Annotated in this window: 125 protein-coding genes, 1 pseudogene and 1 riboswitch (2 of these 127 cut by a window edge); of the genes and pseudogenes, 92 read left to right on the top strand and 34 right to left on the bottom strand. The window is 45.7% G+C overall.

All coding sequences use genetic code 11. The features are described from left to right. The 11 genes from ACFVP7_RS18265 to liaR all read left to right on the top strand — a co-directional run. On the top strand, positions 1–817 hold the 3' portion of the coding sequence (locus ACFVP7_RS18265; protein WP_041850549.1) for an ABC transporter substrate-binding protein. The gene continues 128 nt to the left of window position 1, outside the view; only the last 817 of its 945 coding nucleotides appear in the window; the start codon falls outside the window, past its left edge; its stop codon occupies positions 815–817. Next, positions 780–1841, top strand: a complete 1062-nt coding sequence (locus ACFVP7_RS18260; protein ID WP_019712959.1) for an iron ABC transporter permease — start codon at positions 780–782, stop codon at positions 1839–1841. Before ACFVP7_RS18265 ends, ACFVP7_RS18260 begins: the two co-directional genes overlap by 38 nt. After that, positions 1841–3169: an ATP-binding cassette domain-containing protein gene (locus tag ACFVP7_RS18255; RefSeq protein WP_396583271.1), complete on the top strand. Its 1329-nt coding sequence runs from the start codon at positions 1841–1843 to the stop codon at positions 3167–3169. Before ACFVP7_RS18260 ends, ACFVP7_RS18255 begins: the two co-directional genes overlap by 1 nt. A 22-nt stretch (positions 3170–3191) precedes the next feature. After that, positions 3192–3773: a cob(I)yrinic acid a,c-diamide adenosyltransferase gene (locus tag ACFVP7_RS18250; RefSeq protein WP_396582661.1), complete on the top strand. Its 582-nt coding sequence runs from the start codon at positions 3192–3194 to the stop codon at positions 3771–3773. 175 nt (positions 3774–3948) lie between these two features. Further along, complete coding sequence (locus ACFVP7_RS18245) at positions 3949–5217, top strand: MFS transporter (RefSeq protein WP_038427906.1); 1269 nt, start codon at positions 3949–3951, stop codon at positions 5215–5217. A 161-nt stretch (positions 5218–5378) separates the two neighbouring features. Further along, on the top strand, positions 5379–5759 hold the full coding sequence (gene liaI, locus ACFVP7_RS18240) for a cell envelope stress-induced membrane anchor protein LiaI (protein ID WP_003228504.1): 381 nt from the start codon (positions 5379–5381) through the stop codon (positions 5757–5759). Between the two features lie 26 nt (positions 5760–5785). Next, positions 5786–6463, top strand: coding sequence for a stress responsive protein LiaH (liaH, locus tag ACFVP7_RS18235; RefSeq protein ID WP_015714684.1), 678 nt, complete (start codon positions 5786–5788; stop codon positions 6461–6463). A 100-nt stretch (positions 6464–6563) separates the two neighbouring features. Continuing rightward, complete coding sequence (locus ACFVP7_RS18230; RefSeq protein ID WP_396582658.1) at positions 6564–7436, top strand: DUF4097 domain-containing protein; 873 nt, start codon at positions 6564–6566, stop codon at positions 7434–7436. Positions 7437–7469: 33 nt separating this feature from the next. Beyond that, positions 7470–8195, top strand: coding sequence for a LiaRS two-component regulatory system accessory protein LiaF (liaF, locus tag ACFVP7_RS18225; RefSeq protein ID WP_003228510.1), 726 nt, complete (start codon positions 7470–7472; stop codon positions 8193–8195). Then, positions 8192–9274 carry a two-component system sensor histidine kinase LiaS gene (gene liaS, locus ACFVP7_RS18220; RefSeq protein ID WP_003244464.1) on the top strand — a complete coding sequence of 361 codons (1083 nt, stop codon included), beginning with the start codon at positions 8192–8194 and terminating at the stop codon, positions 9272–9274. Before liaF ends, liaS begins: the two co-directional genes overlap by 4 nt. Next, entirely contained in the window at positions 9252–9887 is a 636-nt protein-coding gene (gene liaR, locus ACFVP7_RS18215; RefSeq protein ID WP_396582655.1) for a two-component system response regulator LiaR, read from the top strand. The genes liaS and liaR overlap by 23 nt, the downstream gene beginning before the upstream one ends. Before the next feature lie 7 nt (positions 9888–9894). On the opposite strand, the gene gerAC is transcribed toward liaR, so the two are convergent. The 3 genes from gerAC to gerAA are packed head-to-tail and all read right to left on the bottom strand — an operon-like array spanning position 9895 to position 13527. Next, on the bottom strand, positions 9895–11016 hold the full coding sequence (gene gerAC / locus ACFVP7_RS18210) for a spore germination receptor protein GerAC (protein WP_342412310.1): 1122 nt from the start codon (positions 11014–11016) through the stop codon (positions 9895–9897). Further along, a complete protein-coding gene (gerAB, locus tag ACFVP7_RS18205) occupies positions 11013–12110 on the bottom strand; it encodes a spore germination receptor protein GerAB (protein WP_021480573.1) in 1098 nt (365 codons plus the stop codon). The genes gerAC and gerAB overlap by 4 nt, the downstream gene beginning before the upstream one ends. Continuing rightward, positions 12079–13527, bottom strand: a complete 1449-nt coding sequence (gene gerAA / locus ACFVP7_RS18200) for a spore germination receptor protein GerAA (protein ID WP_021480572.1) — start codon at positions 13525–13527, stop codon at positions 12079–12081. The genes gerAB and gerAA overlap by 32 nt, the downstream gene beginning before the upstream one ends. A 117-nt stretch (positions 13528–13644) precedes the next feature. Here gerAA and ACFVP7_RS18195 point away from each other — a divergent pair, with 117 nt between their 5' ends. Together ACFVP7_RS18195 and fumC are read left to right on the top strand one after the other, a co-directional pair. After that, positions 13645–13830, top strand: coding sequence for a YvzF family protein (locus tag ACFVP7_RS18195; protein ID WP_003221676.1), 186 nt, complete (start codon positions 13645–13647; stop codon positions 13828–13830). A 66-nt stretch (positions 13831–13896) separates the two neighbouring features. Next, positions 13897–15285 carry a class II fumarate hydratase gene (fumC, locus tag ACFVP7_RS18190; RefSeq protein ID WP_003228523.1) on the top strand — a complete coding sequence of 463 codons (1389 nt, stop codon included), beginning with the start codon at positions 13897–13899 and terminating at the stop codon, positions 15283–15285. Between the two features lie 39 nt (positions 15286–15324). Here the strand turns inward: fumC and ACFVP7_RS18185 are convergent, their stop codons facing one another. Beyond that, positions 15325–16200 (bottom strand): TetR/AcrR family transcriptional regulator, encoded by an 876-nt coding sequence (locus ACFVP7_RS18185; protein WP_003243192.1) that lies wholly within the window; start codon positions 16198–16200, stop codon positions 15325–15327. Between the two features lie 167 nt (positions 16201–16367). Here ACFVP7_RS18185 and spxO point away from each other — a divergent pair, with 167 nt between their 5' ends. After that, complete coding sequence (spxO, locus tag ACFVP7_RS18180; RefSeq protein WP_003221681.1) at positions 16368–16532, top strand: anti-adapter protein SpxO; 165 nt, start codon at positions 16368–16370, stop codon at positions 16530–16532. A gap of 27 nt (positions 16533–16559) precedes the next feature. Here spxO and cssS read toward each other — a convergent pair whose 3' ends face one another. Together cssS and cssR are read right to left on the bottom strand one after the other, a co-directional pair. Further along, complete coding sequence (cssS, locus tag ACFVP7_RS18175; protein WP_003228527.1) at positions 16560–17915, bottom strand: secretion stress-responsive two-component system sensor histidine kinase CssS; 1356 nt, start codon at positions 17913–17915, stop codon at positions 16560–16562. Then, complete coding sequence (gene cssR / locus ACFVP7_RS18170; protein ID WP_003228529.1) at positions 17912–18589, bottom strand: secretion stress-responsive two-component system response regulator CssR; 678 nt, start codon at positions 18587–18589, stop codon at positions 17912–17914. The genes cssS and cssR overlap by 4 nt, the downstream gene beginning before the upstream one ends. Positions 18590–18866: 277 nt before the next feature. On the opposite strand from cssR, the gene htrB reads away from it, so the two are divergent. Next, a complete protein-coding gene (gene htrB / locus ACFVP7_RS18165) occupies positions 18867–20243 on the top strand; it encodes a serine protease Do-like protein HtrB (protein ID WP_396582650.1) in 1377 nt (458 codons plus the stop codon). 41 nt (positions 20244–20284) lie between these two features. On the opposite strand, the gene mrgA is transcribed toward htrB, so the two are convergent. Beyond that, the gene (gene mrgA / locus ACFVP7_RS18160) at positions 20285–20746 is read right to left on the bottom strand and encodes a metalloregulation DNA-binding stress protein MgrA (protein ID WP_003228537.1); all 462 of its coding nucleotides are present in this window, start codon (positions 20744–20746) and stop codon (positions 20285–20287) included. Positions 20747–20835: 89 nt separating this feature from the next. Further along, positions 20836–21678: an oxidoreductase gene (locus ACFVP7_RS18155; protein ID WP_029725911.1), complete on the bottom strand. Its 843-nt coding sequence runs from the start codon at positions 21676–21678 to the stop codon at positions 20836–20838. A gap of 134 nt (positions 21679–21812) precedes the next feature. Here ACFVP7_RS18155 and ACFVP7_RS18150 point away from each other — a divergent pair, with 134 nt between their 5' ends. From ACFVP7_RS18150 to ACFVP7_RS18135, 4 genes are all read left to right on the top strand, one after another. Next, complete coding sequence (locus ACFVP7_RS18150; RefSeq protein ID WP_338730834.1) at positions 21813–23609, top strand: M3 family oligoendopeptidase; 1797 nt, start codon at positions 21813–21815, stop codon at positions 23607–23609. A gap of 109 nt (positions 23610–23718) precedes the next feature. Beyond that, a complete protein-coding gene (locus tag ACFVP7_RS18145) occupies positions 23719–24156 on the top strand; it encodes a YusW family protein (protein ID WP_014665325.1) in 438 nt (145 codons plus the stop codon). Positions 24157–24373: 217 nt separating this feature from the next. Beyond that, positions 24374–25201 (top strand): ABC transporter ATP-binding protein, encoded by an 828-nt coding sequence (locus tag ACFVP7_RS18140; RefSeq protein ID WP_010886609.1) that lies wholly within the window; start codon positions 24374–24376, stop codon positions 25199–25201. A 24-nt stretch (positions 25202–25225) separates the two neighbouring features. After that, positions 25226–25513, top strand: coding sequence for a YusU family protein (locus ACFVP7_RS18135; RefSeq protein WP_072557259.1), 288 nt, complete (start codon positions 25226–25228; stop codon positions 25511–25513). A gap of 19 nt (positions 25514–25532) precedes the next feature. Here the strand turns inward: ACFVP7_RS18135 and ACFVP7_RS18130 are convergent, their stop codons facing one another. Then, entirely contained in the window at positions 25533–26420 is an 888-nt protein-coding gene (locus ACFVP7_RS18130) for a LysR family transcriptional regulator (protein ID WP_015714676.1), read from the bottom strand. Positions 26421–26554: 134 nt separating this feature from the next. Here ACFVP7_RS18130 and ACFVP7_RS18125 point away from each other — a divergent pair, with 134 nt between their 5' ends. Then, a complete protein-coding gene (locus ACFVP7_RS18125; protein ID WP_396582646.1) occupies positions 26555–27295 on the top strand; it encodes an SDR family NAD(P)-dependent oxidoreductase in 741 nt (246 codons plus the stop codon). An 18-nt stretch (positions 27296–27313) separates the two neighbouring features. Next, complete coding sequence (locus tag ACFVP7_RS18120; protein WP_015251261.1) at positions 27314–27697, top strand: tautomerase family protein; 384 nt, start codon at positions 27314–27316, stop codon at positions 27695–27697. Between the two features lie 35 nt (positions 27698–27732). Here the strand turns inward: ACFVP7_RS18120 and mdtP are convergent, their stop codons facing one another. The 4 genes from mdtP to ACFVP7_RS18100 all read right to left on the bottom strand — a co-directional run bounded on the left by mdtP (position 27733) and on the right by ACFVP7_RS18100 (position 30571). Then, positions 27733–29358 (bottom strand): multidrug efflux MFS transporter MdtP, encoded by a 1626-nt coding sequence (gene mdtP / locus ACFVP7_RS18115; RefSeq protein WP_014480801.1) that lies wholly within the window; start codon positions 29356–29358, stop codon positions 27733–27735. Then, complete coding sequence (mdtR, locus tag ACFVP7_RS18110; RefSeq protein ID WP_014480800.1) at positions 29355–29822, bottom strand: MarR family transcriptional regulator MdtR; 468 nt, start codon at positions 29820–29822, stop codon at positions 29355–29357. The genes mdtP and mdtR overlap by 4 nt, the downstream gene beginning before the upstream one ends. 158 nt (positions 29823–29980) lie before the next feature. After that, positions 29981–30313 carry a spore coat protein gene (locus tag ACFVP7_RS18105; RefSeq protein WP_003222766.1) on the bottom strand — a complete coding sequence of 111 codons (333 nt, stop codon included), beginning with the start codon at positions 30311–30313 and terminating at the stop codon, positions 29981–29983. A 12-nt stretch (positions 30314–30325) separates the two neighbouring features. Further along, a complete protein-coding gene (locus ACFVP7_RS18100) occupies positions 30326–30571 on the bottom strand; it encodes a hypothetical protein (RefSeq protein ID WP_396582644.1) in 246 nt (81 codons plus the stop codon). 93 nt (positions 30572–30664) lie between these two features. Between ACFVP7_RS18100 and ACFVP7_RS18095 the strand changes: the two genes are divergently transcribed. Continuing rightward, positions 30665–31573, top strand: a complete 909-nt coding sequence (locus ACFVP7_RS18095; protein ID WP_046381311.1) for a proline dehydrogenase family protein — start codon at positions 30665–30667, stop codon at positions 31571–31573. Positions 31574–31597: 24 nt separating this feature from the next. Here ACFVP7_RS18095 and ACFVP7_RS18090 read toward each other — a convergent pair whose 3' ends face one another. Next, positions 31598–31744: a YuzL family protein gene (locus ACFVP7_RS18090; RefSeq protein ID WP_396582642.1), complete on the bottom strand. Its 147-nt coding sequence runs from the start codon at positions 31742–31744 to the stop codon at positions 31598–31600. 174 nt (positions 31745–31918) lie between these two features. Between ACFVP7_RS18090 and ACFVP7_RS18085 the strand changes: the two genes are divergently transcribed. The 21 genes from ACFVP7_RS18085 (at position 31919) to glxB (ending at position 49732) form a co-directional block, all read left to right on the top strand. Next, positions 31919–34288, top strand: a complete 2370-nt coding sequence (locus ACFVP7_RS18085) for a 3-hydroxyacyl-CoA dehydrogenase NAD-binding domain-containing protein (protein ID WP_396582640.1) — start codon at positions 31919–31921, stop codon at positions 34286–34288. A 10-nt stretch (positions 34289–34298) separates the two neighbouring features. Continuing rightward, the gene (locus ACFVP7_RS18080; RefSeq protein WP_396582638.1) at positions 34299–35474 is read left to right on the top strand and encodes an acetyl-CoA C-acetyltransferase; all 1176 of its coding nucleotides are present in this window, start codon (positions 34299–34301) and stop codon (positions 35472–35474) included. A gap of 14 nt (positions 35475–35488) precedes the next feature. Further along, positions 35489–37273: an acyl-CoA dehydrogenase FadE gene (gene fadE / locus ACFVP7_RS18075; RefSeq protein ID WP_021480562.1), complete on the top strand. Its 1785-nt coding sequence runs from the start codon at positions 35489–35491 to the stop codon at positions 37271–37273. 110 nt (positions 37274–37383) lie between these two features. After that, complete coding sequence (locus ACFVP7_RS18070) at positions 37384–37740, top strand: arsenate reductase family protein (RefSeq protein ID WP_003222779.1); 357 nt, start codon at positions 37384–37386, stop codon at positions 37738–37740. 66 nt (positions 37741–37806) lie between these two features. Then, positions 37807–38190 carry a glycine cleavage system protein GcvH gene (gene gcvH / locus ACFVP7_RS18065; RefSeq protein WP_003222781.1) on the top strand — a complete coding sequence of 128 codons (384 nt, stop codon included), beginning with the start codon at positions 37807–37809 and terminating at the stop codon, positions 38188–38190. Positions 38191–38245: 55 nt separating this feature from the next. Continuing rightward, a complete protein-coding gene (locus ACFVP7_RS18060; RefSeq protein WP_396582636.1) occupies positions 38246–38482 on the top strand; it encodes a YusG family protein in 237 nt (78 codons plus the stop codon). A 77-nt stretch (positions 38483–38559) separates the two neighbouring features. Next, positions 38560–38922, top strand: a complete 363-nt coding sequence (locus ACFVP7_RS18055; protein ID WP_396583270.1) for a toprim domain-containing protein — start codon at positions 38560–38562, stop codon at positions 38920–38922. Position 38923: 1 nt separating this feature from the next. Then, a complete protein-coding gene (locus ACFVP7_RS18050) occupies positions 38924–39244 on the top strand; it encodes a thioredoxin family protein (RefSeq protein WP_003228585.1) in 321 nt (106 codons plus the stop codon). 106 nt (positions 39245–39350) lie between these two features. After that, positions 39351–39695, top strand: a complete 345-nt coding sequence (locus tag ACFVP7_RS18045) for an SCP2 sterol-binding domain-containing protein (protein ID WP_003228587.1) — start codon at positions 39351–39353, stop codon at positions 39693–39695. A gap of 114 nt (positions 39696–39809) precedes the next feature. Then, positions 39810–39916, top strand: a riboswitch (SAM riboswitch). A gap of 105 nt (positions 39917–40021) precedes the next feature. Beyond that, positions 40022–41047, top strand: coding sequence for a methionine ABC transporter ATP-binding protein MetN (gene metN / locus ACFVP7_RS18040; RefSeq protein WP_003242531.1), 1026 nt, complete (start codon positions 40022–40024; stop codon positions 41045–41047). Beyond that, positions 41040–41708 carry a methionine ABC transporter permease MetP gene (gene metP / locus ACFVP7_RS18035; protein ID WP_003228593.1) on the top strand — a complete coding sequence of 223 codons (669 nt, stop codon included), beginning with the start codon at positions 41040–41042 and terminating at the stop codon, positions 41706–41708. The genes metN and metP overlap by 8 nt, the downstream gene beginning before the upstream one ends. Before the next feature lie 13 nt (positions 41709–41721). After that, complete coding sequence (metQ, locus tag ACFVP7_RS18030; protein ID WP_032722486.1) at positions 41722–42546, top strand: methionine ABC transporter substrate-binding lipoprotein MetQ; 825 nt, start codon at positions 41722–41724, stop codon at positions 42544–42546. An 84-nt stretch (positions 42547–42630) separates the two neighbouring features. Continuing rightward, positions 42631–43008: a carboxymuconolactone decarboxylase family protein gene (locus ACFVP7_RS18025; protein WP_014477920.1), complete on the top strand. Its 378-nt coding sequence runs from the start codon at positions 42631–42633 to the stop codon at positions 43006–43008. Between the two features lie 193 nt (positions 43009–43201). Next, positions 43202–43339, top strand: a complete 138-nt coding sequence (locus tag ACFVP7_RS18020) for a hypothetical protein (RefSeq protein WP_003228600.1) — start codon at positions 43202–43204, stop codon at positions 43337–43339. A gap of 193 nt (positions 43340–43532) precedes the next feature. Next, complete coding sequence (gene sufC / locus ACFVP7_RS18015) at positions 43533–44318, top strand: Fe-S cluster assembly ATPase SufC (protein ID WP_014477918.1); 786 nt, start codon at positions 43533–43535, stop codon at positions 44316–44318. Between the two features lie 17 nt (positions 44319–44335). Continuing rightward, positions 44336–45649: a Fe-S cluster assembly protein SufD gene (gene sufD / locus ACFVP7_RS18010; RefSeq protein ID WP_396582631.1), complete on the top strand. Its 1314-nt coding sequence runs from the start codon at positions 44336–44338 to the stop codon at positions 45647–45649. Next, complete coding sequence (sufS, locus tag ACFVP7_RS18005; protein ID WP_396582629.1) at positions 45649–46869, top strand: cysteine desulfurase SufS; 1221 nt, start codon at positions 45649–45651, stop codon at positions 46867–46869. The genes sufD and sufS overlap by 1 nt, the downstream gene beginning before the upstream one ends. Beyond that, entirely contained in the window at positions 46859–47302 is a 444-nt protein-coding gene (gene sufU, locus ACFVP7_RS18000) for a Fe-S cluster assembly sulfur transfer protein SufU (RefSeq protein WP_003222809.1), read from the top strand. The genes sufS and sufU overlap by 11 nt, the downstream gene beginning before the upstream one ends. Positions 47303–47322: 20 nt before the next feature. After that, positions 47323–48720 (top strand): Fe-S cluster assembly protein SufB, encoded by a 1398-nt coding sequence (gene sufB / locus ACFVP7_RS17995; protein ID WP_003228608.1) that lies wholly within the window; start codon positions 47323–47325, stop codon positions 48718–48720. A 240-nt stretch (positions 48721–48960) separates the two neighbouring features. Next, on the top strand, positions 48961–49239 hold the full coding sequence (locus tag ACFVP7_RS17990; RefSeq protein ID WP_015251274.1) for a helix-turn-helix transcriptional regulator: 279 nt from the start codon (positions 48961–48963) through the stop codon (positions 49237–49239). A 109-nt stretch (positions 49240–49348) separates the two neighbouring features. Then, entirely contained in the window at positions 49349–49732 is a 384-nt protein-coding gene (gene glxB, locus ACFVP7_RS17985) for a methylglyoxalase (protein ID WP_003240869.1), read from the top strand. A 63-nt stretch (positions 49733–49795) separates the two neighbouring features. Here the strand turns inward: glxB and ACFVP7_RS17980 are convergent, their stop codons facing one another. Beyond that, on the bottom strand, positions 49796–50071 hold the full coding sequence (locus tag ACFVP7_RS17980) for a hypothetical protein (protein ID WP_003243521.1): 276 nt from the start codon (positions 50069–50071) through the stop codon (positions 49796–49798). Continuing rightward, entirely contained in the window at positions 50071–50217 is a 147-nt protein-coding gene (gene sspG / locus ACFVP7_RS17975; protein ID WP_015384584.1) for an acid-soluble spore protein SspG, read from the bottom strand. The genes ACFVP7_RS17980 and sspG overlap by 1 nt, the downstream gene beginning before the upstream one ends. A 158-nt stretch (positions 50218–50375) precedes the next feature. On the opposite strand from sspG, the gene ACFVP7_RS17970 reads away from it, so the two are divergent. The 7 genes from ACFVP7_RS17970 to frlD all read left to right on the top strand — a co-directional run bounded on the left by ACFVP7_RS17970 (position 50376) and on the right by frlD (position 57231). Then, positions 50376–51494, top strand: a complete 1119-nt coding sequence (locus ACFVP7_RS17970; RefSeq protein ID WP_283933752.1) for an FAD-binding oxidoreductase — start codon at positions 50376–50378, stop codon at positions 51492–51494. 102 nt (positions 51495–51596) lie between these two features. Then, positions 51597–51971: a nucleotide excision repair endonuclease gene (locus ACFVP7_RS17965; RefSeq protein WP_003228617.1), complete on the top strand. Its 375-nt coding sequence runs from the start codon at positions 51597–51599 to the stop codon at positions 51969–51971. A 214-nt stretch (positions 51972–52185) separates the two neighbouring features. After that, complete coding sequence (gene frlB, locus ACFVP7_RS17960; protein WP_015251278.1) at positions 52186–53172, top strand: fructosamine deglycase FrlB; 987 nt, start codon at positions 52186–52188, stop codon at positions 53170–53172. 80 nt (positions 53173–53252) lie between these two features. Beyond that, on the top strand, positions 53253–54521 hold the full coding sequence (locus ACFVP7_RS17955; protein WP_396582625.1) for an ABC transporter substrate-binding protein: 1269 nt from the start codon (positions 53253–53255) through the stop codon (positions 54519–54521). A gap of 57 nt (positions 54522–54578) precedes the next feature. Further along, the gene (locus ACFVP7_RS17950; protein ID WP_014477910.1) at positions 54579–55457 is read left to right on the top strand and encodes a carbohydrate ABC transporter permease; all 879 of its coding nucleotides are present in this window, start codon (positions 54579–54581) and stop codon (positions 55455–55457) included. Positions 55458–55460: 3 nt separating this feature from the next. Next, a complete protein-coding gene (locus ACFVP7_RS17945; protein ID WP_003228625.1) occupies positions 55461–56363 on the top strand; it encodes a carbohydrate ABC transporter permease in 903 nt (300 codons plus the stop codon). Positions 56364–56376: 13 nt separating this feature from the next. Continuing rightward, positions 56377–57231, top strand: a complete 855-nt coding sequence (gene frlD / locus ACFVP7_RS17940) for a fructosamine kinase FrlD (protein WP_071577500.1) — start codon at positions 56377–56379, stop codon at positions 57229–57231. 24 nt (positions 57232–57255) lie between these two features. On the opposite strand, the gene frlR is transcribed toward frlD, so the two are convergent. Next, the gene (frlR, locus tag ACFVP7_RS17935; RefSeq protein ID WP_014480777.1) at positions 57256–57984 is read right to left on the bottom strand and encodes a transcriptional regulator FrlR; all 729 of its coding nucleotides are present in this window, start codon (positions 57982–57984) and stop codon (positions 57256–57258) included. A gap of 181 nt (positions 57985–58165) precedes the next feature. Here frlR and ACFVP7_RS17930 point away from each other — a divergent pair, with 181 nt between their 5' ends. Beyond that, positions 58166–59269 (top strand): ABC transporter ATP-binding protein, encoded by a 1104-nt coding sequence (locus ACFVP7_RS17930; RefSeq protein ID WP_024572486.1) that lies wholly within the window; start codon positions 58166–58168, stop codon positions 59267–59269. Positions 59270–59302: 33 nt separating this feature from the next. On the opposite strand, the gene ACFVP7_RS17925 is transcribed toward ACFVP7_RS17930, so the two are convergent. Next, complete coding sequence (locus ACFVP7_RS17925; RefSeq protein WP_014480775.1) at positions 59303–60169, bottom strand: endonuclease I family protein; 867 nt, start codon at positions 60167–60169, stop codon at positions 59303–59305. Between the two features lie 132 nt (positions 60170–60301). Next, positions 60302–60371 (bottom strand): annotated as a pseudogene (locus tag ACFVP7_RS17920) (hypothetical protein); the annotation flags it as partial. A gap of 224 nt (positions 60372–60595) precedes the next feature. On the opposite strand from ACFVP7_RS17920, the gene allC reads away from it, so the two are divergent. From allC to pucE, 7 genes are all read left to right on the top strand, one after another. Further along, the gene (gene allC, locus ACFVP7_RS17915; RefSeq protein ID WP_396582622.1) at positions 60596–61834 is read left to right on the top strand and encodes an allantoate deiminase; all 1239 of its coding nucleotides are present in this window, start codon (positions 60596–60598) and stop codon (positions 61832–61834) included. A gap of 16 nt (positions 61835–61850) precedes the next feature. Then, positions 61851–63101, top strand: a complete 1251-nt coding sequence (gene pucG, locus ACFVP7_RS17910; protein ID WP_396582620.1) for a (S)-ureidoglycine--glyoxylate transaminase — start codon at positions 61851–61853, stop codon at positions 63099–63101. A gap of 226 nt (positions 63102–63327) precedes the next feature. Beyond that, positions 63328–64320 carry an XdhC family protein gene (locus ACFVP7_RS17905; RefSeq protein WP_396582618.1) on the top strand — a complete coding sequence of 331 codons (993 nt, stop codon included), beginning with the start codon at positions 63328–63330 and terminating at the stop codon, positions 64318–64320. Beyond that, a complete protein-coding gene (gene pucB, locus ACFVP7_RS17900; RefSeq protein ID WP_396582616.1) occupies positions 64317–64934 on the top strand; it encodes a xanthine dehydrogenase accessory protein PucB in 618 nt (205 codons plus the stop codon). Before ACFVP7_RS17905 ends, pucB begins: the two co-directional genes overlap by 4 nt. Continuing rightward, a complete protein-coding gene (gene pucC / locus ACFVP7_RS17895) occupies positions 64931–65764 on the top strand; it encodes a xanthine dehydrogenase subunit C (protein ID WP_268548009.1) in 834 nt (277 codons plus the stop codon). The genes pucB and pucC overlap by 4 nt, the downstream gene beginning before the upstream one ends. After that, positions 65765–68008, top strand: a complete 2244-nt coding sequence (gene pucD / locus ACFVP7_RS17890) for a xanthine dehydrogenase subunit D (protein WP_396582614.1) — start codon at positions 65765–65767, stop codon at positions 68006–68008. After that, positions 67999–68520, top strand: coding sequence for a xanthine dehydrogenase subunit E (gene pucE, locus ACFVP7_RS17885; RefSeq protein WP_396582612.1), 522 nt, complete (start codon positions 67999–68001; stop codon positions 68518–68520). Before pucD ends, pucE begins: the two co-directional genes overlap by 10 nt. Before the next feature lie 205 nt (positions 68521–68725). Here the strand turns inward: pucE and yuzJ are convergent, their stop codons facing one another. The 6 genes from yuzJ to pucR form a co-directional block, all read right to left on the bottom strand. After that, positions 68726–68857 (bottom strand): YhzE/YjcZ family sporulation protein YuzJ, encoded by a 132-nt coding sequence (gene yuzJ, locus ACFVP7_RS17880; RefSeq protein WP_396582610.1) that lies wholly within the window; start codon positions 68855–68857, stop codon positions 68726–68728. 423 nt (positions 68858–69280) lie between these two features. Next, positions 69281–69625 carry a hydroxyisourate hydrolase gene (gene uraH / locus ACFVP7_RS17875; protein ID WP_396582608.1) on the bottom strand — a complete coding sequence of 115 codons (345 nt, stop codon included), beginning with the start codon at positions 69623–69625 and terminating at the stop codon, positions 69281–69283. Next, positions 69625–71109 (bottom strand): factor-independent urate hydroxylase, encoded by a 1485-nt coding sequence (gene pucL / locus ACFVP7_RS17870; RefSeq protein ID WP_396582606.1) that lies wholly within the window; start codon positions 71107–71109, stop codon positions 69625–69627. Before pucL ends, uraH begins: the two co-directional genes overlap by 1 nt. A 12-nt stretch (positions 71110–71121) precedes the next feature. After that, complete coding sequence (gene pucK / locus ACFVP7_RS17865) at positions 71122–72414, bottom strand: uric acid permease PucK (protein ID WP_273796468.1); 1293 nt, start codon at positions 72412–72414, stop codon at positions 71122–71124. A 5-nt stretch (positions 72415–72419) separates the two neighbouring features. Continuing rightward, positions 72420–73769, bottom strand: coding sequence for a uric acid permease PucJ (gene pucJ, locus ACFVP7_RS17860; protein ID WP_396582604.1), 1350 nt, complete (start codon positions 73767–73769; stop codon positions 72420–72422). Between the two features lie 144 nt (positions 73770–73913). Continuing rightward, a complete protein-coding gene (pucR, locus tag ACFVP7_RS17855) occupies positions 73914–75509 on the bottom strand; it encodes a purine catabolism transcriptional regulator PucR (RefSeq protein ID WP_396582602.1) in 1596 nt (531 codons plus the stop codon). Between the two features lie 174 nt (positions 75510–75683). Here pucR and ACFVP7_RS17850 point away from each other — a divergent pair, with 174 nt between their 5' ends. The 7 genes from ACFVP7_RS17850 (at position 75684) to yunB (ending at position 81808) form a co-directional block, all read left to right on the top strand. Beyond that, entirely contained in the window at positions 75684–77024 is a 1341-nt protein-coding gene (locus ACFVP7_RS17850; protein ID WP_396582600.1) for an allantoinase, read from the top strand. A gap of 96 nt (positions 77025–77120) precedes the next feature. Next, positions 77121–77468 carry a hypothetical protein gene (locus tag ACFVP7_RS17845; RefSeq protein WP_014480757.1) on the top strand — a complete coding sequence of 116 codons (348 nt, stop codon included), beginning with the start codon at positions 77121–77123 and terminating at the stop codon, positions 77466–77468. A gap of 37 nt (positions 77469–77505) precedes the next feature. After that, positions 77506–78354, top strand: a complete 849-nt coding sequence (locus ACFVP7_RS17840; protein WP_212129364.1) for a DUF72 domain-containing protein — start codon at positions 77506–77508, stop codon at positions 78352–78354. 17 nt (positions 78355–78371) lie between these two features. Continuing rightward, entirely contained in the window at positions 78372–79193 is an 822-nt protein-coding gene (locus ACFVP7_RS17835; RefSeq protein WP_024572475.1) for a sulfite exporter TauE/SafE family protein, read from the top strand. Positions 79194–79212: 19 nt separating this feature from the next. After that, positions 79213–80601 carry a bifunctional UDP-sugar hydrolase/5'-nucleotidase gene (locus ACFVP7_RS17830; protein WP_137200994.1) on the top strand — a complete coding sequence of 463 codons (1389 nt, stop codon included), beginning with the start codon at positions 79213–79215 and terminating at the stop codon, positions 80599–80601. Between the two features lie 64 nt (positions 80602–80665). Next, complete coding sequence (locus ACFVP7_RS17825; protein ID WP_014665249.1) at positions 80666–80971, top strand: YunC family protein; 306 nt, start codon at positions 80666–80668, stop codon at positions 80969–80971. Positions 80972–81043: 72 nt separating this feature from the next. Further along, complete coding sequence (gene yunB, locus ACFVP7_RS17820) at positions 81044–81808, top strand: sporulation protein YunB (RefSeq protein WP_024573524.1); 765 nt, start codon at positions 81044–81046, stop codon at positions 81806–81808. A gap of 27 nt (positions 81809–81835) precedes the next feature. Here the strand turns inward: yunB and lytH are convergent, their stop codons facing one another. After that, a complete protein-coding gene (lytH, locus tag ACFVP7_RS17815) occupies positions 81836–82816 on the bottom strand; it encodes an L-Ala--D-Glu endopeptidase (protein ID WP_015714649.1) in 981 nt (326 codons plus the stop codon). A gap of 234 nt (positions 82817–83050) precedes the next feature. Between lytH and lipA the strand changes: the two genes are divergently transcribed. Then, a complete protein-coding gene (gene lipA, locus ACFVP7_RS17810; RefSeq protein ID WP_003222888.1) occupies positions 83051–83947 on the top strand; it encodes a lipoyl synthase in 897 nt (298 codons plus the stop codon). Positions 83948–83962: 15 nt separating this feature from the next. On the opposite strand, the gene ACFVP7_RS17805 is transcribed toward lipA, so the two are convergent. Further along, complete coding sequence (locus ACFVP7_RS17805) at positions 83963–84595, bottom strand: YhcN/YlaJ family sporulation lipoprotein (RefSeq protein WP_213383508.1); 633 nt, start codon at positions 84593–84595, stop codon at positions 83963–83965. Between the two features lie 113 nt (positions 84596–84708). Between ACFVP7_RS17805 and ACFVP7_RS17800 the strand changes: the two genes are divergently transcribed. From ACFVP7_RS17800 to nucF, 3 genes are read left to right on the top strand one after another with little or no spacing between them, the layout of a single operon-like run. Beyond that, on the top strand, positions 84709–84984 hold the full coding sequence (locus ACFVP7_RS17800; RefSeq protein ID WP_003228682.1) for a YutD family protein: 276 nt from the start codon (positions 84709–84711) through the stop codon (positions 84982–84984). Positions 84985–85007: 23 nt separating this feature from the next. Further along, positions 85008–85442, top strand: a complete 435-nt coding sequence (locus ACFVP7_RS17795) for a DUF86 domain-containing protein (RefSeq protein WP_015251303.1) — start codon at positions 85008–85010, stop codon at positions 85440–85442. A gap of 28 nt (positions 85443–85470) precedes the next feature. Then, entirely contained in the window at positions 85471–86241 is a 771-nt protein-coding gene (nucF, locus tag ACFVP7_RS17790) for a 5' nucleotidase NucF (protein WP_024573449.1), read from the top strand. A 26-nt stretch (positions 86242–86267) separates the two neighbouring features. On the opposite strand, the gene ACFVP7_RS17785 is transcribed toward nucF, so the two are convergent. Next, positions 86268–86768, bottom strand: a complete 501-nt coding sequence (locus tag ACFVP7_RS17785) for a phosphatidylglycerophosphatase A (RefSeq protein ID WP_003243814.1) — start codon at positions 86766–86768, stop codon at positions 86268–86270. Between the two features lie 152 nt (positions 86769–86920). Between ACFVP7_RS17785 and cotNH the strand changes: the two genes are divergently transcribed. The 5 genes from cotNH to ACFVP7_RS17760 all read left to right on the top strand — a co-directional run bounded on the left by cotNH (position 86921) and on the right by ACFVP7_RS17760 (position 93506). Next, positions 86921–87940 carry a spore coat-associated protein CotNH gene (gene cotNH / locus ACFVP7_RS17780; RefSeq protein WP_396582595.1) on the top strand — a complete coding sequence of 340 codons (1020 nt, stop codon included), beginning with the start codon at positions 86921–86923 and terminating at the stop codon, positions 87938–87940. A 200-nt stretch (positions 87941–88140) separates the two neighbouring features. Next, on the top strand, positions 88141–89442 hold the full coding sequence (locus ACFVP7_RS17775; protein WP_003228694.1) for a homoserine dehydrogenase: 1302 nt from the start codon (positions 88141–88143) through the stop codon (positions 89440–89442). Then, positions 89442–90500 (top strand): threonine synthase, encoded by a 1059-nt coding sequence (thrC, locus tag ACFVP7_RS17770; RefSeq protein ID WP_396583269.1) that lies wholly within the window; start codon positions 89442–89444, stop codon positions 90498–90500. The genes ACFVP7_RS17775 and thrC overlap by 1 nt, the downstream gene beginning before the upstream one ends. Beyond that, the gene (gene thrB / locus ACFVP7_RS17765) at positions 90497–91426 is read left to right on the top strand and encodes a homoserine kinase (protein WP_024573352.1); all 930 of its coding nucleotides are present in this window, start codon (positions 90497–90499) and stop codon (positions 91424–91426) included. The genes thrC and thrB overlap by 4 nt, the downstream gene beginning before the upstream one ends. A gap of 106 nt (positions 91427–91532) precedes the next feature. Continuing rightward, a complete protein-coding gene (locus ACFVP7_RS17760) occupies positions 91533–93506 on the top strand; it encodes a S9 family peptidase (protein ID WP_396582593.1) in 1974 nt (657 codons plus the stop codon). 42 nt (positions 93507–93548) lie between these two features. Here ACFVP7_RS17760 and ACFVP7_RS17755 read toward each other — a convergent pair whose 3' ends face one another. Next, positions 93549–93884, bottom strand: a complete 336-nt coding sequence (locus tag ACFVP7_RS17755) for a NifU family protein (RefSeq protein WP_010886606.1) — start codon at positions 93882–93884, stop codon at positions 93549–93551. A 98-nt stretch (positions 93885–93982) separates the two neighbouring features. Between ACFVP7_RS17755 and ACFVP7_RS17750 the strand changes: the two genes are divergently transcribed. Continuing rightward, the gene (locus tag ACFVP7_RS17750; protein WP_014477874.1) at positions 93983–94309 is read left to right on the top strand and encodes a YuzD family protein; all 327 of its coding nucleotides are present in this window, start codon (positions 93983–93985) and stop codon (positions 94307–94309) included. A 25-nt stretch (positions 94310–94334) separates the two neighbouring features. On the opposite strand, the gene ACFVP7_RS17745 is transcribed toward ACFVP7_RS17750, so the two are convergent. Further along, a complete protein-coding gene (locus tag ACFVP7_RS17745; RefSeq protein ID WP_024571863.1) occupies positions 94335–95402 on the bottom strand; it encodes an NAD(P)/FAD-dependent oxidoreductase in 1068 nt (355 codons plus the stop codon). A gap of 262 nt (positions 95403–95664) precedes the next feature. On the opposite strand from ACFVP7_RS17745, the gene ACFVP7_RS17740 reads away from it, so the two are divergent. The 6 genes from ACFVP7_RS17740 to paiB all read left to right on the top strand — a co-directional run bounded on the left by ACFVP7_RS17740 (position 95665) and on the right by paiB (position 100177). Further along, positions 95665–95901 carry a YuzB family protein gene (locus tag ACFVP7_RS17740; RefSeq protein ID WP_003222913.1) on the top strand — a complete coding sequence of 79 codons (237 nt, stop codon included), beginning with the start codon at positions 95665–95667 and terminating at the stop codon, positions 95899–95901. A gap of 136 nt (positions 95902–96037) precedes the next feature. Next, complete coding sequence (locus ACFVP7_RS17735; protein ID WP_086344274.1) at positions 96038–97252, top strand: NupC/NupG family nucleoside CNT transporter; 1215 nt, start codon at positions 96038–96040, stop codon at positions 97250–97252. Between the two features lie 122 nt (positions 97253–97374). After that, positions 97375–98229: a diaminopimelate epimerase gene (dapF, locus tag ACFVP7_RS17730; protein WP_069322869.1), complete on the top strand. Its 855-nt coding sequence runs from the start codon at positions 97375–97377 to the stop codon at positions 98227–98229. Positions 98230–98307: 78 nt separating this feature from the next. Further along, positions 98308–98670: an iron-sulfur cluster assembly accessory protein gene (locus ACFVP7_RS17725; RefSeq protein ID WP_003244166.1), complete on the top strand. Its 363-nt coding sequence runs from the start codon at positions 98308–98310 to the stop codon at positions 98668–98670. Between the two features lie 341 nt (positions 98671–99011). Further along, a complete protein-coding gene (paiA, locus tag ACFVP7_RS17720) occupies positions 99012–99530 on the top strand; it encodes a spermidine/spermine N(1)-acetyltransferase (RefSeq protein ID WP_038427892.1) in 519 nt (172 codons plus the stop codon). Positions 99531–99553: 23 nt separating this feature from the next. Then, complete coding sequence (paiB, locus tag ACFVP7_RS17715) at positions 99554–100177, top strand: protease synthase/sporulation negative transcriptional regulator PaiB (protein WP_032726806.1); 624 nt, start codon at positions 99554–99556, stop codon at positions 100175–100177. Between the two features lie 73 nt (positions 100178–100250). Here paiB and guaC read toward each other — a convergent pair whose 3' ends face one another. Beyond that, a complete protein-coding gene (guaC, locus tag ACFVP7_RS17710; RefSeq protein ID WP_029725886.1) occupies positions 100251–101231 on the bottom strand; it encodes a GMP reductase in 981 nt (326 codons plus the stop codon). Positions 101232–101509: 278 nt separating this feature from the next. On the opposite strand from guaC, the gene ACFVP7_RS17705 reads away from it, so the two are divergent. After that, entirely contained in the window at positions 101510–101650 is a 141-nt protein-coding gene (locus ACFVP7_RS17705) for a hypothetical protein (RefSeq protein WP_003228723.1), read from the top strand. A gap of 38 nt (positions 101651–101688) precedes the next feature. Here the strand turns inward: ACFVP7_RS17705 and yumC are convergent, their stop codons facing one another. Next, positions 101689–102687, bottom strand: coding sequence for a ferredoxin--NADP reductase 2 (gene yumC / locus ACFVP7_RS17700; RefSeq protein WP_003228725.1), 999 nt, complete (start codon positions 102685–102687; stop codon positions 101689–101691). A gap of 331 nt (positions 102688–103018) precedes the next feature. Here yumC and ACFVP7_RS17695 point away from each other — a divergent pair, with 331 nt between their 5' ends. From ACFVP7_RS17695 to spsC, 4 genes are all read left to right on the top strand, one after another. Further along, positions 103019–104239 carry an NAD(P)/FAD-dependent oxidoreductase gene (locus tag ACFVP7_RS17695; protein WP_010886605.1) on the top strand — a complete coding sequence of 407 codons (1221 nt, stop codon included), beginning with the start codon at positions 103019–103021 and terminating at the stop codon, positions 104237–104239. A gap of 172 nt (positions 104240–104411) precedes the next feature. Continuing rightward, positions 104412–104555, top strand: a complete 144-nt coding sequence (locus ACFVP7_RS17690) for a YuiA family protein (RefSeq protein ID WP_003243733.1) — start codon at positions 104412–104414, stop codon at positions 104553–104555. A 53-nt stretch (positions 104556–104608) separates the two neighbouring features. Further along, the gene (locus tag ACFVP7_RS17685) at positions 104609–104929 is read left to right on the top strand and encodes a YuiB family protein (protein WP_003243877.1); all 321 of its coding nucleotides are present in this window, start codon (positions 104609–104611) and stop codon (positions 104927–104929) included. A gap of 103 nt (positions 104930–105032) precedes the next feature. Continuing rightward, positions 105033–105689, top strand: a complete 657-nt coding sequence (spsC, locus tag ACFVP7_RS17680; protein WP_080262567.1) for a stationary phase survival protein SpsC — start codon at positions 105033–105035, stop codon at positions 105687–105689. A gap of 29 nt (positions 105690–105718) precedes the next feature. Here spsC and ACFVP7_RS17675 read toward each other — a convergent pair whose 3' ends face one another. Further along, positions 105719–106195 (bottom strand): divergent PAP2 family protein, encoded by a 477-nt coding sequence (locus ACFVP7_RS17675; RefSeq protein ID WP_326208213.1) that lies wholly within the window; start codon positions 106193–106195, stop codon positions 105719–105721. Between the two features lie 157 nt (positions 106196–106352). On the opposite strand from ACFVP7_RS17675, the gene ACFVP7_RS17670 reads away from it, so the two are divergent. Continuing rightward, entirely contained in the window at positions 106353–107855 is a 1503-nt protein-coding gene (locus tag ACFVP7_RS17670; protein WP_396582588.1) for a leucyl aminopeptidase, read from the top strand. A 146-nt stretch (positions 107856–108001) separates the two neighbouring features. Further along, positions 108002–109330 carry a Na+/H+ antiporter family protein gene (locus ACFVP7_RS17665; RefSeq protein WP_003228736.1) on the top strand — a complete coding sequence of 443 codons (1329 nt, stop codon included), beginning with the start codon at positions 108002–108004 and terminating at the stop codon, positions 109328–109330. A gap of 68 nt (positions 109331–109398) precedes the next feature. Here ACFVP7_RS17665 and ACFVP7_RS17660 read toward each other — a convergent pair whose 3' ends face one another. After that, a complete protein-coding gene (locus ACFVP7_RS17660) occupies positions 109399–110001 on the bottom strand; it encodes a biotin transporter BioY (protein ID WP_029318475.1) in 603 nt (200 codons plus the stop codon). A 101-nt stretch (positions 110002–110102) separates the two neighbouring features. On the opposite strand from ACFVP7_RS17660, the gene ACFVP7_RS17655 reads away from it, so the two are divergent. The 4 genes from ACFVP7_RS17655 to dhbC all read left to right on the top strand — a co-directional run. Beyond that, a complete protein-coding gene (locus ACFVP7_RS17655; protein ID WP_338730765.1) occupies positions 110103–110699 on the top strand; it encodes a sulfite oxidase-like oxidoreductase in 597 nt (198 codons plus the stop codon). Between the two features lie 213 nt (positions 110700–110912). After that, positions 110913–111782 carry a ferri-bacillibactin esterase BesA gene (besA, locus tag ACFVP7_RS17650; RefSeq protein ID WP_015714637.1) on the top strand — a complete coding sequence of 290 codons (870 nt, stop codon included), beginning with the start codon at positions 110913–110915 and terminating at the stop codon, positions 111780–111782. A gap of 193 nt (positions 111783–111975) precedes the next feature. Beyond that, positions 111976–112761, top strand: a complete 786-nt coding sequence (locus ACFVP7_RS17645; RefSeq protein WP_003244476.1) for a 2,3-dihydro-2,3-dihydroxybenzoate dehydrogenase — start codon at positions 111976–111978, stop codon at positions 112759–112761. Positions 112762–112786: 25 nt separating this feature from the next. Then, positions 112787–112822, top strand: partial view of an isochorismate synthase DhbC gene (gene dhbC / locus ACFVP7_RS17640; protein ID WP_396582585.1) — the start only. Its footprint extends 1161 nt past the window's final position; the window shows 36 of its 1197 coding nt (coding positions 1–36); its start codon is at positions 112787–112789; its stop codon lies off the right edge, out of view.

The raw sequence follows: 112822 nt of genomic DNA, 5'->3' as shown, positions 1-112822 counted from the left end.
TGATGATGCGTCAAATCAAGATGTAACCATCAAAAAAGAGCCAAAAAAGATTGTTTCATTAATGCCGAGCAACACAGAAATTACATACGCACTCGGCCTTGGTGACAAAGTGGTCGGTGTCACCACAAACGATACCTATCCAAAGGAAGTCAAAAAGGTTGAGAAAGTCGGAGATATGAATGTAAACGTTGAAAAAGTCATTTCTCTAAAACCAGATCTCGTTCTGGCCCATGAGTCTTCCATGTCAGCATCAGCGGATGCCATCAAACAGCTGAAGGACGCGGGCATTACAGTGCTGACTGTCAATGATGCACAATCATTCTCCGAGGTGTACAAATCAATCGAAATGATCGGAGAAGCTGCCGGGGCGGAGAAAAAAGCTGATCAGCTCGTGAAAAGCATGAAATCAGATCTAAAGGATATTCAAGAAAAAGCGAAAACCATTTCAAAAGACGAGGAGAAAAGCGTATTTATCGAGGTTTCTCCTGATCCTGACATTTATACAACCGGAAAAGATACGTTTATGAATGAAATGCTGAATGTCATCCATGCTAAAAACGCAGCTGCGGATCAGACAGGATGGGTGCAAATGACAGATGAGGCGATCGTAAAACTCAATCCTGATGCAATTGTTACAACGGACGGTGTGAAAGCGAAAGCTGTGGAAAAACGCGATGGCTGGAGCGAAATCAATGCTGTGAAACATCATCGTGTATATGATGTGGACCCTGATCTTGTGACACGTTCCGGTCCCCGTCTGATCGAAGGGGTCGAAGAACTTGCGGAAAGCATTTACCCGGATACGTTTAAGGAATAATCGTTATGCCGCATATATCATTGGTTTCTCATTTTTAGCCGTGAGCATCATCTTAGGAATTTCTTGCGGCAGCCTGCATATTCCTATTCCCGCTGTTTTTCGTGTCTTTTGGCATCAAGGCTTCGGCGGCTCTATTGGTTCTGATGATCCGATGTACACTAATATTATGATGAATATCAGACTGCCGAGAGTTGTGCTGGCCGCCCTTGTGGGGGCGGCTCTTTCTATTGCAGGGGCCGCTTTTCAAGGATTGTTGAAAAATCCACTTGCTGATCCCTATACGCTAGGTGTGTCATCCGGTGCTTCAGTCGGAGCTGTTGTGACTCTGTTCTTAGGTCTGCACCTTCCTGTCATCGGAGGGTTTACACTCCCGGTTGTGAGTGTAGCCGCGGCACTTGCCACGATGGCGGCGGTCCTTTTTTTCAGCCGCCTCGTTCATGCTTCGATGTCTGTTTCCACCCTCATTTTGACCGGTGTCATCACCAACTCTTTTTTGGGCGCATTTATTTCTCTTATCATCGCCTTGACAGGAGACAACCTGCTTCCGATTGTGCATTGGCTGCTTGGCAGCGTCTCAATGAGGGGCTGGAGCTATGTTATTTTGTTTCTCCCGTTTTTTCTTTTGGGAACCATTTTATTGATTATAAACGGAAGGGAACTGAACGTGATGACATATGGAGAAGATAAAGCAAAGCTTCTTGGAGTCAGCGTTCAGCAGAGGAAGATGATGATTCTAATAGCCGGATCTCTTTTGACGGGAAGCGCTGTGGCAGTATCGGGCACGATTGGCTTTGTCGGCCTTGTGATTCCGCATATCACAAGGCTTTTGTGGGGAACGGACCATCGGCATTTACTGCCGCTGTCCGCCTTGCTCGGGGCAGGATTTCTCGTTTTAGCCGACCTGCTTTCCAGAACGATCATTGAGCCGATTGAACTGCCGATCGGGATCATTACGTCCTTGGCGGGAGCGCCTGTGTTCGCTCTTATTTTAATTCGGCAGCACCGCGGGAGGAGAAGCTTATGATGAAGGCAGAAGGGCTGTCGGGAGGATACGGCGACAGCCGCCTAATCAACAATGTCAGCTTAACAGTGGAGAAGGGAGAATTTCTCGGAATTCTTGGCCCTAATGGAAGCGGAAAAACCACGCTTTTGCACTTGTTGACAGGTACGCTGCCGGCCAAGGAAGGTAGCGTTTATCTGGCCGGAAAACTGCTGGCGGACTATAAACCGAAGGAACTGGCGCAAATCATGGCCGTCCTGCCGCAAAAAACGAATCAAGCCTTCACCTTTACCGTCGAAGAAACTGTAGCCTTTGGCAGATATCCATTCCAAACGGGGCTGTTCAGACAGCAGACTGAAAAGGATGAAGCCATTGTACAGGAAGCAATGGAGCAAACAGGAGTGGCCGATTTTGCGCAAAAGCCGATTCGTGAACTAAGCGGAGGGGAACAGCAGCGGGTGTATTTGGCACAAGCTTTGGCGCAGCAGCCGCGTATTTTATTTTTGGACGAGCCGACTAATTTTCTCGATCTGGCTTATCAAAAAGACCTGCTTGATCTGATCAAACGCCTGACGAGAGAAAGCGGATTGGCAGCTGTCAGCGTTTTTCATGATCTGAACACCGCAAGCCTGTACTGTGATGAGCTCATGTTTATGAAAAACGGTGCCGCTGGTCCTAAGCAAAAACCGGAATATGCTGTCACAGAACAAAGCATAAAGGCGGTGTACGATACAGATGTCACCGCCTTGGTACATCAAAGCTCACCTAAACCGATGATTGTGATTCAGCCTGAAAAAGATAGCGCGAAGCGGCAGTCTATCCCATTTGAAGCATTGCTCCAAGCGGGGCGTGATAACATTCTTCTGCAAACGGAAATCCCGCTTCGAACATTGTCCTCGACGCCTATCGGCGCAGGGTTTTCGTGGAGCAGGACGCTGATCCATAAACGGCTGCCAGATCAGCCAGATCCGATAGAAGGACTTACGGCCTGTCTTTCAGAAAGCGGTTTTCAACTGCAGGAGACGTGTGCGATGGCTTCTTCAGAAAGACTTGACCGTTTCGTGTATCGAACGTATGAAGACAGAGAGTTATCCGTTTTCATATGCGTTCAGACCGGCTTTTCGATTTGGATTTTGATAAACGGCTATGCGGCAGATCAATTCTTCATCAAAGCTCTTATGGCTGCCGAAGCAGAACGGACGAAAGTGCTGGGAGACGGAGGAGGCACAGGTGATATTCTCATCGCCGCGACTCAAACTCAGCAATCCGAAAACATAGAACATCGGCTGAACCAATTGATAAAGAAAGGGACAGCTGAATGTGTAAAAGAGGCTGCTGAGTTGTTTGAATAAGTCTGTAAAGGAGATTCAGGGTATGAAACTATACACAAAAACAGGCGATAAGGGACAAACGGGCTTAGTCGGGGGCAGAACGGACAAGGACAGCCTACGCGTCGAAAGCTACGGCACGATTGACGAGCTTAACAGCTTTATCGGGCTTACTTTGGCAGAGCTTTCCGGGCAGCCCGGCTTTGAAGATCTGACAGCCGAGCTGCTGACCATCCAGCATGAGCTGTTTGACTGCGGAGGCGATCTGGCAATCGTCACAGAAAGAAAAGACTACAAACTAACGGAAGAATCTGTTTCCTTTTTAGAAACGCGCATTGATGCCTATACAGCAGAAGCGCCGGAACTGAAGAAATTTATTCTTCCAGGCGGATCAAAGTGTGCTTCGCTTCTCCATATCGCCCGCACCATTACAAGGAGGGCAGAACGAAGAGTGGTGGCGCTGATGAAATCGGAGGAGATTCATGAAACAGTGCTGCGTTATCTCAATCGTCTGTCCGATTATTTCTTTGCCGCCGCACGGGTTGTGAATGCAAGAAGCGGTATTGGCGATGTAGAATATGAAAGAAGTGCCATTGTGTTTCGGGACCGAGACAGCAGTGAATCATAAAAAGTGAAAACGAAAGCCGGCGTGTTCAAATACATGCTGGCTTTTTTGTTTTTCACTCTGTCAATTTCCCATTTTACGACAAAAAATGAACCTTATGAATTATTGACTGAAAAATGGAAAAATGAGATATTGTAATAAATAGATGTAAAAAATAGGCAGTGGGGGGCTCTGATGGATGGTGAAATTGATTGAAAGTGATAGCATCTGGAAGAGAAATTTCAATTATCTGTTTTTCTCAAGAATAGTCAAGATATCCGGCGATATGTTCGCATTTAATTCAATATTATGGTTTTTAATTTATGACGGCAAAGGTGCGATCGGCACTGCTTTATTGATTGCTGTCACGTTTTTGCCGGAAGCCGTTCTGGCGCCTGTGACGGGGCCTTTTATGAAACAGACCACGCTGAAATTTTGGATGTACTTTTCAGATCTGACAAGGGCGGCGATTGTTTTGATTATCCCTCTATGTCATTTTGCGGGCTTCTCTCCGCTGTGGTTTGTCATGACGCTTATGATTGTGCATTCAGCTACTGGAGCTGCCTACAATCCCGCCTCTATCGCTTTGATTCCTCAAATCGTCAATGAACAGGGCATTCAAAAAGCAAACGCTGTGCTGCAATCCTCCGCTCAAATTGTCCGGCTTGGGGCTGTCACATTATGCGGCGCTTTTCTTACATTTATCAGTCCTTCTTATACCATGCTTATCGCACTCGTGCTCTATTTGGTGTCAGGTTTTCTCGTTCTTTTTATTAAGTACACTGCGGTTGAATCTCAATCAGAGTCTGCGGTTGTTACACAGAGAGGCACATATATCGGAAGACTGAAACGCGGCTTTAGGCTCGTCAGAAAACACCAGATTTTATATCCGCTCGCCATTTACTGTATCTTTATGAATTTCGCGGCTGCCCCATGGGAAGCGCTCTCTGCCGTATACGTAGCGGAAGATTTAAACGGCCAGCCGATCGTATACTCGCTTTTAAAGGCCACCACCGCCGCGGGCGCGTTTTTATTAGGGTTTGTGCTGGCGAAAGTCAAGGTAAACAGGTACGGCTTGTTATTCGTCACTGCCGGCATTATTGAAGGATTTGCTTTCTTTATTACCGGGATGAATACCTTTTTGCCGCTCGTCTTTTTCGCTGCTTTTACCTTTGGCGCCGCAGTCAGTGCTGTTAATGTTCCTGAGTACACAATTATCCAGACGTCTGTGGACAGTGAGGATCAGCCGCAGGTTTACGCCGTTATACATATGATCTCAAATATTTCGATCCCTGCCGGAGCTGTCATTTGCGGGTATGCCGCTAATGCTTTCGGCTCAGGAACAGTGATTGCTGCCGGCGGGATTGTCGAAATTATTGCGGGTATCGGAATCTTGCTGTTTACAAAACTGGCCAAAGCAGAAAGGTCCGACCTGATTAAAGAAAGGGAAGCAAGTGTTCATCTGTAAAGGGTTTTAAAACGCCATGCCTCGTGCATGGCGTTTTTTTGTGCCAATGGGTCCGGTGCGAGATACGACTCCGGTCTTATATAAAAATCAATCTCTGATTCGTTTTGCATATCTTCCAACTTGTATAAGATGAAGACAAGGAAAACGAAAGGAGGATCTGCATGAAGATCAACAAGAAAACAATAGGCGGATTCTTATTAATTGTATTTGGGATCTCTGTCTTTTTTGGAGGAGGAAGCTTCGGCTTTATCATCCCGCTCGCCATCGGGAGCTTGATGACATACGCAGGAATCAAAAGGTTTGCCGCGGGAAAAACCATTACGGGAATCATCGTGGGCGGTATCGGGGCCATTATGCTCATCTGCTCACTTCCGTTTGTCGTCGGAATCGCATTGGCGGCCGCTATGGTTTATTACGGCTGGAAGCTGATGAAAAACGGATCAGCTGATAGCGGTGTATCATCTTTTGATCCTGAACCGGCTTCTGCTGCCTACCAATCTCACTTTGATGACGAATGGGAAGAATTTTTGAAGAAAAAATAATATCAATATATTAGGAGGAATTAGGTATGGTATTAAAAAGAATCAGAGACATGTTTGTTGCGTCAGTTCATGAAGGACTTGATAAAATGGAGAATCCAAAAGTGATGCTGAATCAATATGTACGCGATATGGAAAGCGACATCGCAAAAGCAAAGCAAACAATTGTGAAACAGCACACGATTGCCTATCAATTTAAGAAAAAATATGAAGAAGCCGCTGAAGTGGCTGGCAAACGGAAAAATCAGGCACAGCTCGCATTTGACGCAGGTGAAGAAGAACTGGCGAAAAAGGCGCTGACTGAAATGAAGTATTTAGAAGGGAAGGCGGCTGAGCATAAAGCTTCCTATGAACAGGCAAACAGTCAGCTGGCTGATCTGAAAGAGCAGCTGGCTGCACTTGAAACAAAGCTTCAGGACGTAAAGGATAAAAAACAGGCGCTGATTGCGCGGGCAAATGCGGCGAAAGCTAAAGAGCATATGAATACGACATTTGACAAAATTGACAGTGAAAGCGCGTATCGTGAATTTTTGCGTATTGAAAATCGTATTGAAGAAATGGAAATCCGCGCGAATTATTCAAAGTCAGCGGAAGCCGGCGCAGAACTTACACGTAAAGAATTCGCAGACGATGTGGAAGCGGAGATTGAAAAAATGCGGACACTTTCACTGCAAAAATCAGACCAGACACAAGCGGCAAATGAATAAGCGGAACGGGGAAGGATTTGCGGTCAAGTCCTTCCCTTCCGCACGTATCAATTCGCAAGCTTTTCCTTTATAATAGAATGAATGAGAAGGATGAAACCGAATGAAAAAAATGCTTGGCAAACTGTTGATCACTGCCGGTATTCTGGTTTTTTTCGCCGTCGTCGTAAAAGATGTGTTTGCTGCAGGCCTGAGTTTCATAAATGGCACAGAAGCCGATTCAGCCAGCGCATCGCCGCGGGACATTGACAGCATGGTCATTGAGTCGGATAGCAAGGATGTCCGGATTATAGCGGAAGAACGAAGTGACATATCGGCAGGCATTTCAGGAGACTCAGGAAAGTTATTTGTTACTGAAAACAAAAGAAAACTGGAGCTGACCGTAAAGGAAAAAGAATTTCAATTTTTGAATGGGTTTAACCGTTCAACTCTTATCGTCAGGCTTCCGTATGATTATAAAGGTGATCTGGCAGTACGAACCTCAAGCGGTGACGTGTCTGTGGCCGGGAATGACCATCTTGCGCTTTCCGGGCTGAACGCAGTATCTGCGAGCGGAAATACGAGCGTGACGGACGTCCGCATTCAAGACCTGAAAGTGAAGGCATCATCGGGGGATGTTTCCATTTCAAATACCGTCTCCAAAACAGCCGGCATTGATTTAGCTTCAGGGGACGCAAATCTGGTTCATGTATCAGGCTCTCTTGATGTGAAAATGACTTCAGGAGATTTTAATGCTGTATTGACAAAGATAACCGGCCCCGTATCTGTCACGCTGACAAGCGGTGATGCCAATCTAAGCCTTCCCAAAAACGGCAGCTTTACAGTCAAAGCGAAATCAGCGAGCGGTGACGTCAGTTCGCCGTATTCATTTGCTGACAAAGCACATAAAGAACAGCATCACATCACAGGCACGCAAGGAAGCGGCCGGCATCCAATCGACATCAAAACGGACAGCGGGGATCTAGCGATACGGTAGCACCAGGCAGAAGAAAGGAGGCGGACACCAGGAATGACAAAAAAACAGCTTCTCGGATTGATCATTGCTTTATTCGGCATCAGTATGTTTTTGCAAATTATCGGAATAGGCGATCTGCTGTTTTGGCCGCTCTTTTTTCTGATTGCCGGCTATTTCCTTAAAAAATATTCCCGTGATTGGCTTGGCTCCGTCATGTATATCTTTGCCGCGTTTCTATTTTTGAAAAACCTCTTCAGCATCACCTTTAATTTATTCGGCTATGCGTTTGCCGCATTTCTGATTTACGCCGGCTACAGGCTTGTCAAAGGGAAGCCGATATTCGAACCGAATGAGAAACAGGTCAACCTCAATAAAAAAGAACATCATGATCCGCCAAAAGATGTAAAACATCCCGACATGCGCAGCTTTTTTATCGGTGAGCTGCAAATGATGAAGCAGCCGTTTGACCTGAATGATTTAAATGTCTCTGGTTTTATCGGTGATATCAAAATCGATTTATCTAAAGCGATGATTCCTGAGGGAGAAAGTACAATCGTCATTAGCGGAGTCATTGGAAACGTTGATATTTATGTACCATCGGACCTTGAAGTGGCTGTCAGCTCAGCTGTTTTTATAGGTGACATCAATCTGATCGGCTCGAAGAAAAGCGGATTAAGCACGAAGGTATATGCCGCGTCAACCGATTTCAGCGAGTCAAAGCGCCGTGTCAAAGTGTCCGTTTCCTTATTTATCGGTGATGTGGATGTGAAGTACGTATGAGAAAAAAAATGCTTGCCAGCCTCCAATGGCGCGCCATCCGCATGACAACGGGAATCAGCCTGCTCCTTTTTGTTTGCCTGATTTCCTTTATGATGTTTTACTATCGGCTCGATCCGCTTGTTTTGCTGTCATCAAGCTGGTTCGGAATTCCGTTTATCCTGATTTTGCTTCTGATCAGCGTGACCGTCGGTTTCGCCTCAGGGTATATGTACGGCAACCGGTTGAAGACAAGGATTGATACATTAATTGAATCCATTTTAACCTTTGAAAACGGCAATTTCGCTTATCGGATACCGCCGCTCGGTGATGATGAAATCGGCCTGGCCGCCGATCAGCTGAACGAAATGGCGAAGCGCGTGGAGCTTCAAGTCGCATCCCTGCAGAAACTTTCCAATGAACGTGCGGAATGGCAGGCGCAAATGAAGAAGTCGGTTATCTCAGAAGAACGCCAGCGATTGGCTAGAGATCTTCATGATGCGGTCAGCCAGCAGCTCTTTGCCATATCGATGATGACATCAGCCGTGCTGGAACATGTCAAGGATGCTGATGATAAAACAGTCAAGCGGATCAGGATGGTCGAGCATATGGCAGGCGAAGCCCAAAATGAGATGAGGGCGCTGCTGCTCCATTTACGGCCTGTTACCCTTGAAGGAAAAGGGCTGAAGGAGGGCCTTACGGAGCTTTTGGACGAGTTCCGAAAAAAGCAGCCGATTGATATTGAGTGGGATATACAGGACACAGCGATATCCAAGGGTGTTGAAGACCATTTGTTCAGAATCGTGCAGGAGGCCCTTTCAAACGTATTTAGACATTCAAAAGCGTCAAAAGTAACCGTGATTCTGGGCATAAAGAACAGCCAGCTCCGTCTGAAGGTGATTGATAATGGAAAAGGCTTTAAAATGGACCAGGTGAAAGCCTCCTCATACGGCTTGAATTCTATGAAAGAACGTGCAAGTGAAATCGGCGGGGTCGCCGAAGTGATTTCAGTAGAAGGAAAAGGCACCCAAATCGAAGTGAAGGTCCCGATTTTTCCGGAAGAAAAAGGAGAGAACGAACGTGATTCGAGTATTATTGATTGATGATCATGAAATGGTCAGAATGGGGCTCGCGGCTTTTTTGGAGGCGCAGCCCGATATTGAAGTCATCGGCGAAGCATCGGACGGCAGCGAAGGTGTTCGGCTTGCTGCGGAACTATTTCCTGATGTCATTTTAATGGATCTGGTCATGGAGGGTATGGATGGCATCGAAGCTACAAAGCAAATTTGCCGGGAGCTTTCCGACCCGAAAATTATTGTGCTCACTAGCTTCATTGATGATGACAAAGTGTACCCGGTTATTGAAGCTGGCGCGCTCAGCTATCTGTTGAAAACCTCAAAAGCGGCAGAAATCGCCGATGCCATCCGCGCCGCAAGCAAGGGAGAGCCGAAGCTGGAGTCAAAAGTGGCGGGAAAAGTATTATCCAGGCTGCGCCACTCAGGTGAAAACGCGCTCCCGCATGAATCGCTAACGAAACGGGAGCTCGAAATACTCTGCCTAATCGCAGAAGGAAAAACAAACAAAGAAATAGGCGAGGAACTGTTTATTACAATTAAAACAGTCAAAACGCATATTACGAATATTTTATCAAAGCTGGATGTCAGTGACCGGACGCAGGCGGCGGTGTATGCGCATCGAAATCATCTCGTCAAATAGGCGGCTCCTATTTGTTTGCGCCTTTCGTTCCGAAGTCTCTGACAATCACATTGACCCGGTAGTCTATTTCCGCATTGCTGAAATAATCATCATCCCATTTTCTTGCGATCTTTTTCCACTTTTGAGGATAATGAATTCTGACTTGGTTTCCCAATCCAGTCACATCCGCTTTGATCTCTTTCTGCAGCTTCTCTGTAATAAATGTCGTTACTGTTTTGTGTACTTGTTTTTCGACTGTCTTTTCAATGCTTTTAATATATGAATCCTTAAACGAATCTTCACTTGGATTCCAGTCCTCAGATAGACGACCTTCAATAGTGCGGGTGACGGTGAATTTGAACTTTCCGTCCTTATAGGCCGTCTTGATCTTCCGATTGCTCGAATATACTTCATAAGAAAAGAGATGGCCATCGTGCTTCATCTCAATGACGCCTCCCTCGACAGTGCCAGAAAATAAGTTAATATTTTGAACCTCAATCGGGGTGAGATTCCGGTGCCATAATTTATTTTTGATGATAGAGGCTCCGTTTATCGCGAGCTTGCCGTTTTCCTTACCGACATGAGGGATGAGGAATGAATCGTCAGAGGTTAAGTGTTCTGAGATCTCCCCCAGTGTAACTGGCTCCATCATTCTGATCGTCACTTTATTATTCTCTGTCAGATCATATATCACGTTGGATGCGGGCTCGTCTTCATCATTCATTTTAAATATATCCTTAGTTCGGCCGTTGGTGATAAAGACGTAGGAACTCCTCCTTGTTCCGTTGTCTCTGACAAACTGGTTAATGATCGCGTCCATTCCAATTTGATCCGCAATCACGCTTTTGGAAAGCAGAATGAGACGCAAATGCTGTGAAAACGTAGGATTATGCTTTAATGCAGAGGTTCTCATCATTTGATGGACAGTTTCACCCTTTGTGATAGAAAGCTGTGTCGGATCAGATGAAGAGCCCTCCTTGGCGCTGATTTTTTTCGGCACGAGAATTTGCTGTGTCAGCTCTAAATTTTCATCGTCAGGCTTGTCTAGCCCTACTCCGATCACTAAGCTTAATTCCTCGATATTCTCACTGTCCCAGCATCCGGACAGCAATAGGGTGCATATAAACATACATAAAATCCGGATTTTCATTTTGCTGTAATCCTCCTCTTGAGAGCTACAATGAAAAAGAGAATGAAGGGAAGCAGAAACAGGGAGACAAAAATATAGCCAAGATAATCGCTATACACCATGACTTGATTGGCGTCATCCGGCCAGAGAGAAAAATAAAAGACCGTTATGCCGATAATCACCATGCTTGTTTTAGTCGATAATCCGAATGTCTTCTTTAGCCCGTTAGCGGCAAAGTATCCGTAAATGACAAATGTGGTGAAAAACTGGATGATCCAGACCACCAGTAAAAACGATTCAAACCGTTCAATAAATATGCCTTTAAGCTCAAAGGACTGAAAGAGAGAAATAGTCGGCCAAATCAGCGTTTTTACCTCGGGAGCGGTCAAAGCTCCGACAACGATAATATACGTAAGGATATATAAGATAATCGGAATCAGAAATCCTAGAGACGCATATCTAAACGTGTATTTCTTTTTCTTCATATGTTCAGGAAGAAACAGCATCACTTCCATTCCTAAAAAAGAGATGGAAACGACGGTAAGGGAGTTTGCAATGGGTCCAAGGCCTTCGCCTAAAACAGGACGCAAATTATTAATATCAAAAATTTTAAAACTGATCCCAAACACAACCAGCAAAATAATAATGGTTACCGTTAAATAAAAGGGAAACAGCCGCGACACATCACTTAAACCCCCGACGATTAAATAAATACCGCAGCAAATAAACGTTAAAATGATGACTTGAATTGGGGTTCTCTCCAGCAGGAAAAACTTCACCATTTCAGCCATTGCCCGTGTCTCGAAGCTGGCTACGCCGAGGAAATAGCCGCAGATCAAAAGGCCGATGATGCTGCCGATCCATTTCCCAAGCCCTTCCTTCAAATATTCAAAGAGTGAAGGGTATTGATGTTTTTTCTGAATGAGCGTGTTTAAATAAATGAAGAAAATAAAAATGAAACCTTCTAATATCAGCGTGATCCAGCCGTCAGGCGTATTAGCCTTAGTGGTCAGCGCTCGCGGCAATGTTAAAAGTCCGGCCCCAAGCATTGTATTTGCAACAATAGAAATACCTTGAAAGGTATTAAGTTTCAGTGGAGTCTGTTTTTGGCTCATTTGGATTATTCGCCTCTTTTGGTTTGTTTTTAATTGGGAGACGGATAATGGAGTCATCCGTATTTTTCAGGCTAAAGAATCCGTTTGGCGAAAAATACGGAGACCCAAAGCTCGTTTGTCTCGTTAAGTGCGTATAAACGACAAGCATAAATAAAATAATGCCGTACAGCCCTAAAATAGCGGCGGAAAACATCGAAATAAAACGCAGCACCCGGAAAGACAGACCCATTCCGTATTGAGGAACGGTAAAGGATGCCAGGGCAATGACACTGACAACAATGACCATAATCGAACTGACGAGATTCGCTTCTACAGCAGCCTGTCCGATTACTACGCCCCCAACGAGGCCGATCGTCTGTCCGAGCGGATTGGGGAGTCGCAGTCCGGCTTCCCTTAGCAGCTCGATGGTGACTTCCATCAGCAGGGCTTCAAATATCGGAGGGAACGGCACGTTTTCCCTGTTCGCCGAAATCGTGACGGCGAGTGCGGTCGGCAGCAGCCCCTGATGGAAGGAAACGAGTGCAATATAAATCGATGACAAAAACAATGTGATGAAGATAGAAGCAAAGCGCAGCGACCGGATAAGAGATGCTGAAATCCAGCGTTCATAGTAGTCATCCGGGGATTGCATCAGGATGCCGAGAGAAACCGGCACCAGCAGCACAAATGGTGAACTGTCGACCAAAATTGCCACACGGCCGTTAAACAGGGCTGAAGATACTTTGTCAGGTCTTTCCGTATTTTGAATCTGCGGAAATGGTGAATATTTATTATCTTCAATGAGTTCCTCGAGCGTTCCGCTGTCCTGGATATCTTCCAGCTGGATATTTTTAAGCCGCGCCTTCACTTCTTTTATGACGGACTTTTTTGCTTTACCTTCAATGTACATAATGGCTGCAGGCTTCAGCTTGTTTTCGCCGATCATGATTTTTTTAGTGATCAATTTCGGATGAGAGGTTCTTTGTCTAATCAGAGCGAGATTTGTATCGAGATCCTCTACAAACGCTACTTTTGGGCCGCGAACCACTTTTTCAGTTGTCGGCTCTGTCAGGCTTCTTGTTTTTTTCTTTCCTGTGGTCAGAATATAGGCTTTATCCAATCCGTTGATAAACACAGCACAATTGCCGTTGAGAATCGATTCAATCGTTTTTTTTGCGGTTTCAACAGGTCTTGCGTCAAGCTGGTCAAGGCGTTTTTTGACCTGGTCAAGCGTTAAGGTCTCCTCATCTTTAATCAAAGTTTTAATGGCTTCTGACACCTTATTCTCATCAGTCATTTCACTGAAATAGAGATAGTAAAAAACCAGTCCGTTCGCAAGCATTTTTTTGTTTTTCACCAGATCATCGTTTTCTTTTAATTTTGGCAGCACCAATGCTAAATTATCGTGTATATATTCCTTAAACTCTGTTTGTTCCAATGAGGTCACCTCTTATCCAAAACCTTAGTAGAGGTTATCTTTTCCTGTTAAAAAAATGATATACTGTGTTAGAGTATTTCATGGAATAAGTTTTTTTATGAAAGCGGAGGATACGAAGTGGCACAGGTAAGGCTAGCTGGAAAACAAGAAGAAATTGAACAGCTCATTAGATCATTTGAAAAGCATTATGATGTCTCTTATACATCAAAGGAGTACGGAAGGACGAATCCAAAATACAAATATTCAAAGGATTCCCGCGTATATCTTGAATTAAAATTAAAATCTGCCAAGATCGAAAAATAAAAAGGATTTTTTGTGTCATTGGCGAATTATGATCTATTGAAGCAACCGTTATGGAGGGATACATAAATGGAATACAGAATTGAACGAGACACCATGGGAGAAGTAAAAGTTCCTGCTGATAAATTTTGGGGCGCCCAAACACAGCGAAGCAAGGAGAACTTTAAGATCGGTTCTGAAAAAATGCCGATGCGTGTTGTGAAGGCGTTTGCAATATTAAAACGAAGCACAGCTCTAGCTAATAAACGCCTCGGCAATCTGGATGCTGAAAAAGCAGAAGCGATTGCAGCGGTTTGTGATGATGTGCTCAAAGGCAAGTACGATGACAACTTCCCGCTTGTCGTATGGCAGACCGGAAGCGGCACACAAAGCAATATGAACATGAACGAAGTGGTAGCCAACCGTGCGACTGCTTTATTAAAAGAGAAGAACTCTGATCAAACGATTCATCCAAATGATGACGTGAACCGAAGCCAAAGCTCAAACGACACATTCCCGACTGCGATGCATGTTGCCGCTGTTTTGGCTGTTTACGAGCAGCTTGTGCCAGCGCTTGATCAGCTTCGCAATACACTGGATGAAAAAGCAAAAGCATACAATGATATTGTCAAAATCGGACGCACACATCTTCAGGATGCTACGCCACTGACCCTCGGACAGGAAATCAGCGGATGGGTTCACATGCTGGACCGTTCGAAGGAAATGATTTTGGAAGCGACAGATAAAATGCGTGCGCTTGCAATTGGTGGAACGGCTGTCGGAACGGGTATCAACGCCCACCCAGAGTTTGGAGAGCTTGTCTCAGAAGAGATCACTAAGCTGACCGGCCAAACGTTCAGCAGTTCACCGAATAAATTCCACGCGCTGACAAGCCATGACGAAATCACTTATGCGCATGGCGCATTAAAAGCGCTTGCGGCTGACTTAATGAAAATCGCGAACGATGTCAGATGGCTCGCAAGCGGACCTCGCTGCGGCATCGGGGAGATCGTCATTCCTGAAAATGAGCCGGGAAGCTCCATTATGCCTGGTAAAGTCAACCCGACACAAAGCGAAGCGTTAACAATGATCGCAGCGCAAATCATGGGGAACGATGCGACAATCGGCTTTGCGGCGAGTCAGGGGAACTTTGAACTGAACGTGTTTAAGCCTGTTATTATTTACAACTTCCTGCAATCTGTGCAGCTGCTCAGTGACGGCATGAATTCATTCCATGATAAATGTGCTGTCGGTATTGAGCCTAATAAAGAAACCATTCAGGAAAACCTGTCAAATTCATTAATGCTTGTTACGGCGCTGAACCCGCATATCGGTTATGAAAACGCGGCGAAAATCGCCAAGCTTGCCCATAAAGAGGGATTGACACTCAAAGAAGCAGCTTTGAAGCTTGAATTGCTGACAGAGGAGCAATTTAATGAAATGGTTAAGCCGGAAGACATGGTAAAACCAAAGGCGTAATAGAAAGAAAGAACGGCTGCTTTTTAAGCAGCCGTTCTTCTAAATATGTTGCTGTTTTAATAAATATTTAAGCTGCTCCGCATCTTTGGCGAGAGCTTCAGACTCCGTCAGATTATGAATCATTCCTTTTATGATCGCCAGCTTCGGTGTTTTTTTCTTCATTTCTGCTTCAAGTATGTCCAAGCTCTCCGATAATTCAAGAGAGGAGTTTGTGTTTAAGCTGTTAATTTTGTCACGTAGGCTTTTCACAATCGATTCAGTCAGCGGGTCAGGCCGTCCGTGCGTAAGAGGCCCGAATAAAGAGCTCGCCTCTTCCAATGTGATGAAAGGCTTATCGTTTCGTTCAGACATGCCTTTTACCATATCATCAATTCGATTCATAATGATATCAGCTAATTGAGACGGCTTCACAGTGTACCCGAGCAAAATCATGCATTCCAGGTAAATCTGGCTGATGCCCTCTATTAAAAAACAAAGCTCAGCAGTGTACGGTTCCGCTTTTTTTCCATAGATGTTCAGCAGGCTGTCGATATGAAATTGAAGTGAGGACTGGCGGATTTTTTTTGCGCATTGCTCCACTTCTTCTGTGTAAGGCAGAGAACCCTCCTTCAACTGCATGCTGATAAAATCTTTGTGTTCAAGAATGTTTTCATAGAGGACGGTCAGCTGTTTACGGTAAGCCGTTCTGGGGCTGTCGCCCTTCGTTTTAATATTTAAAATTCGGGTAAACGTTTTATCATAATAGTAGTTCAGCATAGAGAGAAGAAGCGCTTCTTTCGAAGGAAAATAAATATAAAAAGCGCCTTTAGATATTTTGCATTCTTTTGCGATTTCCTGAACTGATGTTGAGTTGTATCCTTTTTGGGCAAATAGTTTTAAGGCTGTTTCAATAATCAGTTTTTCTTTTTCCTTCAATGGTTCCACCCTTTCGGAGCCCGGAGGCCTGCTAGGATATGACCATATAGTCACACCGTCTGTTATAAAATTAACCTTATTGTAACTTGTTTTTTTATCATGTATTATTTATATTATAAATTGAGATGACCGAATGGTCAAAGCTCAAGCGAAAGGGTGAATCTAGAATGAGAGAATTGGACGAAATGATCAGCCGCTTGCGAAACAGAGGAATCAAAGTGGAGAAAGTCAAATATCCGAAGCAGACCTTGTCAGAGAAAAAATGGGTTCATCAATGCAAACAGCCGCTCAAAACAAATTACAGAGATTTTAACGGCTATTCTTTCACATAAAAAAATAGACTGCAAAACATCTACAGTCTATTTTGGCACTGCTATGCGGTATGTTACACCCGTTTTGTCATTTTCAATTGAGATAGATGCCTTATGAAGAGTTAAAATTCGTTTTACGATGCTTAGACCAATGCCAAATTCGCCTTTCTTCCCTTTATTAAAAGGCTCATAGAGGCTGGAGAGCATCTCATCTTCAATATGCGGACCGTCATTTTTAATGGTGATCACGATATTTCGATCATCTTGTTTCATGCTGATTTCTATTTTTGTCTCAGCATAGCGGATTTGATTTTCCAGAATGTTTTCGAGGAGTTTGTTCCATTGCTCCGGATCGCCCGGCATCAAAATATCCTCTTCTACATCAATTTCCCACGATAGTTCTTTCCGCGCCCACTTCAATCGTTCGATGACTTCTTCTGTCACTTCCACAATACTGAACATGTCGTGCTGCACTTTTTGCTTCGCTAAATAATCCAGCTTCGTTAAATATAATAAATCCTTTATTTTTTTCTCCAGCTTAAGGGCTTCGCATTCAATAACATCTACAGTGTTTTCAAGGTCTCCTTTAGGAAAAATCCCGTCTTTAATTGATTGTGTATAGCCTCTGATGACCATGACCGGCGTTTTTAAATCATGAGAGATATTTTGCAATAGAGTTCTTTCTGTTTCATCCTTTTGCACAAGCTTTTGGCGCATCTCTTCGATGGTATGGCCCAATTTGCCGATTTCATCTTTCCGATCCACTTTTACTGGGTCATCCCAATCCTGTTCAGAAATCCGTTTGACGTGTTTTTCAAATGATACAAGAGGCCTTGATAAATACTTTGCAAGCCAAATAGCCGGAATCCAGCTTAATAAAATGACGACAGCTATAATAAACAGAAGCTGTTTGAATAAGGTATAGGCCAAATCGTCCCGATAAGAATCAAGCGCGTAAGAGAGCATCATCGCTGATTGTCCATTGACGGAAAGTCCCTTTTTAATGACAAAAAACACTTTCTCTCCATTGACGTCGGCGCTGTAACGTTTCTTTTTAGCTTCCTGCTTATCAGCCAGCTTGTACACCTTGTGGATAAATGAAGATGACAGAATGCTTAAATCCTTGTCTGAAGAAGCCTCTTCATTTTCAGGAAGGAGCACGTGCTGTACGGAGCGGACAGTTGTCGGCGCCGTCGCTTCCTCGCTGTAATAGCGCCTTTCAATCGAACCTGGCAGGCGGTACTCTGTCAGAACATGCTGCTCATTTTCAATCGTCGTATACGTTTCATTAGTGAAAAAATCTCGCAGCGTGTTTGAAAATAACACAAGCAGTAAAATCGATATCGCTAACAGGATGCCGGATATGACAACCCATATCTGAAACGCGAGCGGCTTGTTTTTCATGATGACATCATCCTGTAGCCGAAACCGTAAATCGTCTCCACCTTCAATTCAGGCATCTTTCTGCGCAGTCTCCGGACGAGATCATCAACGACCCGGTCTGTTCCGAAGTAGTCATGTCCCCACACTTTTAGGAGGATATCCTCACGAGAGTATGGATGCCCTTTATGATGGATAAATAATAGCAGCAGATCAAATTCCTTTGACGTCAAATTGATGATATTCCCGTTTTCGTCATAGACCTCGCGGGCGTCTTCAGCGACCCGATACGAGGAGACGGCAATTTCATTTTTTTGTACAGGAGGAGCTTCCTTATATACGAGCTGCAGCAGCTTTTGCACACGGATAATCAGCTCCCGCGGCAGAAACGGCTTTGAAATGTAGTCATTGCTGCCAAGCTCTAAGCCAAGCACTCTGTCAATATCCGCATCTCGGGCGGAAATAAAAATGACCGGCACGTCAGGATCTTTCGCCTTGATTTCTTTTATTAATGTATAGCCGTCGGTATCCGGCAGCATGATATCGAGAATCCATAGGTGGGGAGACGGTGTCATTTTCTTTCTGGCGTCTTCACCTTTCGTAAAAGATGTAATGTTCCAGCCCTCATTCTCTAAATACTTCGTAAGCAGTTCATTCAGGTTATCCTCATCTTCAACTAGATAAATGGTGTATGACAAGGCACTTCACATCCTTTCAACGTCATTATAAACTAGTTTTAACATACGGCAGGCAATTTTCATAATTTCACATATTCTTTTCATTTTTATCCCACAATGTTTGTTTATGATATGTATAAGGGAAGAAAGGAAGAGAAAAAGAGCGAGGAAGATGTAGGATGATCAAACATATTCTATTTTGGTGCTTTGCTTTTCTCCTCATTATTGGGACAATTGAACTTGTACATGCGATGAATATGTAACGATAAATGAATAACCGTTAAAGGAGTGTAAGAACATGGATTATCGACGTGATGGCCAAAACGATCAACATCAAACTGAACCTTCACATACAGAACAGCAGAATAAAGAAAACCAGAAGCTGATTGGACATTCTGAACAAGAATTGCTTGACGCGCCTGTATCGTATGAAGCGGGACGGCAGGAAATGGCTTCTGCTTTAGAAATGGAAAAGCAAGAAACGGCTGTGAAAAAAGAAAAGAAACGGAGAGCCGCATGGCTGAGCCCGATTTTAGGCGGTATTATCGGCGGGGGCCTCATGCTTGGCATCGCGCCTTATCTGCCGTCAGACCAAAATCAGGCGACCGAGACCGCTTCCGCAAATAAACAGGTGCAGTCTGATAATTTTACAACGGCGCCGATAACGAACGCATCAAACATCGCTGATATGGTAGAGGATTTAGAGCCTACGATTGTCGGAATCTCAAATATCCAAACCTCTCAAAATAACACATTCGGCACGGGAGGAGGCTCCAGCTCAGAAAGTGAAAGCGGAACCGGGTCAGGTGTTATTTTCAAAAAAGACAGTGATAAAGCGTATATCATTACAAACAACCATGTCGTTGAAGGCGCGAACAAGCTGACTGTTACGCTATACAACGGAGAAACGGAAACTGCCAAGCTTGTCGGCAGCGATACCATTACTGATTTGGCAGTTTTGGAAATCAGCAGCAAGAACGTCAAAAAAGTGGCGAGCTTTGGTGATTCTTCACAGCTGCGCACTGGCGAAAATGTAATCGCTATCGGTAACCCGCTCGGACAGCAGTTTTCCGGTACGGTGACACAAGGCATCATTAGCGGACTGAACCGGACAATTGATGTGGATACAACACAAGGGACGGTGGAAATGAACGTGCTGCAAACCGATGCAGCGATCAATCCGGGGAACAGCGGAGGCCCATTAATCAATGCAAGCGGCCAGGTCATCGGCATCAACAGCTTGAAGGTGAGTGAAAGCGGCGTGGAATCACTTGGATTTGCGATCCCAAGCAATGATGTCGAGCCGATTGTTGACCAGCTGCTGCAAAACGGGAAGGTGGACCGTCCGTTCTTAGGCGTGCAGATGATTGACATGTCACAAGTTCCTGAAACCTATCAGGAAAATACGCTCGGCCTGTTTGGAGATCAATTGGGCAAAGGTGTTTATGTAAAAGAAGTTCAAGCAAATTCGCCGGCAGAAAAAGCAGGTATTAAATCTGAGGATGTCATTGTCAAACTAAACGGTAAAAACGTGGAAAGCAGTGCGGATATCCGTCAAATCCTTTACAAAGACTTAAAAGTCGGAGATAAAACAACAATCCAAGTGCTGCGAAAGGGAAAAACTAAAACGTTGAACGCGACACTGACCAAGCAGACAGAAAGCAGTTCAAGCTAAGAAAAAACAAAAAGCTGAACCCAAATAGGGTTCAGCTTTTTTTATCCTAAGTAAGAGGAAAGCATCCACACTTGTTTTTCAACTTCTTCAATTAATCCGACAAACAAGTCCGCTGTCGCATTGTCTTGATTTTCTTCAGCCAGGCCGATCACGAATTTAGATTCGCTGCTGATTTGTTTGTAGTCGTTTACCAATGCTTGTACCATTTCTGAAGCTGATGTTTCGTTTCCGCCGTCTGTGATAGATGCATGCTCAGTGTATTCTTTCACTGTGGCAACAGGCTGTCCACCAATCGCCAGCAGGCGCTCAGCGATGGTATCCACTGTTTCAGCCGCATGGTCATAAAGTTCTTCAAATTTCTCGTGCAATGTAAAGAAATGAGGCCCTTTCACATACCAATGGAAACGGTGGAGCTTAGAGTATAAAAGAAACCAGTTTGATAATTGTGTGTTCAGTGAATTCTCAACTAATGTTTGATTTGTTTTTGCGTTTTCAGTTTTCATAAGATAACGTCCTCCTTGTGATCTGTTGTTTTAATTATATCATATACTAAATAAAAATCAATACTAAATTATAATAATTATAATTTAGGTTATTTGAATAGCTTTTTCTTCAGGATAGACTCCCACGCAGACCAAGGAAAAAGCGATCGGAATAGCAGGGTGAGCTTGATGCCCTTTCCGATCGGGTATCGCAATTTCTTTATGTGCTGTTTTGTTGCCAATTGATAAATGAGGTCGGCAACCTCTTGGGGATCTCCGCTTTCTTCTCCGTTTTTTTGAACATAGGAAAGGATCTTTTTATAGTATTGATGATAGGCTGAATCGTCAGCAGGCACCGACATAAAATTTGATAATGACGTTGACCAGATCGATGTCTTGTATGAGCCAGGCTCGATCAAAGCGGTTTCGATACCGAACGGAAGCAGCTCGATACGCAGGCTTTCAGAAAAACCTTCCAATGCATGCTTGGAAGAAACATATGGCGACAGCGCTGGGAATCCGGTCAGTCCGCTGATGCTGCTCACGTTTATAATCTTTGCGCCGCCATGCTTTCTTATGTAAGGCAGAACGGTTTTTGTCACATGGATCACACCGAAGACATTCGTTTCAAATTGTTGTCTGAAATGTTCCATCGGCACATCTTCGATAAATCCTCCATAAGCCGTTCCGGCGTTGTTAACGAGTAAATCGATCGGGGCGTAAGCACTAACGGCTTTTCCGAATGAGACTATAGATTGTTCATCGGTGACATCGAGAGCTGTAATGTGAATAGAATCAGACACATTGTGTGCTGCAGCCAATTCCCGAAGCTGTTCGGCTTTTTCAGGCTGTCTTGATGTGGCTATCACGAAAAATGATCGGGCAAGCTTTACAGCTGCCAGCAGACCGAAGCCGCTGGACGCTCCTGTTACGATGGCTATTTTTTTATTCATCCTATACCTCCTATTAAACTGCTACAGCTATTGTACTATCCTGAACAGGAGATGACGCCTGTAAAAAGAAATTTTTATACAACAATTCAGAATTGTTCTATAATAGAACGAAAGAAGGAAAGGGGTTTTGTGATATGGCGCTGCAAGGGGTAGGCCAAAGATGGGATCTTGATTCATTTTTTAAGGGCGGGAGCCAATCAGAAGAATTCAAAGGATATATTGAGAAGCTGTCACAAAGTCTGCGTGCATTTCAAGACAGGACTGATGCGTTTCAGGTGCCTGAATCGCCTGAAGAGGCTGAAGGGCTGACCGCGTTGCTTGATTTATTCGAACAGACATCCGTCAAGCTTCAGCAGGCCGGCGCTTTTGTTGCTTGCCTCCAGGCCCAGAATATCAATGATCAAAAGGCTATAGAGCATCAGGCGCTCATGAATCGGCTTTCTGCAGATTTTCAATCGTCGCTCGTTACATTAGATCATAAACTTGTGGACATTAATCAAGACGTGTGGAATGAATTGTTAACAAAACCGGGATTGCGTGATGTTTCTTACATATTAAATGAAAGAAGACAGAGGGTTGCCGAAAAGCTTAGCCCCGGTAAAGAAAAACTGATCGGAAACCTTGCGGTGGACGGATATCACGCTTGGAGTGACTTATACAATATGGTTGTCGGGAAAATGACGATCCCGTATGGGGAAAACGGTGAAAACAAGCAATTGTCTGTCGGTCAGGCGGAGAATATGATGGACCATCAAGACCGTACTGTCAGAAAAACAGTATATGAACGTTTCCGCCAAGCTTGGGAGAGCAAGCAAGATATTTTCAGCAGCACGCTGAATCATTTGGCGGGATTCCGGCTCGAAACCTATAAAGCGCGCGGCTGGGAGAATGTCCTGAAGGAACCGCTGCAAATTAACAGGATGAAAAAAGAAACACTTGATACGATGTGGCAGGTCATCACTGAAAACAAGAAGCCGTTCGTTCAGTTTTTGAACCGGAAAGCATCCATGCTCGGCCTTGAAAAACTCAGCTGGTACGATGTTGAGGCACCGATCGGTTCTGACGGAAAGGTCTATTCGTATGATGAAGCCGCAAATATCATTACCAGCCAGTTTTCAACGTTTGGCAAAAAGCTGTCCTCATTCACTGAAAAAGCGTTTCGGGACGCCTGGATTGAGGCGGAAGACAGGAGTGGAAAAAGAGTCGGCGGCTTTTGCACGAGCTTTCCAGACAGCGGGGAATCCCGGATTTTCATGACATTTTCGGGCAGCGCCTCAAATGTCTCTACCCTTGCGCATGAACTCGGGCACGCGTTCCATCAGGAAGCAATGCTCAACGTCAGGCCGTTAAACCGTTCCTACGCCATGAACGTTGCAGAAACAGCTTCAACGTTTGCAGAGATGATAGTGGCGGACGCGACTGTCCAGCAGGCCGAGACGAGGGAAGAAAAGCTTGTTCTTCTGGAGGATAAAGTGCAAAGAAGCGTTGCGTTCTTCATGAACATTCACGCAAGATTTCTATTTGAAACGAGATTCTACGAGGAACGAAAGCGGGGAGTGGTACCGGCCAGCCGCTTGAATGAGCTGATGGAAGAGGCGCAAAGAGAGGCATACTGCAATGCGTTAGAAGAATATCATCCGCTTTTTTGGGCATCAAAGCTTCATTTTCACATCACGAGGGTGCCGTTTTACAATTTCCCTTATACATTCGGCTACCTGTTTTCTCTTGGCATTTACGCGCTGGCGCTTGAAGAAAAAAATGCATTCGAAGAGAAGTATATGGCGCTATTGCGCGATACGGCTTCTATGACAGTGGAGGATTTGGCGATGAAGCATTTGGGCGCTGACATCACAAAGCGCGATTTCTGGGAGAATGCCATCAAGCTGGCTGTGCGTGACGCCGAAACCTTTTTACAAATGACCGAATCTTAAAGAAAAAGCCGTGGCGTTAAATGCCCCGGCTTTTTCAATTCTTCTCTGAATGAGGATTTCATTCTCTGGATATACCTAAAATAAATGGAATCCTACAGGGGGGAAACATATGCATTTGATCAGAGCAGCCGGGGCTGTATGTCTCGCAGTGGTTCTGATTGCGGGCTGCCGTCTCAATGAAGACCAGCAGCAGGCAGAAGGAGAAAATACAGCCGTTACCCAGCTGAAGTCCGTTCCTTACAGCAATTTTTCGCTTCGTGTGAGCTACGGGGATGGTGAGCATAACCGTTATGAAGGAATCTATACAAAGAACGGGACTCAGGAAAAAGCGGAAATACAGGATAAGCTCTCCGGTGTCAATCAGGAGGGAGAAGAAGCATTGGATGAGATGAAAATGATTTTGAGCGAGCTTTCCGTGACAGACCAAATGGCTGAAACAGAAGTGATACACAGTGTGCTGGCAGCATTTAATCTGGACAGTCATTATGATCATATCGATTTAAAATTGAAGCTGAAGGACGGCTCCATCAGAGAAATCAAGAAGTAATCTTGTGATAAAAAACCCATAAACGTCAATTATGTCCATAAAACTAATTGAAAATGATTTTCAAAGTCAGTGTTTTCTGCTACAATGAGGGATATATGACCATATCAAATGGCTGAATATCAGAATCACTTGCATTGATGACAATTGACTTAAAAGCATGTATATAGAAAACGTGCAATACATAGTGCTGCTAAAAAGCCAGCAAAAAGGAGCGGTTATGGGTATGAGTGCAATTTCTACAGAAACGCTGAGCTTAGGATACGGGGATGCCGTTATTATTGATGAGTTGAATTTAACAATTCCCAAAGGTGAAATTACCGTATTTATTGGCAGCAATGGCTGCGGAAAATCGACACTTTTACGTTCATTAGCGCGCCTGATGAAGCCGAGAGGCGGTTCAGTGCTGCTGGAAGGAAGAGCGATTGCCAAGCTTCCGACGAAGGAAGTCGCAAAAGAGCTCGCAATCCTGCCCCAAGGTCCTTCGGCTCCAGAGGGGCTGACGGTGCATCAGCTGGTGAAGCAAGGAAGATATCCTTACCAAAACTGGCTGAAGCAGTGGTCAAAAGAGGATGAGGAAGCAGTTGAAAGAGCGCTTAAAGCAACAAAGCTTGAGGACATGGCCGACCGCGCCGTTGATTCTTTGTCAGGCGGACAGCGCCAGCGGGCTTGGATCGCGATGACGCTTGCCCAGGAAACGGATATCATCCTTCTTGACGAGCCGACGACGTATTTAGACATGACGCATCAAATTGAAATTCTTGATTTGCTGTTTGAGCTGAATGAAAAGGAAGACCGGACGATTGTTATGGTTCTCCATGACTTAAACTTGGCGTGCCGCTATGCACATCATCTCGTGGCCATAAAAGACAAACGGATTTATGCAGAAGGCCGTCCGGAAGAGGTCATCACTTGTGATCTTGTGCAAAATGTGTTTTCTATGAACTGTCAGGTTACACAGGACCCGCTCTTCGGAACGCCTCTTTGCATTCCTCATGGCAGGGGCAGATGCATTGTCCAGGAAGCGGCTTTCACATCACATGGATAAATAACGCAGCGAAGGAGCTTTCAATTGAGAAAGCTCCTTGCTGTTTTTTCGAAAGGAAGATGGAAAATGGAACAAAAACTTCAGGAGCAGCTGGATGGATTGCTGGAGAAGTATACTGAGCTTCTGCTTGGTGAAACAAACGATGAGCTAAAAGAAGAAGTGAGGCAATGGATTTTGTACACCCATATAGCCAAAAGCATGCCTCCGCTCGCTAAGCATTGGAATGCGACATACCCCGACGCAAAGCAGGGCATTAAAGAGATCATTCAGCATATTAAGGAATTAAATGAAGCGCATCGAAACAAACAATAGCCAAAAAGCAGTCTGTTCATTATAGCAGACTGCTTTTTTGTGATTCAGCCGTTTTATCTGGCGTAAAGGAATCCATAAAGGTTCTCAGCGCGCTGCTGATAAATGAATCTTTTCGAACAATAAACTCTGTTTTCATCTGGCTGAGAGCTTCAGGCAGCGGGTACAATCGAATTGATCCTTCTGCTTCATGTTTCTGCACAACCGTTCTTGGCAGCAGCGAGATGCCAAGACCTGCTGTAACCCCGCCGATAATTGCTTCAAGCGTCCCAAATTCCATAATGACCGGCTGTGTGACACCGACGGAACGCAGCCATTTTTCAAGTGTTTCTCGATACGAACAGCCTGTGCTGTAAACGAGAATCGGCTTTGTGATAGCTTCCTCAACATCGGGCACGGAGGCAGCCGAAACAACTACTGGTTCTTCCTCAAACGCAGGATAGGATTCGAGCTCAGGATGATGGCATTCGCATCCGATAAACGCGCCATCCAATTCATAACGAAGAACTTTATCAAGGAGAAATTGCGTATGTCCTGTTGTTAAAGACAGCTGGACGTTTGGATGTTCTTCATAATAAGATGCCAGAAGCTTTGGTAGCCTTACCGCGGCTGTTGTCTGAGTGGAGCCGATCATAAGCGGCCCGCTTGGTTCTGCGGAGGATGAGAGTGCTTTAGACGCTTCATCAAGCAGGCCGATAATTTTATTTGCGTAGTCCAGCAGCAATTTTCCGCTTGCAGAAAGTGTCATGCCCCGATTATGGCGCAAAAACAGAGTGGTACCCAGCTCAGCTTCCAATTGCTGAATTCTGGCCGTGACATTCGATTGCACATAGCCAAGCTGCAGGGCTGCTTTCGTAATGGTCCCTTCACGGGCTACCATTTGGAATACACGTAAATCTCCGCTTTCCATTTTTGAATTCCTCCGTTCGTTTGCTATCAATATGAGTGATATCTAGTATCTTTAACAATCATTATACGTAACATCAAAGCTGGATTACAATGGAATCAGAAATATACTTTAGTCAACAGCAAGGAGTGGCGGCAATGAATGTCTTGAACAAAATAGCTCTCGTAACGGGGGGCGGCACAGGAATCGGAAAAGCAGCCAGTATGGAATTGGCAAAGCGCGGGGCGATTGTGGCGGTGAATTATTCACGCTCGCAATCAGAAGCGGAGGAAACAGTGGAAAAGATTCGAAAAGCTGGCGGGCAAGCCTTCGCCATCCAAGCAGATGTATCCAAAAACAGCGACGTGCAGGATATGATTCAAGCAATCGTGAACACACACGGAACGGTTGATATTTTAGTCAACAATGCCAGCATTACACGGCATATTCCAATGGATGATCTTGAGGCTGCGACAGAAGACATATGGGATGAGCTGTATGCCGTCAATGTGAAAGGGATGTTTTTCTGTGCGCGGGCAGTGGTTCCGTTCATGAAGAAAAGCAAGGCCGGGGCGATCGTAAACGTCGGCAGCATCGCAGGGGTAACTGGTGCCGGCTCATCTATGCCTTATGCAGTATCAAAATCGGCGGTGCACGGTTTAACGAAATCATTGGCCCACGCCTTAGCGCCTGAAATCAGAGTGAGCGGTGTAGCACCAGGAGCTGTGGCAACGAGATGGTGGGCCGGCCGGGAAGAAAAAATGAAAAGCATGATCGGCTCTTTGCCGCTGCAGTGTATTGCTGAACCAGATGATGTTGCCAAATTGATTTGTTCACTAATTGAACAGGAATCACTCACAGGCCAAATTATCACAATTGACAGCGGACAGACGCTGTAAAGAAAGGGATGCAGGGAGATGCCATTTGTACAGATTCATTTACGGTCGGGAAGAAGCGAAGCGTGGCTTCAAAAACTGAGCAGGACTGTCCACCAATCGATGATTGAAGAAATCAATGTGCCGGAAGATGACTATTTCCAAGTCATCAGACAATATGAAAAAAGCGAATTTTTTTATGATCCATTTTATCTCCAAGTCGAGCGAACTGATGAACTGATATACATTCATTTTACACTGAAACAGTCAAGAACAACTGAACAGAAAAAAGCACTTTACCGCTCAATCGCGAGCCGGATTCATTCCGAGCTTGGTGTCAGAAAAGAAGATGTGTTTATCATGCTGGCCGGAAATCAGGCTGAGGATTGGTCTTTCGGAAATGGAAGAGCCCAGATGATTGAATAAAAAACCCCGCGGATTGATACCCGCGGGGTGCTCTATTAATGGGAAGGTGATTCAACGGCTTTTGCCGCTTTCTCTTTTTCTTGTTGGTCTTCCGTTTTCTTATTTGATAGCTTGATAGGTTTTAAGAACAAGGTGAATACGGCTCCGACTGCGATAAAGATCAGGCCCGTATAAAACACGCTGTGGAGCGAATCCATCAACGATGTTTTTAAAATCGGCACAATATGGGATGAGAAAGCCGCAGGGATTTGTTTGACTGCGTCCGGACTGAACAGTGATTGCAGCAGCCCTTGCGGATTTGTATCAATCATACCCTTTAGCTGGGCGGCAAACGAGCTTGCCTGTGCCGGAAGAGAGTCTAAATATGGAACCAATTTATCTGTTAATAGATTTCCAGATCTCGCATTCATTACGGCTCCCAGCATGGTAATGCCGAAGGTTCCGCCGATAGAACGGAAGAATTGGCTGGATGAAGTGACAACTCCAAGCTCCTCCTTCGAAAAGCTTTCCTGTAAAGCCAATGTCAGAATCGGCATAACAAGACCCATTCCCAGACCAATAATCGCCATAAAAGATGTAGCGACAAGCTTGCTCGTGTCGAGATCCAATGTCGTTAACAGCAGGAATCCGCCGGCCATAACCAGCATGCCTGCAATGATTTGCGGTTTAATCCCGATTTTATAAACAAGCTGTCCGCCGATGATACTTGTAATAATCATAGAAATCATCATCGGTGTCATAATTGTACCCGATTCAGACGCACTTACACCGACAATTCCCTGCATAAAGAAAGGAACAAACGTAATGGCGCCAAACATACCGATACTCATAAAGAAGCCGATCAAGTTTAGAAATGTAAATGTTCTGTTTTTAAATAAATACATTGGCAGGATTGGCTCTTTTGCTTTTGATTCTACGATGATAAAGCTGACAATGCCGATCAGTGCGAGAGCGAACAACCCAAGAATCTGCCATGAATCCCATGCATAATCTTTTCCGCCAAAGCTTAAGGCGAGCAGGAGGCTGACCACACCGACAATCATTGTGAAAATACCAGCGATGTCGAAGTTGATCGGACCAGTCTGCTGGCGTCCCTGTAATCCTCTGGCAATAAAAATAACCGCAATAATTCCGACTGGCAGGTTAATATAGAAAACCCATTTCCAGTTTAACGAGTCTACAATCCAGCCGCCGATTTGCGGCCCAATCACTGAAGCAAGCCCGTAAATTGCGCCAAAGACACCTTGGAATTTAGCACGCTGTTTTCCTGTGAACAAGTCACCGATGACAATCATCGCCATCGGCATCATGATGCCTCCGCCGATGCCCTGCAGTCCACGGAAGATAATCAATTCCGTCATGTTGTTGGCCATTCCGCACAAAGCAGAAGCGGCCATAAAAATAATCAAACCTGATACATAGACAATGCGGCGTCCCAATAAATCAGCCAGTTTACCGGCAATTGGAACAATGGTTGTTGATGTTAACAAATATGCAGTTGTCAGCCAGGTCATCATGCTCAAACCGCCCAGATCACCGACAATTTTCGGCATGGCTGTTCCGACAATGGTACCGTCAAGGGCTGAAAAAAACATGGCAATAATTAAGCCTGTTATTAATAACGTTCGTTTTGATTGTTTGCCTTCTTTACTCATTTTCATCCGTTTCCTCTTTTCATGTTTTGCTTTTCATCCGTTTCTGCTGCTTGTGCGAGCTTTGCTGTAATATGCGCCGCCTGCAGCATCTCCTCCTCCGTTAAAAAGGAAAGATAGCGCGCCATAATAGCTTTTCTGCCCGCCAAAACCTCCTCGAACTTTCTGTCTCCTTCGTCAGTAAGACTGAGATCAATCACTCGCCTGTCTTTTGTGTTGTGTGTTCTGGCGATAAGATTTTTTTGTTCAAGGCGATCTGCCATCAGCGTCACCGCGCTTGGCTTTACCTCCATACGCTCGGCAATTTCAGAAATTTTGAGGCTGCCGTGTTTCTTTAGGCTGGCCAGCACAAACAGCTGCGCTGGGGTGACACCTTGTTTCTCCATGCTTTCCAGCATTTCAGGCTGTATCTTTTGAAAGAGCGCCTGAAGCGATAATTGAATATCGGACATTAACTGATCCGCACTCTTCATATTCATTTCCCCTCTGTTACATACACTGTATATATATTTTAATGACAAAATAGTTAATGCTTATTAAATATAAATAAGCGTAAATGAAAAGTCAACTGATTTTACACAAAAAAAGGATAGATGCCCGAAAGAACATCGTATCCTTTTTACTAATGTTGTTATTGCTGATAAGGAGACTGCTGCTGAATGGTCTGCTGGAATTTTTGATAGGACTGCTGCAGCTTTTGTGCATCCTCCGCTTCAACAGAATACCATCCATATTGGAACATGAGATCATATAGTTTTCTTTGCGCTTTTTGTGACTCATCAAAAATGGATTGAATATCCTGATAAAGAGACTCGTGGCTGAATTCGTGCAAGGCAGTGCAATAAGCTGTTGTCATGTATTTTTCGGTTGTCAGCAATTCGTTGACGAAATCTCTGTCATTCATTTCCGATGTTGTCGGTACAGGTGTCTGCGGGTTGCTGATTTTTTGATTTTGCTGATTCATTCTGGCGCCTCCTTATTGGATGTAGCCGGACTGTTGCTGGCCTGGCTGCAGGTGCTTTAATATTCTTTGATAGTGATCATGATGCATGTGTCCGATGCCGTCGAGTTCTTGCTTTAACGTTTGATCCTGGCACTGCTGCGCCATGAAATGCGCTTTTTTCATCGCGAGCAAATTCCAGTTCAGCATGTCATTGAGATACAAATGATCCTTTGTCGAAATAACGGAAGGCGGCATTTGAGATTGCTGCTGATTATCCATTGTGATCCTCCTTTGGTTTCTGTTCATTTTATAGTTTCCTTCAGACTGGGAGTTATATACAGGGTTTTGAAGATGACGGCGGGAGGGAGTCGGATGTTGAGACATGTGTTTTTATTCTTATCTCAAAATAAAACACTTACCAAGTTCGCAAAAGCATACGGAACGCGGCTTGGAGCACGAAGGTTTGTCGCAGGGGATACGATTGAATCGGCGGTTAAGACCGTCAAAAGGCTAAACAGATCAGGTTTGTGTGCAACAATTGATTATTTAGGCGAGTATGCAGCTTCGGAAAAAGAAGCAAACCAAGTCGCAGAGGAATGCAAGAAAGCCATTCAAGCCATTGCCGAACATCAATTGGATTCAGAGCTTTCACTTAAGCTGACCTCAATCGGGCTCGATCTTTCAGAAGAACTTGCTCTTACTCATTTGCGCGCCATTCTTTCCGTTGCGAAGCAATATGATGTTGCTGTGACCATTGATATGGAAGACTATTCCCATTATGAACAGACACTTTCTATTTACAGGCAATGCAAACAGGAATTTGAGAAGCTTGGCACGGTCATTCAGGCGTATCTGTACCGAGCGGCAGAAGATATCAGAAAGATGCGGGACTTAAAGCCGAATCTCAGACTTGTAAAAGGCGCTTATAAAGAATCTGCGGCTGTAGCGTTTCCCGACAAAAGAGGAACGGACCTTCATTTTCAGAGCTTAATAAAGCTGCAGTTGTTAAGCGGGAACTACACGGCTGTCGCCACACATGACGATGACATCATTGCATTTACGAAACAGCTCGTCACCGAACATCAAATCCCCGCGTCGCAATTTGAGTTTCAAATGCTATACGGCATCAGGCCGGAGCGTCAGAAGGAACTCGCCAAGGAAGGCTACAGAATGCGTGTGTATGTCCCATATGGAACGGACTGGTTCAGCTACTTTATGAGAAGAATTGCCGAGCGGCCTGCCAATGCAGCGTTTGTGTTAAAAGGAATTTTGAAAAAGTGAAAGCAGCCGCGGGAAGCAGCTGCATTATGATTGTTCCATGTTATGTTTTTTATACTGCTGATTTTGACTTGTCCGTTTTCCGCCGCCGTAATGCTGAGTCGGACCGGCATCTCCCTTTACGCTCGCCGCGCTGACTGCCGCTGAAGACGGATTTTTTTTCTCTTGTACCATTCCCTTCACCTCCGGGCTTAAGTTGCCCGACTTTTATAGGCTTCATACAAAAAAATAACAAATTAGCTATTGAAGTCGAACCGGAAATCTTTTAAGATGAAAGAAGAAACGGGTTTCATTTTTTTTGGTCAAAAAATGAATGACTATTCATTCAATGTTCAAGGGGGATATCTCATGCACAAACACATTCGGAAGGCAGCCGTTTTAGGATCGGGGGTAATGGGTTCCGGGATTGCGGCGCATTTGGCTAACATCGGAATTCCTGTCCTGCTGCTAGATATTGTGCCGAACGATTTGACAAAGGAAGAGGAAAAAAGGGGGCTGACGAAGGACAGTCCGGAGGTGCGCAGCAGGCTGAGCCGGCAGGCGATGAAAAAACTGCTGAAACAAAAGCCCGCTCCCCTCACATCAGCGAAAAATACCTCCTATATTACACCTGGCAATCTGGAGGATGATGCAGAAAAACTGAAAGAAGCAGATTGGATTATTGAGGTCGTTGTCGAAAACCTTGAAGTCAAAAAGAAAATTTTCGCTCTTGTGGATGAACATCGAAAGACTGGAAGCATTGTCTCAAGCAACACATCCGGTATATCAGTGCAGGAAATGGCTGAAGGCCGGTCGGATGATTTTAAAGCCCATTTTCTCGGAACGCATTTTTTTAATCCCGCACGCTATTTAAAGCTGCTGGAGATCATCCCGATTAAGGAAACGGATCCTGATATTTTAAAATTTATGACAGCTTTCGGAGAAAATGTCCTCGGGAAAGGCGTTGTTACAGCAAAGGACACACCGAACTTTATTGCAAACCGAATCGGGACTTACGGGCTTCTCGTGACAGTCCAAGAAATGCTGAAAGGCGGCTATCAGGTCGGGGAGGTTGATTCGATCACAGGACCGCTGATCGGCAGGCCGAAAAGCGCCACCTTTAGAACGCTTGATGTGGTCGGTCTCGATACATTCGCCCACGTTGCCCGAAATGTGTATGACAAAGCTGATGGCGATGAAAAAGAAGTGTTTCGCCTTCCAAGCTTCATGAACGATATGCTGGAAAAAGGGTGGATCGGAAGTAAGGCCGGCCAAGGCTTTTATAAAAAAGAAGGAAAAACGATTTATGAGCTTGACCCAGTGACGCTTACTTACGGCGAGCGGACAAAAATGAAAACACCTGCACTTGAAGCGGCAAAACAGGCAAAAGGGACAAAATCCAAAATGAAAGCGCTTATTTATTCGGATGACAGGGCCGGCCGATTGCTGTGGAATATCACTTCTCAAACCCTGCTTTACTCAGCCGAGCTGCTTGGCGAGATTGCCGATGATATTCATGCGATTGACCAAGCCATGAAGTGGGGATTCGGCTGGGAACTGGGACCTTTTGAAATGTGGGACGCCATCGGCCTCAAGCAGTCAGCGGAAAAGCTTGAGCAGCTTGGAGCAGATATGCCTGGCTGGATAAAAGAGATGCTGGATAAAGGAAATGAAACCTTCTACATCAAAGAGAACGGAACGGTATTTTATTATGACCGCGGCGAATACAGAGCCGTGAAAGAAAACAAAAAACGAATTCATTTACAAGCACTTAAAGAAACAAAAGGCGTGATTGCGAAAAACAGCGGAGCAAGCTTAATTGACCTTGGAGATGATGTGGCCCTTCTTGAATTTCATTCGAAAAGCAATGCGATCGGCCTCGATATCATTCAAATGATCCACAAAGGATTAGAGGAAACAGAACGGAATTACAAGGGGCTTGTCATCGGCAATCAAGGGAAAAATTTCTGCGTCGGCGCGAATCTCGCCATGATCTTAATGGAAGTCCAAGATGACAACTTTTTGGAAGTTGATTTTGTGATCCGCCGTTTTCAGGAGACGATGATGAAGATCAAATACAGTGCGAAACCGGTCGTCGCCGCGCCATTTGGCATGACGCTCGGCGGAGGAACGGAAGTATGCCTGCCTGCGGCGCGCACTCAAGCGGCAAGCGAAGCCTATATGGGACTTGTGGAATCAGGTGTCGGCCTCATCCCTGGCGGAGGGGGAAACAAAGAGCTGTACATCAATCATCTTCGCTGCGGCCTTGATCCGATGAATGCGGCAATGAAAACATTTGAAACGATTGCGATGGCGAAAGTGTCCGCTTCCGCTCAAGAGGCTCGTGAGATGAACATCTTAAAAGAAACGGATCAGATCAGCGTGAATCAAGACCACCTGTTATACGATGCGAAGCAGTTGGCCGCATCTTTATACGATACCGGCTGGCGGCCGCCTGTAAAAGAAAAGGTCAAGGTGCCGGGAGAAACCGGTTATGCGGCACTCTTGCTTGGCGCTGAGCAGATGAAGCTGTCCGGCTATATATCTGAGCATGATTTCAAGATCGCGAAAAAACTCGCTTATGTCATTGCGGGCGGAAAAGTGCCGTTTGGTACAGAGGTTGATGAAGAGTATTTATTGGAGATCGAAAGAGAAGCGTTTTTGAGTTTGGCAGGAGAAGCAAAATCTCAAGCGAGAATGCAGCATATGCTTGTGAAAGGTAAACCTTTACGGAATTAGGAGGGAGCTTATGAAAGAGGCAGTCATTGTGTCAGGTGCAAGAACACCGGTTGGAAAAGCAAAAAAAGGATCGTTGGCCACCGTTCGCCCGGATGATTTGGGAGCGATTTGTGTAAAAGAGACACTGAAACGGGCAGGCGGTTACGAAGGCAATATTGACGATTTGATTATTGGCTGTGCAACGCCTGAAGCGGAGCAGGGGCTTAATATGGCGAGAAATATCGGTGCGCTCGCGGGCCTGCCGTACACGGTTCCGGCGATTACAGTTAACCGTTATTGCTCTTCAGGCCTTCAGTCTATTGCATATGCAGCAGAAAAAATTATGCTGGGCGCCTACGATACAGCGATCGCCGGCGGAGCGGAATCCATGTCGCAAGTTCCGATGATGGGGCATGTTACCCGTCCGAACCTTGCTTTGGCAGAAAAGGCGCCGGAATATTATATGAGCATGGGACACACAGCCGAGCAAGTCGCGAAAAAATACGGCGTCTCCCGTGAGGATCAAGACGCGTTTGCCGTTCGCAGCCACCAAAACGCCGCTAAAGCCCTTGCAGAAGGAAAATTTAAAGATGAAATTGTACCCGTAGAAGTGACGGTGACAAAAATTGGAGAAAACCATAAGCCTCAGGAAAAACAATTTGTATTTTCTCAGGATGAAGGTGTTCGCCCGCAAACGACTGCAGACATCTTATCGACATTGCGCCCGGCCTTTTCCGTTGACGGGACGGTGACTGCGGGCAATTCCTCGCAGACGAGTGACGGAGCGGCGGCTGTCATGCTGATGGACCGGGAAAAAGCCGATGCTCTTGGCCTGGCGCCGCTTGTGAAATTCCGCTCCTTTGCGGTAGGCGGCGTGCCGCCGGAAGTGATGGGAATCGGACCGGTGGAAGCGATTCCGCGCGCTTTGAAGCTTGCCGGACTTCAGCTGCAGGACATCGGCTTGTTTGAACTGAATGAAGCTTTTGCCTCACAGGCCATTCAAGTAATCAGGGAATTGGGAATTGATGAAGAAAAAGTGAATGTCAACGGGGGCGCAATCGCGCTTGGACACCCGCTTGGCTGTACAGGCACAAAGCTTACACTCTCACTCATCCATGAAATGAAACGGAGAAACGAGCAATTTGGAGTCGTGACCATGTGTATCGGCGGCGGGATGGGAGCGGCCGGTGTATTTGAATTATGCTAAAGGGGGAAAAACAAATGGCAAAAAAAGCGGCTGAAGTACAAAAAGGCGGCGGATTTTTAATCGAGGATGTCACATACGATCAAATGTATACACCGGAGGATTTCACTGACGAGCATAAAATGATTGCGAAAACAACAGAGGATTACATCGAGCAAGATGTTCTCCCTCATATAGATGATATCGAAAACCACCAATTCGAGCATTCTGTCAGACTGTTGAAGAAAGCGGGCGAACTAGGACTGCTTGGCGCCGATGTGCCGGAAGAATACGGAGGGCTCGGCCTAGATAAAATCAGCTCGGCACTCATCACTGAGAAATTTTCGCGTGCGGGAAGCTTTTCTCTTTCTTATGGCGCGCATGTCGGTATCGGTTCCTTGCCGATCGTCTTTTTCGGGTCAGAAGAACAAAAGAAAAAATATTTGCCTGGACTCGCTTCAGGCGAAAAGATCGCCGCTTATGCTCTGACTGAGCCTGGCTCTGGGTCTGATGCACTTGGAGCAAAAACAACAGCTGTGCTGAATGAAGCAGGAACCCATTATGTATTAACAGGGGAAAAACAGTGGATTACCAACTCTGCTTTTGCCGATGTATTTGTGGTTTACGCTAAGGTAGACGGCGACAAGTTTTCAGCCTTTATTGTAGAAAAAGAGTTCCCGGGTGTCTCCACGGGACCGGAAGAAAAGAAAATGGGAATCAAGGGATCATCGACAAGAACCCTCATTCTGGATCAAGCTGAAGTGCCAAAGGAAAACCTGCTCGGAGAAATCGGCAAAGGGCATGTCATCGCCTTTAATATTTTAAACATCGGCCGTTACAAACTGGCGGTTGGCACAATCGGCGCATCTAAACGCGTCATCGAGCTGTCTGCGGCATACGCAAATCAGCGCCGCCAATTTAAAACGCCGATTGCTGGTTTTTCATTGACACAGGAAAAAATCGGGACAATGGCCTCAAGGCTGTATGCGATGGAAAGCTCTGTATACAGAACCGTCGGGCTGTTTGAAGACAATATGAGCCAGTTCACGGCCGAAGATCTCAAGGACGGCCGGCAAATCGCCAAATCGATTGCGGAATACGCCATCGAATGCTCTCTGAATAAGGTATTCGGCTCTGAAACGCTTGATTATATCGTTGATGAAGGCGTGCAGATTCATGGAGGCTACGGCTTTATGCAGGAGTACGAAGTAGAAAGGGCCTATAGGGATTCAAGGATCAATCGGATTTTTGAAGGCACAAACGAAATCAACAGGTTAATCGTGCCAAGCACCTTCCTGAAAAAAGCGCTTAAAGGCGAGCTGCCTTTATTCGAAAAAGCGCAGTCGCTGCAGGAAGAACTCATGATGCTTATGCCTGAAGAGCCTGGAAGCGGCGTCTTAGAGCAGGAGAAATATATCGTCAAGCAAGCCAAAAAAATTGCGTTGTTTGCTGCCGGCCTAGCCGCGCAAAAATACGGAAAAGCGATCGATCGTGAGCAAGAAATTCTCGTGAACGTAGCGGATATCGTCAGCAATGTATACGCAATGGAATCAGCCGTGCTCAGAACGGAAAAGGCCATTGCCGCACAAGGCGCTGAAAAAGCAGCGCAAAAGGTGCTGTACACAGAAATTTTCGTTCAAGAGGCCTTTAACGAAATTGAAGCGCATGCGAAGGAATCCCTTATCGCAATGGAAGAAGGAGATTCACTCCGCATGATGCTTTCCGCTCTGCGCAAGCTGACACGCGTAACGCCTAAAAACGTGATTCAGAAAAAACGCGAGGCGGCGGCAGGCATTTTTGAGGCTGAGAAATATACTGTCTGATTGGCCAAGAGCTCCGAATGCGCGGAGCTCTTTTTTAAGAAGCACTGTTTTAGGTTTTTAAAACAAACTGTGTTAAAATAACCTCGATTATTTTATTGAGGGGGAAGAAGATGTCGTTAACTTTTTACTGGTACCCTAAATGCGGAACGTGCCGCAAAGCAAAGAAGTGGCTTGAAGAGCATGGAAAAGAAATAAACGAAATACATATTGCTGAGCAGCCGCCAAGCAAAGAAGAATTAAAAGCGCTTTATGAAAAAAGCGGGCTGGATCTCAAGAAATTTTTCAACACGAGCGGCATGAAATACCGCGAACTCAATCTCAAGGAAAAGCTGTATCACATGTCAGAGGACGAACAGCTCGAGCTGCTGGCTTCAGATGGTATGCTGATCAAACGCCCGCTTACAACAGACGGTGAAAAAGTGACTGTCGGATTTAAAGAAGACCAATTTGAAGAAAACTGGGCTTAATGTAAATTTTTTTTGAAAAGTGTGGTATCTTCTTATTGTAGTGCTGTAAAAAATGGAGGGATTCAATTGAGCATACCAAAAGATTTGCGTTACTCAGGAGAACACGAGTGGGTAAAAGTTGAAGGAGAAAAAGCCAGAATCGGAATTACGCATTTTGCCCAGTCCGAACTAGGCGACATCGTGTTTGTCGAACTTCCTGAAGTGGGCGCTGAAATCAAAGCGGACGAGCCATTCGGCAGTGTTGAATCCGTTAAAACGGTATCTGAGCTTTATGCACCGATTAACGGAACGGTTGTGGAAGTAAACGAAGATCTTGATGACAGTCCGGAATTCGTCAACGAATCTCCGTACGAAAAAGCATGGATGATCGTCGTTGAGCCATCTGACGCTTCTGAAATTGAAAAACTGATGACAGCAGAGCAATACGAAGAGATGACACAAGAAGACTAAAACAGGATAGCCGTAAAAGCAATTGGACACGCTAACGTTATGGGAGGTGTCCAATATGGCTTTCGACAAACAAAAGCTCGATGTCACCAATGACGTGACAGGCCGCTTTCAAAATGGCCGGCTCTCGTTATATCATGATAATGAGATGATCGGCCAAATGACAAGCATGAATGAATATGAGCTTAAGTCCGGTTATTCCTTTGAAAATGAGAAATTTTATAAGACAGTCGATGTGGTCTCTGGAGACGACGCAAAATATGTAGATTGTGACTACGAAAACGGCTGGTGTTAATGTTGGCGGTGAATTTCACTGCCTTCTTTTACAATCTGAACGTTTCAAATTTGACGCGGCAGGTGAACAAGATGAAGATGGATGAGCTGGAAAAGGTTATGATTGTCGAGGGGAAATCAGATAAAGAGAAAATCGAAAGCGTCCTGAATGAACCGGTGCGCATTATCTGCACAAACGGAACAATCAGCCAGCTGAGGCTCGAGGGATTGGCTGACGAGCTTTATGATAAAGACGTCTATATATTAGTTGATGCTGATGAATCAGGTGAGAAATTGAGAAAACAGCTGAAGCGTGAATTTAATGAAGCCTGCCATCTCCATGTCGACAGAGCCTATAAGGAAGTAGCGGCTGCGCCCAGGCACCATATCGCTTCTGTATTGCTGCGTGCGAATCTGAATGTCCATACTATTTTTCTTGAAAGAAAGTCCCGAGGTGTATAGCATGAAAGAACTCCAAGAACACGAACTTGATCACATTGAAGATGATGTGTACCTTCTATATTTATATACTCCGTTTTGCGGCACCTGCCAGCTTGCAAGCAAAATGCTGACAGTGGTGAAAGAAATGCTGCCGGATGTCGCCTTCTATCAAAACAATGTCAATTACTCTCCGACATTCGCAAAAGCGTATCAAATTGAAAGCGTCCCTTGTTTTCTGCTGTTTAAAGGCGGAAAGATGGTCGAAAGAGGATATGCATTTCATTCCGTTTCTTATTTATATGAGCTGATCAAACAAAAATCATCTTCCGCATCCCATTTATGACATATTTCTCAGCATATCCAATGAAATTGTCGTTCGTTTTATAAAGGGGTTCTTGCGACAAAGAGAGAAATGTGTATGTATGACCAACAAATAGGAGGTTGTACATATGGAGAAAGCGGAAGTTTTAGAAGATGAGTATCAGCATCTGTTTTTAAAACCCCTTTTGAATGCCTCAACATTGCTCATTACCTTCCAAGGAGAAGCAGAAGCCTTAACCGTCTCAATAAACGAACAGGGAGAAATGAAAAAAGTTTCTCCGCCCCAAACGTCCAACCTGACCTTTTACGGAAACCAAACGGAAATTATTGATTTATTGCACGGAGACATTTCCCTTCAGCACCTGATTCAGAGCGGAAGCCTCAAAGTAAAGGGGTCATTCAGGGCCCTGTTAAAGCTGGAAGCCATTCTCTGGCTGACAAATGGATTTTTTCAGAGGATTTTAAAAAATTAAAAAATAATAAATTATTATAATAGTAAAAGTTGACATCATTTATTTTATTGACATTTAATCATTCGCCGTGCTATTCTACATTAAGAATTTCCGGACGAAAAAGACTATATATTTCTCTTATCAAGAGAGGTGGAGGGAAGTGCCCTATGAAGCCCGGCAACCATCAACACTGTTGAAATGGTGCCAATTCACACGAAGCGTTCAGCTTTGAAAGATGAGAGAAAGGCATTTTATATAAGCCTTTCTGCTCAAGTGTGCAGAAAGGCTTTTCTTTTGCAGAAAAAACCGGAAGATTTCTTAGAATAGTGTTAAGGCAGGTGATTGCTTTGATCAATCTTCAGGATGTTTCAAAAGTTTACAAGTCGAAACATGGAGATGTCAATGCTGTCCAAAACGTCTCGCTTTCCATTAAAAAAGGTGAGATTTTTGGAATTATAGGATATAGCGGAGCTGGTAAGAGTTCCTTAATCCGTCTGCTGAACGGCCTTGAGAAACCAACCTCAGGAACCGTGGAAGTGGCGGGAACCAAGATTAATGAAGTAAATGGACGCGGTTTAAGAAAAGCACGCCATGAGATCAGTATGATTTTCCAGCATTTCAATTTGCTTTGGTCGCGGACCGTCAGAGATAATATCATGTTTCCTTTAGAAATTGCCGGGGTGAAAAAGAGCGAGCGGATCAAGCGCGCCAATGAACTGATTAAACTGGTAGGTTTAGAAGGAAAAGAAAAATCATATCCGTCCCAGCTGAGCGGCGGGCAGAAGCAGCGTGTCGGAATTGCCAGAGCGCTTGCAAACAATCCGAAGGTTCTCCTTTGTGACGAAGCGACATCAGCATTAGATCCGCAAACGACAGATTCAATTCTGGATCTATTGTCCGATATTAATGAAAGACTCGGTTTGACGATTGTGCTGATTACGCACGAAATGCATGTCATCCGCAAAATCTGCAACAGAGTCGCCGTCATGGAAAACGGCAAGGTGGTCGAAGAAGGCGAGGTTCTCGATGTCTTTAAAAATCCAAAGGAACAAATGACAAAACGATTTGTTCAACAGGTGACAGAGCCGGAAGAAACGAAAGAGACGCTTCAGCACCTTCTTGATGATACAGCATCAGGAAAAATGGTTCAGCTCACATTTGTCGGTGAGTCAGCTGAACAGCCTCTGATTACAGAGATGATCAGAAACTTCAATGTCAGCGTCAATATTCTGCAAGGGAAAATTTCGCAGACGAAGGATGGGGCTTACGGTTCACTGTTCATCCACATTGACGGAGACGAGGAAGAAGTGCAAAACGTGATCCGATTCATTAATGACAAACAGGTGAAAGCAGAGGTGATCACGAATGTTTGAAAAATACTTCCCGAACGTTGATTTAACTGAATTATGGAACGCGACATATGAAACACTTTATATGACGCTGATTTCTTTACTGTTTGCTTTTGTCATCGGGGTCATCCTCGGCTTGCTGCTCTTTCTGACGAGCAAAGGAAGCCTCTGGCAGAATAAAGCGGTCAACTCAGTGATTGCGGCCGTTGTTAACATATTCAGATCGATTCCGTTCCTTATTTTAATTATTTTACTATTAGGTTTTACGAAATTTTTAGTCGGCACGATCTTAGGGCCAAACGCCGCATTGCCGGCGCTGGTAATCGGCTCGGCACCATTTTACGCGCGCCTTGTTGAAATCGCGTTGCGTGAGGTGGATAAAGGTGTGATTGAAGCAGCTAAATCAATGGGCGCGAAAACGTCTACGATTATTTTCAAAGTGCTGATTCCGGAATCAATGCCTGCTCTTATTTCTGGCATTACGGTTACAGCCATCGCTTTGATCGGCTCAACGGCAATTGCCGGAGCCATTGGTTCAGGAGGCCTTGGAAACCTTGCGTACGTAGAAGGATATCAGTCTAATAACGCTGATGTTACCTTCGTTGCTACTGTGTTTATTTTAATCATCGTGTTTATTATTCAAATCATCGGTGATCTAATAACAAATATTATAGACAAACGATAAGGGAGGATTTACATTGAAAAAGCTATTTTTGGGTGCATTACTGCTTGTATTTGCAGGAGTTATGGCTGCCTGCGGTTCGAATAACGGCGCTGAATCCGGCAAGAAAGAAATTGTCGTTGCGGCAACGAAAACACCGCATGCGGAAATTTTAAAAGAAGCTGAACCATTGCTGAAAGAAAAAGGTTATACGCTGAAAGTGAAAGTGCTTAGTGATTACAAAATGTACAACAAAGCTTTAGCTGATAAAGAAGTGGACGCGAACTACTTCCAGCACATTCCTTACCTTGAGCAAGAAATGAAAGAAAACACAGATTACAAACTTGTGAATGCCGGCGCTGTTCACTTAGAGCCATTCGGTATTTACTCTAAAACATACAAATCACTGAAAGACCTTCCAGACGGTGCGACAATCATTCTGACAAACAACGTTGCTGAACAAGGACGTATGCTTGCAATGCTTGAAAACGCTGGATTAATCACTCTTGATTCTAAGGTAGAAACAGTTGACGCAACATTGAAAGACATTAAGAAAAACCCGAAAAACCTTGAATTCAAAAAAGTAGCGCCTGAATTAACGGCAAAAGCATATGAAAACAAAGAAGGAGACGCGGCCTTCATCAATGTAAACTATGCGATCCAAAATAAATTAAATCCTAAAAAAGATGCAATTGAAGTAGAATCAACGAAAAACAACCCATACGCTAACATTATCGCAGTAAGAAAAGGCGAAGAAGATTCTGCCAAAATCAAAGCGCTGATGGAAGTTCTTCATTCTAAAAAGATCAAAGACTTCATCGAGAAAAAATACGACGGAGCTGTGCTTCCTGTATCTGAATAAGACTGAAACCCCGGATGAGAAATCCGGGGTTTTTTTCGCGTATTTTCTTAAAAGCTGTTCATAATAAAAAGGAATGTTAAACAGATGGAGGGATTTTCTTTGAATCAAGACAGAGGAAGCATGCAGGACGCGTTAAAACAATATAAACATGGTTTAGGCACATTTGAACAAAAGATGCCGCTGATGGGAAGAAAATTTAACGAATTTACTGAACAGTGCTTTGCCGGGAATTCTCTGACTGAAAGAGAAAAACAGCTGATCGCCCTCGGAATTGCCATCAATGCTCAGGACGAATATTGCATGATCTATCATACAAAAGGCTGTCTCGATCAGGGAGCGACAGAAGAAAACATTCTCGAAGCCGTCAGTGTGGCAGCGGCATTTGGAGGCGGCGCAGCTTTCAGCCAAGGCGTGACAGTCGTTCAACAGTGCATTGAGGAATTCGGAAACACCACGCATTAAGAGAAGGAATATTCCGAAAAACCATTCTCATTTGTTCTGAAAGGATGCTTTCGTCTCATCTGCCGCTATTTCACGCCAAATCGTTTTTGCGGCATCCAACGCAGCACTGGTACAATAAAAAGCAAATATATGAAGGGATTGATTCATTATTTGCAGCAGCCAGGACAGACTGAACCTCGATTATACGTCAGAAATGGAAAAAGCGATGCAGCTGTCACACGGAATTGGATACGAGGAATATGGACGCCGGCTGGAAACAAGAATGAAAGTAGAGCGGCAGAGAGAGCTTGATTACGAAAAAAGCAAGCGGATTTCTGCGGGAGCTTATTGAGAAAATCAATCTTTTAAAAAAGGGTGGGAATCCACTCTTTTTCTTTTTCAATCGCTTTAATAAAGTGCTGATCTTTGTTAAACTTGAGGAATGTGCTAGGCACGATAAAAAGTTGTATTTACTTTTCATTTGTTATAAAATTAGAATGAGAATAAAATGAGAATAATGATTATATATTTTTGGAGGTATAGATATGGCTGCTTCAACATTAACGATCAAAGATCTTCACGTTGAAATCGAAGGGAAAGAGATCTTAAAGGGTGTAAACCTTGAAATAAAAGGTGGAGAATTCCACGCAGTAATGGGCCCGAACGGAACTGGTAAATCCACTTTATCAGCTGCTATTATGGGGCATCCTAAATATGAAGTAACAAAAGGCAGCATCACGCTTGACGGCAAAGATGTACTGGAGATGGAAGTGGACGAGCGTGCGCAGGCAGGCTTATTCCTTGCGATGCAGTACCCAAGTGAAATCAGCGGTGTGACAAATGCCGACTTCCTTCGCTCAGCAATCAACGCGCGCAGAGAAGAAGGCGATGAAATTTCTCTCATGAAATTCATCCGCAAAATGGACGAAAACATGGAGTTCCTTGAAATGGACCCTGAAATGGCTCAGCGCTATCTTAACGAAGGCTTCTCAGGCGGGGAGAAAAAACGCAACGAAATCCTTCAATTAATGATGATTGAACCGAAAATCGCCATCCTTGATGAAATTGACTCAGGTCTTGATATTGACGCTTTGAAAGTTGTATCAAAAGGGATCAACAAAATGCGCAGCGAAAGCTTCGGCTGCCTGATGATCACGCACTATCAGCGCCTGTTAAACTACATCACTCCGGATGTTGTTCACGTTATGATGCAAGGCCGCGTTGTAAAATCCGGCGGTGCAGAGCTTGCTCAGCGTCTTGAAGCAGAAGGTTATGACTGGATCAAACAAGAACTTGGCATTGAAGACGAAACTGTTGGCCAAGAAGCGTAAGCGTTAGGGGGATTAATATGACACTAGGTACAAAACTATCCGTAGATCAGGAGTATCTCAAAAGCTTTTCCGAAAAGCACCAAGAACCTGCCTGGCTGAAGAACCTGCGCTTACAGGCTCTTGAACAAGCTGAGGATCTGCCGATGCCGAAACCTGACAAAACAAAAATCACAAACTGGAACTTCACGAATTTCACGAAGCATACAGTGGATAACGAACCGCTTTCTTCATTAGAGGATTTGACTGATGAAGTAAAAGCGCTGATCGACGTTGAAAACGAAGATAAAACATTATACGTACAGCGTGACCAGACGCCGGCATATCTTTCTCTTTCTCAAGAATTGAAAGACAAAGGCGTCATCTTCACTGATATTCTGACTGCTGCACGTGAGCACAGCGACTTGGTGGAGAAATACTTTATGAAGGACGGCGTGAAAGTTGACGAACATAAGTTAACTGCACTTCACGGGGCTCTTGTTAACGGAGGAGCATTCCTTTATGTTCCGAAAAATGTTCAGGTGGAGACGCCGGTTCAGGCTGTTTATGTCCACGAAAGCAATGATACAGCTCTATTCAACCACGTGCTGATTGTGGCTGAAGACCACAGCTCTGTAACATATGTAGAAAACTACATCAGCACTGTAAACCCGAAAGACGCTGTCTTCAATATTATCAGTGAGGTCATCACAGGTGATAATGCCAGCGTGACATACGGTGCGGTGGATAATCTGTCAAGCGGTGTGACAACTTATGTGAACCGCCGCGGTGCTGCGCGCGGACGCGACAGCAAAATCGAGTGGGCTCTTGGCCTGATGAACGACGGCGACACGATTTCCGAAAATACAACAAACCTTTACGGTGACGGCACATACGGCGATACGAAAACGGTTGTTGTCGGAAGAGGAGAGCAAACAGAAAACTTCACAACACAAATCATCCATTTCGGTAAAGCTTCTGAAGGCTATATCTTGAAGCACGGTGTGATGAAGGATTCCGCTTCTTCTATCTTTAACGGAATCGGCAAAATCGAACATGGCGCTTCTAAAGCGAATGCGGAGCAAGAATCACGCGTGCTGATGCTTAGCGAAAAAGCACGCGGAGACGCAAACCCTATTCTTTTAATTGACGAAGACGATGTAACTGCAGGACATGCGGCATCTGTCGGCCGTGTGGACCCTATTCAGCTTTACTACCTGATGAGCCGCGGAATTCCGAAAGAAGAAGCAGAACGCTTAGTCATTTACGGATTCCTTGCACCGGTAGTAAATGAACTTCCGATTGAAGGCGTTAAGAAACAATTAGTTTCTGTTATCGAAAGGAAAGTGAAGTAATGAATATCACAGATATTCGTGAACAGTTCCCGATCCTTCATCAGCAAGTGAACGGACATGATCTCGTTTATCTCGACAGCGCGGCGACTTCCCAGAAGCCGCGTGCTGTCATTGAAACACTGGATAAGTATTATAACCAATACAATTCCAATGTTCACCGGGGCGTCCATACACTTGGAACCAGAGCGACAGATGGTTATGAAGGAGCGCGTGAAAAAGTCCGCAAGTTTATTAACGCGAAGTCAATGGCTGAGATTATTTTCACAAAAGGCACGACCACATCACTGAATATGGTGGCGTTAAGCTATGCGCGCGCCAACCTGAAACCTGGTGATGAAGTGGTCATCACCTACATGGAGCATCATGCGAATATCATTCCGTGGCAGCAGACTGTAAAAGCAACTGGCGCCACATTAAAATATATTCCGCTGCAGGAAGACGGAACGATTTCTTTAGAAGACGTCAGAGAAACGGTCACAAGCAACACAAAAATTGTTGCGGTGTCTCATGTATCTAATGTCCTCGGCACGGTCAACCCGATTAAAGAAATGGCGAAAATCGCTCATGACAATGGGGCTGTCATTGTGGTGGACGGTGCACAAAGCACGCCTCACATGAAAATTGACGTGCAGGATCTCGATTGCGACTTCTTTGCGCTTTCTTCCCATAAAATGTGCGGACCTACCGGTGTTGGTGTGCTGTACGGAAAGAAAGCCCTGCTGGAAAACATGGAGCCTGCCGAATTCGGCGGTGAAATGATCGACTTTGTCGGGCTTTATGAATCAACTTGGAAAGAGCTTCCGTGGAAATTCGAAGCGGGTACGCCGATCATTGCAGGAGCAATCGGTCTCGGTGCCGCCATTGATTTTCTCGAAGAAATCGGTCTTGATGAGATTTCCCGCCATGAGCACAAGCTTGCAGCTTATGCGCTTGAACGCTTCCGCCAGCTTGACGGCGTAACAGTTTACGGACCGGAAGAGCGTGCTGGGCTTGTCACATTCAACCTTGATGATGTTCATCCGCACGATGTGGCGACTGTGCTTGATGCGGAGGGAATTGCAGTCAGAGCCGGCCACCATTGCGCGCAGCCGCTGATGAAATGGCTGGATGTAACTGCTACTGCAAGAGCAAGCTTTTATCTGTATAATACAGAGGAAGAGATTGATAAGCTTGTGGAAGCTCTTCAAAAGACAAAGGAGTATTTTACAAATGTCTTTTAATGCAAACTTAGATACATTGTACAGACAGGTGATTATGGATCATTACAAAAACCCGCGCAATAAAGGGGTTTTGAATGACAGCATCGTCGTGGATATGAACAATCCGACATGCGGAGACCGCATCAGACTGACAATGAAGCTTGACGGAGACATCGTGGAAGATGCGAAATTTGAAGGGGAAGGCTGTTCCATTTCAATGGCATCCGCTTCGATGATGACTCAGGCGATTAAAGGGAAAGATATTGAAACTGCCCTTTCCATGTCTAAGATTTTCTCGGATATGATGCAAGGGAAAGAGTATGATGATTCTATAGATCTCGGGGATATTGAAGCCCTTCAAGGCGTTTCAAAATTCCCGGCCCGTATCAAATGTGCAACCCTCTCATGGAAAGCACTTGAAAAAGGAGTCGCGAAAGAAGAAGGCGGCAATTAAAAGGATTGGAGTGAAAATGGATGGCTAAAAAAATGCCTGATATTGGTGAATACAAGTATGGTTTTCACGACAAGGACGTTTCCATTTTCCGTTCAGAGCGCGGATTGACAAAAGAAATCGTAGAAGAAATTTCTCGCATGAAAGAAGAGCCTCAATGGATGCTTGACTTCCGCTTGAAATCACTTGAGCATTTCTACAACATGCCGATGCCTCAATGGGGCGGAGATTTAAACTCACTGAACTTTGACGAAATTACGTACTACGTAAAACCGTCTGAGCGTTCAGAGCGTTCTTGGGATGAAGTTCCTGAAGAAATTAAACAAACATTCGACAAGCTCGGTATTCCTGAAGCTGAACAAAAATACCTTGCGGGTGTTTCTGCTCAGTACGAATCTGAGGTTGTATACCACAACATGAAAGAAGATCTTGAAGCGCAAGGCATCGTCTTTAAAGACACTGACAGCGCGCTGAAAGAGAATGAAGATATTTTCCGTGAGCACTGGGCAAAAGTAATTCCGCCGACTGATAACAAGTTTGCGGCGCTTAACTCAGCTGTTTGGTCCGGCGGATCTTTCATCTACGTGCCTAAAGGCGTGAAGGTTGAAACACCGCTTCAAGCTTACTTCCGTATCAACTCTGAGAACATGGGTCAGTTCGAACGTACACTGATCATTGTTGACGAAGAAGCAAGCGTTCATTATGTTGAAGGCTGTACGGCGCCTGTTTACACAACAAACTCACTTCACAGTGCGGTCGTTGAGATCATCGTGAAAAAAGGCGGCTACTGCCGTTATACAACGATCCAAAACTGGGCGAACAACGTTTACAACCTTGTAACAAAGCGTACAGTCTGTGAAGAAAACGCAACAATGGAATGGATCGACGGCAACATCGGTTCTAAGCTGACAATGAAATATCCGGCTTGTATCCTAAAAGGCGAAGGCGCGCGCGGTATGACGCTTTCTATCGCTCTTGCGGGTAAAGGCCAGCATCAGGATGCAGGTGCGAAAATGATTCACCTTGCACCAAACACATCATCTACAATCGTATCAAAATCGATTTCAAAACAGGGCGGAAAAGTAACGTACCGCGGAATCGTCCACTTCGGGCGCAAAGCGGAAGGCGCTCGCTCTAACATCGAGTGCGATACGCTCATTATGGATAACAAATCAACGTCAGACACAATTCCTTACAATGAAATCTTAAATGATAACATTTCATTGGAGCACGAAGCGAAAGTGTCTAAAGTATCTGAAGAGCAGCTCTTCTACTTAATGAGCCGCGGTATTTCTGAAGAAGAAGCAACTGAAATGATCGTAATGGGCTTTATCGAGCCATTCACAAAAGAGCTTCCAATGGAATACGCAGTAGAAATGAACCGTTTGATTAAGTTCGAAATGGAAGGTTCTATCGGTTAATGATGAAAACCCCTTTGTTTATCAAGGGGCTGGCGTGCCGAATTTGATTGTAGAAGACGAACTTTTGAAGTTCGTCTTCTTTTATTTTTCAGAGACATATCCACTGTTATTTTAATGGTTTTAATTCCTTATCGATTAGAATATTTCAGACCTGCGCCGGATAGGTTCAGTTTCTATATCACGCAACCATACAGTTGCTTATGCTTGACATGCAACTAATGAGTTGCTTATACTCAATATATGAATTGGAACAAAGACGCTATATTCAAAGCACTCGGCGATTCGACTCGGCGGCTTATATTAGACGAATTATCTGAACGCAACGAGCTGACGTTGTATGAACTTACGATACGTCTTATTACAAAGTACGACCTTTCTATTACGCGACAGGCGATAGCTAAACACCTTTCTGTACTGGAGGATGCAGGACTCGTAACATCAAAACGAAAGGGAAAATATCGAGTACTTATATTCAACAACGAACCGCTTAAAAATTTGCTGAAAGGATGGATAGAGTAATTTTATAAAACCAGCACTGACTTTCTGTAAAATGTTGGTTTGTTTTGCTTGAAGCCGGATTGTTTGCACAGTACCATACACCATAAATATCAAAGGAGGAAACAACAATATGAAAATCATTGTGACTAGTATATTCGTGCAAGATCAAGACAAGGCACTGAAGTTCTATACAGAAAAACTGGGGTTTGTAAAAAAGGAGGATGTTCCCATGGGGAAATTCAGGTGGATAACGCTTGTTTCTCCAGATGATCAAGACGGAACCGAGCTTTTACTCGAACCGAATGAACATCCTGCCGCCAAGGAGTATCAAAAGAAGATATTCTCCGAAGGCTTCCCGGCCACAATGTTTGGCGTTGCAGATATTCAAAAAGAGTACAACCGATTAAAGGAAAAAGGCGTGACGTTTACGATGGAACCGACAAAAATGGGCGAAGTCACAATTGCTGTCTTCGATGATACATGCGGTAACCTTATTCAAATTGTACAGAAGTAACCGATTCAGTCGCGTCCTTTTTGTATGCAGAAGAAAAACCGCTGGCCGAGGGGCCGCGGTTTTTTACTCTTCTTCTGTCTCCTGATTGATAATTTGCTTTACAGATGATCTGCTGTTATTTTCTCTGTTCATCTCTCGCAATTGAGTATAAGCCATATCGAATTCCTCTTTTGTCATCTGCTTTGCGGCTAATGCAGAGCATAATATAGCAAAAGCAATTGGCATTGTATCAATGTGAATGTCGATATGGACCTCTGAGTTGCCGCTGTTTTTGATAACAGATTCAGTAGTGGGTATCTCTTGAGTATGTCTGTTGAGAGGAATGATGTTTTCGTTCATTAGTCTTCTCCGTCTTGTGACTGCGCCTGTGCCTGATCCTGATCTGTATTCACGTTGACCACGACTTTTGCATTACCGCTGTTTTGGACCTTTGCGACTGCCGCATCGCGTCTGTTTTCTTCATTTTCATGACGATTTTCGCTCATGGTATCATCCTTTCTCTATTGATAGTGACAGGATATTCGTTAGGAGAGTAAAGAGATTGGACGAACTTCGCGGTTTTTCCACATTAGGGCAAAAGGTCGAAGGAAAGCATTCTATTTGGTAAAATGAATAGACATTATAATAGAAAAGGTGTTTGCATATGAAATCGTACATCATCGTCGGCGCAGGGATTCTGGGCGCGTCGACGGCTTATCATCTCGCAAAATCAGGCGCTCGCGTTACTGTCATTGATCGGAAAGAGCCGGGACAAGCGACTGATGCGGCGGCGGGGATCGTCTGTCCATGGCTCTCGCAACGCCGTAATCAGGATTGGTACCAGCTTGCTAAGGGGGGAGCGCGGTACTATAAGGATTTAATCCATCAATTGGAAAAAGACGGTGAAACGGATACAGGATACAAACGTGTCGGTGCCATCAGCATTCATACTGACGCGTCTAAACTCGATAAAATGGAGGAAAGAGCGTATAAGAGACGGGAGGATGCGCCGGAAATCGGCGACATTACCCGCTTGTCTGCAAGTGAAACGAAAAAGCTGTTTCCGATTTTAGCTGACGGCTATGAATCGGTTCATATCAGCGGTGCCGCCCGTGTGAACGGAAGAGCGCTGTGCCGGTCGCTTTTAAGCGCTGCAGAGAAACGCGGCGCAACGGTCATTAAAGGAAATGCGTCTTTGCTTTTTGAAAACGGAACAGTCACCGGCGTGCAAACAGATACAAAGCAGTTTGCGGCTGACGCGGTCATTGTGACGGCGGGAGCATGGGCCAATGAGATATTGAAGCCTCTTGGCATTCATTTTCAAGTGTCATTTCAAAAAGCGCAGATTATGCATTTTGAAATGACAGATGCAGATACAGGATCGTGGCCGGTTGTAATGCCGCCGAGTGATCAGTACATTCTGTCGTTTGATAACGGCAGAATTGTAGCCGGCGCCACACACGAAAACGATGCCGGTCTTGATGATCTTCGTGTGACAGCCGGAGGCCAGCACGAAGTATTGAGCAAAGCGTTAGCAGTTGCACCGGGTCTTGCTGATGCGGCTGCTGTTGAAACAAGAGTGGGCTTCAGGCCGTTTACACCGGGATTTCTGCCGGTCGTAGGGGCCGTGCCGAATGTTCAAGGCCTGTACGCTGCAAACGGTTTGGGTGCTTCTGGACTGACGATGGGGCCGTTCTTGGGTGCAGAGCTCGCAAAGCTAGTTCTCGGAAAGCAGACAGAATTAGACCTTAGTCCTTATCATCCAGCCGGAGCACTTGCATAATAAGCAAGAGCATAACAAACAAATATAGTAAAGCTGTTCTAGCTTTTCTTTTCTGTATGTGTTAGCATTTATCTTTAATGAAAAAGAGGACGTGAACTGATTTTGATAAAAATTGATATACCCGCACCGAATGTCACCATCACTGAACGACAGCAGTCAGCTAATGATAACGAGCCGAAGATAAAACCGATTCACGGATTCATCGACTTTCACCAGATACCAAGGGACAAAGGCGGCATTTTTATGTTTTACAACATTCATGATGAGCTGCTGTTTGTCGGTAAAGCCAGAAAGTTAAGACAGAGAATTAAGAAGCATTTCGAAGACACTGTTTCACCGATCAAACATCACAGAGACGAAGTATATAAAATTGAGGTATGTGTAGTTGATGATCCAATGGAAAGAGAGATTTACGAAACATATATCATCAATACACAGCACTCGAAGTACAACATAGACAAGGTATTTTTTAAATAAGACGTCAGTCTGCGGATTGAACAGCGAGCCAGAGCTTAAGTCAAGTTCTGGCTTTTGATTTGGGCATTTTTTCGCATATAGGCCCTTTGTCTATCATTCGAATAAATTATTGAGAAATTTCAGAAAATAATATTGACAATTCTAGCCGCGGACTTTAATATAACGATATATAATGTTATATAACGTTATATAATAAAAACGGGGAGTGAAGGATTTGAGTCAGGCCACAGCAAAAGTAAATCGTGAGGTTCAAGCTTTCTTGCAGGATTTGAAAGGGAAAACCATTGATCATGTATTCTTTGTCGCATGCGGAGGGTCTTCTGCCATTATGTATCCGAGTAAGTATGTGTTTGACAGAGAGTCAAAATCAATAAACTCCGACCTCTACAGCGCCAACGAATTTATTCAGCGCAACCCTGTTCAGCTTGGTGAAAAGTCTCTTGTTATTTTGTGCTCGCATTCGGGAAATACCCCGGAGACAGTCAAAGCTGCTGCGTTTGCAAGGGGCAAGGGTGCACTTACGATTGCGATGACGTTTAAACCGGAGTCTCCTTTAGCGCAGGAAGCGCAATATGTTGCCCAGTACGATTGGGGTGATGAGGCGCTTGCGATCAATACAAACTATGGCGTTTTGTATCAAATCGTTTTTGGAACCCTGCAAGTATTAGAAAACAATACGAAATTCCAACAAGCAATTGAAGGCTTAGATCAATTGCAGGCTGTATATGAAAAAGCCCTTAAGCAGGAAGCTGACAACGCCAAGCAATTTGCAAAAGCCCATGAAAAAGAAAGCATTATTTATACCATGGCAAGCGGTGCAAACTACGGTGTCGCTTACTCCTACAGCATCTGCATTCTCATGGAAATGCAATGGATTCATTCCCACGCCATTCATGCCGGAGAATATTTTCACGGACCGTTTGAAATTATTGATGAATCCGTGCCGTTTATCATCCTGCTCGGTTTAGATGAAACAAGACCTCTTGAAGAGCGGGCGCTTACCTTCTCGAAAAAGTATGGCAAAAAGCTCACTGTGCTTGATGCTGCATCTTACGACTTCACTGCAATTGACGATTCAGTTAAAGGCTATCTTGCTCCGCTCGTTCTCAATCGTGTACTGAGAAGCTATGCAGACGAGCTGGCAGAGGCGAGAAATCATCCTTTATCTCATAGAAGATACATGTGGAAAGTTGAGTATTGATCTGAAAATGAGGAACCATTATGCATTAGACTATAATGTTATATAACATTATAGTCTAATGTCCAGAGGAGGCCAACCCTTTGAAGAAAATGTTGTTGTTCTTGATCATTGCAGCTGTCAGTATGTTCACCATTGCAGGCTGTTCGAGCCAAAGCAGTTCAGCGGACGGAAAGGTGACATTGAAATTTTTCCACAGATGGCCGAAGGAGCCGGAAAAAAGTTATTTTGAAGAGGTTGTTAAGGAATTTGAAAAAGAACACCCAGATATCGATATACAAATTGAAGCCGTTTTAAATGACTCCTATAAAGATAAAATTAAGGTCATGCTGGGAACCACCAGCCCTCCTGACATTTACTTCTCTTGGAGCGATGAGTTTGCTTTTAAATTTATCAGAGGCAATAAAGCACTTGATCTCTCGTCCTACTACAAAAATGACACCGATTGGTCATCACAGCTCGTTCAATCGCAAATTACACCATTTACTTATGAAAACAAGCAATATGGCGTGCCGTGGCAAATGGACGCTAAATCATTCTTCTATAATAAAGACATTTTCCAAAAGCTGAATCTTGATCCCCCGAAGACGTGGGATGAATTCATCGATGTGTCAAAAAAGCTGAAAGAACATGGCTACACACCGATCAGCTTCGGAACAAAGGCGACTTGGACAATCTCGCACTATATCGGCACGCTTAATCAGCGGATGGTCGATGAAAAAATACGGGAAAAGGACTATAACGCCAAAACGGGTGAATTTACTGATGAAGGCTACGTAAAAGCACTTGAAAAGCTTCAAGAGCTGATGCCTTACTTTAATAAACATGTAAACTCCGTCGACCACGAATATGTGAGACAGCAATTTAAGAGCGGAAAGTCGGCGATGATATATGCGGAAACAGCGGAAATCAAGCTGGTTGAACCGGTTAATCTCGGGATGTTCCCATTTCCTGAAATCAGCGGGCAAAAAGGATCTTCAGAAGCGTTAACGGGAGCGCCGGAAGGATTCATGATTTCCTCAAGAACAAAACATCCGAAGGAAGCGATGGAATTTTTGCAGTTCTTGACGTCGAAAAAAATGGGCGAAAAGCTCGTGAAAGATGTCGGGAAATACAGTGCAGTGCAAGGTACGGCTACTGAAGAAAATGCAACAGCTATTCAGCGTGAAGCCGTTCAGCATATCGTTGATGCCAAATCAATGGTTCCATGGTTTGATATGGATGTCGATGTTGAAGTCGCAGATGCGTACCTAACAGGCGTCCAGCAAATGCTTGGCGGCGACATGACACCGCAGCAGGTGATGAAAGCCGTTCAAAAGGCAGCAAAGCAGGTGAGGGCGTCAGCTGAATAAATCAAAGAAAAGGTGAAGCTTCGCACCTTTTCTTTTTATAAAGGAGATGAGATACCCTTGGTCAATCAGAATAAAATAATCCCCTATTTGTTTTTGGTGCCCGCTCTCGTTTTTTTACTTTTCGTTTATATCCCGATTTTTGAGAATGTATTCCTCAGCCTGTTTCAGTGGAGCTCATTTTCTCCGGAAAAAACGTTTATCGGCTTAAAAAACTATGTTGAATTATTTCATGATCCTGTCTTCTATCAGGCACTTACCAATAATGTGCTTTATGCAGTGATCTCAATTGTATGCCAGGTATTTGGCGGTTTGATTTTGGCGGCGGTGCTTGAGGATAAGCTGGTCAGAAAATGGTCGCCGTTTTTTCGTACCGTTTTCTTTTTGCCGGTTGTCATCTCAATGACTGTGATCGCGCTTTTGTTTGATTTTATTTACAATCCGGAGACAGGGCTTTTGAATCAGCTGCTTCAGGCCATCGGTCTTGATCAGCTGACGAGGGCCTGGCTCGGGGATGACAGCACAGCTATGCTTTCTGTCATTTTTGTGTCCCAGTGGCAATCTGTCGGTTATATTGCGATGCTGTACATTGTGTCGATTCAAAAAATACCGGATGAACTGTATGAAGCGGCCCGGCTTGACGGCGCGGGTAAAATTCAGCAGTTTTTTCATATTACTGTTCCCCAGACGAAAGAGATGTCTTTTGTTGCGGTGGTCATGACGCTGACCGGGGCCTTTACGGTCTTTAATGAGCCGTACATTTTGACAGGCGGCGGGCCGGGAAACGCGTCAGAAGTCTTGAGCACGTTTTTATATAAAAGCGCCTTTACAAAGGATATGATGGGCTACGCCTCAGCGATTGCCACTGTCGTGTTAATCATTACGCTTGCATTATCGCTCATGCAAATGAAGTTCTTTAAAACCGGAAAGGAGGAGTAACTGATGCTGCCTCAGAAGAAGACAGATTCGTTCAGGTTGGAGCCTGTGCCTGACCAGCACATTGAGGTTAAAGATAAGCCTAGACGAAAATGGTATATCGGAGAAACGTCTGTGTGGGTTTTTCTGTTTCTTTATCTGATTGCGATTGCCTATCCGCTTCTCTGGATGGTGATGAGCGCCTTTAAAAACTCTGACGATATTTTTGAGCACAGCTGGTCGCTGCCGTCATCGTGGCATCCGGAAAATTTTGTTTCCGCCTGGAACCAGGGGATTTCTTCTTATTTTATGAACAGTGTCATCGTTACGGCGCTGACGTGTGTGATCACTGTCTTTATCAGTGCATGGGCAGCGTATGGCCTTTCCCGGTTTGAGTTTAAAGGAAAAGGATTCTTCTTGGTGCTATGTCTCGGCGGATTGATGCTGACGCCGCAGGTCAGTCTTGTGCCGCTTTATTCTATTATTCAGTCGCTTGGCCTGTACAATACGTATTGGGCGTTAATCCTGCCGTATGCGGCTTATCGGATCCCATTCACCATCATTTTGATCCGCTCTTATTTTCTTTCTATTTCCAAAGAATTGGAGGAGGCGGCCTATTTGGATGGGTGTACAAGTTTTGGGGTATTTTTCAGAATTTTCTTACCAATGAGTGTGCCGATTTTGGTGACATCCGGCATTTTGACGGCTTACCATACATGGAATGAGTTTATGTTTGCGATTATTTTCATAGATGATGAGAATTTGCGGACCATTCCAGCCGGGCTGATGCAGTTCAGAGACGCGCTGCAGACAGACTGGGGCGTTCTGCTGGCGGGGTTAACGATTTCAGCCGCGCCGATTATTATTCTATTTTTATTGATGCAGAAATATTTTGTCCGCGGGATTGCAAGCGGCAGTGTAAAAGGATAAAGGAGGAAGCGCTATGAAATTGATTGCGGTTGGAGATAACGTTGTAGATTATTATCAGGACCAAGAAACATTCTACCCGGGAGGAAATGCCCTAAACGTCGCTGTGCTTGCCAAACGGCTCGGGCATGAGTCTTCCTATATCGGAATCGTCGGCAATGACGAAGCCGCGGCACATCTGTTGAACGTTCTCAAGCTGGAGCAGGTCAATGCAGATTATATCCGCCAGGCGCACGGAGAAAACGGGATGGCGATTGTCACCCTTGATGAACAGGGGGACCGCATTTTTGTCAGGTCAAATAAAGGCGGCATTCAGTCCCGGCTTCGGCTCGTGTTCCAGGAGAAAGATATAGCCTTTATCAGCGGACATGATCTGTTGCATACGAGCGTGTACAGCAGGCTTGAGAACGATCTTCCGCAGCTGTGCGGGCTTGTCCCGGTCTCATTTGATTTTTCAACCAATCGGGAGGATGATTATTTGAGGAGGGTCTGTCCTTATGTGACGTATGCGTTTTTTTCAGGAAGCGATTTGAGTGAGTCGGAATGCGGCGAGCTTGCCAAAACAGCTCATGGGTACGGAGCCAAAATGGTTTGTATGACCCGAGGGGGCCAAGGAGCAATCCTGTCTGCGGGTGATCGAATCTATCATCAGCCGATTGTGGAAACTGATATAATAGATACACTTGGAGCGGGAGATTCTTTTATAGCAGGCTTTTTGACTGCCTTTTGCGTGAAGCAGGATATAACGTACGCTTTGCGCCAGGCCGCCGAAACGGCTGCGAAAACATGCGGTGTGTACGGAGCTTTCGGCTATGGCTATCCTTATCGCTTGGAGGACGGGGGAAGCAGTGAAAAAACGAGAATACTATAAGCAGTGTCTCGTTTTTTATGCCTGTTATGTGTAGGGGCTGTTGATGGTAAAAGTGACACGGTTTGTGTGCATCAAAAACAGTGAGCAATAGATTGGCTGGTCGTTTGATGTAAAAGCCGTTTTATCAATTTCAAACAGCGCATCCCCGATATCGCAATCCAGGTATTTGCTTTCCTCCTGTTGGGCATATACAACGTTTAATAGCTTCGTATTGTGCGTGGGTACAACTTTGTATTGCTGTTTCAAAATATCATGCATGGATACGCCGTCAGCAATAAAGGTATCAATGCCGGGAAACAAATCAAGCGGATAATGCGTCACTTCAAAGGTGAGAGGCTGATCATCATTATATAAAATCCGTTTTAATTCAACGACAGGGCTCTCGGGATGGATTTGAAGCTTTTCTGCGATGGGTTTTGACGCTGGAATGATGTCATGGGACAGCACATGATGCTTCGGTTTTTTGCCGGTTGATTCCATAAATTCCGAGTAGCCGTTTACAGCGATCAGCTCTCGTTTTAATTTAGGGCTTTTAACGAACGTTCCCTTTCCCTGCTGCCTGATCAGATAGCCTTCTTCGACTAAATCGAGAATGGCTTTCCTGACGGTGATGCGGCTGACGTTATACTTGGTGCAAAGCTCGTTTTCGGTAGGCAGCTTGGCGGTTGGGGAATACACGCCCTTTTTGATGTCATCAGTGATGATTTGTTTTAGCTGAATGTATAAAGGTGTAGAACTTCCGTTGTTTAACAAAGGGTAGCCTCCTTTTAACCTATTATTTATATTATAATGTATTATGACGTTATAATACAAATTTACATTTTTTATTTTAGAAATATAGCAAAAATGGGAATCGATTACTCTAAAAATAACAGAAAGACCAAGTTGTTTCCAGTGACGAAATAACGGGTCAAAAGATAGGGGGACTTTTCTGATGGCTTCATTAACATTTGAACACGTCAAAAAATCATATCACTCACAATTAACCGTGAAGGACTTTGATTTAGATGTAAAGGATAAGGAGCTTTTGGTGCTGGTGGGGCCGTCAGGATGCGGAAAATCTACAACGCTGCGGATGGTGGCTGGATTAGAAAGCATTTCTGAAGGAAATCTTCTTATTGATGGGGAGCGGGTCAATGATCTTCCGCCGAAAGAACGTGATATTGCGATGGTATTCCAGAACTATGCGCTTTATCCGCATATGACGGTTTTTGATAATATGGCGTTTGGATTAAAGCTCAGAAAGATGGCGAAACAGGAAATTGCCGAGCGGGTTCATGCGGCAGCTAGAATTTTAGAAATTGAACATTTGCTGAAGAGAAAACCGAAGGCGCTCTCCGGCGGGCAGCGGCAAAGGGTGGCGCTTGGCAGATCGATTGTGAGGGAGCCGAAGGTCTTTTTAATGGACGAGCCGCTTTCTAATCTGGATGCAAAACTAAGAGTGACGATGCGGACAGAAATCAGCAAGCTGCACCAGCGATTAGAGGCAACGATCATTTATGTCACGCATGACCAGACCGAAGCAATGACAATGGGAGATCGGATTGTCGTCATGAATGAAGGGGAAATTCAGCAAGTGGCGAAACCTCATGACATTTATCATTACCCGGCCAATTTGTTTGTCGCAGGCTTCATTGGCTCTCCCGGAATGAACTTTTTGAAAGGCATCATAGAACAGCAGCATGGCGAGCTGTTTTTCACAAATTCTTCGATCCGGCTTCATATTCCTGAGGAAAAAGCAAAGCGGCTGAAGGAAAAGGGATATGCCGGAGAACAGATGATTGCCGGTGTACGGCCGGAGCACATCACACAAATGACAGGAAATGACCAGTTGTTTGATTCAGTGTTTCAAGCGAAGGTGGAAGTGAATGAAAATCTGGGCTCGGAGCTCATAGTGCATGTTATGGCTGGGGACGAGCGGCTCAAGGTCCGCCTGGACGGAAACACGCGAATCGATGCAGGCGATTCAATCCAGCTCTCAGTGAAAATGGACCACGTCGTCTTTTTCGATGCGGAAACGGAAGAGGCTGTGTATTAGAAAAAGGTGCTCCTTAAAAGGAGCACCTTTTTCTTACGGCCAAATCTCATCCGCCCATTCAGGGTGATCGATAAATGGATTGCGGTTGTGCTGATATTTTTCATAAATGATTTCATTTCTTTTCCGCTCGCGGTCGTCAACCGGATCCTGCTTATTCCATTCGAGCAGGACAGATTGTTTGCCATGATAAGGAGCTGAGCCGTTGCCTGTCTTATCATTAAGCTCAAGATCAGGATAGCCGTCATCACCCTCGTAACGGACAGCCATGTAAAACAGCATGCGGGCAACATCGCCTTTCACATCATCGCGGGGCTCCCATGAATCGCCGTCATAATAATTTCCGGGTGCCTTCGCATATTCAGTGCCACCATTGTCAAAATCCATATTTCCTCTGGCGCTGTTAACTTGAACATCAGCCGGGCGCAAATGATGAATATCAGTACCAGGTCCCTTGCTCGTACCAAAATCGCCATGGGATTTCGCCCAGACATGCTCGCGGTTCCAATCGCCGACATTGCCGCCGTTCAGGTTTTTGGACCGCGATTCATTCGTATAGAGCAGGATGACGTTATTCGGATTTCTCGGATCTTCATCCGTTTCTTTCAGCGCGTTCCACACTTCGCTGTAGGACAGCATCGTGTGTCCGCTGATAATACGGTGCAGGGTGCTTTTTAGCGAGTCTCCTGTTTTACCTTCAGCCCCTTCATAATAGGTATCTGTGTCAGCATAGGGTGCAGCTGGGGCGGCTAATGAGAGAAGGCTTCCCGTTCCTGAAGGGGAAGACGCCAATCGGTCATTGAGGCTTAATGCGGTTTGCGCGCTTGCTGAAGCAGCCGGCGCAAGCCATCCGGAAATCAGTAATACACAGACGAGCGGCAGAAACCATGCTTTTTTTGTCATCACTTGCCCTCCTTTTATCAGATCATGTCTATTATCTAAAATTGAAATAAAGGATAGAAGTGTCATTTTGTATATTTTTCATTAAAATTGTAAATTAGTCCCTTTGGAGGAGGCGGAAATCTCCTGTTCCTATATCTTTAGGTCCTGTTTTTTGCGAGCTGCCGGCATTTCCGTTTTCATCCGTTCCGCAAACATCGCCTCTCTGGCAAGCTGAGCTTGACCCTCTCTTTCGCTCTTGCTGGCTCTCTTCCTTACCGTGTTTTCTTTTGACCTTTACATCAAAATAGTTGTGACATGTAGGGTGAATCTGGTTGCTGGATGGATACTGTGACTAAAAAATAAACGTTTTTTTGGTTAATCTGTCAATGAACTATCATGTTGCTCCTTCTATAATGAAGTCACCATAGCGGCCAGAGGGGGGAGTACATGGAAAAGCAGAAGCTTTCAGTAAAAAACAGCATCACAGATTATATTGAATGGCTCGCCCAATACGGTGCGTCTGCGGATGGCGGCGTAACGAGGCTTTTATACACAAAAGAGTGGATGGACGCACAGCTTGCTGTGAAAACGGAAATGTCTTCTTTCGGGCTTGATACAAGATTCGACGATGTCGGCAATGTGTTTGGAAGGCTTTCGGGCACCCAGTCTCCGGATGAAGTCATTGTAACCGGTTCACATATCGATACTGTCATCAATGGGGGAAAATACGACGGCGCCTATGGTGTTCTGGCGGCAATGCTTGCGATAAAGCGGCTCAAAGAGACATATGGAGCGCCGAAAAAAACACTCGAAGCGGTATCCTTATGTGAGGAGGAGGGCAGCCGTTTTCCAATGACCTATTGGGGATCAGGGAATATGACGGGTGTTTTTTCATTACAGGATGGAGCAGAGCCAAGAGACGAATCAGGAGTCTCGCTGCAACATGCGATGCATGAGAACGGTTTTGGCAAAGGTGTGTTTCAGGCAGCATATAGGACAGATATCAGCGCTTTTGTTGAGCTCCATATTGAACAGGGACAGACATTGGAAATGTCAGGACGGGATCTCGGGATTGTGACAAGCATTGCGGGGCAGAGGCGATATCTCGTCACGCTGGAGGGGGAATGCAATCACGCGGGAACTACCTCCATGAAATGGCGCAAGGACCCGCTCGCAGCCAGCAGCCGTATCATTCATGAGCTGTTGCTGCGGTCGGAGGAGCTGCCGGAGGAGCTCCGTCTGACATGCGGAAAAATAACGGCAGAGCCCAATGTAGCCAATGTCATACCGGGCCGCGTCCAGTTTTCAATCGATATTCGCCATCAGCATCAGCGTGTGCTGGAGCAGTTTCATCAAGACATGGTTGCTTTGATCAACGGCATTTGCCTTCAAAAAGGAATTCGCGCCGTGATTGATGAATATATGCGGATAGAGCCTGTGCCGATGGACGAAAGGCTGAAGGCTGCGGCTTTTGAAACAGCATTAGAAAACAGCTTCAGCTGTGAGGAAATGGTGAGCGGAGCAGGGCATGACGCGCAAATGATCGGAAGGCGCTATCCTGCTTGTATGCTGTTTGTGCCAAGCCGAGGCGGCATCAGCCACTCACCGAAGGAATATACGTCAGCCAGACAGCTTGAGATCGGCGTCCGCGCACTGACTGATTTATTATATAAACTGGCTTACTGATAAAGGAGGAATGGCTGTGTCAGGCAGAAGAGAATTATGCACCCCATTAAGAACGATTATGACGCCGGGGCCTGTTGAGGTTGATCCGCGTGTATTAAGAGTAATGAGCACCCCGGTTGTCGGCCAATTTGATCCGGCGTTTACAGGTATTATGAATGAAACGATGGAGATGCTTCGGGAGCTGTTCCAAACAAAAAACCGCTGGGCATACCCGATTGACGGCACTTCACGGGCGGGAATTGAAGCAGTGCTGGCTAGTGTCATAGAGCCGGAAGATGATGTGCTCATTCCCATTTACGGCCGTTTCGGTTATTTGCTGACTGAAATCGCCGAGCGATATGGGGCAAATGTTCATATGCTTGAGTGCGAATGGGGAACGGTTTTTGACCCAGAGGACATCATACGGGAGATAAAAAAAGTGAAGCCGAAAATTGTGGCCATGGTGCATGGAGAAACATCGACAGGACGGATTCACCCGCTAAAAGCCATCGGCGAAGCCTGCCGCACCGAGGATGCATTGTTTATCGTCGATGCAGTCGCAACGATTGGGGGCTGCGAGGTAAAAGTCGATGAATGGAAGATTGACGCTGCCATCGGCGGAACGCAAAAATGTTTGTCTGTGCCTTCAGGAATGGCGCCGATTACATATAATGAGCGGGTGGCGGACGTGATTGCAGCTCGCAAAAAGGTGGAGCGGGGGATTGCGACACAAGCTGACAGGGAAGCGCTTTTGGGAAATCGGCCAATCACAAGCAACTACTTTGATTTGAGCCAGCTTGAGGATTATTGGAGCGAAAGACGGCTCAATCATCATACAGAAGCGACGACGATGCTGTACGCCTTACGTGAGGGAGTCAGACTGGTGCTTGAAGAAGGTCTTGAGGCGCGTTTCGAGCGGCATCGGCACCATGAAGCCGCATTAGCAGCAGGGATAAAGGCAATGGGGCTAAGATTGTTTGGAGATGACAGCTGCAAAATGCCTGTTGTCACCTGTGTCGAAATTCCCGGCGGCATTGACGGCGATTCTGTCCGTGACATGCTGCTGGCACAATTCGGTATTGAAATCGCCAGCTCATTCGGCCCGCTCGCAGGGAAGATCTGGAGAATCGGCACGATGGGGTACAGCTGCAGAAAAGAAAACGTGCTATTCGTGCTTGCCGGGTTAGAGGCTGTGCTTCTCAGACATAACGCAGGAATCGAAGCAGGAAAAGCGCTCCAAGCAGCGCTGGATGTGTATGAAAACGCTGGCTGCCAGGCAGCGGTGTAAAGAAAAGCTTGCGGAACTCCGCAAGCTTTTTAGATATGATTTCGTGTTTTCTCCAATCTGATTTTCTTCGTTTGACTCTTTTTACAAATCCTCTTTCTATGTGTTTTATTTTCTGACAAATCATGAGTCATTTTTTCTTCCATCATCTATTCTTTATACAAGTTACCTATAAAATCACGCTGAACTAGTTGTTTCTCACGGCAATTTTCGAGAGGAGGATGCGGCATTGGGGAATTTTCACACGATGTTAGATGCGCTCCTGGAAGACCAGGAGGAGGCTGTACTGGCGACAATTGTTCAAGTTGAAGGCTCCGCGTATCGAAAAGCAGGCGCCTCTATGCTCTTTAAGAAAAAAGGCAGACGGATTGGCTTGCTGAGCGGCGGGTGTGTGGAAGAAGATGTATTCCAAAGAATCAGTGCGCTGGGCGAACAGCTCACATCAACGCTGATTCCCTACGACATGCGGTCGGAGGATGATCTTTCTTGGGGCATGGGAGCCGGGTGCAATGGCATTATTCATGTTCATGCGGAGCGAATCACTCAGGGAAAAAGGCGGCACTATGAGAAAGTGAGGGACAGCCTTCATTCAGGCAAAGCTGTCACTTCCGTTATAAAGATTGAATCCTCCCATTATTTATTTCTGACGGAGAACGGGCATTTTGGGAACTGGCCGGACGCGCCTCTGCAAGATATTCAACGTACTGTTTCAACGCTTCATTTACCGCATTTCGATCAAACCACTAACATGTTTATTCAGCGAATTGAACCGAAGCCGCGTCTCATTCTGTTTGGGGCGGGACCAGATACTGTACCGCTGGCCAATTTGGCGGCTGACACAGGGTTTTCTGTTATCGTGACGGATTGGCGGCCCGCTTATTGTACATCCTCTCTTTTTCCAAAAGCGGATCAGCTGATCACCGCTTTTCCGGAACAAATGCTTAGCGAATTTCAATTTTTTCCGCATGATGCAGCTGTTGTGGCAACCCATCATTATCAGCACGATCAAACGATCATCAACTTCTTTTTTTCTCAAAACCTCCATTATATTGGACTGTTGGGTTCGGCAAACCGCACGAAACGGCTGCTGAACGGAAAACATCCCCCGTCTCACTTTTACAGTCCGGTCGGGCTTGAAATCGGTGCGGAAGGTCCCGAGGAAATTGCGGTAAGTGTAGTTGCAGAAATTATTCAAACAAGAAAACGGCTGGCGGTTGTATGAGAAACCCCTATCTGATCGGCGTGTTTCTCGCTGCTGGCAAAAGCAGAAGAATGGGTCAAAACAAGCTGGCTTTGCCGCTAAAAGGAGAAAACATAGGCTCCCTTTCTTTGAAAACTGCTCTGTCGTCCCGCCTTGATCACGTGCTGGTCGTCGAGCGGACAGAACATGCTTCCCTTGAGTGGATAGGGGCGCCGTATCACGCTCCGCCTTTTCAAAAACGCTGGAGCCTGCACGTTTGCCAAGACGCAGAAAAGGGTCAGGGGCATTCAGTCAGCAGCGGGGTGAGAAAAGCAGAAAGCATGGGGGCGGACGGCGTTGTCATATTGTTAGCCGACCAGCCTCAGCTTTCCGTCGATCATCTCAATGCCCTTATGGCACTGGCTCCTGAGTCATTTGCCGTGTCATCGTTTTTAGGAACGTTCACCCCGCCAATCTACTTCTCGTCGGCTTGTTTTCCTTATGTAAAGGGGTTAACGGGAGATGAAGGGGCTCGCAGGCTCCTGAAAAGCGGACAGCTTGGAGCAGGAGCGGTTTTGGAGGCAAAGGATAGCGGCGAGTTGGACGATATTGATACACCCGAGGAATATAACATGGTAAGGAGGGCGATGGCTTGAACGGCCAAGTGACAAAAGCAAGAATGAATATTCAATTATGGAGGCCGACAGCGCTTGATGAGGCCTATTCGCTTTTAGAGAAGCTTGCTCCGGATGTGTGTGCCGCATCGGGAAGCACGCTGCTTCAGCTTCAGTGGGACAAAGGAACTCTACCGAAACAGCACCTTGTCAGCCTTGAAGGGATTGACGAGATGCGAGGGATCAGCGCCAGTGACACCCACGTGTCGATCGGGGCGCTCACATCACTGAATGAATGCAGAAAGAACCCTTTGATCAAGAGCGCGCTTGGCTGTTTCAGTGACGCTGCTTCCGCTGTCGCCGCACCGGGAATCCGCAGCCGTGCCACGATTGGCGGCAACATAGCCAGTAAAATCGGTGATTTTATTCCGCTTCTGCTTGTGCTTGATGCTGATCTTATCGTATATCAAAAGAAGCTAATCAGGCTGCCGCTTGGCGCTTGGCTCAGTGAGGAAGACTTTAGAACGGCTATCGTCACGCGTGTCATCATCCCGCGGGCGGAGGGAGAGCGTGTATTTTATCACAAGCTTGGAAGGCGCCAGGCTTTTACAGGAGCGGTTGCTGTTGCAGCTGGACGTTTTTTGAAAGACGGCGGCATTCGCCTCGCCGCTGGCCATGCCGATATCACTCCTAGGAGATTATTGGACAGCGAAGCGAAATGGATGGCACCAGGGTGGGACTCGCATGATCTGTACAAAACACTTATCCATGAGCTGCCGTTTTCCTCAGATGCTTTTATGTCAGCGGCATACAGAAAAAAAGCCGCTGCCAACGTCATCATGGCAGAGCTGATGGCTGAGGGAGGGGAATAAATGATCATCAACAAACCGTCAAGAGTCAGGCCGGATGGAAGGGGTAAGGTCACAGGGGAATTGAAATATATGACCGATCTCAGCTTTCCGGGAATGCTGTATGGCAAGGTGCTGAGAAGTGCTTATCCTCATGCAGAGATTGTGTCGGTTTGCACCATAAAAGCTGAGAAAATGGAAGGCGTGCAGGCCGTCGTCACACATAAAGACGTTCCCGGCTTAAACCGATTTGGCATTGTCATCCCTGATCAGCCGGTTTTATGTGAGGACAGGGTGCGGTATGTCGGGGATGCGATCGCCGCAGTTGCTGCGGAAACGGAAGAAATCGCGGAAGCGGCGCTGGAGCTGATTCGAGTTGAGTATAAAGAGCTGGAAGTCATGGATTCACCAGAAAAAGCGCTTCGGCCGAATGCGCAAAGACTGCATGAGGACGGGAATATCCTGCACCGCGCATTTTTTTCAAACGGCGATGTGGAAGAAGGGTTTCAAGCATCTGACACAGTCCTTGAAGAAACCTATGAGCTGCCGCGGCAGATGCATACGTATATGGAAACGGAGGGAGGCGTAGCCGTTCCGGAAGACGACGGGGGTTTTACGATGTATGCAGGAACCCAGCACGGCTATAAAGACCGTTTCCAGCTTGCCCGTATTTTTGACATTCCTGAAGAGAAGATCAGGATTGTGTCAAGTCCGATGGGCGGCTCGTTCGGAGGGAAGGATGAGCTGAATATTCAGCCGTATGCCGCGCTTTTGTCACTGAAAAGCGGACGTCCTGTCAAAATCCATCAGACACGAAAGGAATCTGTACGGTCTGGCATTAAGCGCCATCCGATGAAGATTACGATAAAAACGGGTGCGGATCATTCAGGAAATCTATTGGCGCATGACGTGAAAATTGTGGCGGACACAGGCGCATATGCTACGCTCGGACCGGCTGTTCTTGATTTTTCTGTCGAGCATGCCGCGGGGCCGTACCGTATTCCGAATATCCGGACTGAAGGAATATCAGTATTTACGAACAACGGGGTGGCGGGTGAATTTCGAGGCTTTGGCGGCAACCAAATCACATTTGCACTCGAAACCCATCTCGATCGTCTCAGCGGCATGCTCGGCATCGACCCGCTGGAGCTGAGAAGAAAAAATATCAGAAAACCGCATGACTTGGGGCCGCTTGAGCATCGGATTGCATCGACTGACGGAGCGGCACAGGTGTTGAATGCCATATCTAAATCTCCCATTCTTAAAAAAACAAGCCGGAACTGCGGGTATCTGCAAAGAGGCACGGGAGCGGCAATTACAATGCACGGCGGCGGGCTGGGGTTTGGCCGAATGGATGCGGCAGGAGGCCGTTTGTCTCTTTCGAGTGAAGGCAAAATCACTGCTTCGTTTGGATTTGAAGAATGCGGACAGGGGATTCTAGCAGCGATTGAACAGATTGTCATGGAGGAGTTAGGTTGTGCCGCAGAGGATATTTCCATTGTTATTGGGGATACCGCAAAAGTGCCGAAGTCAGGCTCCTCCACAGCATCCCGCGGCACAAGCATGGTGTGGCACGCGATCCAGCGTTTGAAGAAGCCGTTTCTAGCCCAGTTGAAAAAACGGGCGGCAGAATGGAGCGGCTGTTCAGCGGAAAACCTTATTCCCGGCGCTGCAGGCTTGCGTGACAAAAACACAAAGGCGCTCGTGGTGACGTATAAGGAGCTGGCTGAAAAAGGCCCTTTGGCAGAGGAAACGGCCTTTGACTTTCCAACAACGCCTGATCCTGTCGTAGCACCAGGCAGTCATTTCTTGTATTCTTTCGGTGCAGCTGCCGTTGAGGTGGAGGTAGATCTGTTAACAGGCGAGGTCAAAGTGATAGATTGTGAGCACGCTATTGCGGCAGGTCCGGTTGTCAGTCCGCAGGGTTATCGGGGTCAAATTGAAGGCGGCGCCGCCATGGCGCTCGGCTATACGCTGATGGAGGAAGCGAAAATGACGGACGGCCGTTATGCGGCGGAAAATCTCGATCATTATTTGATCCCTAGTGTCAAAGATGTTCCTAGCATGAAGGTGATCGCAATAGAAGAACTAATGAATGGAGACGCATATGGACCGCGGGGAGTTGGCGAAATCGGAACGATCGCCATCACTCCCGCTATTGTAAAGGCTGTACATGATGCGGTCGGCTGCTGGATAAACAAGCTGCCGATTTCAAGAGAAGAGCTGCTTGAAGTGATAGACAGAAAGGGGCTGAAGCAATGGACGTAAAAGAGGCCGGGCCATTTCCTGTAAAAAAGGAACAGTTCCGGATGACCGTGAATGGGCAGGAGTGGGAGGTTGCTGCCGTTCCTACGACACATCTGAGTGACCTGCTTAGAAAGGAATTTCAGCTGACCGGGACAAAGGTGTCCTGCGGAATCGGCCGCTGCGGAGCTTGCTCCATCCTAATTGACGGGAAGCTTGCCAATGCGTGCATGACGATGGCCTATCAAGCAGACGGCCATTCCATCACAACCATCGAGGGGCTTCAAAAAGAAGAGCTGGATATGTGTCAAACCGCTTTCCTGGAAGAAGGCGGCTTCCAATGCGGCTACTGTACGCCGGGAATGATCATTGCGCTTAAAGCATTGTTTCGGGAAACCCCTCAACCTTCTGACAAAGATATAGAAGAAGGGCTGGCGGGGAATTTGTGCCGGTGTACCGGGTATGGCGGGATTATGCGGTCAGCTTGCAGGATTAGAAGAGAGTTGAACGGGGGGAGTCTGGAGTCCGGCTTTTAAGAGCCGGACTTTTTTAGCCTCAGTCAGACAGCGCGGTCAAGACGCAGAAGCGCTGTGGGAAACATCACGATAAATCTCGTAGAACTTGATAGCTTCTGGATTAGAAAATGATTAGTGAATCCATAGCAAAGACGCCATAAAAACTTCTTATGGCGTCTGTCGGACAGGGAGGTGTTGGATACGGCGGAGGCAAGGAAAGTTAAACTTAATAATTAAAGATAGCTGCTCCAACAATGATCAACAAAATGAATAGCACCACGATCAAAGCGAAGGAGTTCCCGAAACCGTTTGAGTAACCAGAGTTTCCACTGTATCCACCAGAATTGTAGAATCCCATAATGTCACCTCCTTTAGTGGAGATAGTATAAGATATGCCAACGATTATTTTCGACATAGATTTAAGTCTAAAAAAGAAAAAATGAATATTTTATCTAAAGGTGTAAGAGAGAACGCGTTATCAAAACTATTAAAAACGCAGCAATTGTCTTCAGAGTATTTTTTCGAGAAAAAACGCGGTCTGTTTATAGGATTGGAGAAGGGAGCTCGGCTGCTAAGAGCTGACTTATTAGTTTGAAACCTCGATTTATAAATGAAAGGACTACAGGATATTTTTCTCGTAGGCAATTATCCTGAAAAATATAGGTGAATGTTTATTCTAGCTGTTGTTTCACTAAGTGTGGGGATCACTTCAAGTACTGTCCTAGGATCAAAAGTTTATTGAAGTGCAAATAGAAGCCCGCCGGTGAGGCGGGCTTCCTTCTTAACTCCCCCTATACACCTGATAACCAAACGGCGACAGCAAGAGCGGGATATGATAATGTGCATCTGGATCTGCAAGCTGAAAACGGACGGTGACTATGGTTAAAAACGGCTGGTCGATCGTATTCACGTTTTTATTCGCAAAATAGTCTCCTGCATGAAATTCCATCACATACTCTCCGGACACCAGCTCTTCACCAGCCAGCAGAGGGACATTGGCTCTGCCGTCATTGTTAGTGTAAACCTCTTTCATAATACTTTCGCTCAGCCGCTTCAATTCAATTTTTACGTTCGCCGCTGGTTTGCCGCTGGTTAAATCTAAAATATGGGTTGTCAGTTTTCCCATCAGGCTTTCAGGCTCCGACATTTTTCAGCGGCTTTCTGTTTTTCTTTCTCGGCGTCTTCCCTTGTCACGGTAAAATGTTGGAAACCGTATGGCGGGCGCGGTTCGGTGTAGACTTTTCCTTTTGAGCCCGGGATTTCTTCGACAACCGTATCCCACGTGTGATTTTGAGATTGGAAGCTGACATCAGTGAGCTGCGGGAACCTCGCTAATATTCTGCAGCCGATATGATAGATTAGGTTTTGGATTGAAGGGGTTTCGAGCTCGTGAAAAACGGTGCTCGCCAAGTCGCGGACTTGTTCAGCCGCAACGTAGCGGGCTGGATCAGAAGCGTATGCGTCATTTGTATTTTCATATTGCCAGCTGATGTTTAAATAGACAAACAGCGGGCGGTTGCCGTCTTCGGGGAGAGTCGTATATTCGTCCCGAATGAAGCCGACGAAGGAGTTGCCGCTCACCTTGACGAGCTGAAGATCCATGATTTCGCTGTATTGCTCGGTAATCGTTATGGTATTCCCGCTTCGTTCTGTTTTCAGCACAGAGCGGCTTCGTTCATTACGCGATCTTCTGAAGACGAGGCGGCTTGTGCTGAGCTCTTTCTCCTCGTATGCAGGCATTGCTTCAAACGGAATGTCTTCGCCAGTCAGAGTGATCTTGTCCATATGAGAATAGGTATCTAAAAATCGGTGAGCTACATAGTGTAGGAACCCCTCGGTTGTCGTTCCTTCATAGGATGCGAGATGGCGCTGGATAAAGTTTTTCATTGAATCCGTTGCCACGACGAGAGTATTGTCTCCGTCTGTAAATGATGGCAGGAAGGCTTCTCCGCCAATTTCGCATGTCACATCAACGCCGACAACGGTATTGCTTCTCCCGGCAAAAGATGATTCTGGGATTTGCTTCACTCCAGTGAGCGGTTTTAAAAACGTTCGGTATGCAAATACATTTCCTTTGCCATAAGACATGGTTCTTTTCATTTGCGTCTCTCCTTTTTCAGTGATGATGTCAGCCAGACGAAAGCGGGCGATTCGGTAAATTTCTATAAGGGCCTGCTGGAACTCCGTTTCTCGTTCGCTCTCAAGCCTTGCCAGCAGGGCTTGGTGAATGTCCTGTTTTGTCTTTCCCTTCACCGCTAAAATAAAAGGAAAGCCGAAGCGATCATAATAGTGTTCATTCAGCATGAGAAACTCCTCGTATTCCTGCTGTTCTAATTTGCTGAGCCCCGCGTTCTGCTGCTCTCGTACCGAGTCATCGCTCATTGTTTTCTTTGTTCCGAGCCGGGGATGCTTTTTGATTAAATCAAGCTGTGTCTCGCGATCCGCGGCTTTTACAATGCCAGTCATTTTGCGGTGAAGATCAGAAAGGGACGAAAACGGCCGTAGTGCTGCGGATCTCTCCGCAATCCATGAAGAGTGTTCAAAAATAGAACCAAGTGTGCCTGTCAGTGTTTGTGTGTCCATTTTGTTCAGGTCATCCATTGTGAACATTGGCATCTTCCTTTACGTTTTTATGTCTGTGCCATTCGGCTGTTTGGTTTGAAAAAAAGCGTGCAGTGCAATGGCCGTCAAACTGCCGATCACAATTCCGCTTCCTGCCAAGACAGAGGCCGCGCCCGGAAGAGATGAAAACAACGCAGGAACTGTTGTGGCGCCAAGCCCCAAGCTGACGGAAGAGGCGATAATCAGCAAGTTGCCTTGCGAATCAAGGTCAACGCTGGATAGCATTTTGATCCCGTAAGAAATGACCATGCCGAACATGACGATCATTGCGCCGCCGAGAACTGGGGTGGGGATCACTGTTGTCAGGGCCGCTGCTTTTGGAACCAGCCCGATCGCGACCAGTATGATTCCTGTGATGGCGATGACGTTGACACTTTTCATCTTTGAGAGCTGAACGATGCCGACATTCTGCGAGAAAGCTGTATAGGGAAACGCGTTAAATAAGCCGCCCAGCAAAATCGCAAGGCCTTCTGCCCGGTAGCCCTTTTCCAGATCCTTCTCCGACAGCCTGCGGTTTGTGATATCGGCGAGGGCAAAATAAACGCCTGTCGATTCAACGAGGCTGACAATCGCAACGAGAAGCATCGTGACAACAGCCGGCAGCTCAAAGGTTGGCGGTCCGAAATAAAACAGAGACGGGACATGAAGCCAAGACGCCTCCAAGACCTCAGAAAAATCGACCTTTCCCATGAAATATGCAGCCGCTGTTCCTGCGATAAGACCGAGTAAAATCGCTATGGAGCGGATAAAGCCGTTAAAAAAATAAAACAGCAATAAGATAAAAGCTGTGACGCCAAACCCGAGGAGCACGTTGTCGAGTGAGCCGAATTCTTTGCTTCCTTCACCTCCGGCCAGGTTATTCATTGCCGTTGGAATCAGGCTGATGCCGATGATCATGACGACTGATCCGGTTACGACAGGCGGAAAAAAACGGACAAGCTTCCCGAAGAAGCCCGCGGCTAAGACGACAATCAGTCCTGCGGCGATAATGGCACCATATATCGCTGGGACACCGTAAGTGCTTCCGATGGAAATCATCGGGCCGACTGCGGTAAACGTACATCCGAGCACAACGGGCAGGCCGATGCCGAAATATCGGTTTCTCCAGAGCTGCAAAAGAGTTGCCGCCCCGCACATAAACAAATCAATCGCGATTAAATACGTCAGCTGCCCCGCATTCAGCCCGATCGCCGCTCCGACAATCAGCGGAACGAGAATGGCTCCCGCATACATGGCAAGCATGTGCTGAAGCCCCAGCATCATCAGCTGTAAGGCATTGTGCTGTTCCTTCATCTTTTTTACACCTCTTTTTCTAATACGAGTGTATGTTCTAATACCGGAAGTTCTGTTTGCTGTGCTGTTAATTCTTTTTTGTCGCGCAAGCTGAAAAATAGATTCAAAAAGATGGCGGTCAGGCTTCCAGTGATGGTGCCGTCACTGACCAGAATTCTAATCGGAGCGGGGAATTCAGCAAAAATCCCGGGGGCCGTGCTGGCGCCGATGCCGAGTGCGATTGAGCATGCGATGGTTAGGAGGTGGTATTGATTTTTGAGATCCGCTGTGCTGAGCATTTTGACGCCGGAGGCAATCACCATGCCGAACATGACGACGGTCGCGCCGCCAAGTACAGCAGCAGGAACGGCAGATGCAAGGGCGGCAATCTTCGGAATCAGTCCGAGACAGACAAGGATACAGCCTGCGGTAACGACGATGTTTCTTGTTTTCACTTTGGTCAGCTGCAATAAGCCGGCGTTTTGCGCAAAGGTATTATAAGGAAAGGCATTGAACAGCCCGCCGATGAGAATGGCGATTCCTTCCGCTCGATAGCCTTTGACGAGATCTTTGTCAGTTAAAGGTCTGCCGCATATCTTTCCGATTGCGTAAAAAACGCCGGTTGATTCCACAATAATGACGATTCCGACGATCAGCATCGTTAAGATCGGACCGATTTCAAACGCAGGGGCTCCGAAGTAAAAAGGCTTCGGGATTTGGAAGAACGGTGCTTCTGTAACAGAAGAAAAGCTGACTTTGCCCATGATCGCTGCTGCCGCTGTTCCGGCGGCGATGCCGATCAGAACGGATAGTGTTCGGGCAAATCCTTTGAGAAAGCGGTTGAGGACTAAGATCAGAACAAGGACACCGACAGAGAGAAGAAGGTTTTCGAGCGAACCGTATTCGGGGTTGGCGCTGCCGTTTATTTTTTCGCCGCCAGCCATATTTTTCACACCTGTCGGAACAAGTGAAAGGCCGATCAAGGTCACAACGGTACCTGTTACGACAGGAGGAAATAACACAGTCAGCTTGCCGAAAAAACGCGCAAACAAAAAGATGAACACACCGGCCGCGATGATGGAACCGTAAATCGCGTGAATGCCGTAATTGCTGCCGATTGCAATCATCGGGGTGACGGCCACAAATGAACTGCCAAGCATGACGGGAAGCCCGATGCCGATGTATGCTCCGCGCAAGGTTTGCAAAAGCGTCGCGACGCCGCATGTTAACAGGTCAATCGCCAATAGGTAGGACAGCTGTTCAGTTGTTACATTCAGCGCTCTGCCGACAAGCAGTGGCACCAAAATCGCACCTGCATACATGGCGAGCACATGCTGCAGGCTAAGCGTAAACACCTTAAACGATCTTTTTTTCACTATAGTCCCTCCTTGTATGTGAACTTTAGTAACATGATATCGTGCCGATCAAGGGGTGTCATTGGATACAGTAGCTGAAAAAGACAGGTGTGATTGCTGAAAGTGACGAAAAATGATTCATTTTGTAAGAAAATGTAACAAACATTAGCTGATCAGCCGCTGCATACGTAAGGCAAGCCGCAAACGCATCGTTGTTTCAGGATCTTTTAAGCTTTTCCCCAGCAGCTCTTCGCATTTTTCAAGGCGGTATATGACCGTATTGCGATGAACGTACAGACGCTTTGCCGTCTCTGAAATTTGGCAGTGTGTCTCTAAATAGACGGAAAGCGTATGAAGCAGGCTTTGATCCTCCTGCTGTTTTTCAGCGAGGCTCTGAAGCGTGGAGTTGTAAAATTTCTTCAAATCCTCAACCGGGAGCAAGCGCAGAAGCTCAGGCACATCTTTGGCGTGATACACCTGGATAAATGCGGTGCTTCTTGACAAATGCCCCGATTGCAGAGCATCAGAAGCTTCTGTGAAAGCGTCGGGAACATCAATGAGCTTTTGGCAGATATTGCTGATGCCAAAGGACACGGTTCGTTTAAATTGAGCGCTGACCTGTGTTTGGAACTGTTCTAAAAAGCTGATCACCGAGGCGTGCATTTCACTCCAGCTGTCTGTCGCTTCGATTAGAATAATGCCGACGTTTCCTTTCATAAAGAAGTGAGGCGGAAACGGGAAGGCTGATAATTCACCTTCAAGAAATTCGAATACGCTGTCGGAAGCAAGCTGATTTTCTGTAAAGCTGATTGATTCGTCATTGCGATCGAGTTTGCCGGCAATGCACATGTATTTTTGATCCCAGCGCAGCTTGAATTCTTTCGCCCGGTTTTTGATTTCGTCATCTGAAGAAAAGGACCGCTCAATAAAATTGCTGAAAAACTCATTGCGGGCCCGCCGGCTGAACTGCTTCAGCGCATTTTCCTTCAGCAGTTCAAAGGAAATGACGTTGGCCGCTTGTTCAATGGTGAGGATCAATCCTTTGTCGCCGGCCTGCACTATGTCCGGTATCAGCAGGTAGCCGCAGTTTTTTTCGTGATTATAAATAGGCAGGACAGAATATGTTTTCTGATCTGAGATTGTAGAGAAACAAGTAAAAAACGGCCCGGATACGGTATTCAGGGTGCCTTTCAGCTTTTCGGTCTCAACTGAAATCTGATGAGAAGCAGACAGCATTTTGGCATGCTGGTCAAGCAGCAGCACGGGAAGCTGAAGGAGGTCTGACACCTTTTTGAGGAGGGATTGCAGCCCCTTGCCGCTCATAATGTGGTTTGTGAATTTTTTATGCGCGTAAATGGCTTGCTGCAGTTCGTTAGAACGCATATCGAGAATATGGCTGAGTGTGGCATTCACAATATCGCCGAGTCGGATATGTTCCGGAAGCTCAATGATTGGAAACGCATATGAATCGGCCAGTTCGATGATTTCCTTCGGGATATCTTCCAGATAGCGCTTTGTTTTAATGCCGAGGCCCGCGCAGCCGCGTTTTGCCATTTGCCGAATCAGTTCAGATAATTGATGCGGGTGATCCTTCAGGTGATAGGCGGTGGTGACGAGCAATTCATTCTTATGCAAAAAGTCTGCGATATCCGGAGCGTCCATCATATTGACATGCTGAACCTCTCTTTCCCCTCCTGCTTTTCCAGCGATTAAATTGGCGTTTTCAAAAGCCGGTATTTTCATCACATCAAAAATATTCATAGCGCATTCTCCTTTTCTATAAAAACATTGGTTAAGGTGAATAATTTTCAATAGGAATTCTAGCGGTTTTGCTGATGTAATACGATCATAGTAGCAGTAAACTGTGGAAAATAGAACTGATTGTGTGACATAAACTGACATGAAAAATCATTATCCTTATATGGGGGGATCAATATGGCTTACGATATGGTGATAAAAGGTGCGAAGGCAGTTACGCCAGGTGGCGTTACAGAAGCTGATATTGCAGTTCAAAACGGTGTCATTGCCGAGATAGGTTCTGACATTGAAGCAAGCGGGACGGAAATCATCCAGGCAGACGGGAAATACGTGTTTCCTGGTGTGATAGACTGCCATGTTCATTTTAATGAACCGGGCAGGGAGGATTGGGAGGGGTTTGAAACAGGTTCTCAAATGATGGCCGCAGGCGGCTGCACCACCTATTTTGATATGCCGCTCAACTGTATTCCATCAACCGTGACGGCAGAGCATCTTCTCTCAAAAGCTGAGCTAGGCAGGCAAAAATCTGCCGTGGATTTTGCGCTATGGGGCGGCCTTGTGCCAGGCCATATCGAGGACATCCGTCCGATGGCTGAAGCGGGAGCGATCGGGTTTAAAGCGTTTTTATCAAAGTCAGGCACTGATGAGTTCCGCTCTGTTGATGAACGGACATTGCTCAAAGGCATGGCAGAAATCGCGGCTGCAGGAAAAATCCTCGCTCTCCACGCGGAAAGTGACGCGATCACAAGCTACTTGCAGATGGTTTTGGCCAATAAAGGAAAGGTGGACGCGGATGCGTACGCCGCCTCCCGCCCGGAGGAAGCAGAAGTTGAAGCGGTGTATCGCACGATTCAGTATGCGAAGGTGACAGGCTGTCCGGTTCATTTTGTCCATATCAGCACGGCGAAAGCGGTCCGGCTGATCAGAGAGGCGAAACAGGAAGGTCTTGATGTTTCGGTTGAAACATGCCCGCATTATGTCTTGTTCAGCCATGACGATTTACGGCAAAGGGGCTCTGTCGCAAAATGCGCGCCTCCGCTCCGGTCACGGCAATCAAAAGAGACGCTGATCGAGACGCTCATTGCCGGGGACATTGACATGGTTTCCTCAGACCATTCCCCTTGCCGTCCATCCTTGAAGCGGGAGGATAACATGTTTTTATCATGGGGCGGAATCAGCGGCGGGCAGTTCACTTTATTAGGAATGCTGGAACTGGCGCTTGAGCATCAGATTCCGTTTGAAACCATCGCAGAATGGACAGCGGCGGCGCCTGCAAAACGATTCGGCCTTCAGAAAAAAGGGCGGCTTGAGGCGGGGTGTGATGCAGATTTCGTGCTCGTCAGCATGGAGCCGTACACTGTTACAAGAGAATCGATGTTTGCAAAGCATAAAAAAAGCATTTACGAAGGACATACATTTCCCTGCAGCATTTCGGCCACTTACAGCAAAGGCCGGTGCGTGTACAATGATGGGGAAAAAGTCACTGAAATAGACGGAGCTCTGGTCGTTCCTTCGTAAGCCCGGCGGATTTTCCCGCCGGGTTTTTTGATTTCCTCCGTTCTAGTTTTTAAAATCTCATCAACGTGGTATCTTTTTTTAAAGGAGGCGGAGGCAATGGAGCATGTCAAATACATACTTAAGCAATCCTGGTCGCGCCATTCGAGCTCTAAATGGACGGAAGAATGCCCGTCATGCGGCCAATGCGGCGTGACGGCATTGGTGATTCAAGACCATTTCGGCGGCACGATTTTCAAAACAAAAGTCGGTGAGAGCTGGCATTTTTACAACAGCATCAATGGTGTGATGTACGATTTTACGAGTGAGCAGTTTCAGGCGCCTATTGAATATCAGCATATTCCTTCCTCAAGAGAAGAGGCGTTTTTAGATACGAATGAGGAACAATATCAGCATCTTCGTTCTGCATTTTCCCGCCATATGAACAGCATTTCCAAGGAAACCTGAAAACACGTGTGATAAACTGGAAGAGAGGTGAATGAGTGTGATTTATATCGGACTGACGGGGTGGGGGGATCATGACAGCATCTATCCGCCGAAAACGGCCAGCCAGAAAAAATTGCAGGCCTATTCCTCCCATTTTCCGATCGTGGAATTAGACGCGAGCTTTTATGCGATTCAGCCGGCGCGCAATAATGAAAAGTGGGTGAAGGAAACGCCCGAAACCTTCCAATTTATCGTGAAAGCATATCAGGGCATGACAGGGCATCAGCGCGGCGAAATTCCCTTTGACTCAAAAGAGGAAATGTTTGATGCGTTTCAGGTGTCTTTAACGCCATATTTACATAGCAATAAGCTCGCCATGGTGCTGTTTCAATTTCCGCCGTGGTTTGACTGCAAGAAGGAGAATGTCGCCTATTTGAGATGGTGCAAGCACCAAATGGGAGATATCCCTTGTGCGCTTGAATTCAGAAACCGTTCCTGGTTCTCGCCGCCATTTTATGAGCAGACGCTTTCATTTATGAAAGCGGAAGGCTGGATTCACAGTGTCTGTGATGAACCGCAAATCGGAGAAGGCAGCGTTCCGACTGTGCTGCGCGCGACCGATGAAAACAAAACGCTCGTCAGATTTCACGGACGCAACAAGCAGGGCTGGATGAAGCCTGATGGCGGGAAAAACTGGCGGGAGGTCAGGTACTTATACCGCTACAACCAACAGGAGCTGGAGGATTGGAAAAAGCACCTGAATGAATTGCAGCAGCAATGTAAGGATGTTTTTGTTCTGTTCAACAACAATTCCGGCGGTGACGCCGCGGATAACGGCAAGCAGATGCTTGAACTGCTTGATATCGAGTACAGCGGACTTGCTCCGAGACAGCTCGATTTATTTTAGAAAAGAGGTTTTTACTGATGTCGTTTGTGATTTTGGTCGTCCTGGGATTAATCGCAGGTACGGTAGGAAGTCTGATCGGGCTTGGCGGCGGAATTGTCATTGTGCCGTCTCTGATGTTTTTAAGCACAGTGACGGAGCTGTTTCAGGATGTGACGCCGCAGGTTGCGATTGGAACTTCGCTTTTGGTCATTATTTTTACGGGTCTTTCTTCAACTTTGGCTTATATTAAATATAAAACCGTTGATTATAAGAGCGGGCTCATTTTCTTTATCGGTTCAGGTCCCGGCAGCATGATCGGGGCTTACGTGTCAAAGCTGTTCAATTCAAACTCGTTTTCCGTTTGGTTTGGCATTTTTATGATTCTGATTTCATTATCCTTAATGCTGAAAGCCAAAGCCCGGCCAATCAACAAAGCGCACAAAGGAATTATCCGGACATTTCAGGATGATGCCGGTGAGCCTTATACGTACTCATATCAGGCCCCTGTCGGTATTGCCATTGCCTTTGTTGTCGGTTTTTTAGGCGGACTTTTCGGTATAGGCGGCGGATCACTGATGGTTCCGGCGATGATGCTGTTATTTCTGTTTCCGCCGAAGGTTGCGGTGGCAACGTCCATGTTTATTATTTTTCTGTCTTCTATGACAGGGTCTGTTTCACATATGATTTCCGGGCACGTCAATTGGCTGTACGCCCTCGCGCTTGTGCCCGGCGCTTGGTTCGGCGGAAAGCTTGGCGCCGCCATCAACAGAAAAATGCAGACGAAAACGATCGTTATGATCATGCGGATCGTATTGATTTTGATCGGCTGCCAGCTCATTTATGAAGGCATTTTCAGCTGAACGATTAGGGAGAGATATTATGAAGGAGAAGCTCCGCTTATATCATACAAATGATTTGCACAGCCATTTTGAAAACTGGCCGAAAATTGTAGATTATATCGAGCAGAAAAGAAAAGAGCATCAGTCAGACGGCGAAGAGACGCTCGTTTTTGATATTGGCGATCATCTAGATCGTTTTCAATTCGTGACAGAGGCGACATTCGGAAAAGCGAATGTCGATCTCTTAAACCGCCTACACATTGATGGAGCGGCGATCGGCAATAACGAAGGGATTACGCTTCCGCATGAAGAGCTTGCTGCCTTATATGATCATGCTGAATTTCCTGTCATCGTCTCTAATCTGTTTGATAAAAATGGAAACCGTCCGTCCTGGGCGGTGCCTTACCATATCAAATCATTGAAAAACGGCATGTCCATTGCTTTCTTAGGCGTAACTGTGCCGTATTATCCTGTATATGACAAGCTGGGATGGACAGTAACGGATGCTCTTGAAAGCATAAAGGAAACCATTCTGGAAGTGAAAGGGCAGGCTGATATTATCGTTCTGCTGTCACATTTAGGCATTCTTGATGATCAGGCAGTGGCTGAAGCGGTGCCTGAGATTGATGTAATCCTCGAATCACATACCCATCATTTGCTTGAAGATGGACAAGTGGTTAATGGGGTACTGCTGGCCAGCGCCGAGAAATACGGGCATTATGTCGGCTGTGTAGAAATCACGGTGGACAGCGTACAGCGAAGCATCATCAGCAAAACGGCTTCTGTGCAGAACATGGCGGAATGGACAGGAGAATCCACAGAAACAAAAGCGTTTCTCAATGAAAAAGAACGAGAAGCCGAGGAGAAACTGTCCGATGCTGTTGCAGAGCTTGCACAAGATGCTGAGGTGAAGTGGTTTGAAGAATCAGAGCTGCCTTTGCTTTTGGCATACGCCTTAAAGGAATGGTGCGAGACGGACATCAGTATGGTCAATTCAGGTGTCATTCTCGGTCCGCTAAAAGCAGGTCCTGTGACAAAGCTGGATCTGCACCGCATCTGCCCGCATCCGATCAACCCGGTGGCTGTCCGCCTGACGGGAGAAGAACTGAAGGAAACCATTGTCCATGCCGCTTCCGAACAAATGGAGCAGCTCCGGATCAAAGGACTCGGCTTCCGCGGAGAAGTGATGGGGAAAATGGTGTATGCCGGCGTTGAGGTAGAAACGAAACGGCTCGATGACGGGATCACCCACGTCACCCGGATCACACTGAACGGGGAAGATATTGAAAAACATAAACAATACTCCGTTGCGGTGCTTGATATGTTTACGCTCGGCAAACTGTTTCCGCTGATTCGCGACGCTGCAGAAAAAGAATATTTTATGCCGGAATTTTTGCGGGATCTGCTTGCTTGGAAGCTTGCGCAATAAGGCAGTCAGCCCACAACAAGCTGTGCCCTTCATCATAAAGTGATGAATGAAGGGAGTGGTTGACGTGGTAAACCTGACACCGATCATGATAGAAGGACAGCCTTTTACAGCTGTGACAGTAAAGCTTCCCAAAACGAATTTTATGGCCGTCACCAATGATCACGGATACATTATGTGCGGCGCGCTTGATGTGGCGCTGCTGAATGAAAAATTAAAGGAGCGCGGCATCGTGGCGGGGCGGGCAGTTGGTGTCCGCACCATTGACCAGCTGTTAGACGCACCTTTAGAATCCGTCACGTACGCCGCGGAAGATCTTGGCATTCAAGTCGGCATGAGCGGCAGAGAAGCGCTTTTAAAAATGGTGAAATAAAATAAATTGGCTCCGGCTATTACTATGTCCCCTCTTACAAGCATACATTGTGATATGTAAGGGGGGATTTTCTTGCCAAGATATCGCGGCCCTTTTCGCAAGAGAGGACCTTTGCCTTTCCGTTACGTGATGCTCCTGTCCGTTGTCTTTTTTATCCTGTCAACAACGGTCAGCCTTTGGATGATCAATGGCTCGATCAAACCTGTTTTAATGGACATCGGCGAGATGGAAACGAAGCGTATAGCGACAGAGGTGATCCAGGATTCGATTGAGGACTATATGTCTGACAGTGAAAATATGAAAGATATGTTTCAAATGAATTCTGATGAAAACGGAAACTTAACGACAATCGATTTTAATACACAGGTTGTAAACAGTGTGAAAACAAAAGTGACAAAGCAGCTTCAGGCTCATTTGAAAGAGATGGAAACCCATACCGGACACAGCGGCGCCAGTGAAAACATTATGATCAACATTCCGCTGGGACAGGTAACCGGCAACAGCCTTCTTGGAAACCTCGGGCCGAAAATCCCGGTCCGGTTCAATTTAATCGGTGACGCTTTTACAGATGTCAAAACCAAAATCAAGCCGTATGGCATAAATAACGCACTTATTGATATCAGCATCTTTGTCGAAATTAAAGTGAAGGTCATCATTCCATTTGCCAGCAAAACCGCTGTCGTCACAAATAATGTTCCTGTATCGATTAAAGCAGTGCAGGGCGAAGTGCCGCAGTTTTATAATGGAAGCGGCGGCTCGGGTGTCACGCCTTCTGTCCAGCTTCCGAGCAGCAAAGAAGACGGTGCCGATTCAAAAAAAGAAAAAAGCAGCAAATAAGCCGCCTGTTGAAGAGGCGGCTTTTTGTTACTTCTTTTTTTGGTATTCATATCGCTCCCACGCCCTCAAATGCGGGTATGGATCAAATGACCATTCGGTTCTTCCGTTATCTTTGTACATGCCATAGTGCAGATGCGGCGGGAACTTCCCGGCGGTTCCCGGCGGGCCGTATCCGGAGCTGCCGACTGATCCGATCACTTGGCCAGGCTCAACGATTTGTCCTGTTTTAATCCCTTTGGCAAACCCATTGAGATGGGCAAAATAATGATACGTATTGTTAATGTCCCTAATGCCGATTCTCCATCCTCCGAAGCGGTTCCAGCCCTTCATTTCAACTACGCCGTAACATGTGGATTTGACAGGAAGGCCGTAATGGGCAAAGATATCCGTACCTTCATGAATCCGCCTTCCTCCGAAGCCGCGGGCATCTCCCCACGTGCTTCGATAGCTGTAATCGGTTCTGATCGGAAGCGGGAATGCATGCTCGCCCAGATCAATATGGCCGTAGGCTTTAAACAGCTTCATGAATTCAGATATGATCCCCACTGTCTGATCACGCCGGTAATAATTCCAAAGCCCGATCCGGATGTTGTCTTCATCTGTGCCATACGACAGTAAGTATTGGCTGAACGTATACAAAATATCTTCATCGTTGCTGACCTCGGCTTTCCCGTCTCCATCGCCATCCATTCCGATTCCGTCAAACACTTTAATGCTTAACGGCGCATCGTCTTTCGGATTCGGGTTTTCAGGCCCGCTCCAGATGTCATCGGGTATATAGATGCTGATGATTCCCGCCTTGTCAGGCAGATCTTTCCGGTTGCTCCGCACGTTTTCCTCGTATTGATCAACAGCGGCGAGCGCATACCAAGGGATCTGCGTCACAGCTTCGATTTTATGATATAATTCCATCCGTTTCGACAGCACTGGATCTGAAAGTTTTTTTCCAGACGCAGAAGGCTCAAATGCAAACAAAAGGAGAAGAAGAGCGGATAACAAAACTTTCACAAAATAATCTCCTTTCATATTGAATACACATAGTTTGCAGCAACCCGGCTTAAAAATGTCAGTAATCATCTTCCCTTGTCGAGAAATTTTTCCTATGTTAAAGTGTCTAAAGAAAAGACTTTCTTTAGTTAGAAAAACATTATTTTTGTTGCAGAACTAAAACCTGCACCTTTCTCGTTTTCAGAATGTTTCGTGTCAGAAATTGAGTATATTGGATATTGGAGATGATGGGAATTGGCAAAGAAAGACGAACACCTCAGAAAGCCCGAATGGCTTAAAATTAAATTAAATACAAATGAAAACTATACAGGGCTCAAAAAACTCATGCGGGAAAACAACCTGCATACCGTATGCGAAGAAGCAAAGTGTCCGAATATTCATGAATGCTGGGCGGTCAGACGTACAGCGACATTTATGATTTTAGGTTCTGTTTGTACAAGAGCATGCCGTTTCTGTGCTGTCAAAACAGGCCTTCCAACTGAGCTTGATCTGCAAGAGCCGGAACGTGTAGCGGATTCAGTCGCGCTTATGAATTTGAAACACGCGGTCATTACGGCTGTTGCGCGTGACGATCAGAAAGATGGCGGGGCAGGCATTTTCGCGGAAACTGTCCGTGCGATCCGCAGAAAAAGCCCGTTCACAACAATTGAGGTGCTGCCGTCTGATATGGGCGGAAACTACGATAACCTAAAAACCTTGATGGATACACGCCCAGACATCCTGAATCACAATATCGAAACGGTTCGCCGCCTGACGCCAAGAGTCCGCGCGCGTGCGACGTACGACCGTTCATTGGAATTTTTGCGCCGTGCGAAGGAAATGCAGCCTGACATTCCGACAAAATCAAGTATCATGATCGGACTCGGCGAAACAAAAGAAGAGATTATTGAAGTAATGGACGACCTCTTGGCGAACAACGTGGATATTATGGCAATCGGCCAATATCTGCAGCCGACGAAGAAACACTTGAAAGTCCAAAAATACTACCATCCTGATGAATTTGCAGAATTAAAAGAAATCGCGATGCAAAAAGGCTTCAGCCATTGTGAAGCCGGTCCGCTTGTCCGTTCCTCTTACCATGCGGATGAACAAGTAAACGAAGCATCTAAAAAGCGTCAAGCACAAGCATAATGCCAAAACGCCAGATCATCTGGCGTTTTTGTCATTCCTATCGATTTTCATGTCCTGACGCGTTTCTCCATTGGCATTTTCATTCTCTGAGACAGGGCTTCCTTGCGGGGAGGTTTTCATTTCTTGAATCGTCCCCGACATGATCTCTCTGATATCCCTTGAACCAGAGCCGAGATTGCTGTAATTTTCGACGGACTGCATATGGTTTGGATTATCGGAAATATACACGTGATAGTATCGCGGTATCACGGAAGCCGCTGTTTTTTTCACCTGATCGGCGGTCAGCTCCCGGTTTTTAGAATCGGTTTTGTATACGACAAGCGCTTCTCGGTCAGTCACCAATGTCGCGGCATCTTGAATATGGGGGAGCTGAACCGTTAAACTTGATATCATGTGAGCGGTTTCTTCCCGGTTCATCACCGGCGTTTTCTGCTGGTCTCCGTCAAATTGTTCTTTTTGATAGCGGACATAGCCAAATTGTTCGTTCTCATTATGCCTGTTAAAAACCTCGTTGCGGTCCGACACATGAATGGGTTTGGTTTGATTCTGCGTCTGATTCCGGACATTTTGGGCATTATCCAATCCTGCGCCTCCGCACCCGGATAAAAGTCCGGTCAGCAGGCAGAGGCTGACAGCGGTTCGTTTCATTTATAAATCCCTCCTCATGTGTAGGGTAGCCAAATCGCATGATTTATTCTTTAGCAATTGATGGGGACGGGGCAATGAATTATGATAGGAATGAGTGAAAAAGAGGTGAGATCATGATTCTTATTCAAAATGCCGAATTTGAATTGGTGCACAATTTCAAAGACGGCTTCAACGAAGAGGCTTTTAAAGCCCGCTACTCCGATATATTAAATAAATACGATTATATTGTGGGAGACTGGGGATACGGTCAGTTAAGGCTCAAGGGCTTCTTTGACGACCAGAATCAAAAGGCAACCTTCGAAACGAAAATCAGCACATTAGATGAATATATTTACGAATACTGCAATTTCGGCTGTGCGTATTTTGTCTTGAAACGGATCAGAAAATAAATATACACAAAGGGGATGCTGTCATGTATTTTGTTGACAGAAGCAAAATCGAGAAAACACTAGGGTTCTTCGAGCACCAGCTGGCGCTATTTGACTCACAAACAGACTGGCAGTCTGAAATCGGGGAATTGGCACTTCAGCGTATAGGCCATCTGTTAATCGAATGCATTTTGGATACAGGCAATGACATGATTGACGGCTTTATTATGCGGGACCCGGGCAGTTATGACGACATTATGGATATACTTGTTGATGAGAAAGTTGTCACGGAAAAAGAGGGTGCTGAGCTCAAGAAATTGATCGCCTACCGCAAAACGTTGGTTCAACAGTATCTGCTCGCTGACAGCGGCGAGCTTTACAGGCTGATCAAGGCGCATCAAACAGCTCTTCAGGACTTCCCGAAACGGATCAGAAGCTATTTGGAAACAGAGCTAGGACCTGTTTCCGCGTTTAAATAACAACTGGAAAGCCACAGGAGTGTTGGATATGAAAACATATAAAGGGTATTTAATTGATTTAGACGGAACGATGTACAATGGCACGGAAAAAATCGAGGAAGCGTGTGAATTTGTCAGAACGCTGAAAGATCGCGGCGTTCCTTATCTTTTCGTGACAAACAACTCTTCGCGTACACCGAAGCAGGTAGCGGACAAGCTCGTGTCTTTTGATATTCCGGCAACAGAAGAGCAGGTCTTCACGACCAGCATGGCAACTGCCCAGCACATTGCCCAGCAGAAAAAAAACGCGTCTGTGTATGTGATTGGGGAGGAAGGAATCCGCCAGGCAATTGAAGAAAACGGCCTGACATTTGGCGGAGAAAACGCGGACTTTGTCGTTGTTGGTATCGACCGTTCCATTACATACGAAAAATTTGCTGTCGGCTGCCTGGCAATCAGAAATGGCGCCCGCTTTATTTCCACTAACGGAGATATTGCGATTCCGACTGAAAGAGGGCTTCTGCCGGGAAACGGCTCACTGACATCGGTGTTAACCGTATCTACAGGTGTACAGCCTGTATTTATCGGCAAGCCGGAATCAATTATTATGGAGCAGGCGATGCGCGTTCTCGGCACAGATGTGTCTGAAACACTCATGGTCGGCGACAACTACGCCACTGATATTATGGCCGGCATTAACGCGGGTATGGATACGCTGCTCGTTCACACCGGCGTAACGAAAAGAGAACATATGACAGACGATATGGAAAAACCGACTCACGCCATTGACTCTCTGACTGAATGGATTCCATACATTTGAAAAAAGGGCGCCCTAAAAGGGTGCCCTTATTCTGTATGCCGCGCGCGGTGTGCAAGTCTGCTTGAAGCCGCGGCGGAAATCGCCCCGACGATGTCATCCAGAAAGGTATGGCATTCGCCGGTTGATTTATCATTTAATCGTTTAAGGATTCCGGGTTTTTCTTTGTCGATGTAACCGTAGTTCGTAAACCCGATCGATCCGTAAATGTTTACAATGGAAAATGCCAGAACTTCATCTACTCCATATAGGCTTTCATCTATCTCCAGCATCGTTTGCAGCGGTTCAGACAGTTTTTTCTGCTCAGCAAGAACATCCAATTCAATGCCCGTTAAAATCGCGTTTTGCACCTCGCGTTTTGCGAGAACACGATTGACGTTCAGCGTGCATTCATCAATGGTTAAATCCGGATGATATTTTTTCTGCAGAAAAAAGACAAGCTCGGCAATGTCTGATACCTCAACGCCGCGCTCCTTCATCCGTGCTCTTGCTTTAGCTTCCATCTGACTGAATTGTTCGTTTTCTGACATCAGCTTCACCCAATCTTTTTTACTAGTTTATACAAAATGCTTGAGAAGTTTACGACTTTTTCTTGCGCCTTCTTCGGATTAAAATATGTATTCATAATTCCGGCTGTGTATGACTACGATGTGATGAGCCCTAATTCAACAGGCAGGTGATCATGGTGAAAGGTACAATAAAAGAAAAATACGGCATTCACATCAGGCAGCTTTCCATGTACCAGCACACATATCAATGCTTTCAGACGCCTAATTCATACTTTCTGATTGTCCCCGTTTCCCAATTCTCAGAAACAGAGCTGGCGGAGCTTTATTACATGAGTCAGTATTTACAAGAACAAAGTGACCCATACGTTTCGGTTTTTATCTTTACAAAAGAAGGTGAGCTGACATTTGAACATGAGGGAAAAACGTACGCTCTGCTGAAGGCGGCCCCCCCTTATTCAAATAGGGCGTTCTCCATTGGAGCGGAGCTGGCGGAATTTCACCGAAAAGGCCGAGGATATCCATATGAGGTGAAGGCAGCCGGAAGAATCGGCCAGTGGAAGGATCTGTGGGGAAAACGAATTGATCAGCTGGAAGCATTTTGGCAGAGAAAGGTTCAGACCCCTCCGCATGAGCCATTCGATAAAAAAATGATCGAATCATTTCCCTATTATTTAGGACTGTCAGAAAACGCGATACAATATTTAGTGGACACTGAGCTGGATGACAAGCCCCAAGCCGCTGATTCAGGAACGATATGCCATCAGCGGATGGAAAGGCATACATGGTCACCGGAATCATTGATCAAGATTCCGGCGGATTGGGTGTTTGACCACGCTTCCCGTGATTTGGCTGAATATATGAGGCATACGTATTTGCATCACAGACAAGATTTTCATCAGCAGGGCTTTCTCTTTTTACAGGAATACGAGCAAGTCACACCGCTGTCTTCGTTTTCGAAACGCCTTTTATACAGCCGTCTGCTTTTCCCGCTTCATTATTTTGAAATCGTAGAAAGCTATTACATGTCATCAGAATCAGAAAAGCATTATTTTGAAGAACAACTTGACTTCATTCTTAATGACTGTGGGCGTTATGAACAATTTCTCAATACAGCGCAGGAATTCATGAATATGCGGGCGCAGAAGCTATTTGTTCCACGCGTCAGCTGGCTCGGCAAAGGCAGCTCAGGGTGAGGAGAAAATCTGACAAAAATAATTAGAAAATAAAGAATCTTGTCATATCAATGCGTTAAGCGTTTACATTCGCAAAATTCAGCCTAGTGCTGTCTTGTCAAAACAGGAGCGGGCTTATATAATGTTTGTAACTTATATGTCTGTGTTGAGTTAACAATTGTCTTTTTCAAGAGGACAATCAAAAGAAAGGTGGAGTTTTTTTGAAAGCGATTCGTGTAGGGCTTTTAGGTTTAGGTACCGTCGGAAGCGGTGTCGTTAAAATTATTCAAGACCATCAGGATAAGCTTATGCATCAGGTCGGCTGTCCGGTTACGATAAAAAAAGTGCTTGTAAAAGATTTAGAGAAAAAGAGAGAAGTAGATTTACCGAAGGAAGTGCTTACGACAGAAGTGTATGATGTCATTGATGATCCAGATGTTGATGTCGTCATCGAGGTGATCGGCGGAGTTGAGCAGACAAAACAATATTTGGTCGACGCGCTGAGATCGAAAAAGCATGTTGTCACAGCAAACAAGGACTTAATGGCTGTGTACGGCTCCGAGCTGCTTGCCGAAGCGAAGGAAAATGGATGCGATATCTACTTTGAAGCCAGTGTTGCCGGCGGGATTCCGATTCTGCGCACGTTAGAGGAAGGCCTCTCATCAGATCGAATTACAAAAATGATGGGAATTGTGAACGGCACAACAAACTTTATCTTAACAAAAATGATCAAAGAGAAAAGCCCATATGAGGAAGTGCTCAAGGAAGCGCAGGATCTCGGTTTTGCCGAAGCTGATCCGACTTCTGACGTGGAAGGGCTTGACGCCGCACGGAAAATGGCGATATTGGCGCGCCTCGGCTTCTCGATGAACGTGGATCTGGAAGACGTCAAAGTAAAGGGGATCTCCCAAATTACAGACGAGGACATCAGCTTCAGCAAACGCCTCGGCTATACAATGAAGCTGATCGGGATTGCTCAGCGTGACGGCAGCAAAATCGAGGTCAGCGTACAGCCGACACTGCTTCCTGACCACCATCCGCTTTCTGCTGTTCATAATGAGTTTAACGCTGTTTATGTATACGGCGAGGCTGTCGGTGAGACGATGTTCTACGGACCGGGAGCCGGAAGCATGCCGACAGCGACATCCGTTGTTTCTGACCTCGTCGCTGTCATGAAAAATATGCGCCTCGGTGTAACCGGCAACAGCTTTGTCGGGCCGCAATATGAGAAAAACATGAAATCGCCGTCTGACATTTATGCACAGCAGTTTTTAAGAATTCATGTAAAAGATGAGGTTGGTTCATTCTCGAAAATTACATCTGTGTTCTCAGAGCGGGGCGTGAGCTTTGAAAAAATCCTTCAGCTGCCAATTAAAGGCCATGATGAGTTAGCTGAAATCGTAATTGTCACACATCATACATCAGAAGCTGATTTCAGTGATATTCTGCAAAACCTAAATGATTTGGAAGTCGTTCAAGAAGTCAAAAGCACATATCGTGTAGAAGGGAACGGTTGGAGCTAATGTGGAAAGGACTTATCCATCAATATAAAGAATTTTTACCTGTAACAGATCAAACACCGGCGCTAACTTTACATGAAGGAAACACACCTCTTATTCACCTGCCGAAGCTGTCTGAGCAGCTCGGAATTGAGCTTCATGTCAAAACGGAAGGCATCAATCCTACAGGATCATTTAAAGATCGCGGAATGGTTATGGCTGTGGCAAAGGCAAAAGAAGAAGGCAATGACACGATTATGTGCGCGTCAACAGGTAACACTTCCGCTGCTGCGGCAGCATATGCAGCCCGTGCTAACATGAAATGCATTGTCATCATCCCGAACGGAAAAATTGCATTTGGAAAACTCGCTCAAGCTGTCATGTACGGAGCCGAGATTATCGCAATTGACGGAAACTTTGACGATGCGCTTAAAATTGTCCGTTCCATCTGTGAGAAATCACCGATTGCCCTTGTCAACTCAGTCAACCCTTACCGCATTGAAGGCCAAAAAACTGCTGCCTTCGAAGTGTGCGAACAGCTGGGGGAAGCGCCTGATGTTTTAGCGATCCCGGTCGGAAACGCGGGAAACATCACTGCGTACTGGAAGGGCTTCAAGGAATATCATGAGAAAAACGGCACAGGCCTTCCGAAAATGCGCGGCTTTGAAGCTGAGGGTGCGGCGGCAATCGTGCGCAATGAAGTGATTAAAAATCCTGAAACAATAGCGACAGCCATTCGTATCGGAAACCCGGCAAGCTGGGACAAAGCTGTAAAGGCAGCCGAGGAATCCAATGGGAAAATTGACGAAGTCACTGATGATGAAATCCTTCACGCATATCAGCTGATCGCCCGTGTAGAAGGCGTGTTTGCAGAACCGGGTTCTTGCGCGTCTATCGCAGGAGTGCTGAAACAGGTGAAATCCGGAGAAATTCCGAAAGGCAGCAAGGTCGTAGCTGTGTTAACAGGAAACGGACTGAAAGATCCGAACACAGCGGTCGACATTTCAGAAATCAAGCCTGTCACATTGCCGACTGATGAAGACAGCATCCTTGAATATGTAAAAGGAGCGGCCCGTGTATGAACGAAGCCGACATGCTGTTCTCTGTCACTGTTCCCGGAAGCACAGCTAACCTAGGCCCCGGCTTTGATTCAGTTGGAATGGCGCTCAGCAGATATTTGAAGCTGACCGTCTTTGAAAGCGACAAATGGTCTTTTGAGGCTGAAACAGAAACAGTCGCCGGAATTCCGGCGGGTACAGATAACCTGATCTATCAAGTGGCTAAACGGACCGCAGATTTGTACGGAAAAGAAATGCCTCCTGTCCATGTGAAGGTGTGGAGCGACATCCCGCTTGCACGCGGCCTTGGCAGCAGCGCCGCGGCGATTGTAGCGGCCATTGAACTGGCTGATGAATTATGCGGCTTAAAGCTGTCTGAAGCGGACAAGCTGCATTTAGCCAGTCTAGAAGAAGGACACCCGGACAATGCTGGCGCTTCTCTCGTCGGCGGACTTGTGATCGGCCTGCATGAGGATGACGAGACCCAAATGATCCGCGTCCCGAATGCTGACATTGACGTAGTCGTTGTCATTCCTTTTTACGAAGTGCTGACAAGAGACGCGAGAGACGTGCTTCCGAAGGAGTTTCCATATGCCGACGCCGTAAAAGCAAGTGCTGTCAGCAATATTCTCATTGCTGCGATCATGTCCAAGGATTGGCCGCTCGTCGGGAAAATCATGAAGAAGGATATGTTCCATCAGCCGTACCGGGCGATGCTTGTGCCTGAGCTGTCAAAAGTAGAGCACGTCGCCGAGATGAAGGGCGCATATGGAACGGCTCTCAGCGGAGCAGGCCCGACGATTCTTGTCATGACCGAAAAAGGAAAGGGAGAAGAGCTAAAAGAACAGCTCGCGCTTCATTTCCCTCATTGTGAAGTAGACGCTTTGACCGTCCCGAAAGAGGGAAGTATAATAGAGCGAAATCCTTTATATCAAGTAAAAAGTATATAGATCATGCCAAGCGTTCCTCAGCGTCAGCAGAGGGCGCTTTTTTTGCTGGAGATAAAGGAGTTTTTATTTAGAAAAACGAAATACATGTAAAAAGGAGGAGATGAATATGAAAAAGCTGATAACCGCAGACGACATCACAGCGATTGTCTCTGTGACCGATCCTCAATACGCCCCAGACGGCACCCGTGCCGCATATGTAAAATCACAAGTGAATCAAGAGAAAGATTCGTATACATCAAATATATGGATCTATGAAACGAAAACGGGCGGGTCTGTTCCTTGGACACATGGAGAAAAGCGAAGCACCGACCCTAGATGGTCTCCGGACGGGCGCACGCTTGCCTTTATTTCTGATCGAGAAGGCGATGCGGCACAGCTGTATATGATGAGCGCTGAAGGCGGAGAAGCGAGAAAACTGACTGATATCCCGTATGGCGTGTCAAAGCCAATATGGTCCCCGGATGGCGAATCGATTCTGGTCACTGTCAGTTTGGGAGAGGGAGAAAGCATTGATGACCGAGAAAAAACAGAGCAGGACAGCTATGAACCTGTTGAAGTGCAAGGCCTCTCCTACAAACGGGACGGCAAAGGGCTGACGAGAGGTGCGTATGCCCAGCTTGTGCTTGTCAGCGTAAAGTCGGGTGAGATGAAGGAGCTAACAAGTCACAAAGCTGATCATGGTGATCCTGCTTTTTCTCCTGACGGCAAATGGCTTGTTTTCTCAGCTAATTTAACTGAAACAGATGATGCCAGCAAGCCGCATGATGTTTACATAATGTCATTGGAGTCTGGAGATCTTAAGCAGGTTACACCTCATCGCGGCTCATTCGGATCAAGCTCATTTTCACCAGACGGAAGGTATCTTGCTTTGCTTGGAAATGAAAAGGAATATAAGAATGCAACGCTCTCAAAGGCGTGGCTCTATGATATCGAACAAGGCCGCCTCACATGTCTGACTGAGATGCTGGACGTTCATTTAGCGGATGCGCTGATTGGAGATTCATTGATCGGTGGTGCTGAACAGCGCCCGATTTGGACAAAGGACAGCCAAGGGTTTTATGTCATCGGCACAGATCAAGGCAGTACGGGCATCTATTATATTTCGATTGAAGGCCTTGTGTATCCGGTTCGTCTGGAAAAAGAGTACATCAATAGCTTTTCTCTTTCACCTGATGAACAGCACTTTATTGCCAGTGTGACAAAGCCGGACAGACCGAGTGAGCTTTACAGTATCCCGCTTGGACAGGAAGAGAAACAGCTGACTGGCGCGAATGACAAGTTTGTCAGTGAGCATACGATATCAATACCTGAAGAGATTCAATATGCTACAGAAGACGGCGTGATGGTGAACGGCTGGCTGATGAAGCCTGCACAAATGGAAGGTGAGACAACGTATCCACTTATTCTCAACATACACGGCGGCCCGCATATGATGTACGGACATACATATTTTCATGAGTTTCAGATGCTGGCGGCGAAAGGATACGCGGTCGTTTATATCAATCCGAGAGGAAGCCACGGCTACGGGCAGGAATTTGTGAATGCGGTCAGAGGAGATTATGGGGGAAAGGATTATGACGATGTGATGCAAGCTGTGGATGAGGCTATCAAACGAGATCCGCATATTGATCCTAAGCGGCTCGGTGTCACGGGCGGAAGCTACGGAGGTTTTATGACCAACTGGATCGTCGGGCAGACGAACCGCTTTAAAGCTGCCGTTACCCAGCGCTCGATATCAAATTGGATCAGCTTTCACGGCGTCAGTGATATCGGCTATTTCTTTACAGACTGGCAGCTTGAGCATGACATGTTTGAGGACACAGAAAAGCTCTGGGACCAGTCTCCTTTAAAATACGCAGCAAACGTGGAGACACCGCTTTTGATACTGCATGGCGAGCGGGATGACCGATGCCCGATCGAGCAGGCGGAGCAGCTGTTTATCGCTCTGAAAAAAATGGGCAAGGAAACCAAGCTTGTCCGTTTTCCGAATGCATCGCACAATTTGTCACGCACCGGACACCCAAGACAGCGGATCAAGCGCCTGAATTATATCAGCTCATGGTTTGACCAATATCTCTAATAAAAAAAGCCAGGCTGATCAAATATCAGCCTGGCTGCTTTATTAAAAGACTTGTTCTACTTCAACGACACCCGGCACTTCTTCTAGAAGAGCGCGCTCAATTCCGGCTTTCAGCGTAATTGTTGAACTTGGGCAGCTGCCGCATGCGCCTAGAAGACGAAGCTTAACGATACCTTCATCTACGTCTACAAGCTCACAGTCACCGCCGTCACGAAGTAAAAACGGACGAAGTTTGTCCAGTACTTCCTGCACCTGTTCTTTCATTTCAACTTCAGTCATGACATTCGCTCCTTTCGTCGTCATAAAACCATTATATTCAGTGTAACAATAAAAATCTATTGTTTGGTTTGCAAAGTTGCTCTCCCTATTATAGCACATTCAGACTTCAACACAAAAACGGTTTTTTCTATAAAAATGTCCTTTGGCTCTGTATACTTAAAAGAAAGGACTTGCATAGGAGAAGGGGGCGCTCACAAGTGATGAAACCAGTCATGCTAAGCGTATATGGGGCAGAAACCGTGTGTGCGAGCTGTGTCAATATGCCGACAGCCAAGGATACATACGAGTGGCTTGAGGCTGCGCTGAAAAGAAAATATCCAAATCAGCCTTTTGAGATGCAGTACATCGATATTTATGAGCCGCCTGACAATGAACATGCGAAAGAGCTTGCGGAAAAAATCAGAAATGACGAGTATTTTTATCCGCTTGTGCTCGTAGAAGACAAAATTGTCGGTGAAGGCAATCCAAAATTAAAAGACGTTTATGAGGAAATGGAGAAGCATGGGTATACAGAAAACCGCTGACTTGATCAGCGGTTCTTCTCAATCATTAACCGTTATGGTGTTTATACATCCACAGCAAGCCGGATTTCAGCATACGCGGAACACGGCCGATCAGCGGACGGTCAGCAACAAGCCCGAAGCCGGCTTTTTTTCCGAGTGAACCGAGAACGCCTTTCAGCTTAAACTGCGGCATTGATTCAGGCAGGGCTTCTCCATTCCAGCGTTTTTGCAAGATTTGGACAATCTGCTCTGCTTGAGCCTCTGCCAGCTGGGCGCTCGGTGCATGAGGAAGGCTGGCGCAATCGCCGACAACGTACAGATGTTCATCACCTGGAAGATTGTGATGAGGCGTTAATACAATACGCCCTTGTGCGTCCTTCTCCACATCTAAGTCTCTGACGACTTTGTTTGGCTGGATGCCGGCTGTCCACACGATGGCGTCTGCAGAAATCGGATCATCGTGGTTATACACAACGCCTTCTTCTACTTTTGTGATATTTGCCCTGTTTATAATGCGGACACCGTGCTCTTCGAACCAATTTTGCACATATTTGCTTAAACGCTCGGGAAAGCTTGATAAAATGAGATTACCGCGGTCGAACAAAATAATGTTCAGGTCATCACGGCTTTCTCTCAATTCACTTGCAAGCTCAACGCCGCTTAAGCCCGCTCCGACAATGGCAACGGTGGCATTAGCGCTCAGATTATTCAGCTTTTGGTAGGTTTCGCGGGACTGATCGATGGTTTGAATACTGTAGGTGAATTCAGGCGCTCCCGGCACGTTGTGATATTTATCCTCACAGCCGAGCCCGATTACGGCGTCATCGTAAGAAATCGGTTCACGATCTTGGAACAGGACTTGTTTTTGTACAATATCAATTGATGTGATATCACCGTATTGGACATCCAGGCGAGGGTGCTCTGGGAATGACACTCTGATATGATGGTCAGAAATTGTGCCTGCGGCAAGGGCATAATATTCTGTTTTCAAGCAGTGATAAGGATTTCTGTCAATTAACGTGATTGAAACATCATCAGGCAGCTGGTTTGGCAATAAGCGATGAAGAACACGCATGTTCCCGTAACCTCCGCCGATCAAGACCAATTTTTTCATTTGAATTCCCCTTTAATCCGAAGAGTATGATAGACACATTGAAGAAAATACGAACTATGTAAAATAACATCTAGAATTATATCGAATTTGATCTAAAATCACAATAATAGTTTCAAAATAACCTACAATTTAGCTTGAAAACACAAATTAGTAAAACGTTATTTGAGAAATAATATGTTACGATAATAAATTTTGAATCATCCGTTGTCTTTGACGAATAGTAAAAAATTCGCGATAATGGACATATGTGAGGTGAAACCGCATGAATCCAATGATTGAATTTTGTGTCAGCAATCTGGCTCACGGCTCTCAGGAAGCCCGGGCGATTTTGGAGAAGGATCCCAACCTTGATGTCCTTGAATATGGCTGCTTAAGCTACTGCGGGACATGCATGGAATCGCTTTTCGCTCTGGTAAACGGAGAAGTCGTCATGGGTGAAACGCCTGCTGAGCTTGTTGAGAATATATATACCTTTATTGAAGAAAATCCAATGTTTTAAAGAAAAGGGCCTGGACAGGCCCTTTTTTATTTTGCCGTACAAAAGAACTAAAAAAATGTGTAGACATCAAAAAATATTATTGTTATCGTATAAAAGATATTTTTTTAAATAAAATTTAAGAGGTGTACGAGTATTCATGAATGTTCTGTGGGGGCTGCTGGGCGCAGTTGCGATCATTGCTATCGCGTTTTTATTTTCAGAAAAGAAAAGCAATATTAAGATAAGAATCGTCATCGTTGGTTTATGCACACAGGTGGCGTTTGGATACATCGTGTTGAAATGGGAAGCGGGACGCGCTGTTTTTTTATGGTTTTCAAGCCGTGTACAGCTTCTGATTGACTATGCGAATGAAGGCATCAGTTTTATTTTTGGACCGCTTCTAAAGGTCGGAGACAGTCCGGCCTTTGCATTAAGTGTACTGCCCGTTATCATTTTCTTCTCAGCACTGATTGCAGTTTTATATCATTTGAAAATCATGCAGCTCGTTTTCCGTGTCATTGGCGGCGGATTGTCGAAGCTCCTTGGAACAAGCAAAACGGAATCTCTGGCGGCTGCTGCCAATATTTTTGTAGGACAATCAGAATCTCCGTTAGTGATCAAACCCCTGATTGCGGGACTGACGCGCTCTGAGTTGTTTACGATTATGACGAGCGGTCTATCGGCAGTTGCGGGATCTACCTTGTTTGGGTACGCGCTTCTCGGTATTCCGATTGAGTACTTGCTGGCGGCCAGCTTTATGGCTGCTCCAGCTGGACTAGTCTTTGGTAAATTGATTATACCCGAAACGGAAAAAACGCAAACCGTAAAAAGCGATTTCAAAATGGATGAAGGCGAAGGAGCAGCCAATGTCATTGACGCAGCGGCAAAGGGAGCGTCAACAGGACTGCAAATTGCGTTAAACGTTGGGGCGATGCTGCTTGCGTTTGTTGCGTTAATCGCTGTAGTAAACGGTATTCTCGGCGGGGCTTTCGGCTTGTTCGGTTTAAAAGGCGTAACATTAGAATCCATTCTCGGCTATGTGTTTTCTCCTATCGCCTTTTTGATTGGCGTGCCTTGGCATGAAGCATTGCAGGCGGGAAGCTATATCGGCCAGAAGTTGGTGCTGAATGAGTTTGTCGCTTATTCTAACTTCGGTCCGCACATCGGCGAGTTTTCTAAGAAAACTGCTACCATTATCAGTTTCGCGTTATGCGGATTCGCCAATTTTTCATCAATTGCGATTATGCTTGGTACGCTTGGCGGTTTAGCGCCCAGCCGCCGTTCAGATATCGCACGTCTCGGCCTGAAGGCTGTTCTTGCAGGAACATTAGCCAATCTGCTCAGCGCAGCCATTGCCGGCATGTTTATATAAACGATAAAAGCTCCTTGCGTCAGTGCAAGGAGCTTTTATGTATGAAAAACGGGGGATAATTGTATTGTGTCCGCTTATAATAGCTTTTATACTAAGAAAAAGAAAAAAAGTTGGAGGCACCTATGAACTCATTTCGATTTATCAAAATGCACGGCCTGGGAAACAGTTATATTTATGTGAATCAATTTGAAGAACAGCTTCCAGAAGAAAAACTGTCAGAGATTGCAATTCAGGTTTCTTCTGTTTATACAGGGATCGGATCCGACGGAATGATCCTGATATGCCCATCAGACCAAGCGCCTGTTAAAATGCGGATTTTTAATAATGACGGGTCTGAAGGGAAAAACTGCGGCAACGGCCTGCGCTGCGTCGCAAAATACGCATATGAGCATAAGCTGGTTGAGGAAACATCTTTTCTGATTGAAACTCTCTCCGGGCTTGTGAAAGCGGAGGTTCAAGTCGAAAACGGAAAAGTGAATGTGGTCACTGTCGATATGGGCGAACCGCGCTTGACCAAATCCGAGCTCCCGATGCTTGACGGCGGGGAAGAGCACACAATCAATGAAACGATGGCATTTGGTGAAGTAGAACTAACAGGCACTGCCGTTTCAATGGGAAATCCGCATATCGTTTTTCCGATCGCAGACATTGAACAGGCACCCTTAACGACACTGGGGCCGGTGATTGAGAAAGATCCGAGATTTCCGGAAGGCATCAATGTGGAATTCGTTGAAACCGTGAATGAACAAGAATTGCATTTCCGCGTCTGGGAACGGGGATCAGGGATTACTCAGGCATGCGGGACAGGAGCATGTGCAGCGGCGGTCGCATCTGTATTAAACGGCGTATCAAAGCGAAATCAAGACATCACGGTGCATTTAGCAGGCGGGGATTTGGTGATAAACTGGAAAGATAACGGCCATGTAATGATGACAGGGCCGGCTGAAACCGTTTGTGAGGGTGTCTATTTCTTGTAAAACACCTTGTTTGAGAATTGGAACGATCATGTTTATAATAAAAGACAGCAACCGGTTTTTAAAAGGAGGTTCACAATGATGAGCAACCCGGTAACAATTACAGAAGCAGCAGCTTTGCATATAAAAGATATGATGAAAGAGCATGAAGAAGAAAACGCGTTTCTGCGTGTAGGCGTCAAAGGCGGCGGCTGCAGCGGACTTTCTTACGGCATGGGCTTTGAGCATGAAAAGAGTGAATCAGACAGTGTGTTTGATCAGCACGGCATCACTGTTCTAGTTGACAAAGAAAGCCTTGACATCATGAACGGCACCGTGATTGATTATAAACAATCCATGCTCGGCGGCGGCTTCACCATCGACAATCCAAACGCCATTGCTTCATGCGGCTGTGGTTCTTCGTTCAGAACAGCAACGAATGCAGGCAAGCCTGAAGAGTGCTAGGCACTAAAAACGGATAGCAACTATTAATGACGCTTTTCTTAGCGATAAATCATCGTTAAGGGAGGCGTTTTTATTATGGGTAAATGATGCAGAGAGTACCGGGAACTTCGGCAAGAGAAACGCTACTATGTTGTTTGGTTTTTTTGTTGTAAATACAGCAAAGTTACGCTATATTTAATGCGGAGTATATTTTATTGCATTTACAACAAAATCACGATAGGGAGTTGATGATGAAGAAGATTTTTGGAATGGTAACAAGGTCAGTATCTGTTCCGTGTTTAAATATATTAAAAAGGGACACAAGACAATTGAATTTTAAATAAAGGGGCTGAATCCGAACAATGAGTGTAAAAATGAAAAAATGCAGCCGGGAAGATTTACAAACACTTCAACAATTGAGTATTGAAACATTCAATGACACTTTTAAAGAACAGAACTCACCTGAAAATATGAAAGCCTATTTAGAAAGCGCATTTAACACTGAGCAGCTGGAAAAAGAGTTATCCAATATGTCTTCGCAATTCTTTTTTGTTTACTTTGATCATGAAATCGCTGGATATGTAAAGGTCAATATCGATGATGCTCAGTCTGAAGAAATGGGTGCTGAATCACTTGAAATCGAGAGAATTTATATAAAGAACAGCTTTCAAAAACATGGGCTTGGCAAACATCTGTTGAATAAAGCGATAGAAATTGCGCTGGAACGTAATAAAACGAACATTTGGCTAGGTGTGTGGGAAAAAAATGAAAATGCCATTGCCTTTTATAAGAAAATGGGGTTTGTTCAGACCGGCGCCCACTCTTTTTATATGGGTGATGAAGAACAAACGGATTTAATCATGGCTAAAACACTCATATAATATTTTTCGAAGGGTGGATGATGATGTATATTCCAAAATATTTTAAAGTCACAAATGCTGAAGAAATTTGGAATTTTGTACAAGAAAACTCCTTTGGTACGGTTGTCACAACAGAACAAGGAAAACCAATTGCCACACATTTGCCGTTAGGATTCAATAAAAAAGATGATCATTACTATATTACGGGGCATTTCGCTTATGGAAATCCTCAGTGGAGAACGTTTGAAGCCTGTGAAGATGTGCTTGTGATGTTTCAGGGACCGCACGCTTATATTTCTTCTTCCTGGTATTCGCGAGAAAATGTTCCGACGTGGAATTATCAGGCTGTCCACATGTATGGAAAAGCAAGTATGTTAGAGAAAGATGAATTAGCAGAAGAATTAACAATCATGCTGGAGAAATACGAAAAACATCGTGACAATCCTGTTTTATGGGATAAGCTTTCTCCAAAACTCTTAGAACGTGAATTGAAAGGTATCGTTGGATTTAAGATTAAGGTGGAAGACATTCAAGCGGCATATAAATTAAGCCAGAACCGAAATGAAACGGATTATATGAACATCATTGAACAGTTGCAAAATGAAGAAAATCCAAATGCAAAACAAATGGCAGAACTGATGGAAGATAAATTCAAAAAGCAAATATAAGCTTACTTTGCTGAAGAAGTAGCAGAAAACGCCAACTCAAGCGGAGAACCGCTGACTTGGCGTTTTTTTATGATTAATATTTATCCCCATTAAAAATGGAATTCTTCACAATCACATAATCCACATTGCGGATGGCGTCAAGTTTTGTTCCGCCTGCATAAGAAATAGAAGATTGAAGATCCTGCTCCATTTCAATCAGTGTATCCTTGATCGAGCCTTTATGCGCCACGTGCATTTTTTTGCCTTCGACATTTTTCTTTTCGCCTTTTTGGAATTCAGAGGCTGAGCCGAAGTACTCCTTGTAAAGCTTTCCGTCTTTTTCGATCGTTTGGCCTGGCGATTCTTCGTGTCCGGCAAATAGCGAACCGATCATGACCATCGTTGCGCCGAATCGGATTGATTTTGCGATGTCGCCATGGGTGCGGATGCCGCCATCCGCGATAATCGGTTTGCTGGCAGCCTTGGCACACCAGCGCAGCGCTGCTAATTGCCAGCCGCCTGTGCCGAAGCCGGTTTTGATTTTCGTAATACATACTTTTCCCGGTCCGATGCCGACTTTAGTGGCATCCGCTCCCGCATTTTCAAGCTCTCTGACCGCTTCCGGCGTTCCGACATTGCCAGCAATAACAAAGCTGTCCGGCAAATGTTTTTTAAGGTGCTGGATCATTTCAATGACAGCATTTGAGTGCCCGTGAGCAATGTCAATTGTCACGTATTCAGGAGTCAGATTTTCTTCTGCCAGCTGGCGGACAAATTCATACTCCTCATCTTTGACGCCCACGCTGATAGAAGAGAATAACCCGCGTGCGTTCATATCTTTAATAAAATCAATTCGTGTCTCAGGCTCAAATCGGTGCATGACATAAAAGTAGCCATTTTCGGCTAATTGAATCGCTAGCTTTTCATCTATAATCGTCTGCATATTGGCAGGGACGACGGGTAATTTAAATGTACGTCCGCCTAAACGTACGGATGTATCACATTCTGAACGGCTATTTACAATGCATTTTGCAGGAATTAGCTGAATATCTTCGTAATCAAATACGTTTTCCATGGTTTTCACTCCTAAAAACGAATATTTAAAAGTATAATATATGAAATGTTCGCCTTCTATAATGTACTCTGTTTTATTTAGGATGTCAAACATTATGATTTGCTGGCAGGTGTGGTGCAAGTGCCGAAGCTTGTCATGCAGGGTGAGTTTAGGTATCATAGTTTTAACGAATGGTCTTAGAGAGCGGATCAAAACGCGAATGATATACGTTCAGCAAAGCTTGGTCGTTCAGCACCAGGCTTTCTTTATGGCATGGACATGGGAAAGGAGCGAATAAGATGGCCCAAAACGAAGAAAAAACACCGAAGTCCCAAAAGATTCAGGACCGCATTATTATGGCAATGATCTGGGTAGTCGCAGCCCTTGTGATTGCGCTGGTTGTAGGAACTGCATTGAATTATATAAATATCTTCAAATAAAAAAGGAGCTGTGTCGCAGACACAAGCTCCTTTTTTTATTATTTATTTTCAAAAAGACTTGTTGAGTGAAGAGGCTGTACGCGGGCTTTCGGGTCCATGTAAGCCTTGGCGTTGTTCACTGCTGTCGGTGCCTCACCGAAGCCGCTGGCAATCAGGTTGACTTTTCCTTCGTATGTACAAATGTCACCTGCTGCAAAGAAGCCTTCGATATTTGTTTCCATTGTTGATTTCACGACAATGGAATTTTTCTCGATGTCCAGGCCCCAGTTTTTGATCGGTCCAAGAGATGAAACGAAACCGTAGTTGACGATTAAGTCATCAATTTCTAAAATCTCTTTGCGGTCGCCTTTCACTTCTTCAAGCACTAGCTGTTCGATTTTGCCTTCGCCGATCAGCTCCGCAGGGACGAATGGTGTCAGGACATTAACCTTCGACGCATGAAGGTTTTCCACACTGTGCTCGTGCGCACGGAACTTGTCGCGGCGGTGAATGATCGATACTTCTTTTGCGATCGGCTCAAGCATAAGCGCCCAGTCAACCGCGGAATCTCCACCGCCAAGGATCGCAACGCGTCTGCCGGCAAATTTTTGCAGATCATCAACGAAGTAATGGAGGTTTTTGCCTTCATACTGCTCGGCATTTTCAAGTTCCAGCTTTCTCGGTTTGAATGCGCCGTTTCCTGCAGTGATGATGACCGTTTTAGAGTAGTGGGTTTCTTCATTTGTTACAAGCTTAAACACGCCGTCCGCTTGTTTCTCAACAGATTCAACCGCTTGCTCCAGACAAATGGTTTGGTCGAATTTCGCCATTTGCTCTTTTAGGTTATTGATAAGCTCTTGCGCACGGATTTTCGGGAATCCCGCTACATCATATATATACTTCTCAGGGTATAGGGCGCTAAGCTGTCCGCCGAGCTGAGGCAGGCTTTCGATAATTTTGACGCTTGCCTGTCTCATCCCGCCGTAAAAAGCGGTGAATAAGCCGACCGGTCCCCCGCCTATAATTGTAATATCATAAACCTTTGTATCCTCTCGCATACGAAAATTGCCTCCTAAATGAAAATTGTTATTAATTATACCATATTGCCGTTCAAATTGACGAGTCAGCAGAAAAAATCGTAAGGATCTAACGTGCCCATCCGTCCTTGAAAATATTTCCGCAGGCCGCTACGATAATAACCAAATGAAATGATCTTTTTCTGAATGTTTCTTGGGCCAGCCGGATAAACATGATAATAGTGCTACGGGTAAGGACTTCACAAAAAACTTTTCAATATATTTCATAAAATCCTGCCAATAAGCTGAAGCTAACACAAATGATGATTTTATTATGGGTCTAACAAAAGCAAAAAAAGAGAAGGTGGATGTGATGGCATTGAATAAGCCCAAAATCGTGATTTTAGGTGCAGGATATGGCGGATTGATGACGGTGACAAGGCTGACGAAGTATGTCGGGCCGAATGATGCTGACATTACGCTTGTAAATAAACACAATTATCATTATGAAACGACATGGATGCATGAAGCGAGCGCGGGTACGCTCCATCATGACCGCTGCCGTTATCAGATAAAAGATGTAATCAACCAGTCACGTGTGAATTTTGTACAGGATACCGTAAAGGCAATCAAAATTGATGAGAAAAAAGTTGTGCTTGCGAATGGAGAACTGCAGTACGATTATTTAGTCATCGGGCTCGGCGCCGTGCCTGAAACGTTCGGCATTAAAGGCTTAAAAGAATATGCGTTTCCGATTGCCAACATCAACACGTCGCGCCTGCTGCGGGAACATATTGAGCTGCAGTTTGCGACTTACAATACGGAAGCGGAAAAACGGCCGGACAGGTTAACGATCGTTGTTGGCGGTGCCGGATTTACGGGAATTGAATTTCTTGGCGAGCTGGCTGCTCGCGTGCCGGAGCTCTGTAAGGAATATGACGTTGACAGAAGCCTTGTCCGCATTATTTGTGTGGAAGCAGCGCCGACCGTTTTGCCGGGCTTTGATCCGGAACTTGTTGATTACGCCGTACATTATCTTGAGGAAAACGGAGTTGAGTTCAAGATCGGCACGGCTGTACAAGAATGTACCCCGGAAGGAGTCAGAGTCGGCAAAAAAGATGAGGAACCAGAGCAGATCAAATCGCAAACCGTTGTTTGGGCGGCAGGTGTCCGCGGCCATCCGATTGTGGAGGAAGCCGGTTTTGAAAATATGCGCGGCCGGGTCAAAGTCAACCCTGATCTCCGCGCCCCGGGACATGACAATGTCTTTATTCTCGGCGACAGCTCGCTGTTTATGAATGAAGATACAGAGCGTCCGTATCCGCCGACTGCGCAAATTGCAATGCAGCAGGGCATAACGGTCGCTAAAAACCTTGGCAGGCTTATTAAAGGCGGAGAGCTTGAGGAATTCAAGCCGGACATTAAGGGAACAGTGGCTTCTCTTGGCGAGCATAACGCGGTTGGGGTTGTTTATGGCAGAAAGCTGAAAGGCACGCCCGCTTCGTTTATGAAAAAAGTCATTGATAACCGCTCGCTGTTTATGATTGGCGGACTCGGACTGACACTGAAAAAAGGCAAGTTCAAGTTTTTCTAAAAACCCGCGGAAGCGGGTTTTCTTTATTAAAAAACGCCAAAATAAAAAGAGAATGAGAGGAAAATAAGTATGTTTCCGCTTACATCAAAAGATTTGTCACATGATCTGACTTTATTGTTGACAGCTTGATATGGTATATTATCAGAAAATTAAGAAAAAGGGTGATGATTAGATGAAAACTGCAACGACAACCGCTTCACATGCATGCCCATTTTGTTCAGGGAAAGGATATTTTCAATTGATTCTCGGCGGTTCAGAGACTTGTCCGTCTTGCCAGGGGACAGGAAAAGACAGTCATTCTTTTTCCAGCCGTTGACTTTATTTCAGCCCCCGCGTTACACTAAAAACAACGCAGGGGGGTGGAATAGGTTGATTAGTCTGCCAGTCGTAATCATCTCAATTGTTTTGTTTTTTGTCTTGTTTTTTGGAATCGGTTTCTTATTAAACATGCTGCTGAGAATGTCTTGGATTATGGCTGTGATTTATCCGATTGTATGCCTTTTCATTATCAGCAAAGAAAAGCTGATCAGCTATGTCCAGTCGCCGGGAGAATCCTTTGCCAGCCTGTTTCATCGTGTCTTATCATTAGCGGCTGCCGATGTGCTGATTTTAGTCAGCGGTTTGGCCGGCGCCATCGTGTCCGGTATAGCGATCAACATGCTCAGAAAAAGAGGATATCAAATGTTTTAAATGCCGCTTTCTTCTAAAGAAAGCTTTTTTTATGCGTTCAGCTCATTCATCATTTTGAATAATGCTCTCTCCACTTGGGAACAATGATTCGGAGGAGAGGTGAATGATGTTGAATATGATCAGACGTTTGCTGATGACCTGTTTATTTCTGCTTGCATTTGGCACGACATTTTTATCAGTGTCAGGAATTGAAGCGAAGGACTTGTCAAAATGGGTGCAGGAACATCAGGAAAAGCACTTGAAGCATGCAGGACTGACATTAAAAGCATTGCAGCAGAAACAAACACAAACCACGTCCGCGGCTGAGGATAAAACAAAACCGTTAGAAGAGGCATTTGATTGGGATGAATATCCGGTCCAAAGAGTAACAGCAACAGGCTACACAGCAGGAGCTGAGTCGACGGGCAAAAATCCCGGTGATCCATTATACGGGCTTACATATTCAGGTGTGAAAGTGAAACGGGATTTATATTCCACGGTTGCTGCTGACCCGTCCGTTTTCCCGATCGGAACAATTTTATTCATTCCGAACTACGGTCTCGGAGTAGTGGCCGACACAGGATCAGCTATTAAGGGAAACCGCCTTGATCTGTACTTTGAGACAGTCAAAGATGTATACAATGAATGGGGCAAAAAAACCCTTGATGTATATGTGATTAAAAAGGGAACGGGAAAGATTACCGAGGATGAGCTTGAGGAGCTCAATGAAACAAAATCCTTGCAAGTGTTCAGAAATCAATATAAAACTGTGAAAGAATAAAACGCTCCAGCGAAAGCAGGAGCGTTTTTTTACATGAAAAAGTAAGCGAGTACCAATGTCAGTAAAATACCTGTTAGGCCTCCGAAAAAGACTTCAATCGGCTGATGTCCGAGAAGTTCTTTCAGCTTTTTTTGCTTTTCTTTCTCTGCAGCCTTAGGGAAGTCCTTCGCTTCATTTACGAAACGGTTAAAATCAATGACAAGCTTATTAATGACTGTTGCCTGCTCACCGGCGTGACGTCTGACGCCAGTTGCGTCAAACATGGTTATGACGGCGAAAATGGCGGAAACCGCAAAGAGTGAGGAGCCTAATCCATGCTCCAAGGCTACGCCTGTTGAAAGCGCAGTGACCGCTGCGGAGTGAGAGCTCGGCATGCCGCCTGTGCTTGTGACCAGCGACCAGTCCAGTTTTCTGGACACGATAAACTGTATGGGCACTTTGATGACCTGAGCAAAAATAATTGCGGCCAGGCTTGATAATAAAGGAAAATTCGTTAAAAGTTCCATCGGCGACATCCTTTCTATTTGAAAAATCCTTCGTGTTTCAAAAGAAAAAAGCAAGTCTTAGACTGTTGTTTGTTAAAATAAGTATAGTGGAAAGAATGTTTTTCCTATTATACCATTGTTCATTACAAATACCCATTACGTTAGGAGTGTAAGCCTCATGTTTTATGCGGTTCAACAATCAGAGCATACAGAAACCCTTGTTGTCGGGCTTTTTCAAAAAAGCCAGCTGACAGGAAAAGCGTTGGAAATTGATGAAATGCTCGAAGGCCATCTGACACAGCTTTTAAAAGAGGGTGATGTCTCTGCGAAACCGAATCAAGTATCAAAAGTATTCCCTCCATCTTCTGCGGGTATGAAACGGATTTATTTCGTTGGTCTGGGGAGAGAAGCAAATTATTCGTTTGAACAGGCGAAGGAATGTTTTGCCCATATTTTTCAAGCCATTCATAAAGATCGAAAACAAGAAACAGCTGTTCTGCTTGATACGTTTATTTCGGAAGACGTGCCTCCAGCCGATGCCGCTCATGCTTTAGCTGAGAGCTGCCTGCTTGCTTCCTATGAGGTGCAGGATTATAAGCACAAATCAAATGAGCCTGACAAACAAATTGAAGCTGTGTATGTTGTAACAGATGAAGATACACAAGAAGTGCAGGCGGGGCTTCGCGTCGGCCAGGCATACGGTCAAGGGACAAATTCGGCTAGAACGCTTGTGAATATGCCGGGAAACATGCTGACAGCGACTGACCTCGCTTCGTATGCAGAAGAGCTTGCGGCGAAATATGATTTTGAGTGTGAGATATTGGAGAAATCAGAGATGGAAGAGCTCGGTATGGGCGGAATACTTGCGGTAAACCAAGGCTCCACCGAACCGCCGAAAATGATTGTGTTGAAATATCAGGGCAAAAAGGAATGGGAAGACGTCGTCGGACTAGTCGGGAAAGGAATTACCTTTGACACAGGCGGCTACTCCATTAAAACGAAATCTGGAATTGTCGGCATGAAATCAGATATGGGAGGAGCAGCTGCGGTTCTCGGGGCTATGGAAATGATCGGAGAGCTTCGTCCCGAGCAAAACGTGCTGTGCGTTATTCCATCAACCGATAATATGATCTCCGGCGGGGCCATGAAGCCGGATGACGTGATCGTATCTTTAAGCGGAAAAACAATAGAAATCCTTAATACGGATGCTGAAGGAAGGCTAGTGCTTGCAGATGGCATTACATACGCGAAACAGCATGGCGCATCAGTTCTTGTCGATGTAGCTACGCTTACCGGCGGCGTCGTTGTGGCATTAGGAACAGAAACGACCGGTGCAATGACAAATGATCAAAGCTTTTACCAGCAGGTAGCTGATGCTGCACAAGAGTGCGGCGAGGCGATCTGGCAGCTGCCGATAACAGAGAAGGATAAAAAACGCGTGAAAAGCAGCCAAATGGCGGATCTCAACAATTCACCGGGACGCGAGGGACATGCGATTATGGCAGGAACGTTTCTTGGTGAATTCGCTGAGTCAACACCTTGGGTTCACCTTGATATTGCAGGCACAGCGACTGCCAATAAAGCAACCTGCTTCGGACCGGCCGGGGCTACTGGCGTTATGGCAAGAACACTGGCTACACTTGCGGAGCGATTTACATTGGAAGAAGATAAAAACGAGTAATGAAAAATCCCTGCTGTACGATGCGGCAGGGATTTTTTCTTCCGAAATCTTTAGTTGACTAAAGTGGATCGGTTATGATACGATACGTTCGTACTTTATTTATCTACTACATTAGCAAACTAAAGGATTTTTGGAGGGGTATCATCATGAATGCAGTCGTCATCGCAGTCCTGCTTATGCTTGTATTAAGCCTGCTGCGTGTCAATATTGTTATCGCATTAATTATAGGCGCCTTGGCCGGCGGGTTAACAGGCGGGCTCGGTCTTGGCGAAACGGTTAAAGCTTTCACAGACGGTCTCGGCGGAAATGCCACCGTTGCAGTCAGCTATGCCATGCTTGGCGCGTTTGCCGCCGCTTTGACGAAAACAGGTCTTCCGGACGCAATGGTGGAAGCCTCCGTTAAATTAATCGGAAATAAAGAAGATTCTCGAAAAAAAGCACTGTCTAAAGTGCTGATTGTGCTGATTATTTTAATTGTATCTTGTTTTTCGCAAAACGTCGTTCCGGTTCACATCGCGTTTATTCCGGTGCTGATTCCGCCGCTTTTGAAAATCTTTAATGAACTTGAAATGGACCGCCGTCTGATCGCGTGTGTAATTACATTTGGCTTAACGGCTCCTTATATTTTGCTTCCGGTCGGTTTCGGCCAAATCTTCCAAGGTATGCTGAAGGACAATATGGCGGATGCCGGGTTAAACGTTCCGCTTGCTGATATTCCGTACGCACTGATTATTCCAGTTGCAGGTATGGTTGTCGGCCTTATTTTATCAGTGATCGTATACCGTAAACCGAAACAATATGAAACAAAAGACATTTCAGGTGCAGAAGCATCGCCATATACGAGAAAAAGCATTGGTATCGCGGTTCTAGCCATTGTTGTGTCACTCGGCGTCCAGCTTTACTTATCTCAGACTTTGGGAGTAGAAGGAATGATTATGGGGGCGCTCGCTGGTCTGATTGTTCTGTTTGTCAGCGGTGTGATGAAGCGTGATGAAGCGGACTCACTGATTACTGATGGAATGGTTTTAATGGCCTTTATCGGCTTTGTCATGCTTGTGGCAGCCGGATTTTCAAACGTATTGACGAAAACCGGAGATGTCGAGTCACTGGTCAAAACGTCAGCTGGTTTTATCGGACACAGTCAGTCCTTAGGCGCATTGCTGATGCTCATTGTCGGTTTATTAATTACAATGGGGATCGGATCTTCTTTTGCGACGATTCCTGTTATCACAACCATTTTCGTGCCTCTATGCATGCAGCTTGGATTCAGCCCGATGGCAACGATTGCGATTATCGGAGCTGCTGCTGCCCTCGGCGATGCCGGTTCACCAGCCAGTGACAGTACGCTTGGGCCGACTTCAGGTTTGAGTGCGGACGGCCAGCATCACCACATTTGGGATACTTGTGTGCCGACATTTATATTTTATAATATTCCGCTTGTCATCTTTGGCTGGATTGCAGCGCTTGTTTTGTAGGAAAAAGGCTCCCCTTTACTGGGGAGCCTTTTCTCGTTATGATAAAAAAACCGTCCAATAGAACGGCTTTACATGGACGATATGTGATTTCTGTTAAAGCCGGTTGCTTTATGAATCGAGCGGTAGATTGCTGGTGCGATAAACGACAGTATCACAGCCAGCGCTGTATCTTTTACCATAAACCAAATCATAAAGCCCCAAGCCGTGCCGTAGCTCACTGGCGTATGAATCCACAGCTTCAGTGCAAGATACATATAGGTAGTGCCGATGAGATACATGATCGCCGTTCCGATAAGTGAAGCAATGAGAAATCGGATTTTACTTGGCTGAATGTTTCGTTCTAAAAACCACCCCGCTGCAAATGCTGCCGGTATGTATGAGATAATAAACCCGCCGCTTTTCCCTGCAAACGGTGCGAAGCCTGCTGAAAATTGAGCAAACACAGGCGCTCCGGCCAATCCCACAAGTGCATATACAATCATGGCAATCGCTGCTCGTTTGCTGCCAAGAAGCAAAGCTGCCAAGAGACAGAAAAACGGCTGCATCGAAAGCGGAATGCCGGCTACTTGTAAAAAGGGTGCTACTGATGTAATGTTGGCCCCGACAGCCATAAGTGCGGCGAACATGCCAATCAGCGCCATATCTCCCGCACGAAGTTTACGTTGTTTCATCGTTGTTCCCCCTTAGGTTGACATACACAATCATAGAGTAATAAAGAACAAAAAGATTGTCAACATGATTTTAAATTAGGTTAACAAAAGGAGGGCTCCATATGTATTTCGGAAAAACAAGACAGTCCGATCAATCTGGAAGAGTGCCGCCAAATCAAAACGTCACCACTTCATTTCCTGTGCTTCATACCGGAAATGTCCCATATTACGAAGATATGACGAAATGGAATCTTCAAGTATACGGTTTGGTTGACCATCCGATGCTGCTAAGCTTTGAAGATGTCAAAGCCTTTCCACGGTATGAATCGAAAAACGACATTCATTGCGTCACGGGCTGGTCAAGGCTTGATAATGTGTGGCAAGGCATGCGGGCTTGTGATATAGCGGAAAAAGCGGGTGTAAAAGAAGAAGCGGGCTACGTCATTTTACATGCTGAAGAGGGCTGGACGACCAATCTGCCGCTTGATGATTTCTTAGCGGAAACTTCCCTTCTGGCTTATGCGCATAATGGCGAACCTTTAACCCCAGAACACGGCTTTCCGCTGCGGGGGGTATTTCCGCATCTGTATTTTTGGAAAAGCGCCAAGTGGCTGCGCGGCATCCAATTTACGAAAGAAAATCACCCTGGCTTTTGGGAGCGGAATGGCTATCACATGAGAGGCGATCCGTGGAAAAATCAAAGATTTACATGGGATTAAGGTTCTATTTCAAATAGGACAATCCGCATCTTTATTGGGTTTTTACTTCCATATTGATAGTCTGCAGGTACCTTATTTGATCAAGGTGCCTTTTTTATTCGGGAAAAAGTTGACTTTCTTTGGAAGAAAACCTATTATTTGAGGTGTCTAGTTGATAGTGAAAATCATTATCATACATTGCGGTTTAGTTTAAGGAGAGGAATGTCGTACTGCATGAAAGAGCAAACAACAGACCGGACAAATGGCGGGACATCAAACGCATTTACGATTCCTGGTACGGAAGTGCGTATGATGTCTTCACGCAATGAAAACCGTACCTATCACATTTTTATCTCGAAACCTAGTACGCCGCCGCCACCCGCTGGTTATCCTGTGATTTATCTGCTGGATGCCAATTCTGTCTTCGGAACGATGACGGAAGCCGTTCGAATACAGGGACGCCGACCCGAAAAAACCGGGGTGATCCCTGCAGTGATCGTCGGCATTGGCTATGAGACAGCGGAGCCGTTCTCTTCAGCACGCCACCGGGATTTTACAATGCCAACAGCCCAATCGAAGCTGCCGGAAAGGCCCGACGGCAGAGAATGGCCGGAGCATGGCGGAGCGGAGGGCTTTTTCAGATTTATTGAAGAGGATTTAAAACCGGAGATAGAACGAGATTACCAGATTGATAAAAAAAGACAAACAATCTTTGGCCATTCGCTCGGAGGGCTTTTCGTGCTGCAGGTGCTGCTAACAAAGCCCGATGCGTTTCAAACGTATATCGCGGGAAGTCCGTCCATTCATTGGAATAAACCGTTTATTCTCGAGAAAACGGACCATTTCGTCTCTCTCACCAAGAAAAACAATCAGCCTATCAATATCCTTCTTGCCGCAGGAGAATTAGAGCAGCATCATAAAAGCCGGATGAATGATAATGCGAGGGAGCTTTATGAGCGGCTGGCCGTTTTATCTGAACAAGGCATACGAGCAGAATTTTGCGAGTTTTCAGGAGAAGGACATATTTCAGTTCTTCCTGTTTTGGTCAGCCGGGCGCTGCGTTTTGCGCTTCACCCTGACGGACCGCATCTTTCAATGGGCTGAGACATACTCAGCCTTGCCTTTTAAAAAATATTTGTCACTGAAATTATATTTGACTGTCACATGACATTTGGATATGATTATTTTTATAATTGATAATGATAATCATTATCAATAGATTGCGTTTTTCAAGGCGCAGCAGTCTTTTTCGCTGGATGTCTGTTCGGCATTTAGAGCGAAGAAAGGAATTGATGATATGAATGCAAAGGGTATAGAGGGAAAAATTGCTTTTATAACAGGGGCTGCCCAAGGAATAGGCGAAGCTGTTGCGCGGACGCTTGCCAGTCAAGGCGCACATATTGCGGCAGTTGATTATAATCCTGAAAAGCTGGAAAAGGTTGTGAGCAGCCTCAAAGCAGAAGGCCGCCATGCAGAAGCTTTTCCTGCGGATGTGAGAGACAGCGCGGCGATTGATGAGATCACGGCGCGCATCGAACGTGAAATGGGGCCGATTGATATTTTAGTGAATGTAGCGGGTGTCCTTCGCCCGGGACTTATCCATTCGCTTAGCGATGAGGAATGGGAGGCGACGTTCTCAGTGAATTCGACTGGCGTATTTAACGCCTCGCGTTCAGTCAGCAAATATATGATGGACCGAAGATCGGGTTCGATTGTAACAGTCGGATCGAATGCTGCCGGTGTACCAAGAACATCTATGGCGGCATATGCGTCTTCAAAGGCTGCGGCTGTGATGTTTACGAAATGCCTTGGCCTTGAGCTTGCAGAATACAATATTCGCTGCAACATTGTATCTCCCGGATCAACGGAAACAGACATGCAGTGGTCATTATGGGCCGACGAGAATGGAGCGGAGCAAGTCATAAAAGGATCACTTGAGACATTTAAAACAGGGATCCCGCTCAAAAAACTAGCCAAGCCTTCGGATATTGCGGATGCGGTGCTCTTTTTGGTTTCTGGCCAGGCAGGGCATATTACGATGCATAATTTATGCGTAGATGGCGGCGCGACCTTAGGCGTGTAACTGAATTTAAAGGAGGTTCATGAGAATGTTGGATCAAAACGTTATAACAGAAACAAAAGCG

This window comes from Bacillus sp. SG20033 (assembly GCF_044570195.1).
Classification (GTDB): Bacteria; Bacillota; Bacilli; order Bacillales; family Bacillaceae; genus Bacillus; species Bacillus subtilis.
This window is presented reverse-complemented; position numbering and strand designations above follow the sequence as displayed.

Excerpts from the sequence above, each read along its gene's own strand:
- ACFVP7_RS18255 (WP_396583271.1), top strand. The coding sequence starts at position 1,841 with ATGAAGGCAGAAGGGCTGTCGGGAGGATACGGCGACAGCCGCCTAATC.
- ACFVP7_RS18250 (WP_396582661.1), top strand. The coding sequence starts at position 3,192 with ATGAAACTATACACAAAAACAGGCGATAAGGGACAAACGGGCTTAGTC.
- ACFVP7_RS18245 (WP_038427906.1), top strand. The coding sequence starts at position 3,949 with ATGGTGAAATTGATTGAAAGTGATAGCATCTGGAAGAGAAATTTCAAT.
- liaI (WP_003228504.1), top strand. The coding sequence starts at position 5,379 with ATGAAGATCAACAAGAAAACAATAGGCGGATTCTTATTAATTGTATTT.
- liaH (WP_015714684.1), top strand. The coding sequence starts at position 5,786 with ATGGTATTAAAAAGAATCAGAGACATGTTTGTTGCGTCAGTTCATGAA.
- ACFVP7_RS18230 (WP_396582658.1), top strand. The coding sequence starts at position 6,564 with ATGAAAAAAATGCTTGGCAAACTGTTGATCACTGCCGGTATTCTGGTT.
- liaF (WP_003228510.1), top strand. The coding sequence starts at position 7,470 with ATGACAAAAAAACAGCTTCTCGGATTGATCATTGCTTTATTCGGCATC.
- liaS (WP_003244464.1), top strand. The coding sequence starts at position 8,192 with ATGAGAAAAAAAATGCTTGCCAGCCTCCAATGGCGCGCCATCCGCATG.
- gerAC (WP_342412310.1), bottom strand. The coding sequence starts at position 11,016 with ATGAAAATCCGGATTTTATGTATGTTTATATGCACCCTATTGCTGTCC.
- gerAB (WP_021480573.1), bottom strand. The coding sequence starts at position 12,110 with ATGAGCCAAAAACAGACTCCACTGAAACTTAATACCTTTCAAGGTATT.
- fumC (WP_003228523.1), top strand. The coding sequence starts at position 13,897 with ATGGAATACAGAATTGAACGAGACACCATGGGAGAAGTAAAAGTTCCT.
- spxO (WP_003221681.1), top strand. The coding sequence starts at position 16,368 with ATGAGAGAATTGGACGAAATGATCAGCCGCTTGCGAAACAGAGGAATC.
- cssS (WP_003228527.1), bottom strand. The coding sequence starts at position 17,915 with ATGAAAAACAAGCCGCTCGCGTTTCAGATATGGGTTGTCATATCCGGC.
- htrB (WP_396582650.1), top strand. The coding sequence starts at position 18,867 with ATGGATTATCGACGTGATGGCCAAAACGATCAACATCAAACTGAACCT.
- mrgA (WP_003228537.1), bottom strand. The coding sequence starts at position 20,746 with ATGAAAACTGAAAACGCAAAAACAAATCAAACATTAGTTGAGAATTCA.
- ACFVP7_RS18155 (WP_029725911.1), bottom strand. The coding sequence starts at position 21,678 with ATGAATAAAAAAATAGCCATCGTAACAGGAGCGTCCAGCGGCTTCGGT.
- ACFVP7_RS18150 (WP_338730834.1), top strand. The coding sequence starts at position 21,813 with ATGGCGCTGCAAGGGGTAGGCCAAAGATGGGATCTTGATTCATTTTTT.
- ACFVP7_RS18145 (WP_014665325.1), top strand. The coding sequence starts at position 23,719 with ATGCATTTGATCAGAGCAGCCGGGGCTGTATGTCTCGCAGTGGTTCTG.
- ACFVP7_RS18140 (WP_010886609.1), top strand. The coding sequence starts at position 24,374 with ATGGGTATGAGTGCAATTTCTACAGAAACGCTGAGCTTAGGATACGGG.
- ACFVP7_RS18130 (WP_015714676.1), bottom strand. The coding sequence starts at position 26,420 with ATGGAAAGCGGAGATTTACGTGTATTCCAAATGGTAGCCCGTGAAGGG.
- ACFVP7_RS18125 (WP_396582646.1), top strand. The coding sequence starts at position 26,555 with ATGAATGTCTTGAACAAAATAGCTCTCGTAACGGGGGGCGGCACAGGA.
- ACFVP7_RS18120 (WP_015251261.1), top strand. The coding sequence starts at position 27,314 with ATGCCATTTGTACAGATTCATTTACGGTCGGGAAGAAGCGAAGCGTGG.
- mdtP (WP_014480801.1), bottom strand. The coding sequence starts at position 29,358 with ATGAAAATGAGTAAAGAAGGCAAACAATCAAAACGAACGTTATTAATA.
- mdtR (WP_014480800.1), bottom strand. The coding sequence starts at position 29,822 with ATGAAGAGTGCGGATCAGTTAATGTCCGATATTCAATTATCGCTTCAG.
- ACFVP7_RS18105 (WP_003222766.1), bottom strand. The coding sequence starts at position 30,313 with ATGAATCAGCAAAATCAAAAAATCAGCAACCCGCAGACACCTGTACCG.
- ACFVP7_RS18100 (WP_396582644.1), bottom strand. The coding sequence starts at position 30,571 with ATGGATAATCAGCAGCAATCTCAAATGCCGCCTTCCGTTATTTCGACA.
- ACFVP7_RS18095 (WP_046381311.1), top strand. The coding sequence starts at position 30,665 with ATGTTGAGACATGTGTTTTTATTCTTATCTCAAAATAAAACACTTACC.
- ACFVP7_RS18090 (WP_396582642.1), bottom strand. The coding sequence starts at position 31,744 with ATGGTACAAGAGAAAAAAAATCCGTCTTCAGCGGCAGTCAGCGCGGCG.
- ACFVP7_RS18085 (WP_396582640.1), top strand. The coding sequence starts at position 31,919 with ATGCACAAACACATTCGGAAGGCAGCCGTTTTAGGATCGGGGGTAATG.
- ACFVP7_RS18080 (WP_396582638.1), top strand. The coding sequence starts at position 34,299 with ATGAAAGAGGCAGTCATTGTGTCAGGTGCAAGAACACCGGTTGGAAAA.
- fadE (WP_021480562.1), top strand. The coding sequence starts at position 35,489 with ATGGCAAAAAAAGCGGCTGAAGTACAAAAAGGCGGCGGATTTTTAATC.
- ACFVP7_RS18070 (WP_003222779.1), top strand. The coding sequence starts at position 37,384 with ATGTCGTTAACTTTTTACTGGTACCCTAAATGCGGAACGTGCCGCAAA.
- ACFVP7_RS18060 (WP_396582636.1), top strand. The coding sequence starts at position 38,246 with ATGGCTTTCGACAAACAAAAGCTCGATGTCACCAATGACGTGACAGGC.
- ACFVP7_RS18055 (WP_396583270.1), top strand. The coding sequence starts at position 38,560 with ATGGATGAGCTGGAAAAGGTTATGATTGTCGAGGGGAAATCAGATAAA.
- ACFVP7_RS18050 (WP_003228585.1), top strand. The coding sequence starts at position 38,924 with ATGAAAGAACTCCAAGAACACGAACTTGATCACATTGAAGATGATGTG.
- ACFVP7_RS18045 (WP_003228587.1), top strand. The coding sequence starts at position 39,351 with ATGGAGAAAGCGGAAGTTTTAGAAGATGAGTATCAGCATCTGTTTTTA.
- metP (WP_003228593.1), top strand. The coding sequence starts at position 41,040 with ATGTTTGAAAAATACTTCCCGAACGTTGATTTAACTGAATTATGGAAC.
- ACFVP7_RS18025 (WP_014477920.1), top strand. The coding sequence starts at position 42,631 with ATGGAGGGATTTTCTTTGAATCAAGACAGAGGAAGCATGCAGGACGCG.
- ACFVP7_RS18020 (WP_003228600.1), top strand. The coding sequence starts at position 43,202 with ATGGAAAAAGCGATGCAGCTGTCACACGGAATTGGATACGAGGAATAT.
- sufC (WP_014477918.1), top strand. The coding sequence starts at position 43,533 with ATGGCTGCTTCAACATTAACGATCAAAGATCTTCACGTTGAAATCGAA.
- sufD (WP_396582631.1), top strand. The coding sequence starts at position 44,336 with ATGACACTAGGTACAAAACTATCCGTAGATCAGGAGTATCTCAAAAGC.
- sufS (WP_396582629.1), top strand. The coding sequence starts at position 45,649 with ATGAATATCACAGATATTCGTGAACAGTTCCCGATCCTTCATCAGCAA.
- sufU (WP_003222809.1), top strand. The coding sequence starts at position 46,859 with ATGTCTTTTAATGCAAACTTAGATACATTGTACAGACAGGTGATTATG.
- sufB (WP_003228608.1), top strand. The coding sequence starts at position 47,323 with ATGGCTAAAAAAATGCCTGATATTGGTGAATACAAGTATGGTTTTCAC.
- ACFVP7_RS17990 (WP_015251274.1), top strand. The coding sequence starts at position 48,961 with ATGAATTGGAACAAAGACGCTATATTCAAAGCACTCGGCGATTCGACT.
- glxB (WP_003240869.1), top strand. The coding sequence starts at position 49,349 with ATGAAAATCATTGTGACTAGTATATTCGTGCAAGATCAAGACAAGGCA.
- ACFVP7_RS17980 (WP_003243521.1), bottom strand. The coding sequence starts at position 50,071 with ATGAACGAAAACATCATTCCTCTCAACAGACATACTCAAGAGATACCC.
- sspG (WP_015384584.1), bottom strand. The coding sequence starts at position 50,217 with ATGAGCGAAAATCGTCATGAAAATGAAGAAAACAGACGCGATGCGGCA.
- ACFVP7_RS17970 (WP_283933752.1), top strand. The coding sequence starts at position 50,376 with ATGAAATCGTACATCATCGTCGGCGCAGGGATTCTGGGCGCGTCGACG.
- ACFVP7_RS17945 (WP_003228625.1), top strand. The coding sequence starts at position 55,461 with ATGCTGCCTCAGAAGAAGACAGATTCGTTCAGGTTGGAGCCTGTGCCT.
- frlD (WP_071577500.1), top strand. The coding sequence starts at position 56,377 with ATGAAATTGATTGCGGTTGGAGATAACGTTGTAGATTATTATCAGGAC.
- ACFVP7_RS17930 (WP_024572486.1), top strand. The coding sequence starts at position 58,166 with ATGGCTTCATTAACATTTGAACACGTCAAAAAATCATATCACTCACAA.
- ACFVP7_RS17925 (WP_014480775.1), bottom strand. The coding sequence starts at position 60,169 with ATGACAAAAAAAGCATGGTTTCTGCCGCTCGTCTGTGTATTACTGATT.
- allC (WP_396582622.1), top strand. The coding sequence starts at position 60,596 with ATGGAAAAGCAGAAGCTTTCAGTAAAAAACAGCATCACAGATTATATT.
- pucB (WP_396582616.1), top strand. The coding sequence starts at position 64,317 with ATGAGAAACCCCTATCTGATCGGCGTGTTTCTCGCTGCTGGCAAAAGC.
- pucD (WP_396582614.1), top strand. The coding sequence starts at position 65,765 with ATGATCATCAACAAACCGTCAAGAGTCAGGCCGGATGGAAGGGGTAAG.
- pucE (WP_396582612.1), top strand. The coding sequence starts at position 67,999 with ATGGACGTAAAAGAGGCCGGGCCATTTCCTGTAAAAAAGGAACAGTTC.
- yuzJ (WP_396582610.1), bottom strand. The coding sequence starts at position 68,857 with ATGGGATTCTACAATTCTGGTGGATACAGTGGAAACTCTGGTTACTCA.
- uraH (WP_396582608.1), bottom strand. The coding sequence starts at position 69,625 with ATGGGAAAACTGACAACCCATATTTTAGATTTAACCAGCGGCAAACCA.
- pucL (WP_396582606.1), bottom strand. The coding sequence starts at position 71,109 with ATGTTCACAATGGATGACCTGAACAAAATGGACACACAAACACTGACA.
- pucK (WP_273796468.1), bottom strand. The coding sequence starts at position 72,414 with ATGAAGGAACAGCACAATGCCTTACAGCTGATGATGCTGGGGCTTCAG.
- pucR (WP_396582602.1), bottom strand. The coding sequence starts at position 75,509 with ATGAATATTTTTGATGTGATGAAAATACCGGCTTTTGAAAACGCCAAT.
- ACFVP7_RS17850 (WP_396582600.1), top strand. The coding sequence starts at position 75,684 with ATGGCTTACGATATGGTGATAAAAGGTGCGAAGGCAGTTACGCCAGGT.
- ACFVP7_RS17845 (WP_014480757.1), top strand. The coding sequence starts at position 77,121 with ATGGAGCATGTCAAATACATACTTAAGCAATCCTGGTCGCGCCATTCG.
- ACFVP7_RS17835 (WP_024572475.1), top strand. The coding sequence starts at position 78,372 with ATGTCGTTTGTGATTTTGGTCGTCCTGGGATTAATCGCAGGTACGGTA.
- ACFVP7_RS17830 (WP_137200994.1), top strand. The coding sequence starts at position 79,213 with ATGAAGGAGAAGCTCCGCTTATATCATACAAATGATTTGCACAGCCAT.
- ACFVP7_RS17805 (WP_213383508.1), bottom strand. The coding sequence starts at position 84,595 with ATGAAACGAACCGCTGTCAGCCTCTGCCTGCTGACCGGACTTTTATCC.
- ACFVP7_RS17800 (WP_003228682.1), top strand. The coding sequence starts at position 84,709 with ATGATTCTTATTCAAAATGCCGAATTTGAATTGGTGCACAATTTCAAA.
- ACFVP7_RS17795 (WP_015251303.1), top strand. The coding sequence starts at position 85,008 with ATGTATTTTGTTGACAGAAGCAAAATCGAGAAAACACTAGGGTTCTTC.
- nucF (WP_024573449.1), top strand. The coding sequence starts at position 85,471 with ATGAAAACATATAAAGGGTATTTAATTGATTTAGACGGAACGATGTAC.
- ACFVP7_RS17785 (WP_003243814.1), bottom strand. The coding sequence starts at position 86,768 with ATGTCAGAAAACGAACAATTCAGTCAGATGGAAGCTAAAGCAAGAGCA.
- cotNH (WP_396582595.1), top strand. The coding sequence starts at position 86,921 with ATGGTGAAAGGTACAATAAAAGAAAAATACGGCATTCACATCAGGCAG.
- thrC (WP_396583269.1), top strand. The coding sequence starts at position 89,442 with ATGTGGAAAGGACTTATCCATCAATATAAAGAATTTTTACCTGTAACA.
- thrB (WP_024573352.1), top strand. The coding sequence starts at position 90,497 with ATGAACGAAGCCGACATGCTGTTCTCTGTCACTGTTCCCGGAAGCACA.
- ACFVP7_RS17760 (WP_396582593.1), top strand. The coding sequence starts at position 91,533 with ATGAAAAAGCTGATAACCGCAGACGACATCACAGCGATTGTCTCTGTG.
- ACFVP7_RS17755 (WP_010886606.1), bottom strand. The coding sequence starts at position 93,884 with ATGTGCTATAATAGGGAGAGCAACTTTGCAAACCAAACAATAGATTTT.
- ACFVP7_RS17745 (WP_024571863.1), bottom strand. The coding sequence starts at position 95,402 with ATGAAAAAATTGGTCTTGATCGGCGGAGGTTACGGGAACATGCGTGTT.
- ACFVP7_RS17740 (WP_003222913.1), top strand. The coding sequence starts at position 95,665 with ATGAATCCAATGATTGAATTTTGTGTCAGCAATCTGGCTCACGGCTCT.
- ACFVP7_RS17735 (WP_086344274.1), top strand. The coding sequence starts at position 96,038 with ATGAATGTTCTGTGGGGGCTGCTGGGCGCAGTTGCGATCATTGCTATC.
- dapF (WP_069322869.1), top strand. The coding sequence starts at position 97,375 with ATGAACTCATTTCGATTTATCAAAATGCACGGCCTGGGAAACAGTTAT.
- ACFVP7_RS17725 (WP_003244166.1), top strand. The coding sequence starts at position 98,308 with ATGAGCAACCCGGTAACAATTACAGAAGCAGCAGCTTTGCATATAAAA.
- paiA (WP_038427892.1), top strand. The coding sequence starts at position 99,012 with ATGAGTGTAAAAATGAAAAAATGCAGCCGGGAAGATTTACAAACACTT.
- paiB (WP_032726806.1), top strand. The coding sequence starts at position 99,554 with ATGTATATTCCAAAATATTTTAAAGTCACAAATGCTGAAGAAATTTGG.
- guaC (WP_029725886.1), bottom strand. The coding sequence starts at position 101,231 with ATGGAAAACGTATTTGATTACGAAGATATTCAGCTAATTCCTGCAAAA.
- ACFVP7_RS17705 (WP_003228723.1), top strand. The coding sequence starts at position 101,510 with ATGGCCCAAAACGAAGAAAAAACACCGAAGTCCCAAAAGATTCAGGAC.
- yumC (WP_003228725.1), bottom strand. The coding sequence starts at position 102,687 with ATGCGAGAGGATACAAAGGTTTATGATATTACAATTATAGGCGGGGGA.
- ACFVP7_RS17695 (WP_010886605.1), top strand. The coding sequence starts at position 103,019 with ATGGCATTGAATAAGCCCAAAATCGTGATTTTAGGTGCAGGATATGGC.
- ACFVP7_RS17690 (WP_003243733.1), top strand. The coding sequence starts at position 104,412 with ATGAAAACTGCAACGACAACCGCTTCACATGCATGCCCATTTTGTTCA.
- spsC (WP_080262567.1), top strand. The coding sequence starts at position 105,033 with ATGATGTTGAATATGATCAGACGTTTGCTGATGACCTGTTTATTTCTG.
- ACFVP7_RS17675 (WP_326208213.1), bottom strand. The coding sequence starts at position 106,195 with ATGGAACTTTTAACGAATTTTCCTTTATTATCAAGCCTGGCCGCAATT.
- ACFVP7_RS17670 (WP_396582588.1), top strand. The coding sequence starts at position 106,353 with ATGTTTTATGCGGTTCAACAATCAGAGCATACAGAAACCCTTGTTGTC.
- ACFVP7_RS17665 (WP_003228736.1), top strand. The coding sequence starts at position 108,002 with ATGAATGCAGTCGTCATCGCAGTCCTGCTTATGCTTGTATTAAGCCTG.
- ACFVP7_RS17660 (WP_029318475.1), bottom strand. The coding sequence starts at position 110,001 with ATGAAACAACGTAAACTTCGTGCGGGAGATATGGCGCTGATTGGCATG.
- ACFVP7_RS17655 (WP_338730765.1), top strand. The coding sequence starts at position 110,103 with ATGTATTTCGGAAAAACAAGACAGTCCGATCAATCTGGAAGAGTGCCG.
- besA (WP_015714637.1), top strand. The coding sequence starts at position 110,913 with ATGAAAGAGCAAACAACAGACCGGACAAATGGCGGGACATCAAACGCA.
- ACFVP7_RS17645 (WP_003244476.1), top strand. The coding sequence starts at position 111,976 with ATGAATGCAAAGGGTATAGAGGGAAAAATTGCTTTTATAACAGGGGCT.